Origin of the sequence: Enterococcus sp. AZ095a (assembly GCF_050546735.1) — a bacterium.
GTDB lineage: Bacteria > Bacillota > Bacilli > Lactobacillales > Enterococcaceae > Enterococcus_D > Enterococcus_D entomosocium.
Genome location: NZ_CP172953.1, coordinates 1240001 through 1355343, shown reverse-complemented (window position 1 = coordinate 1355343; position 115343 = coordinate 1240001). Strand labels below are relative to the sequence as shown.

The window sequence follows — 115343 nt, the reverse complement described above, 5'->3', positions numbered from 1 at the left end:
TTCCCCGATGTTTCATCGAACAAGGCAAACGTCATTCCATCGAAAATCGTCGTTTTTCCTGCACCAGTTTTGCCGCTGATCAAAAACAACCCGCCAGCTTGCAGCTGACTAAAATCCAATTTTTCATCAATGAATGGACCAAAATTTTTCATTTGTAAAGACTTCGGTTGCATGACTATTCCCTCTTTTCCACGACAAATGCTTCATTTAATCCTTGTTCGATCCATTTGGTTTGTGAATCGAGCAATGAATCTCCCGTCATTTCTTGAAAAAAATGACTGATCAAGGTCTGCGGGTCGGTTTCTCGTGTCGTTAGCTGTCTTTTTTTCGTCTGTTCTCGTCCATTCAACCGTTCGACAGACAAAATAAATGGATAGATTTTTCGCAACTGATTCATCATATTTGGAATCACAGCACGATCCGTCAGCAGAAAATGCCAAAACGCCTCACGATCCAGATCACGGTAAAAAACCGGATCGATCAACTCCTCAAAGGACGCCGTCAGCTGCTGGATATCCCTTTTTGGTGTCAGTGGAATAAATTCATTGGTATCTTTTACAGTATCAATAAGATAGATCCCTTTTTGGTTCGTCCGTTCAGAAAGGGAAAATTTCAGTGGTGAGCCGCTGTACCCGATCTTTGGGTGTTTGAGAGCCGTATTGGCATGTAAATGGCCTAAAACAACCCGATCAAAAGGCGCAAAAGCGGTGGTCGGTACGCTGTCCAATCCGCCAACTTGAATTTTTGTTTCTGAATCTGTTTGGCTAGAACCCGCCACAAAAAAATGGGTCACTAGCACTTGCTTTTTGGACGAGTCAAAGTTCTTGGTCATCTCCTCAATGACTCTTTGGACACTATCAGAAATCTTCATTAATGGTTCATCAAAAAACAAGCGGGCCTCGATGGGTTCGAAATACGGTAGTAAAAAGAATTGTGTATCGTCAAACTCAACCGGGTGCAAACTTTGTTCGATGCTGGTGGACAGGTAAAAGCGTGTTTGTTGAAACCACTGACTGCCGGTTTCTAAACGAGTTGGACTATCATGATTTCCTGAGATAGCCAATAATGGCAGTTCATTCGTTAAATTGATTTCAGCGATTTTTTCATTTAGTAATTTGACTGCATCAACAGCAGGAACCGAACGATCATAAAGGTCCCCCGCAATGACGATGGCATCGACCTTTTCTGCTCTTGCTAGCGCTATGATTTGATCAATGATTGCTCGTTGGTCTTCCAGCAGATCATAGCCATGTAGTTTTTTTCCGATGTGCCAATCAGCTGTATGTATAAAGCGCATTTCTTCACCTTCTTAAAAAATATCCTTCCAATCATTATACCACTTTCCCTGATCGTTAGACATCTCTCTTCCAGCGAAATTTCATTTACCACCCATTTTTGATAAAAATAGCGAACACCTAACATCATTATGTTGAAATGTTTTTTCAATTATAAATTTATATATTGAAATATAATTACACTTCATTTACAATGAGTGTGAAATCGAATTCAACAATCGCTTTCATCACTATTCTAAAAGAAAGGAGAAACGATATGCTTGCAATAGGACTCATGTCAGGAACCAGTTTGGATGGAATCGACGCTGCTTTAGTAAAAATCAACGGCTGCGGTATCGAAACTGACGTCCAGCTGATGGAAATGCTCACACTGCCCATTGATGAAGAATTGAAGGAACGAATAAAAACTGCTTGTGATCCGGTGGAATCAAATGTTCCCCTCATCTGCCAATTAAATACTGAATTAGGGTATCAATTTTTGAAAGCGTGTCAAATCCTCTGCCAAAAAGCCGGTATTGAAGAAAAAAGCATTGATTTTGTTGCCAGCCACGGACAAACGATCTGGCACTCCCCCGATGCTGATCCAGCGAAAAACAGCACCTTGCAAATTGGCGAACCTTCGATTATTGCTTATGGCTTACAAACGAAAGTCGTCGCCGATTTCCGAGTGATGGATATGGCTGCTGGCGGGCAAGGAGCGCCCCTTGTACCTTATACGGACTATCTGCTCTATCAATCAAACGATAAAAATCGTTTATTGCAAAATATTGGCGGCATCGGCAACGTTACGGTTCTGCCTAAAAATGGTGGCTTAAGCGAATTATATGCTTTTGATACAGGTCCAGGAAACATGGTCATCGATGAACTAATGGTTCAGCTATTCGGTCAGCCTTATGATGCGTTTGGTGAAACAGCCCGAGCGGGAGCAATTATACCCACCTTGCAAAAGGAATTAAGAACTCATTTTTATTTGTCCCAGCAACCGCCGAAAAGCACTGGACGTGAACAATTTGGCAAACATTTTGTGCAGCAGCTAATGACCGAATATCCCCAAGTAGCATCGGAAGACTTGGTGAGGACTTTAACCGATTTCACCGCATTTTCCATTGCTGACAGTTACCAACGGTTCATTTTCCCTCAGTTGGGAACAAATGATATTGAAGTGATTCTTTCAGGTGGTGGCGCCCATAACCATCTGCTGATTGAGATGATCGAAGGCTATTTACCCGAAACAGTAGCCGTTGTAACACAAGATGACATTGGCGGTTCGAACGATGCCAAAGAAGCGGTGGCTTTCGCCATCTTAGGAAATGAAACCCTTCACAGCCGTGTCAACAATGCCCCTGCAGCAACCGGGGCAGCCCAAGGCGTGATTTTAGGAAAAATCATTCCGAATCCATGGGAAACAATAATGTAAAACATCTTAGGAGGATAAACCATGTTAGATAAATTCACTCAGTTCATCGAACGCCATCTGGCAGGACCGATGGAAAAACTTGGCAGCCAGCGTCATTTGCGAGCGGTTCGTGACGGGATCGTTTCAACATTGCCATTGATTATCGTCAGTTCGTTCTTTATGATTTTAGCCTTTCCACCGCTACCTCAAAGTTGGGGCATCTATCAATTCTTGTCTAGCAATGCCACAACCATCTTATTGCCTTATCGAATGACGATGTACATTATGAGCTTGTATGCTGCATTCGGGATCGGATACAGTCTTTCTCGCTCTTATAAGCTTGATGGTCTTTCAGGCGGGATCTTAGCTACGACCGCCTTCTTACTGACCTTCACCCCGGTCAATATCCCAGCAGAAGCGTTGGATGCTGCCGGAACGGTCGGTTTTGTCTTGCCAATGGCCAATTTAGGGAGTGCTGGTATGTTTGTGGCGATCATCACCTCGATTCTTGCCGTTGAAATCTATCGGTTAACGGACAAATCGAAATTCAAAATCACGATGCCAGAACAAGTCCCACCTGCAGTCGCTCGCTCTTTTGAAGCCTTGACTCCCACTTTAGTGATCATTTTAGGAATGGGCGCGATCACTTACTATATCGGTTTTGACTGGCACACGATCGTGGCAAAAGTGGTCGATCCTTTAGTCAGTGCCGCAGATACCTTGCCAAGTGTGCTTTTGATCACCTTCTTGACGACCTTCTTCTGGTCATTCGGGATCCATGGTGCTTCTATCGTTGGTTCACTGGCTCGTCCATTATGGTTACAGTTGTTAGAAGGAAATACAACAGCGCTTGCATCGGGAGATATGATTCCCAATATTGCAGCCGAACCATTTTATCAATGGTTCATCTGGATCGGTGGGGCTGGTTCAACGATTGGTTTGGCTATCTTGTTAGCGTTTCGCACCAAATCGGAATTCGGTTCAAAACTAGGAAAAACAGCCTTGATTCCAGCTATTTTCAACATCAACGAACCACTGATATTCGGTACACCGATCGTCTTGAATCCAATCTTGATCCCACCATTCATCATTGCGCCTTTAATCAATGGTGTCATTGCATGGGTCGCCACCTCAGCAGGTTTAGTCAATGCCGTCACGGTCAATGCCCCTTGGACATTGCCTGGACCAATTGGTGCTTTCTTAGCGACTGGCGGCGATTGGCGTGCGATCGTGCTGAATGTTCTTTTGATTCTTTTATCGATTCTGATCTATTACCCATTCGTAAAAATCTATGACAAAAACGAATTGGAAAAAGAAAATCAACCAGTCACACAATAATTTGTTGATAAAGGTCGGACGAAGCACCCATCAAGACAATCGGAAGAAGCGCTCCACAGCAGCATTTTTCGATACTAAGAGGTGCTTCGTACGATTTTTTTAGAAAGAGGGAAAACCATTGAAACGAGAAATTGGCCTTTCGATTTACCCCGACCATAGCGATCCTTTACTGGATCAAGACTATTTAAAAAAAGCTGCTGCCCTTGGTTACTCTCGCTTATTTATGAGTATGCTAGAAGTCAGTGAAGGCAAAGAGACCGTCAGAAAAAAATTCTCTTCGATTATCGGGTTTGCCAAGAACCTTGGGTTTGAAACGATTTTAGATATTTCCCCAGCTGTTTTTAGTGATCTGGCGATCTCTTATGACGATCTAAGCTTCTTTGCAGAATTAGGTGCGGACGGTATCCGCTTGGATCAAGGGTTTGATGGCAGCAAAGAAGCCCAACTGACCTTCAATCCATTCGGCTTGGCGATTGAATTAAACATGAGTAATGATGTGAACTATTTAGAAAATATCCTTTCTTATCAAGCCAATGAACCTTTTTTATATGGCTGCCACAATTTTTACCCCCAACGAGGCACAGGATTAACGGAGGCTTTTTTCCGCAACTGCAGTCAACGTTTTAAAAAATATGGGTTGAAAACAGCCGCCTTCATCACTAGTCAATCAGCCAAAATTGGCCCTTGGGAAGTCAATGATGGCCTGCCAACCTTAGAATCTTGTCGCGATTTACCTTTGGCGTTGCAAGGAAAGCTGCTTTTTGCTTCTGGGTTGATCGATACGGTGATTATTGGCAATGCCTATGCGTCGGATGCAGAACTGAAAGCTCTGGCGGCGATCGATCGCTACAAACTGACCTTTGGCGTTTCCGTAGAAGCAGAAGCCAGCGAAATCGAACGGAGGATATTAGCTGAAACCAATCATTTTCGTCGCGGTGACAGTAATGCGTTAGTCGCTCGTTCCACACAATCACGGGTGAAATACCGTCCCATCGAAAACCTCCCTCATACAAACCAAGAACCGTTTGCTTATGGGGACATCGTTATCGGTAATGATACCTTTGGTCAGTACAAAAACGAATTGCAGATCGTTTTGACCCCTCACCAAGACGCCCGAAAAAACAAAGTCGGTGCTATCCCAAAAGAGGAGTTGCCTTTGTTGGAATATTTGAAACCATGGACCAAATTTGCTTTCGAATTGTTGGATTAAATCATTAGAAAAAAGCCGCTGATCACAAAAGGATCAACGGCTTTTCTTAGGTATTAATCTTCTCTTTTGGACTCATCGATTTGATAAACAAATGACGGATCGATCGCTTGATCCAGTGTGTCAAATGCACCTTGGATGCGCCGTTCCACTTCCGCCAAGCCCTCTTTGTCCATCTTTTTGATGTCACTGATATCGATTGGCTCCCCAAAACGGACAGTCACTCGCTTGCGTTTAAATAAATCCTTTAATGTCAGCGGTCCTTGATAAACAGAGGGAACGATCTTGACTTTGGCCATTTTCGCGATCAACGCCATGCCACCTTTTAAGGCCGTTGCATGTCTCGTACCACTTGGGAACATGATCAAGCTAAGATCGGTTTCCTTCAAGATTTTGACTGGCGTCTTTACCGCGCTCGGTCCTGGTTTGTCCCGTTTGACTGGAAAAGCATTGGCATGAATCAAAATGAACCGTAAAATCGGGTTTTTGAACAGCTCTTCTTTCGCCATAAAACTGAATTTCTTTGGCCGAGCAGCCACTGCTAGGTACAATGGATCCCACCAGGTTCGGTGAGGAGCCACTAAAATATAGTTTTCATTTTTAGGTAAAACCTCTTTGTTTTGATAACGAGCATTGCCGTTGATCAAAAATAATACTACGCGAACCACACCGCGCATAAAGCGAAAAAACATACTCATTTTCCTTTCTATTTCTCTCCTATTCAAGTATGCAAAAAAACGGTTTAAATGACAAGCCTTTTTTAGCGTTTCCCATTATTCTTAATCGTAGTATAATACATTGAAATGAATTTAGAACAGGAGTATGCTTCATGTTGCAACCGAACGAACGCATTGACCAATTGTATGCCGATGACATCAAGATTATTCAGAGTTCCGAAGTTTTTTCTTTTTCATTAGATGCTGTCTTATTAGCCAATTACGCTAGAGTACCAAAAAGAGGTGTGATCGTTGACCTTTGTGCAGGGAATGGCGCAGTCGGTTTATTTATCAGCAGAAAAACGACTGCTCATATTTATCAGGTCGAATTGCAGGAACGCTTAGCGGATATGGCGCAGCGCAGTATCGAATTAAATGACTTGCAAGAACAGCTGACGGTCTATCCTATGGATTTGAAGAATCTCTTTCAAAAAATCAAACCTGATTCCGTCGATCTTTTGGTCTGCAATCCGCCTTATTTTAAAAATATACCGACGGCGATCAAAAACCCGAATCCCTATTTAGCGATCGCCCGGCACGAGATCACCACAAATTTAGATGAAGTGATCCAAACCGCCAGTAAAGCGTTAAAAATGAATGGAAGGTTTGCGATGGTTCATCGCCCGGATCGCTTTCTCGATATTTTGGACCATATGCGCACCCATCGAATCGCGCCAAAACGAGTCCGCTTCGTCTATCCGAAAGTAGGCAAAGAGGCCAATATTTTATTGATTGAAGGAATCAAGGATGGTAAGGCGGAAGGGTTTAAAATTGATTCTCCTCTCATTACCTATGATGAAACGGGCTCTTATAGTCCAGAAGTGAAGGCGATGCTCTATGGCTGCTGACAACCATTACTTTTATGTCTTACGTTGCAACGACCAATCCTTTTACGGCGGCTATACTACCGATTTGAGTCGCCGCTTATTAGAGCATAACAAAGGGATCGGGGCAAAATATACCCGTCCCGCTAGTCGCAGACCCTTGCAAATGATCCATGCGGAAAGCTTTTCCACTCGTAGTAAAGCCACTCAAGCAGAAGCCGCCTTCAAAAAATTGCCTCGCAAAAAGAAAGAGGACTACCTGATCAGTCATAGGAAAAGCAATGTTCTCTGACCAAGCATGCAAAAAACTACCTGCGCACGGAAGTTTCCTTCTTGAGGGAGCTTTCTTTCGTGACTTAGGTAGTTTTTTATCGTTATTCATTCCTATTCGGTAACGCCCATTGGGTTTGACTTTTCCCAAATTCTTTCGGGATCACAGAATCAACGGATTGATATTCGAGGGTTTCTTGGGACTTTGGAATCGTGATTGCCGTTAAATAGTTGTTGGTTTCGGAATAGAAACCAATTGTTTCAAAGGAAGGATCAGTCAAATGGTATTGAACCCCCTGCAGTTTAGCAGTTGTTTCCTCATCCACAAAAGTCGGTTGATAGCGAGCATAGTAAACCTGGGCGCCCATTTTAAAATATACGGAGTTATGAGCAGAACCAAGAAATTCAATCTCCCGTTCCACCGGTATTGCTTGATAGATTCCTAAAGTTTCAATCGCTTCATTGCTTTGGATGCGCTGATAAATTGCTGTAGTATCAGATTCGTAATATTTATAGCCTAGAAACATCTTTTCGCGATCTCGGATATTCGGTGTGATCAGCGCATTATACGTTTTGAATTCACCATACACTTGATCCCCAATAAAAAAACCTAATAGACACGTAACGACTATGCCGCCAAGCAATAGCGTCACTTTTGGGTTGCGGTTTTCTCGATAAAGCAGAACCATCAGGAACCCTAATAACGCAATCAGACCAACTACCATGAGAATTGGTAGGATCACATAATAAAAACGCTCACTTTGCAGCCATTTTTCGCTCGTCATAAATGCAACCATTTTTTATTCCTCTTCGATTCCTCACTACTCACTGTCTTACCCTTGGTCAAACAGTAGAAGGATCGTCCTTTCATCCCTTTTCATGCCAATTATCCTCAAGGCGCTCAATTCCCATATAAGTTCTTATGAGATTAATTTTACCATAACTATGTAGAAAAGATAAGTGTTAGATGAATTGCTTTTCACAACAAACATCCATTGACAAAAGGAGGGTTTTATCAGATAATATTAATGCTAATCGGGAATGAATGTCTCCCTCAGTTCTTACTGAAACCGCAATTTTGCTAATGACTTCTACCACTTTTTTTAGTGTGTAGCAGTCATTTTTTTATTTTCACTAGGTCGTCGTATTTGCAGGAGCATTGTTCCTATATTCTTTTTAAAGGATCGTGATAGAAAAGATGAAACAAAAAACAACTAATTGGGAACTGACTGCTTTAGGTGTGGTCAGTCTGGTTATTGGCGTATTCGCTGGAGCCGTCGACACCTTCTTTGGGAAGATCCTACTTTCCTTAAGCGCCTTTCGTGATAGTCATTTTTTGCCCTTGATTCTCTTTTTACCCATTATCGGCATTTGTTTTACTTACCTGTTCCAAAAGTACGGTGACCGAAGTCCTCAGGGAATGAATTTAGTGTTTTTAGTCGGACATGAAGAAGAAAAAGACATTCCGTTGCGCTTGATTCCTTTTGTAATGGTGGGAACCTGGCTGACGCATTTATTTGGAGGAAGCGCTGGCAGAGAAGGGGTTGCGGTTCAGTTAGGTGCCACCATCGCCAATCGCTTAGGAAAATGGCTGCGACTAGAAAAGTACGCCAGCACCCTGATCATGATTGGGATGGCTGCGGGATTTGCTGGTTTATTTGAAACCCCGATCGCTGCGACGTTCTTCGCACTGGAGGTACTTGTCATCGGTAAATTCAGTCATCATGCACTCTTACCAACTTTGCTGGCTGCTTTCACCGCTAGTACGACTTCTCAATTGTTAGGATTAGAAAAATTTAGTTTTGCTTTGTCACCGTCCCCCGATTTGACTTTGGCTGTTTTTCTGAAATTACTTTTGATTGGCTTACTATTTGGTATTGTTGGTGGCAGCTTTGCGGGATTATTAGAAACGATGAAACGGATCATGAAACGACGCTTTCCTCATCCTCTCTGGCGCATTGGCATCGGTTCACTCGTGCTAGTCTTACTTTTTGTCCTTTTGTATCATGGTCGTTATTCAGGTTTAGGAACGAATTTGATCAGCGCTAGTTTCACGAATCAACCAATCTATTCTTATGACTGGCTGCTTAAGATGGTGTTAACTGTACTGACTATCAGTATTGGTTTTTTGGGCGGAGAAGTCACCCCTTTGTTTGCGATCGGCGCCTCTTTGGGCGTCGTGCTGGCACCGCTCTTCGGACTGCCTATCGAACTGGTGGCAGCCCTAGGCTATGCCAGTGTCTTTGGCAGTGCTACTAGCACTTTATTTGCACCGATCTTTATCGGTGGGGAAGTCTTTGGCTTTGAAAATCTGCCCTTGTTTGTGATCGTCTGCTCCGTCGCCTACTTTATCAGTAAACCCTATAGTATTTATCCCTTACAAAAATCATTGGCAGACGGGAAATGATTCACTTTTGATCCCTCCTCCAGAGCAAAAGAAAAAACCGCGAACAAGTCGCGGTTTTTTTCTTATTTCGCACGTTTTAAGTAGGTACCTTCAGCTGTATTGATTTCTAGCATTTCGCCTTCTTCAACAAAGTCAGGAACATTGACAACTAAGCCCGTTTCCATCGTTGCTGGCTTGCCTGAACCAGTCACAGTCGCCCCTTTGATCGACGGCTGTGTTTCAACAACCTTTAAGATTACGCTTGATGGTAGTTGAACGCCGATTACTTCGCTGCCGAAGAATTGGATTTTTACTTCCATGTTTTCAAGAATAAATTTCATTTCTTCTTCAACCACTTCAACTGGAATTTCATATTGTTCATAGGTTTCCAGATCCATAAAGAATGCGGTATCGTCCATTGTATATAGGTATTGTACAGCTTTCGTATCGATATGCGCTTTTTCAAATTTTTCTTCTGGACGGAAGGTTGTATCATAAGTCGAACCAGTCCGAACGTCCCGTAATTTCATACGCATAACCGTATTTCCCTTACCTGGTTTGTGATGGCTAGCATCTAATACTTTGATAAGTTTGCCGTCTTGAACGAATGTCATTCCAGCTCTTAAGTCACTTGCATTGATCATAATTTTGAAATCTCCTTCACTATGTGATAATCCTTGTCTATTGTATCAAAAAAAGCTGCTTTATTCTAGCTAAATCAGTGGGAAGGTCGCACAAGTTTACGGCGTTTCTCCATATAGTGAGGGTCATACTCATCTGTCTCAATATAAATATAGACTTTTTTATCTGCCATCTGGTGTCGAATCTTGGCTTCAATCTCATTAATGATCTCATAGCCGACCTCTTCTTGTTTCGAGGCAATATCAACTTTTGCCGCAATCAAAATTTCTGATGGTCCTAAATGCACCGTTTTAACATCAATCAAGCGATCAACATCTGGCCGTTCAAATGCTCTTTTGATCACTGCTAGATCCCGTTTTGTGACACTTTCGCCAATCAGTAGACTGTAAAATTCGCGGGCTAAGAAAATGGCTGCTACCATCAATAAAAGACCAATCAATAAACCACTGAAGGCATCAAAAAATGCGTTACCCGTAATCATGGTTAAAATCGTACCAAATAGTGCGATCATTAGGCCGATCATTGCACAAAAGTCTTCTGTGAAAATGATCAGAATCTCACTATGCCGACTTTCTTTCAAAAAACGATAGATTGGTTGACGTTCCACATTCAGTTCGCGGATCTCCTTGATCGCGATCCACAACGAACTTCCTTCAACGATCATCCCGAAAATCAAAATAGCGATCACCAACCAAGCGTTACCAACTTCATGGGCAGGATGCAGCAGCTTTTCTACCGCTTCCATCACACCGAGTGCGCCCCCACCAAAGAAGAGCATCATCGCAACGATCGTGCTAAAAAAATATTTCGCCCGACCTTCTCCAAACTGATGCAGTTCACTTTGGCCCTTTGTTGCCCGTTTATCCCCGATCAATAAAAAGATTTGGTTGCTACAATCCACGACACTATGAATGCTTTCATTCAACATGGCTGCACTGCCACTTAGTGCATAACCGACAAACTTACTAATAGCCACCAAAATATTTGAGATCAGGGCAGCGATGACCGCCATCATACCATTTGCTTTCTTTTCCACACCTTACGCTTCCTCTCATCAATAAATTCCCTGTCTTTTACTCTGCTATTCTTCTCAAATGAATCACGGCTGACTGAGTTTCTTCAATCAACAGGTGCTTGTTTTTTCAACTTTGCTTCTCGGCGACTGATTTTTTTGGTCCAAAATCCACCTGAGATATACTTGGGTTCATAGCTGATGATAAACGCTCGTTCTTCCACCGCTTTGATGGTTTGATAGAGCTTTTTCTCACTTTTTCTTTGGGAAAGAATCTCTAAAATCAGTCGTGGCCCTTCTAAGCCTTCTCCATAACTTTGTGTAACTCCGTAGCCTTCTTGTCGTAAGATCTTAGGCAAACTTTTTTCCTCATCCGTATTACTAGGTAGGATCACTGTGACCATTGTATAGCCCAGAGCCAGCTTATCTTCGATTTTGATACCAATACTGACTCCTGCAGCATAACCTAATGCATAGAATAAGAGATTCAGCGGGTTATCCAAACGATCCAATACCATAGATAAGCCTAAAATATAGATCGTGATTTCGATCATACTCACTAATGGGGCAATCACGCGATACCCTTTCATTGTCAATAAAAATCGCAGTGTGTTCAATGTAACATAGGCGAGATTGATAAAGAAAATCATCGCCAGCATTTGTAGATCAACTTCCATCTTTGATTCCCCCTTGTTCTTAGCATATCAAAAGGCAAGAGAAAATTAAAATATTTGAGCAGGATTTAATTACTAAAATAGCTAAATAAAATTTATACTGGGGAAGATATAGTGCTTAAGTGATTTCATTGATCACTAACATGTCATGATTTTGCTCATTGGTCCATTGCCTGTGGTTTCACTCTCTTCTATTGATCGAAAAGCATATCCACCAAAGTGGGAAAAGCAGTTTAAACCACCGCTCGTCTGTTTCAGACAAAAAAGAAGTCCAATGGCAACTGGACTTCTTTTTGTCTGAGCAACTCTTACAGTGTTCGATCATATTCACGATTGCAGAACATGCTTACTTGTTTTCCAAGGGGTTATTCGTCAGCACCAGGTACGAAACTCAGCTCCCAATGGATGGTTCCTTGATAACTTGTTGCTTGTGGCCTCGCGCCAATAGGGATTTCCAGCTCGACACTTTTTTGCATGGTATCCTCGTTTCCATAGCGTTGAATCCAAGTTCCCGCCCCTTGCTTTTCATTGGCACGTGCAATCACTTGGTTCTGCGGTCCCAGCTCGATTGCATCAAAGTAGTCTGGTGCTTCAGAGCGATTTTCTCTAGAGGTAACCATTTCAATATTCGTCAAATGCACACTCGCTCCTTTTAAGTGGTGCTTAAACGCTTCCGTGCTAACGAACCCTTCCTCTGATAATCGGGCACTCAAGGTCCAGCCATTTGGGAGAAATCGACGATCGGAAACCTGAATGTAGTTTGGTCGTTCGGTTGATTCATGATCATCCACTAAAGAAATTCGTTGCGGACGCGCCGGATAGCGGCTTGTCGACGAGCGAATCGGTACTGTACCAAAATCGAATTGTGAAACAAAGTCTATACTGATAAACCCGCGATTTTCTGGTATCAAGGGTGGATTTTCAGGTAGAATCGGTTGATCAGGATCAAGGGGATCTTTTGGGTCTACGTCACCAATGGGTTCCACAGTGGTTGATGCTTCTGCCCATTTGCCATCAAGAAATGCCTGAGCGGTGACCACCTCACCTTGAGTAAAATACTGGAAAGGTTCTAAATCAGATAGATCAAGTAAATAATGCCCGTTTTCATCCGCTTGGGTGTGAAAATACGTGCTATTGCCAGCACTATCGACTGTCGTTTCAAGCGTCGGTTCTGGCATCAGTCCCTCTCTTTGGAATCGAAGGTAGCTACCAGGATTGGCGGTTCCCGAAATCGTATAGGCATTAGGTAAGGTTCTATCTTCTGTCAAAGGATCGATGGTCACCGTGATGTCTGGGATTCTCTCAAATAATAGACGTTGTGAACGAGAAGCAAACTGCGCGGCAAACCCTCGACTTGTTTCCTCATTTAGCGAAGATACACTGGTCACATTGGTATTGGTTCCTGAAATCGCCGCAGTCATGGACAGAATCGGTTGCCACTGAAAATCAACTGTCTCTCCTGTATTTCCATGCCGCCACTGGCGAATCGCCTGATTCTTTGCAGTGATTCCTCCCCCTTCAATTAGACCATTTGTGGTGGTCGTTATGGCGCGGGTTCTTTGCAAATTGACACGCTTGGCATCGTCGATCGTCAATCTTGCGGGATTGTTGGCACCGGTAAAGAAAAGTAGCCGTTGGACAGCTTGTGGGCTGTCCGAACGAATATCTAAGGTAGCATCTTTGCCCACGTTGAGATTGCCAGTCGTGCCAGAGAAGTGGAAGATATTTGCGGTTGTATTTTGATTTGTTGCTTCAACCTCTAAGGTGCTGCTGTCTTCCAAGGTGACATGCGTATTGGCACTTAACCAGAAAATATGACTGTACAACGTTCGGTTTGCAGCAGCAACCGACAAGCGACTTTTTTCCATTAAGCGAATATCATGGGGCGTGCCTGATGTGATGACTGCCGGACTGTTGTTTTGTGTATTTAATGCCAATTCCGCACCTTTTCCTAACTCAATGCGTCCATTGCCAGCGACAAAGCGAATATTGGCACCGCCTGCTTCGCCAGCTGAACCGTTGGCATTTAATGATAGTCGGGCATTATTCCCTAGTATGAGACGCGCGTTCGTATTATAAAAATCAAGATTTCCTGAGCTGATCGTCGACATTTCGACGTTTGCTCCCTCACGAAGCTCTATTTGGTTGATTTCAAAATTCGCTTGGGTGTTCGAGTGAATCATCCAAGAAGCATTGAAGTCTGATGTATATCTAGGCGTTTGGTGTGAAACCGAATGTCCAGAAAAGCTGGCTCGAGAGTGCAAACCGTAAAACAACTGATTGCCAGTATGGTTGAGATTGTGGTACCGAATGATTGAACGCTGCTGATTTGACATGTTCAAATCATGATATTCAATTGCCCCCCAAAAGTTTCCATGGTAGAGTTCCAAATTTTGCAAGGTAATGTCCCATGGGGAATCAGGATTGACACTCGAATCGCGGAAACAGATCGCTACGGCTCTAAGATCCATCTGAAAGGTGTCGAGACCATCGATGATTAACGTTCTTGAAACTCTCGAGGCATTGATATAAACATAGGCTAATCCGCCATTAGGATTGGCGCTGCTGCTCCAGCCGTCAATTCCCGTAATGCCTAAACGAGGATTATCGTTCGTTTGAAAACTGGCTGTCAAATAAATATAATTGACCGTCGGATCGACCATTGCAGCCATAAATTCGACCCAGTTAGCAACCCCTCTCTTTTTTACGTCGTCGCCTAACAGATACAGATTACCAGGATCTGACTCTGATTCGTCAGGAATCTGGCTTTCTATTTCCTTCTCTTTTGGTAATTGATCCTCTTTGTCCTCTTGATCGAATTGATCAGTGGAGTCACTCGAATCGGTTAGCGCATCCTCTTGTGTATCCGTAGGGTTTGTCTCCCGTGCTTCCTTTATTTCAAGTATTATCATTGATTCTGCTACTTCAAATGGAAACGCCCCTGCTGTATCAACTACCAATGGAACCAAAAAATCACTTCTAGGGATATCAGTCGTTAGTTTCCAACCATTCTCTTCAGTGGTGGACGTAATTTTGACTCCCTTTGGCAACTCCTCTTCAACAAAAACCGCAGATTGCGGCAACCGGATCGCTATTTCACTAATGGGACGGCCCGTATGAAACGCAACTAGTAACATGTCTCCTACAGTCCCGGCTTTCGTTGATTCATCAAAATAAATGGCAACTTTTCCCTCAGCCTCTTTCTCTCGTATCGGTTCGAATGGGTCACTCGCAACCGTTTCTTCCTCCAGCTGTGCAGCAAAGAAAATGTTTGAAGAAAACACACTCATGGTTGAAAAAAAGTAGAGTCCTCCAAGTAAGCCAATAATGATGGTGAAATATACCTTTCTCTTTTTCTTGTTCATTTGTTGATGCCCCACCTTTCAGCGTATCTTTCCCTTGAAATCGATCATGGATCAGTCCTTCCCAAAGAGCAGCTATAACCATCAGGACGCTTGCTTCCTTTTTTCAATTACGGCTGATCAGAAAACCACAATCCTGCCATCGATTTTAAATGACAAAAGAAATCGCCAATTAAAATAACAAACATTATAAATAACGATGGTTTTGATCGTTTCACTTTATTCTATAGCCCACGCTATTGCTTAGTAAAATCAGAATATTCCTCAGTCGGTGAAAAATGTAATTCGACTAAGTATTTTGTGAAATCGGCAGTTTCAGCACACAAAAAAAACAGCTAGATGTTCGCCATCTAGCTGAAATCATTCATCGTTATGCTCAAAGGACTACTTCTATTAAGAGTAACTGTCTCTACTATTTAGAACGAAAATAGCCATTTGAAGATTCTTCTTGTTGATCGTCTTCAATCATTCCTTTTAATGATCGATCTAAAACGGACCGTTTTTTCTCACCATTTTTTTTATTGTTGGCTCGAAACTCGCTGCGTGTCATCCCAACAGAGGGGTGGCGATTGAATTTTTTGACGGTTGGATCGCTTTCTTCTTTGACTTGATAAGCTGCTGGTTCAGTGTCAAATAACAAATAACTTTCTTGTTTTTTTGCCATTGCATCCATCAAATCGTTCGGCGTAATTTCAGGTTTTTGCTCATCAGGAATAATTGATGCAGGAATATATTTAGGCACGAAGTAAGAGCGTCCCGAATATTCTTTTTTTGAAGAAACAGGAACCTCAGCTTTTTCCTTCTTACTAGTCACTTGATAAGAAGAATGGTTCGCTTCTTTGCCAAAAAAATTGGTTTTTCCTGTCGGCATCTGCTCTTTCACCGGACGTTTTCCGTACTGAGGCAAGTTGGCACGGTGATTGGCAAGCTCTTCTTTTTGACGAACATTGTGCCCTCGATCGCGTTGGCTGGAATGCACTTTACGCTGCAAAGATTGATTTTCTTCCTTGTGAGAATGACTCACGGGATCTTTGATTTCGGTTAAAATCCAATCATCTGCTTTACTGAATGCGGGGCGATGCTCGGATTGAAGCTTCACACCGTCTGTATCATCATAAGCAGGAAAACGGAAGTGTTTTCGTTTCACATCTAAATAATTTGCCACTGTACTCATCCTCTTACATGCATTTTTTTCATCATACCACAAATAAAAGAGAATTTCACGAAAGACTGCGCCATTTCAACCGAAGTCGCTTCAATTGTCTCCCCTTGGAGGCACTGACTCCGTCAAGCTTGCCGCATTTGGTTCTTTGATATGGGCAAATAATGGATCGATCTGCCAAATATCTGCTGCATAATTTCGCACCGTTTCATCCGCCGAAAACTTCCCAGCATTCGCAATATTCATTAAACTGATTTTTTGCCAGCGATGAGTATCTTGATAAGCAATATCCACCCGATGCTGTGCATCACAATAGGCGTGGAAATCTCTTAATAAAAAGTACTCATCATTGTATTTCAAAAGTGAATCAAAAATCTCGCGGCCTTCTACTTGGATATTGGGGATTGTCCCGTCAATAAAGGCATTGACTACACGTTGTAGTAGTGGATCTGACTCATAATATGCATAGGCAGAATAATTACGCTGGGCGTAATACTGATACACTTCTTCTTCGGTTAGCCCAAAGATCGCGATGTTTTCATCACCGATTGCATCTCGAATCTCAATATTGGCACCATCTAAAGTGGCGATCGTTACTGCCCCATTTAGCATCAACTTCATATTACTTGTCCCTGAAGCTTCTTTGGAGGCCAATGATATTTGTTCACTGACATCCGCTGCTGGGATAATTTTTTCTGCTAAAGAAACGTTGTAATTTTCTAAAAAAACAACCTTGATTTTATCATTGATGGTTTCATCATGATTGATCAGATTCGCCACTTCATTGATGACTTTAATGATCGATTTTGCGTAGTGATAACTTGGTGCGGCTTTGGCACCAAAGAGAAAGACTCTTGGATGAAACGCAGCAGTTGGATCGTCTTTGACCTCAAAGTAGAGCTTTAGAATATGCATAAGATTTAGTAATTGTCGTTTGTATGCATGCAGACGCTTGATCTGCACATCAAATATTGCCGTCGGATCTACTGTGATGCCCGTTGCTTTTTGAATGTACTGTGCCAGTGCACGCTTGTTACTCATTTTTGCGTCGGCAATTTGTTGGAGAACAGTTTCGTCCTCATAATAGTTTTTGAGTAGTTGCAGGTCTAATGGATCATTGCGCCAGCTTGTACCGATGGACTGATCCAATACTTTGGCTAACGGTTGATTGGCTAGCTGAAGCCAACGCCGTTGCGCGATGCCGTTGGTCTTATTGTTGAAACGGGCAGGATAAATAAGATAAAAGTCATGGAGTACCACTGATTTTAGTAAATCAGAATGGAGCTTGGCTACGCCATTGACACTGTGGCTGCCGATGATCGCGAGATGTGCCATATGGACTTGATCATCAATAATGATTCGCGTCCGTTCCAGTAAGGCTTGCGGATGGACCCCTTGCATCGTTTCCACAAAACGGCGATCAATTTCTTTGATGATCTGATCCATTCTCGGCAAAACTTCTTCAATCATGCGCACGGGCCATTTTTCTAAGGCTTCCGCCATGATCGTATGGTTCGTATAACTCATGACTTTCACGGTGATCGACCACGCTTGTTCCCAAGCAAGACCTTCTTCATCAACTAAAATGCGCATCAGTTCTGGGACGCAAAGGGCTGGGTGCGTATCATTGATGTGGATCGCTACTCGTTCACTCATCATGGCCAAAGGTAAATTCAATTTTTTATAATAACGGACGATACTTTGGATCCCTGCAGACACAAAAAAGTATTCTTGCATCAGCCGGGTCCGTTTGCCTGTCTCATTGGAATCATCGGGATACAAGACCGCTGTCAGATTTTCCAATGCTTGCCGCGATTCTAGTGTCGCGTAGTGCGCCTCATCTTCGGCAGGAACCTCAACACTCCATAAACGCAAGGTATTGAGATGGTGATTTTGGTAGCCAACCATTGCTGTATCATAAGGAACCGCCCGCCAGGTAAAGCCACCTTCATAAACTGGGGCTAATTTCCCGTCCTCTCCGGTAACGAGATAGACATGGCCCCCGAAACGAATAGGCACCGCCTTGCTTTCTTTGCGGACTTCCCAAACATTCCCCGAACGCAACCAGTCATCGGGCAACTCTACTTGATGACCGTCAATAAATTTTTGTTTAAATAATCCGTAGCGATAGCGGATCCCATTGCCATTTCCCGGCAAACCTAAAGAAGCCAATGAATCCATAAAACAAGACGCTAAGCGACCGAGTCCCCCGTTGCCTAAAGCCATGTCTTTTTCCGTCTCTGCAACATCGTCAAGTGAAACCCCTAACTCTTCAAAAACGGCTTCCGCTTGCTCCAACAGCTGCATATTTAACAGATTACTCTTTAACATTTTGCCGGGTAAAAATTCGATTGAAAAATAATACGCTTGTTTCTGATCCTCCAACAAGAGATTTTTTCTGGTCTGACGCCAGTCTTCTGAATACATTTGCTTCACGACATTGGCTAGCGCCTGAAACAATTCCTGCGGTGATGCTTCATCGATCTCTATCGCAAACAGTTCGTGCACGTTGGTTTCTAACAGATCACGCAATCGTTCTTTTGTCATAGGGTTACACTCCTTTATGCTAACCGTTTATAAAAAAGAAGAATTCTTGCCGCCAGAATGGCTAGTCATACAACTAGCCGTTCTGTTGCAGACAAGGATTCTTCTGTCTTAAAACAATCAAACTTTGATATTATTATACAACTCAACATAAAGATCTGAGCTTTGATTCCAGCTAAAATCTTTTTGCATTGCTTGCTTGACTAATGCCGTCCATGTTGTCGGATCCGATTCATATAATTCAATCCCCTGTTTTAAGGCATTCATCAAGTAAAAAGGTGAAAACTCTTGGAAGCCAAAGCCGGTTCCTTGTTTCGTGATCGGATTATAGGAATCCACCGTATCTTTCAAGCCACCGATTTCATGAACGATCGGTAATGTACCATAACGCATCGCGATCATCTGCGATAGTCCACATGGTTCAAAAGCCGAAGGCATCAAGAAGAGATCCGCTGCTGCGTATAACTTTTGCGCCAGTGCAATATCAAAAGAAATCGCGGCAGCACATTTGTCAGGATATTTCTGCGCAAAGTAGCGAAAGCCTTCTTCAAAATCATGTTCGCCAGTCCCTAGTAAGATGAACTGAACATCAAACTGCAAGAGGTTTTCCATTTCTTCAAGAACTAAATGGAACCCCTTTTGAGTGGTCAAACGACTAACAACGGAAATCAGCGGAACCTCTTTACGAGTTGGCAAGCCAAACTGTTCTTGTAGCGCTCGCTTGTTTTTAGCTTTTCCTGATAAATCCTCGACACTGAAAGGATAGTCCAAATGAGGATCGGTTTCTGGATCATTCATTTCATAATCAATTCCATTCAAGATACCGCTTAGCTTGCCACTTTCCATGCGTAAAATGACTTCAAGACCACAACCAAACTCAGCTGTTTTGATTTCTTCACTATAGGAAGGACTGACGGTCGTGATGCGGTCCGCATACAAGATTCCTGCTTTCATAAAGTTCAAGCAATCGTTTAAACGCAAGGTTCCATCATCATATCTTTCCGTACCCATCCCAAAAAGATCCGGTAAAATATCGCGACTATACCACCCTTGAAACCCAATGTTATGGATCGTCAAAACGGTGCGTATGTTTTGATACGCTTGGATCCAATGATATTTTTCTTTGATCAAGAACGGAATCATCGCCGTATGGTAATCATTGACATGTACGATGTCTGGAATAAATTCAATGCGTTCCATCATTTCGATCACGGCTAATTGGAAGAAAGCAAAGCGTTCCCCATCATCATAAAAATCATAGAGCCGTTCGCGACCAAAATAGTAAAGATTGTCTATGAAATAATAAGTCACAGCGCCTAGAACTAATTTTTTGATTCCACAATATTGCTTGCGCCAGCCGACCGCCACTTCAAAGGAAAAACAATCTTCCATTTGGTCTTGGTATTCGGCAGGCATTTTCGTGAAATAAGGTAAGACGACAACTGTCTCGACGCCTTTTTTGACCAACTCTTTTGGCAATGCACCTGCAACATCCCCTAACCCGCCTGTTTTAAAAAACGGAGCGCACTCTGCTGCTGTAAACAAAACCTTCATGCGCTTGCTCCTCCGATTACATCTTCTGTCACATGAGAATTCTTCTTAATGACAATCGGGGTTTCTTTGGTTCCCTGCACTTTTACACCTTCTGCGATGGTTACATTTTTATCTAAGATCGCATAAGAGACTTCGGCACCTGCTTTGATTTCGTTATTTCCGAAAATGATCGCGCCTTTGACTTTTGCCTCAGGATGGATTTTCGTACGGCGAGCAACCAGTGACTGCTCGACAGAGCCTTCAACGATGCAACCAGAAGCAAAGTGGCTATTTTTCACCTCAGACGTTTCCGAGTAATAGGTTGGTACTTCATTCTTCAATTTGGTATAGATTTTTTGATTCGAATAAAGCAATGAGGTGAATTTATGCACATCTAGCATGTCCATATTTGTTTGATAATAAGAAGAGATATCATAAATGTTACTTAAGTAACCAGTGTACTCATATAGGCCAGTGTTCTCCACAGAGATCATCTCTCGTAAAAATTGACCGAGATCTGCCGTTGCGCCAACTTTTTGCCCTTCTTTAAGAGCCGCGATCAGACGATCCGTTTGAATGATAAAAATATCCGTACACAAGTTGACTAGGGAGCCAACTTCCCCTTTTTTCGCTTGGATCGCTTCTTCTAAGTGTCCTTCACTGTCAACATTAAACAACAAGTCACTTTCAGAAACATTGTCACTGCCGATGCGTTTATACACCACAGTCATTTCATTGCCTTGTAGTTGATGAATTTTCAGCAAAGCACGCAAATCGATGTTGCATAAGATTTTGCTGCCCATAAATACAGTGTGATCTGATTTTGATTTTTCCAAATAGTCAATGACGTTATAGTAGTACTCTTGCCCTTCGGCTTGCTTTTTCAATGAGTCTTGGAATAAGTGGATAAAGAACCGGTTTTGAACACCGTCCAAGTTCCACTCTTTTCCACCACCGATATGATCAAAGACCGACTGAGTCTCTCCTTCATTGAAAATCATGTAGACTTGTTTGATGTTGGCATTTTCAATACTTGAAAGATTGAAATCCAGCAAGCGATATTTGCAGTCAAACAACAAGGTCGACAGCGGACGATTCTCCGTTAATGGCATCAAGTCTTGGTATCGCTGTAGGTTCCCTAAAATTGCACACATTTTATTAGTTCTCATCAATCGTCACCCCTAAAATTTCAGAATAGCCGACTACGGCAATTTCGTCTGTTCCATCGATCTCTGCGTCGTCACCAATCACTGCATTTTCCCCAACGATCACACGATTTAATTTGACATTTCTACCAATCACCGCTCCAGGCATGATCACGCTATCTTTGATAGTCGAGCCTTCTTTCACTTGCACGTTCTCTGATAAAATACTGTGCTCGATCTCTCCAGCAACATAGCAGCCGTCCATCACAAGCGAATTTTTAGCAGCACCGGTTTCAGTTACAAAGTGCGGTGGTGCGATTGGGTTTTTGGAGAACACTTGCCAGCTTTTATCCCGGATATTCAACTCCATGGCTGGATCAATAAATTCCATGTTGGCTTCCCACAATGAATCGATCGTTCCTACGTCTTTCCAATAGCCAGAGAAGCGATAGGCAAAAACGTTGTCGCCGCTTTCTAGATAAGAAGGAATCACGTGTTTCCCAAAATCGACCATTTCGCCGTCTTTTGTGTAGTTACTCAAAAGCATACTGCGTAGACGACTCCAATCAAATATATAGATCCCCATCGAAGCAAGATTGCTTTTTGGTTCGGCTGGTTTTTCATCAAATTCGATGATGCGGTCATTTTTATCAGTATTCATGATCCCGAAACGAGAAGCATCTTTCATCGGAACTTCGAGAACTGCAACCGTCAATGAAGCATCATTTTCTTTGTGTTTTTCCAGCATTTCTTCGTAATCCATTTTGTAGATATGGTCGCCGGACAAAATCAAGACATATTGCGGGTCCATCTCATCGATATAGGCGATGTTTTGATAGATGGCATGGGCAGTTCCCTCAAACCATTTTTCGCCTTCTGAATTTGAATATGGCTGTAAAATCGTCACACCGGTACTAATTCCATCCAATCCCCAGCTTGCACCATTTCCGATATGGTTGTTTAGTGCTAATGGCTGGTACTGAGTGACAACACCCACATTTTTGATTCCTGAATTGACACAATTACTCAACGTGAAATCGATGATCCGATATCTGCCACCAAATGGAACCGCTGGTTTAGCAATATTCTTTGTTAATTTCCCTAATCGAGTCCCTTGTCCTCCTGCGAGGATCATTGCTAACATTTCTGTTTTCATTTTGTTTGGTGATCTACTCACCGTTCCCCCTCTACTCTTTTTTTATGCTTTCTTTACTGCTTTTTTACGAGTCATTTTGATTTTTTCTGGTTTGATAATCAAAGCCCCAAGTGCAGGCAAAATTGTTTTGATTTGATAGTCGTATTGTTTAAAAGGGGCATTACTGGTCTGGCAGTCTTGGTTATTAGCCACCCAAGTTCCACCAAATACATCCCGTTCAGTGTTTAAAATCTCTCGATACGTTCCTTCGTATGGCACGCCGATCGCAAAATCGTGACGCTCCACTGGTGTCAGATTGACAACAACAATCAAGAAATCTTTTTTCGTTTTTCCTTGTCGTAAGAAAGTCAATGTCGTTTCATCTAAGTTGTCTGCATCGATCACCATCAATGAATCTTCTTGATCATCCAATTCCCAAAGGGCTCGTTCTTCTTTGTATAGTTCATTCAAGGTCTGGGTGAAGAACTGCATTTTTGCATTTAATGTGTCGTTTAAATCGACCCATTCAAGCCCATGATCATATTTCCATTCTAAAAACTGTCCCCATTCACTACCCATGAATAACAGTTTTTTCCCTGGATGCATCATCATGTACGTATAGAGATTTCGTAGTTGTGAAAACTGTTTGTAGCGGTCCCCCCACATTTTATGCATCAAACTTTTTTTACCATGAACGACTTCATCATGAGAAAGTGGCAAGATATAATTTTCTTGCATCCGATACATGAAAGAGAAAGAAAGCAGATTTAAATGATCTTTACGGAAAATCGGGTCCATTTCATAAAAACGCAGGACATCGTTCATCCAGCCCATATTCCATTTATAATCAAATCCTAACGCGCCTTCTTCGACCATTCCTGTTATTTTGGTTTCAGACGTACTTTCTTCTGCAATCATGACCACTGCTGGATGGGCTAACTTGATAACAGAATTAAGCTTCTGTAAAAAGTAATAGCCTTCAAAGTTGCGATTGCCCCCTTCGTGATTTGGTTCCCATGGACCTTCATCATAATCGCGATAGATCATGTTGGAAACGGCATCTACCCGAATACCATCAATATGATAAAATTCGATCCAGAACAAGGCACTTGAGATCAGAAAGCTTTGGACTTGTGGTTTGCCGAGATCAAAGTTGATCGCACCCCAGCGAACATTTTTGGCACGGTTTTCATCCATGTATTCAAATGTCGGCGTGCCGTCATAATAAGCTAGGCTGTCATCATTGACACAAAAATGTCCTGGTACCCAATCAACAAAGACACCAATATTTTCTAAATGGCATGCCTCTACAAAGTCTTGAAATTCTTCTGGTGTCCCATAATAGGAACTGAGCGCAAAATAACCTGTCAGCTGATAGCCCCACGAGGTACCTAATGGATGTTCCATCAAAGGCATAAATTCAATATGGGTATAACCCATTTTTTTCACATAAGGAATAAGTTCATCTTTTAATTCAGAGAAGCGATAAGGGGTGCCGTCTTCGTGATGCTTCCACGAGCTGGCATGAACTTCATAAATATTTAGAGGTCGATTAAATGTTTTCTGTCTTTTTTTGCGGCCTTGCCATAGTCCATCCCGCCATTTTTTTTGTGGGATCGAATGCAACACGGCAGCAGTTCCTGGTCGAGCTTCGAAATGGACAGCAAAAGGATCAATCTTCAATACTTCTCGTCCATTTGCTTGTTTGACTTTGTATTTGTAAAGCTGTCCTTCTTTTACTTGGTTGGTCTCAATCTCCCAGACCCCAGATTCTGCCCTTTTATTCATTGGCAAAGTGTCTGTCCATTGGTTGAAATCACCAACCAGCCAAACTTGTTGAGCGTTTGGTGCCCAAACACGAAACACATAGCCATCATCCGCTTGATGGGCTCCTAAGAAATGTTGGACATAAAAATTTTCACCGCTCAGAAAGTCCTTTTCTGCAGTCAGTACCTGTTGTTTGGTAACCACTCTCTCATCAGTCCTCCTTCGACTCATCTTGATCGCTTATTCTTTAACGATCGATCATTGTCCCATTTTTTAATAGAGAAGCATTTGCAACCAAACGATCTCTACTGTTAGCATAGCATAAAATAAAATTCTAGTAACCTAATAACCCTATGATACGAACGAATTATTCAGGACAGAAAAAAACAGCTTGAACGTATCTGTTCAACCTGTTTCAGCTCTACTTTTTAGCTTTTGGAAAATGAAGTATGTGACTACACTTAACTGAAACAAACTTGCCAAAACCAGGATGAAAACAACCATCACCGGAAATGTCTCAGTTAATTCAACATATGCCAGCAGTGTCCCAAATGCAGAAGAGGCGGAGCAAAAACACCAGAATCGAAACCCGTAAAAACTCGTCACTACGGTATAAAGACTAATAATCCCCAATAAGAAAAGCTGAGTAAATCGGTCAAATACCGTATCGGTATAATAAATTTCACCTAACATGACTTGGATCGTACCAAAACTAGTTGGTACTTTATAAAGCGTCAGCAATGCACCGATCAAACTGAATGCACCAATCAAAAGATGACTGCCAGCTAAGCTGATTCGAATGTTTAGTTTCACGCGTCCTTCACAACCTTCAATCTTCGATCCTTTTACGAAAACAACTGCTTCTACAGCCGTTTCCCTTCTTCGCTAGAGCCGAAATCACCTTCAATTATTTTGCTTGCCAAAGCTCTTTTACTTGCCCATCGGTGTAAACTTTATAGGCTTTATTTACTGCCAAGGACTTGTCTGCGTGACCAATTAAGTAATAATTGCCATCACAGTCAAACTCTCCCTCACTCAATAATTTATAACTCGTTAATGGACCATCTGCCATTTTTTTCGCCAAATAACGAAGGGCATTCGCGGGATTCACTAAATAGTTTTGATTCACTAGCCAATCAATAACCACTGAAACGATCGTATTTGCCCCAAATCGTTCCTTTTGCTTTAATGCGAGAATGAGATCTCCATCAGAAAAACGCGTTTCATCGATCCCCGCATTTGTAATTGCTTGCCGTGCCGCTTCTATCTCTGACATTGATACGAATGTAATCATTTCTGCTTTCGTTTTATTCCGTTCCAACTGTTCAAAATCAACCGTTTTATATCCTTCCATTTTTATATCCCCTTTCAACGTTCTAAAATCATCATATCATCAAGAAATCAAATCTCCAAGCAAAACGATCGTTATATTTTAATTTTTATTCATCAAATTATCATTTTAGTGAACAAGAAAAAAAGCTATTAGAATAACATCTAACAGCTTTATAATATTCAGAAAATTTAAAACAAATAACATAATTATTAGAAATCTCAATTATCATTGAAAAAAAACGTGTTGTATGAACCTGCTTTTTTCGCTAAGTGAGCGAGCACTGATCGTTGCAAGAAAATATCCTTTTCAGCAGATGGATAACGGCCGTTTTTTAGATTATCACAATTTATTTCTTCCAGCAAGAAATCTAGCTCGGAACTAACGATTTTCAACTGTTGAAGCGATTCTAGAAAAATACTCGGACGCACTTTTTTGTTTTTACGGATACGTTCAAAGATGACACTTACTTGATCTAAGTAATAGACCGGATCGACATCGCCGATCAAATCCATTAGATCGTCATAAACCGATAGATTTTGCAGCTGGCGATTTGCTTCAAAAAAAGCCGGCAGCGTTGGTGGCCATGGCGCTTCTGCGTATGAAATCATCTGAAAACTTTCATGGGTCAAGGAATAAACAATCCCCTGCCCCACCTCCTGCAAACAACCATAGAAGTATTTATTTTCACTACTTAATGTCGCAAAGTTTTTGAGAAAACCAGCGATTTCTTGTGTTGACCAATCAAGGGCATCTTGATAAAAACCGTCACTTTCTTGCAGCTGCTTTTGATCTTCTTCAGTATAAACAGGAAAACCTAAAAAATAGCGTCGATTTTGGCGGATGATCAAAGCTGATGCGATCAGACGGTCAAGGGTTTTATCAATTGACACCTCTGGAAACTTCGCTTTTAGCTCTCGTAGTGTCGGCGGTTCTTGACAGCTTAAAAGCACATGAACCAAATCATGGAATTCAGAAGATGCCAGGATCGGTTGCAAAGAACGATAATGGGGACTATAAAAAAATTTCACTGTGTGTACTCCTTATTAAAAAAATCATGAAAAATGCTGGCTTGATCTACCAAAACAGATCTCACCAGCACTCTGACATTTATCCTAATTATCCTTCGAAAACCGCTGTTAATTGAGGAACGATTTGTTTTTTACGAGAAACAACGCCAGGTAAAAAGGCACGATGGTTCGTTAATGTCGTTTCAAACGCTGCTTCTACTGGGGCAATTGGTTCACCAACAACTAATAGCTCAGAATTACTGTCTAAGATATCAGTAGCAACAAGCAAGAACAAATCATAGCCATTTGCTGACATTGATTCTTTCATGGCAGCTTCCAATTCTGCTTGACGGTCAAAGACCTCTTTTAGGTCGACTGTATTGACTTGTCCGATACGGATGTTTTTCCCGCCCATTGGGAAGCTTTTTGCATCAAGATCCAGCAATTCTGCTGCTGATTTCGTTCCAAGATTTGTGCCGGCTTTCAACATATCCAATCCGTATGCTTCCAGTTCAACACCTGCTAAAACCGCTAATTCTTTTGCTGCCGCTACATCTTCATCGGTACATGTTGGCGATTTGAACAACAATGTATCGGAGATGATCGCTGAAAGCATGATTCCTGCGATCGATTTTGGAATTTCCACTTGATTTTCTTTGTATAACTTCAATACGATCGTACTGGTACAACCAACAGGTTCTGCACGATAATACAACGGATTGGCTGTCTCAAAGTTAGCAATACGGTGATGATCAACCACTGCCAACACTGTAACATCAGCGATATCTGCCGCACTTTGCTGAAACTCATTGTGATCCACCAGCATTACTTCTTGTGTTTCCTTAGTTACTGAATCGATTACACGAGGAGCAGCCAGGCTAAAGGTGTCTAGTGCAAATTGTGTTTCTTCATTCGGTGTACCTAGCGCCACCGCTTCACAGTCTTTCCCAAGTTGATTTTGTAAGTTTGCAAAGGCAATCGCTGCACCAATAGCGTCGGTATCAGGATTTTGGTGACCGAATACTAATATTTTCGACATTTCTTCATCGCTCCTATTTCAATTGATATTCACTTTCTAATCATAGTAAAAAAACAGGAAAGAAGCAATAGCAATCTCTTCTTTCCTGTTTTGATCAACGGGTTAAGTAGCCTTTATAGTCATCTACATGGAGCAAACGTTTGGCATTTTTCACCCGATCTTCGGTTGGTGGTTCGATTCCTTCAAGGGGATATTTCAAGCCTAGCTCATCCCACTTGTATTTCCCCATCGTGTGATAAGGTAAGATCTCAACTTTATCGACATTCTTCAACGTCTTGATAAATTCATCCAAACGGATCAAGAAGTCATCATAATCGCTTCTAAAAGGAACCAGCACATGACGAATCCAGACGGGCTGATTGATCTCTGAAAGATAATTTGCCATATCCAAAATATTATCATTGGATTGGGTGGTCAGCTCTTTATGGGCTTTGTTATCGATATGTTTGATATCAAACAACAGCAAATCAGTCACAGTCATCAACTCTTGAAACTTACTGAAAAAAGGCTCTTCTCGTGTAAATGGTTTTCCGCAAGTGTCCAGTGTTGTGCTGACCCCTTCTGCTTTGGCTTTGCGAAACAGATCGATCAGAAAGTCCATTTGAAGTAACGGTTCCCCACCACTAACGGTGATCCCACCTTTTTGTCCCCAGAATTCGCGATATTTCAACGCCTCTTCTAAGACGTCATCAGTCGTTCGTTCGATACCCGTGCCAATCTTCCAAGTATCTGGATTATGACAAAACTGGCAACGCATGCGGCATCCTTGCATGAATACAATAAAACGGATACCTGGTCCATCTACTGATCCAAAACTTTCTGTTGAATGTACTTGTCCTGTTACTGCCATAATGCTCTTCCTTTCTTCGAAACGACGGATAACCATGCTCCGTCTGATACTCTCAAAACAAGAGGCGGCGGATTTTCCCGTCCGCCGCCTGAAGTTGTTGCTTATTACATTGCTTCGTGCATTGTACGAGCAATGACATCATCTTGTTGTTCTTTGGTTAATTTAATGAAATTAACCGCATAACCAGAAACCCGAATCGTTAATTGTGGGTATTTTTCTGGGTGAGCTTGCGCATCAAGTAATGTATCACGGTTAAATACGTTGATATTTAAGTGGTGACCACCTTTTGCTGCATAGCCATCTAGCATTGTTGCTAGGTTTTCTTGTTGTGTCTCATCGTCACGACCTAATGCTTTAGGTACGATTGAGAAGGTGTTTGAAATACCATCTAATGAGTAATCATATGGTAATTTCGCAACTGACGAAAGACTTGCTAATGCACCATGCGTATCGCGGCCATGCATTGGGTTTGCACCTGGAGCAAATGGTGCACCTGCACGACGTCCATCAGGCGTGTTCCCTGTTTTCTTCCCATAAACCACATTAGAAGTGATTGTAAGGATCGAAGTTGTATGTTTTGCATCACGATATGTTTTTGTGCGTTTTACTTTCTTCATGAAAGCTTTCAACAAGTTGACTGCGATATCATCTACACGGTCATCATTGTTTCCGTATTTAGGATAATCGCCTTCGATTTCGTAATCTTCAACAATGCCGTTTTCATCACGAATCGTACGAACTTTGGCATATTTAATCGCTGATAATGAATCAACTGCAACAGAGAAACCAGCGATACCAGTAGCCATCGTACGTAGAATATCTGTATCTTGGAGCGCCATTTCAATGCGTTCATAAGAATATTTGTCATGCATGTAATGAATGATGTTCAATGTGTTCACATACAGATCACAAATCCAGTCCATCATTGTGTCATATTTTTCCATTACTTCGTTGTAATCCAAGTATTCAGAAGTAATTGGTTGGAATTTTGGTCCAACTTGTGCTTTTGATTTTTCATCGACCCCACCGTTGATTGCATACAACAATGTTTTCGCTAAGTTTGCACGAGCACCAAAGAATTGCATTTGTTTCCCGATGCGCATTGCGGATACACAACAAGCGATTCCGTAATCATCGCCCCAATGTCCACGCATCACATCATCGTTTTCATATTGAATCGCTGATGTTTGGATCGACATTTTCGCACAGAATGTTTTGAAGTTATGAGGCAAACGTGTTGACCATAAAACAGTCAAGTTTGGTTCTGGTGCTGGACCTAAGTTTGCTAGAGTGTGTAAGAAACGGAAGCTGTTTTTTGTTACCATGTGGCGTCCATCTTCACCCATACCAGCGATTGACTCAGTTACCCAAGTTGGGTCACCAGAGAACAATGCGTTGTAATCAGGCGTCCGAGCAAATTTCACAAGACGTAGTTTCATGACAAAATGGTCAACGATTTCTTGTGCTTCTTCTTCAGTCATCACGCCATTTTTTAAATCGCGTTCAACATAAATATCAAGGAAAGTTGACGTACGTCCCAATGACATTGCCGCACCATTTTGCTCTTTGATGGCTGCTAAGTAACCAAGATATAACCATTGGAATGCTTCTTTCGCCGTTTGAGCTGGTTTAGAAATATCAAATCCGTAAATGTTTCCTAATTCTTTCAATTCGCTTAAAGCGCGAATTTGTTCACTTAATTCTTCACGTTGGCGGATAATGTCTTCAGACATGGTTCCGTTTCCGCAATACAATAGGTCTTGTTGTTTTTCTTTGATCAAGAAATCCACTCCGTATAATGCAACACGACGGTAGTCACCAATGATCCGGCCACGGCCGTATGCATCAGGAAGACCTGTGATTACACCAGAACGACGAGCTGCTCTGATTTCAGGTGTATAGGCATCAAATACCCCTTGGTTATGTGTTTTACGGTAGTCGCGGAAAATGTGAGAAACTTCCGCATCGATTTCATAGCCGTAAGATTCTGCTGCTTGTTCTGACATGCGGATGCCGCCAAATGGTTGCAAGCTGCGTTTAAATGGTTTTTCCGTTTGGAAACCAACAACTGTTTCTAAGTTTTTGTCTAAGTAGCCAGGTCCATGAGAAGTAATCGTTGAAACGACTTTTGTATCCATATCCAATACGCCGCCAGCTTCACGCTCTTGCTTGTTCAGTTCCATGACTTGATCCCATAGCTTCGTCGTTGCTTCAGTAGCATCTGCTAGGAATTCATCTGTTCCGTCATAAGGTGTGTAGTTTTCTTGGATGAAGTCGCGTACGTTTACTTCTTCTTTCCAAGTTTTTCCTTTAAATCCATTCCATTGTTCCATCTGATGGACCTCCTTAAATTTTCTGTTCACTAATGTAACAGCTTTACGTGAACAGTATAACACACACCCTAATGATTGCAAGTGTTTTCAAGAATTATTTTGAACAATTTAGTTTTTTTTAAGATTTTTATTATTAAAAACGTTGATTTATAAGCATTTATCAAATGTGAATCTTTTATTAAAGTGCGTTTTTTATTAATGTGAAAGATTAATTAAGAGGCAAAAAAGCAACCATTCTGTACTGGTACAGAATGGTTGCTTTGTTATAATTTATAGTACAGAATCCTCTGCGATTGCAGGACTGATTTGTGTTTTCACTTCGTAGATTTGCCCCCCTGTTTTCTCATCCATGATAAATGAGCCGTTGGAGGTCCGATCATTGATCGGGATTTGATTCGTGATGACTTCAAAGGCTTGTCCTTTTTGGTTGGTTACCAGTAGCTGCTGGTTCTCTCCATTCCCCATATAGACTACGCGATGAGGGTTTTTCTTCAATTCCCGTAAGACCATCAATCCACGCTTCGCCCGTCCTAATTGGGTGATCTCTTGGGCTAGCATGCGTTTTGCTGCGCCACGTTGGGTAATCAGAACGATCGGTGTATCCCCTTCTGAATAAACTAACAACCCATTGATAAGATAATCATCCGCTTTAAGGTTCATCGCTTTGACCCCAGCTGCTTTTGGTCCCACAACGGGCACTTCATTAAGCGAATACCGTAAGCCAAAGGCAAGATGACTGACTAAAAAGACATCCATTTCTTCTGTTTGATCAGTCAAAAAGACATTGACTAATTCATCTGATTCATCTTTCAGCTTCATGATCGTCATTGGCCGTGTCTTATAGGTGCGCCAAGGTTCAAATTCCGTCATTCGTGTTTGTTTAATCATGCCGTTTTTACTGATCAGCACAAAGTTTTTCAACGGATCGATCTCTTTGTAGGCAAAGACCCCAATGATCATTTCATCTTGCGCCAGTGTCATAACCGTTTGCGAAATATGTTCGCCTAGATCTTTCCATTTTAAATCAGGCAATTCATGAACCGGACGATAGATCGTGTTTCCTTTATTGGTTACCAATAACAGATGATCCAACGTATTCATTTGGTTGCTGTAAAGTAAAGAGTCGCCTTCTTTCATGCCGATCTCTTCTGGTTTTGAGGCACCGTAAGAACGCAAACTGCTGCGTTTGACATAACCGTCTCTTGTGACTGTCACGACGACTTCTTCTTGCGCGACTAAAACTTGTGTTTCGATCTTGATTTCTTGAATTTCGGCTTCGATCTCAGTCAATCGCGGTGTCGAATATTTTTTCTTGATCTCCCGCAATTCCTTTTTGATCACTTTCAGTAATTCACTTTCCTCATTTAAAATCGTTGTCAATTCAGCGATCGTTTCAGCAAGTTCTTTCGCCTCTGCTTGCAATTGTGTGATATCCGTATTGGTCAAGCGGTACAACTGTAAGTTCACAATGGCTTCTGCTTGCTCTTCCGTAAAACCGTGCTGAACAACCAGATTGTTTTTGGCATCTTTTTTGTCTTTACTGCCGCGAATGGTGGCGATCACTTCATCAAGAATCGATAAAGCTTTGATTAACCCATCGACGATATGCTGTCTCTTTTGGGCTTTTTGCAGTTCAAAACGACTGCGTTTTTCGATCACTTCACGCCGATGCTTGATGTAGCTTTCTAAAATCCGTTTCAAACCGACTTGTTGGGGGCGCATATTGTCGATAGCCACCATGTTGAAGTTGTAGTTGATCTGCAATTCGGTATTTTTAAATAAATAATTTAAAATTCCTTGTGCATTTGCTTCTTTTTTCAGCTCGACAACGATCTGCAAACCAGTACGGTCAGTTTCATCACGCACTTCAGCAATCCCGTCGATCCGTTTATTCAAACGAATCTCATCCATTTTTTTGACTAGATTGGCTTTATTGACCTCATAGGGAATCTCATTGATAACGATTTGCTGCTTGCCACCTTTGATGTCTTCGATCTTGGTTTTCGAACGCAGGATCACTTTGCCTTTGCCTGTTTCATAGGCTTTTTTGATTTCTTCTTTCCCTTGTAAAATCCCTCCTGTTGGAAAATCAGGGCCGGGAATATACTTCATCAGCTGATCCAAAGAAGCTTGCGGATGGTCGATCAAATAGACCGTTCCATCAATGATTTCCCCTAAATTATGGGTGGGAATTTCCGTTGCATACCCAGCTGAGATCCCAGTTGAGCCATTGACTAACAGATTTGGGTATTTTGCTGGTAAGACAGTTGGTTCTTTTTCGGTATCATCAAAATTCCACACCAATTCGACGGTGTTTTTTTCGATATCTTTTAACAGCTCACCGCTTAATTCTGAAAGTCGTGCTTCGGTATAACGCATGGCAGCTGGCGGATCACCATCCATACTCCCGTTGTTTCCGTGCATTTCAATCAAAATCTGACGCAATTTCCAGTCTTGGCTCATGCGGACCATTGCTTCATAAATACTCGAGTCACCATGGGGATGAAAGTTCCCCATGATATTCCCGACTGATTTCGCTGATTTGCGGAAGCCTTTGTCATACGTATTGCCGTCTTGGTTCATGGCGAACAAGATGCGCCGCTGAACCGGTTTTAACCCATCACGAATATCTGGCAATGCCCGTTCTTGAATAATGTATTTGGAATATCGACCGAAGCGATCTCCCATCACTTCTTCCAATGTCAATTCTTGTATATTGCTTCTGTGTTCCAAGAGACCACCTCCTATTCCTTAACTAAATGTTTGCTTTCTGCTTGTTCGGTATCCATTAACTTTTCATCAACTAATTCCGGTACCGTATCTTCTTTTTTATCCAAAATACTGCCATCTTCTTCTAAACTGAATTGAACATGGCTTTCGATCCACTTCCGACGAGGTTCTACCTTGTCCCCCATCAGTGTGGTGACACGGCGTTCTGCTTGGGCCGCATCATCGATTCTTACCCGAATCAGCGTCCGCGTTTCTGGGTCCATCGTCGTTTCCCACAATTGATCGGCATTCATTTCCCCCAACCCTTTGTAGCGCTGAAGCATATAGCCTTTACCGATTTTTTGGGTCAGTTTGCTTAGTTCATCATCCGTCCAAGCATATTCGACTACTGCCTTTTTCCCTAACCCTTTAGACACTTTATACAAAGGTGGCAAAGCAATGTATACTTTTCCCGCTTCGATCAAAGGTTTCATATACCGGTAGAAAAACGTTAAAAGCAGCACTTGGATGTGCGCCCCATCGGTATCCGCATCGGTCATGATAATGACTTTGTCATAATTGCAGTCTTCAATCGAAAACTCTGGGCCAACACCGGCACCGATAGTATAGATCATGGTATTGATCTCTTCATTTTTCAAAATATCCTGCATCTTGGCTTTTTCTGTATTGATAACTTTGCCTCGTAACGGTAAAATCGCTTGGAACTTGCGGTCACGGCCTTGCTTCGCTGACCCGCCGGCTGAGTCCCCCTCCACCAAATACAATTCATTTTTCTTAGGATTACGAGACTGAGCAGGCGTTAATTTTCCAGAAAGCAGTGACTCACCTTTTTTGCGTTTCTTTCCTGTGCGGCTTTCTTCTCTCGCCTTTCTGGCAGCTTCACGGGCCTCTCTTGCTTTGATCGCTTTACGAACCAGCATTTGACTCATTTCACTGTTTTCTTGCAGGTAATAGCCTAGTTGCTCGCCAATCACATTGTCTACAGCATTTCTTGCTAAGGGTGTTCCTAATTTCCCTTTGGTCTGCCCTTCAAATTGCAAAAGATTTTCTGGAACACGGATCGACAACACGGCCGCTAAGCCTTCACGAAAATCACTACCTTCAAGGTTCTTATCTTTTTCCTTCAACAAATTGACCTTGCGGGCATATTCATTGAAAGCTTTCGTCATTGACGTTTTCATCCCCACTTCATGGGTACCACCATCTTTGGTACGTACATTGTTGACAAAGGACAAGACATTTTCCGAATAGCCATCATTGTATTGAAAGGCAAGTTCTACCTCGATTGCTTCTTTGGTACCGGAAAAATACACCACCTGGGTCAAGGTATCTTTTTCTTCATTTAAATAATCAACGAATTCTTTGATGCCTTCTTCATATAAAAAAACTTCATGAATTGGTTCTTCCCCACGTTCATCCGTCAGGGAGATTTTGACCCCTTTTAGCAAGAAAGCCGATTCTCTTAAACGTTCTGCGAGAATTTCATAGGAGAATTTGGTTGTTGAAAAGATCGTGTCGTCAGGTTTAAAGGTGACTGTGGTTCCAGTTGGTTTACGAGTTTTGCCGATTTTTTTCAAAGTACCCGCTGGTTTCCCACCGTCTTTGAAGCTCTGTTTGTATTCGATGCCATCACGAACGATGACTACTTCCAGCCAGCTGGATAGAGCATTTACAACACTGGCACCAACCCCATGAAGGCCGCCAGAAGTTTTGTAGCCTCCTTGGCCAAACTTCCCGCCGGCATGTAGCACTGTGAAGATCACTTCAACAGTAGGGATTCCCGATGCATGTGTCCCGACCGGCATTCCTCGCCCGTTGTCTCGAACACTGATACTATTGTCTTTGTGGATCGTAACATCGATTTCATTGCCGTATCCTGAGAGTGCCTCATCAACCGCATTATCGACGATTTCATACACTAAGTGATGTAAGCCGCGGCTATCGGTCGAGCCGATATACATTCCTGGCCGTTTTCTTACTGCTTCTAGGCCCTCTAAGACCTGAATGGAAGCATCATTATATTCTGTGGTTTTCTTTGCCAAACCCACCGCTCCTTTAATCTTGATCAGTCCTTTTTTACTGCTGAAAGGACTGCAAAAAAAATCTTAACACAAAATACGCTTTTTTCAAGCGAACATTTTTCTAAACTATCTTATCCTTTTTCCTTTGTTTGCACAAGCTAGAGTCACAAAATGGCTTGTTTGTGTTTCACAGCTCCGAGGAAAGCTGTTTTTCTTCTTTCCCTGACTAGCGAAAGATTTTCTTATTGTTGGAAAGGCGTTTTCATGCTAAAATTGCCCTAGCCTTGCAAAGAAAGTTGGTTATTATGAATACGATTCTTTTATTTATTGTTGCTTACCTTTTAGGTTCGATCCCCTCGGGTGTTTGGATTGGCCAATTGTTTTTCAAAAAAGATATTCGCCAATTCGGCAGCGGCAATACGGGAACGACCAATACATTTCGCGTTTTAGGAAAGAAAGCCGGGATCGTTGTTTTATTGATGGATATCTTAAAAGGAACTTTGGCAACCAGTTTGCCTGTCCTCTTTGGTCTCCATACCGTCAATCCGCTCTGGTTTGGGGTCTGCGCGATCTTAGGTCATACCTTTCCGATCTTTGCCAAGTTTAAAGGCGGCAAAGCGGTGGCGACAAGTGCTGGGATGCTCTTAGGATACAATCCGCTCTTTTTCATTTATTCTTCATTGATTTTTGTTATCTGTCTTTATGTGACAAGTATGGTAAGCCTGACCAGTATGATCGCGGCGTGTTTGATCACCTTATCGACGGTCGTTTTGCCTTTTATCGCCCCTGCGATATTGCCTGAGCAAAACTGGTTGCTGACCTTCATCGCGATCGGCGTAACGATTTTTATCTTTATTCGCCATCGCGAAAATATTTCACGTATTAAAGACGGGACTGAAAGTCGGGTACCGTTTGGTCTGAATAAGCGTCAAGCGAACAAATAAGCAGAAGCTGAGAAAAGTGCAATGACTTTTCTCAGCTTCTTTTTGCCTGCTTTTATTTGACTGTGATCGAGTACTTTGTTTCAAATAACTCCTCAGGCGAAAGTGCTTGAATACCCAATTTTTCTGAAAGCTCACCGGAAGCTTCCAGTGTATCTGCGATACCGCACCATGGTTCTATACATAGAAACGGCGATTTTACGGGATACGTGGACCAAAAACCGACATACGGCATATTATTGTAGCTTAACGTAACACTATGAGGCGATTTCTCACTGCGAATCGAGTAGGAATGTAATCCTTTCGTTTCATAAACCAGCGCATCATTTGCAAACATATCGTGGGTCAAGCGCAAATCCGTATTCGTTTGACCGAGTGTGCGTTGTTCATAATCAATATAATTGCCTTTTAATGGCAATTTCACTCGTGATTTTTTTGGAGAAAAAGAAAGGTAGTAGTCTTCAAATGTCAGCCCTTTTTCAAGTGGGACGTTGAATGCAGGGTGTCCTCCAATGGAGAAGAATAGTTCTTTTTGACCGCTATTCTTTACTTGGTATTTGACGACTAAGCCATCACCGCCTAATTCGTAACTGACATACAGCTGAAAATCAAACGGATACTTCACTTTGGTTTCAGTTGAACTTTCTAATAGAAACAAGGCATAGTCTGTACGTTTTTCAACGACAGTAAACACCATGTCTCTGGCAAACCCATGACGGGGCAAATGATAACTTTTGCCCTCATGCTGATAGGTGTCCTCTTTTAAGGCGCCAACAATCGGAAATAAGATTGGCGCATGCTTTCCCCAGTGGTTTGGATCAGCTTGCCAAATATATTCAAGGTCATTGCTTGTATCAACTAAGCTTTGTAGCTCAGCCCCTTTTTCTGCAATTTTTGCTTGCAGATGACCCGCCGTGATGGTAACTGTCATGGTCTCATCTCCTAATATTGATGTTTCGTCAATTCCTCTTTAAAGCGGCTGTTAAGCACTTTTAAATAGGTGCCTTTCATCCCCAAAGAGCGGGATTCTATAATGCCGGCAGACTCTAGTTTACGCAAAGCATTTACGATCACCGACCGTGTAATTCCAATGCGATCAGCGATACTTGACGCGGTCAGACGACCTTCGTCGCCTTCTAATGCCTCAAAGATCGCTTGAACAGCTTTCAACTCACTATAAGAAAGGGTGTTGATTGCCATTTGAACAGCTGTGGTACTGCGAACATCTTCTTCGATACTGCGGGATTTTTGGTACAAGAATTGCATACCAACAACTGTCGCACTGTATTCCGCTAATACCAAATCGTCGTCATCAAAGGACTTATCGATTCTGGAAAGAATGATCGTACCTAAACGTTCTCCTGCACCGTAAATCGGTACGATGGTCGTTAGTCCGTTGGGATACAACTCACGGCCTTCTACAGGAAAAGCGGTCATATCATCACTGATTGGCACATTAGCTTCTGTGGAAGTCAGGTGATCGACTAAATCTGTATAATTTTTAGGAAACTGTTTTTCAACAAACATTTTTTTGATGCGTTCATTATTGACATCATGGTTCTCAACAAAACCTAACACGCTACCGTCAATGCTAATAATATACGCATTGCTGTCTAGGATGTTTCCTAAAATGACAGCCATCTTGTCGTAAGGCAAATCAGAAGCTAAATTAAAGGTGTTTTTTTGCTGCAATAATTCGTTGATTTGTCTTGTCTTTTCTAATAATGTTTTCATTGGTCCGCTCCCTTTATAAAATATACCGGCTTAAGTCTTCATCTTTTGCGATGGACGCAAGTTTTTCTTCCACATACGCTTCTGTGATGGTGATTTCACCCATTTGCATCTCAGATGCTTCAAATAATAAGTCTTCAAGTAGTTTCTCTAGAATCGTATGCAAACGACGAGCACCAATATTGTCGGTATCGCGATTCACTTGATAAGCAATTTCGGCAATTTTCTCGATAGCTTCCATCGTAAAGACTACTTTGACATTTTCGGTTCCTAACAAGGCAATGTATTGCTTGACTAAGGCATTGTTGGGCTCCGTTAAAATTTTAACAAAGTCTTCTTTTGTCAAATCATCTAGTTCCACACGAATCGGGAAACGCCCTTGCAATTCAGGGATCAGATCGCTTGGTTTCGACAGGTGGAATGCCCCAGAAGCAATAAAAAGGATATGGTCTGTTTGTAGGGTTCCGTATTTCGTATTGACTTGCGATCCTTCAACGATCGGCAAGATATCTCTTTGCACCCCTTCACGAGAAACTTCTCCTGACTGCTGTGATTTCGAAGATACTTTGTCGATTTCATCTAGAAAAATGATGCCACTAGATTCTGCTAAACGTAATGCTTCACTATGAATATCCGCGTCGTTGACCAGTTTTGAGGATTCTTCTTGAATCAGCAATTCTCGTGCTTCTTTTACGGTTACTGTGCGTTCAATTTTCTTTTGCGGTTTCAATGCTCCTAAGGTTTCATTCAAATCGATCCCCATTTGTTCTAAGCCATTGTTCATCATCGGTGCTTGATTTTTCGGCTCATCGACTTGGATCGTCACTTCCCGGTTGTCTAAAAGGCCCTTTTCTAATTGCTCAAAAATGGCTTGACGGTTGCTGCGAATCTCATCCGTCAATTCTTCTTTTGGCTCTTCTGGTTGTTGTGCGGCGTTGAACATATTCATCATTTGTTCATAAGGATTGGTATTCTTTTTCTGTTCCTTTTTAATACCAGGAACTAAGACTTTTACTAAACGACGGTTGGCTTTTTTCTCTGCTTGGATCCGCACGTTTTTATATTGTTCTTTTTTCACGATTTGGATCGCATTCTCAACGAGGTCACGTACCATCGATTCTACGTCTCGACCGACATAGCCGACTTCCGTGAATTTCGTCGCTTCTAACTTAACGAAAGGTGCATCAACGATCTTTGCTAAGCGTCGCGCAATTTCCGTTTTACCAACCCCTGTTGGTCCGATCATCAAAATATTTTTTGGTGTGACATCTTGTTGCATCTTTTCATCTAATTGCAGCCGGCGGTAGCGATTTCTCAAAGCAACAGCCACTGATTTTTTGGCGTTGGTTTGTCCAACGATGTATTCATCTAATTCTTTCACGATTTCTCGTGGTGATTTGTTTTGGTTTGTCATATCGTCATCCCTCTTTAAAACTCTTCTACAATGATATTGTGATTCGTAAAGACACAAATGTCTGCGGCAATATTCAAGGCACCTTCAGCAATTTCTTTGGCAGATAGTTCACCGCCATAACGTTTCATCGCGCGGGCTGCTGCCAAGGCATAGTTTCCACCTGAACCGATGGCTAAGATCCCTTCATCTGGCGAAATGACTTCGCCTGTCCCAGAGACCAAAAGCATCTCCTTATCATTCATGACGATCAGCATCGCCTCTAATTTTTGCATCGATTGCTGAGTCCGCCATTCTTGTGCCAATTCTACTGCAGCTCGCTGCAAATTTCCGTTGTATTCATTTAGTTTTCCTTCAAATTTTTCTTCCAAGGTAAAGGCATCTGCCACACTGCCGGCAAAACCAACGATCACTTCACCATTGTAAATTCGACGGACTTTCCGAGCGGTTCCTTTCATAACGACCTGTTCTCCCATCGTTACTTGTCCGTCACCGGCCATGGCAAATTTTCCATCTTTTTCAACCGCACAGATGGTGGTTGAATGAAATTCTGACTTCATTTATGTTCCTCCTGTACCAATTTTACGCGCGTGGATGAAATTGGCGATAATTTTTTTGTAAACTGTCTTTGGTGACATGCGCATAAATCTGTGTCGTCGATAGATTGGCATGCCCCAACAGTTCTTGAACGGTCCGCATATCGGCGCCGTTGTTTAATAAATGGGTTGCAAACGTATGCCGAAGCATATGAGGATGGATTTTACTGTCTAAACTGCTTTTTCGAATGATTTGATTCAAAACATATTCGATCCCAGTTGCAGTGATCCCGTCACCAAGATGATTCACGAAAAGGATCTCGTGTTCCTTGTTCTGCTTTTCCATCAGCTGTTTGCGTCCTGAGGAAAGATAGCGTTTGACTGCTGCTTGTGCGTAACTACCGAAAGGAACATAGCGATCCTTATTCCCCTTCCCATGGATCAGTAATACGCCGCTTTCCCAATCGATTGCCCCCAGTGTGAGACTGCTGCACTCACTGACCCGCAAACCTGAACCATAAAGGACTTCTAACAATGCTTGATTGCGCTGTTGTAGTGGCTCATCGCCAGCAACACTTTGAAAGAGAGCATCCATTTCCTTCTCATAAAAAAAACGCGGCAATTTGGCGTTTTTCTTTTTTAAATGAATGTAGGCGAAAGGATTCTCTTTGACGATCTCATGCTTGGTTAGAAACTGATAAAAAGATCGCAAACTAGCCATTTTACGACTGATGGAATTACGGCTGTACTCTCGTTCCGTCAAATAGCTTAAATAGACGCGAACATCGCGGTATTCCACTGCTAATGGGTCTTCATTGCCAGACTCTTTTAAGAAGTGAAAAAAATCGCCCATATCTTCTTTATACGCTTTTTTTGTCTTTTCCGAATACCCTCTTTCAACAATAAGATAACGAAAAAACTCTTCTTGAAACTGATCTGTTTGCAAATTAACCCCCCTTTTCATGATTCGAAATAACTTTAGCATAGACCACAAAAAAAAACAAATGAATTGTCAGAATTTAATCAATATTTCAAAGTTTAGACATAATTGTGAAAACTTTCTAAGAATCTACGTAAGATTCTTATCTTTGTTCAGAAAGATCCGTTAAATGCGCCAGAAAAACGTACCAGTCCCTCTCCTCAAAAGAAAGAGGGACTGATACGTTTCCACTTATTTGCTTTTATTCGATTGGATCAGTTGTTGGCTGATGCGAACCAGTGCTTTCAGATACAGCCTGAACTAGCTCTTTGTTTCCTTGTTTTGTGGACATCGTGTCATTGATTAACCCAACTAAGTCTAATCCGGTTGTCTCTTTGATCGTATCAAAGGTTCGCGCTAAACCAGCTTCCCCCATTGATTGAAGACCATCATTGCCGCCAAAGCTAACCACTTTATCAATATTGCTCAGTGGTGCATTGACCTCTTTCGCGATTTCAGGCAGCACTTTGATGAACTCCATCAAAATACCAGCTTCGTTCAGTTTGGTCAAAGCAATCGCCATCTTTTCACGGCTTTCCGCTTCGGCTTGACCGACTTTTGCGATCCGTTCCGCGTCGGCACTACCTAGTTTTTCAATTCGTTCGGCTTCTGCTTGGGCAGCTAATTTGACTTTTTCCGCTTCCGCTTGTGCTCGTGCGATTTCTCTTGCTTTGTCTGCTAAAGCGTTTTGTTCAACCACATATTTATCCGCTTCGGCTTTTTTACGGACAGTTGCATTCAATTCTTTTTCCGTCAATTCCGCTTGTTTTTCTTGAATCTCGATATTTTTTTCTTGTTCGATCAATTGAACTTTCATTTGTTCGCCGACCGCGATCTGTTCCGCTTTCGCATCCGCAACTTCGCGTTCTTGTTTGTATTGTGCTTGTTTCAATGCCATATCTTTTGTCGCTTCTGCGATTTCTGTTTGGCGACGGATCTCTTCATGCTGTGCCAATTGCTCATTCTCAGCTTGCTTGATTCGAGTTTCTCTTAAGGCATTGGATTCCGCTACTTCGGCATTTTTTTTCACTTCAGCAATCTGAGGGCGTCCTAACGCATCCAAGTAGCCATTGCTGTCGCTGACATCTTTGATCGTAAACGAAACGATCTCCAACCCCATTTTCTTCAAGTCCGTAGAGGCAACTTCTTGCACTTGTTCCGCAAAATCATCGCGGTTTTTATAGATGGCTTCTACCGTCATCGTTCCTAGAATCGCCCGTAAGTGACCTTCTAAGACTTCTTGGGCTTCATCTTCCAATTCACCTGTGGATTTGCCTAAGTATTGCTCAGCAGCTGTCTTGATCGACTCGGTACTGTTGCCGACCTTTACAAGCACCGTCGCACTGGCTTTGATCGGTACGCCTTGTTCCGTATAAACTTCTGGTGTCCCAATCTCTAACTTGTGGGTCAATAAACTTAATTTATGGGCTTTTTGAACAATAGGAATCACAAACGTCCCACTGTTTTTTAAGATTTTGATGCCTTCTTTTCCTAAAAACGACCCCGTAACAATCAATGCTTCATCGGGTTTCCCAATGCGATAGCGTATCATCAAAAAAGCGATCAATAAAACAACGAGGACAACACCCCATAAAATCGGATTACTTAAAAAATCTACTGCTGATCCTGTATCCACCATAACGTAACACTTCCTATTCTATAAAATTTTTACTTTCCACCACCAACGCGATCCCTTTTTTATCAAAATCGACAATGATGACTTTGGTTCCGACTGGCAATCGAACATTGTTTTCACGATCTTCTTCCCGAAAAAAACGTGCAGGATAAACAGAACGTGCACCTTGACTCCCTATCTCCATGACTTCGCCGATTGTATCTCCGACAATCTTTTCCGTCAGTTCACCGATCACAAAATCATTGCGACTAATGACATTGCTGCGGTTTTTGTCTGTGATGCGATTGTAAAGCCACATAATGGGACCTAACAGCAAACTAAATAAAACAAAGACAACGAAAATGACCCCGACCAAAAGGATCAGCCATCCTAAAAATTGAATTACTGTAGGAAAACGCTGTAAATAGTTTTGAATCAAATGAATCCATTCTCCAATCACCATCTTCACCACCTTCTGTCATTGTTACTGTCTATCATAAGTCACCTTGATTAAAGTTTCAAGACAAATTAAAAAAAAACCTTCTTACCATTTATTAGTAAGAAGGTGATGACTCATCGCTCTTATAGTTGTTCTTTGGCTTCTTCTAAGGCAGTTAATGCCCGGTTTGCCAATGCTTCATAACGAGATTTTTTATCTCTGATTCGTTCTGGAAGTTCTGGCAGCAAACCAAAGTTGGCATTCATCGGTTGGAAGTGTTTGCCTTCTGCATGAGTGATATAATACGCCATACTGCCAATTGTCGTCTCTTGTGGCATAATGATCGGCGCTTCCCCTTTTGCAAGTTTGGCAGCGTTGATCCCGGCCATCAATCCACTGGCTGCACTTTCAACATACCCTTCAACGCCTGTCATCTGACCAGCAAAAAAGAGGTCTTCACGTTTTTTCGATTGGTACGTTTGTTGTAACAACTCTGGTGAATTCATAAAACTATTCCGATGCATCACGCCGTAGCGCACAAATTCTGCCTCTTCCAAACCAGGGATCATACGGAAAACCCGTTTTTGCTCGCCCCATTTTAAATGTGTTTGAAAACCAACGATGTTGTAAAGAGAAGCAGCCGCATTGTCTTGACGCAACTGAATCACTGCGTAGGGACGTTTGCCGGTTTTCGGATCTTCCAATCCAACTGGTTTCATCGGACCAAACAACATGGTTTTCGGTCCACGGCCAGCCATAACTTCGATTGGCATACATCCTTCAAAAAATTTTTCTTTTTCGAATTCTTTCAAAGGGGCCACTTCCGCATTGACTAAAGCTTCACGAAACGCATAAAACTCCTCTTCGTTCATTGGACAGTTCAGATAGGCTGCTTCGCCTTTGTCGTAGCGTGATTTCAAATAAACTTTATCCATATTGATGGTGGATTTATCGATAATCGGTGCTGCTGCGTCATAGAAATAAAATCCTTCTGATCCGTTAAAAGCTTGGATCGCTTTTGATAAAGGTTCAGAAGTCAAAGGTCCAGTTGCAATCACGGTAATCCCTTCTGGAATTTCAGTGATCTCCTCTTCGATGACAGTGACTAAAGGATGTTCTTTGACACGTTTGGTGACTAACTCTGAAAAATCATCACGATCCACAGCTAAAGCACCACCTGCTGGAACAGCTGTTTTGTCTGCAGAGGTAATAATGACTGAATCTAAGCGGCGCATTTCTTCTTTCAAAACACCGACCGCATTCGTTAAGTTGTTGCCCCGAAGTGAATTCGTACAAACAAGTTCAGCAAAATTATTTGTATGATGGGCTTCTGTCGATTTCTTAGGACGCATTTCATAAAGCTTTACTGCGACACCTGCTTGCGCTGCTTGCCAAGCAGCTTCGCTTCCGGCTAAACCGGCACCAATAACATTGATTTCTTTCATAGTGCTCTCCTTTTATTTCAAAAGCTCGCCTCTTCTCATAAGAAACTGCTTGTATTAATCAAAAGGACCGGCACTTTCTTTTGTCAGCCAACATCGAGGCTGACCGTTCAAAAGAATGCGCCGATTCTTTTTTTAACAGGGAATCCTGTTAGTTATTTTTGCACATTTTCTTCATAGTCCCCATTGATACACACGACTTGCTTGCCGCCTTTGACTTTCTTCTCGACTAAGTAATTATCACATTTCGGACAATTACGGCCTACAGGTTTGTCCCAAGAAGTAAAGTCACAGTCCGGATAGCGGGTACATCCATAAAACAACCGATTTTTTTTCGATTTGCGTTCAACAACTTGGCCTTGGTGACAGACCGGGCACTCAACGCCGATTTCTTTGACGATTGGTTTCGTGTTGCGACAGTCAGGGAAATTGCTGCAGGCATAAAATTTTCCGTAGCGACCTAATTTGATCACCATTGGATGGCCACAAAGGTCACAGTCAAAGCCTGCAGGTTCGTCTTTGATTTGGATTTTTTCGATACTTTCTTCTGCGGTCGTCAATTCTTTTTCAAAGGGACGGTAGAATTGATCGACGACTTTGACCCATTCTTCTTTCCCAGCTTCAATGCTATCCAAGCTATTTTCCATTTCAGCAGTAAAATGCATATCAACGATTTGCGGGAAGAATTCCTCGATCAATGAATTGACGATCTCACCAAGTTCAGTTGGCTCAAAACGTTTTTGTGTCAATTTCACATAATAACGTCGTTGGATTGTTTCCAACGTTGGTGCATAAGTTGAAGGACGACCCACACCGTTCTCTTCAAGGGTTTTGATCAAGGTGGCCTCACTGTAGCGGGCAGGTGGTTGAGTGAAATGCTGTTTTGGTTCGATCGATACGGATTGGACCACATCTCCTTCAACTAACTCTGGCAAAATGTTCTCTTTGTCTTCTTTGCCATCATCGCGCCCTTCCACATAGACCTGCATAAACCCTTTAAATTTGATCTTTGAACCATTGGCAATAAAGATGACACCATTTTGATCCAAGGTAACTTTCATTGTATCCAAAATCGCCGGCGTCATTTGACTAGCCACAAAGCGAGACCAGATCAAGCGATACAGTTTCAGTTGGTCTTTGTCTAAGAATTTCTCCATGGCTTCTGGCGTACGCATCACACTTGTTGGTCTTACCGCTTCATGGGCATCTTGTGCCCCTTGTGCATTCGCGCGTTTTTTGCCACCGTGCGCCGAGAACTCTGAACCATAAGTACTTTCAATAAATTCGGCCGCTTCGCCTTTGGCTGTGTCTGCGATTCGGGTCGAATCGGTACGCATATAGGTGATCAAACCAACGGTTCCTTGTTTACCAAGAGCGATCCCTTCATAGAGCTGCTGTGCGACCATCATGGTTTTCCGCGTTCGAAAGTTCAGTTTACGGGCTGCTTCTTGTTGCAAGCTACTGGTGGTAAACGGTGCCGCCGGGTTGCGTTTGCGTTCTTTCTTTTCAACCTTCGTCACTTGAAACTCTTTACTAGAAAGACGATCGGTGATTTCTTTTATGCTTTCAGCATTCGGTAATTTTTTCTTTTTGCCATCTAGGCCCCAAAAATTGGCTTTGAATTTTTTCGTGGCTTTTTTAAAGTTCCCATCGATGCTCCAATATTCTTCAGGAACAAAATCACGGATCTCTTTTTCACGATCTATAATAATCTTAAGCGCCACCGATTGAACACGGCCAGCACTCAAGCCTTTTTTCACTTTACGCCAAAGGATCGGGCTCAATGAATACCCCACCAATCGATCTAAAATCCGGCGCGCTTGTTGAGCGTCAACGAGATCTACATCGATCGTTCTTGGTTCTTTGAAAGCTGCCTTGACCGCATCCTTAGTGATCTCATTAAAGACGACTCGGTTTTTATCTTTTAAATCTAACCCTAGTAGAAAAGCTAAATGCCACGCAATAGCTTCTCCTTCTCTATCCGGGTCACTTGCGAGGTAGACTTTTTCGGCTTTTTTCGCAGCTGAGCGGAGACTTTTGATCACATCGCCCTTGCCACGGATCGAAATGTAATGCGGTTCGTAGTCATTTTCGACATCAATTCCCATTTTACTTTTAGGAAGATCACGAATATGACCGACACTTGCGACGACTTTGTAATTTCGTCCAAGGTATTTTTCAATGGTTTTCGCCTTTGCCGGCGATTCCACGATTACTAAATATTTATATGCCATATAAAGAATGGCTCCTTCCTGAATTTTTCCTACTATTATATTCTATCAATCAGTGAACCTATCGTATGCAGATGAAACATACAAATCGTAGCTTATCATAGCTTTCAAGAAAAGGTTTGTCAAGGAAGGTTGATTGGAAAAATCAAAAAAAGGCTAACTCCTGTAAAATATCTGACACACTAATCGTACATTTTGCGCCATCTTGAATCAAGTGGTGACAACCTTTTGACTGATCGGAAATCATTTCACCAGGCACTGCAAAAACTTCTCGGCCATTTTCCATTGCTAATTGTGCCGTAATCAAAGAACCGCTTCTTTCTTTAGCTTCAATCACACAGATCGCTTTTGAAATACCGGCAATGATGCGATTGCGTAAGGGGAAGTGATGTCTTTGCGGTTTGGTGTCGTGAGAATATTCACTCAGTACTAGATGTTCTTGACGAATCTGCTGGAACAACGGATACGCAGAAGTAGGATAACAATGTTCCAAACCAGAAGCAATCACGGCAATGGTTTGTCCCCGATTTCTGATGGCTGATTCATGGGCAAAACTGTCGACGCCATTTGCTAATCCACTGACGATCGTATAGTTTTCTGTCACTAAAGGCGGGATCAGCTTTTCGCAAACTTTACGCGCGTAGCGAGAAGCTGTTCTTGCGCCGACAAATCCAATCATGGGCGTTTGCAACAATTGCAGATTTCCTTCGTAAAATAGTAATAATGGTGGGTCCGCAATTTGTCTTAAAAGCATCGGATACTCCGCTGAAAAGAAGGTGAGGTAGTTTTGTCCCCCCATCTTTTGTGTGATATGCTCTTCTGTCATTTGCTCCCACGATCGGCGAAAGACCGTCCTATGCTGTGGAAGGACGCCGATGGCAATCATCTCTTCCAACGAACAACGCATTTCTTTTGTTTCCAGCCAATGCCAAATAATCTTCCAGCAACCTTGCAGACCGATTCCCTGACAGTAGTACAGTTTTATCAACTGTTTTTCAAAATCTGTTGCTTGTTGATATTTCATAAACAAAGCCCTCTTTTCTTAGTGATCTTACTTATAAGATTCGCTAAAAAAAGAGGGATGGATGAAATTTATAGGTATTGTTTAACTGGGGCAAAGGTTTTTCGATGAATAGGGCAAATTCCATGGGCAGCTAACCCTTCTAAATGAACTTTGGTCCCATACCCAGCATTTTGATCAAACCCATAAAAAGGATACACATCATGAAAATCTTTCATTAAATTGTCACGATAGACTTTGGCAATGATACTTGCTGCGGCAATCGAAATGGAGCGGGCATCGCCTTTGATCAAGCTTTGTTGAGGGATGTCGGTCTCGATGGTCATCGCATCAATGAGCAAATGTTCCGGCTTGACCGCTAAGTCGATCAAAGCTTCTTTCATCGCCAGGCGGCTCGCTTGATAGATATTTATCCGATCGATTTCTTCAGGACTAACCACACCGATACCGACAGCAACGGCTTTATTTTGAATTTCGATAAACAGTTCTTCTCTTTTCTTCGCAGAAAGCTGTTTTGAATCATTTAACCCCAAAATCTGGCATTCTTTAGGCAGAATCACCGCAGCTGACACCACGGGTCCTGCTAAAGGTCCGCGCCCCACTTCATCTAAACCGGCGATAAAACGGGCGCCTTGTTGAAATGCTTCGTTTTCAAAACGCATCATTTCTTCGTATTTTTCCTGCAATAGCTGCTGTTTGACTAATTGTTTCTCATATCGTTGCAACAGCTTTTGGACCCCTGCGCGTTCATCTGCTAGCAATTCCTGCAAAAATGCCGGGTCATTAAAGGTTGGATCAAATAATCGCTCTTTGATTGTCTTAATCGGTTGTTTCATCTTGGCTTTCCATTTCCTCCACTCGATCTAGTGTATAACGGCCTAATTTTCCTTGCCGAATGTCAAAGACAACAAGCTCGCTTCCTCGATCATAGTTATCTTTATACCCACGTTTTTCAGTGATTTTCATCAACAGGTCCGGCGCTAACAACGCCTCTTCCTCCGCCTTTAGTTGGTAACGATTGGCGATTCTTTCAGGATAATAGCGGGCAAAAAAATCAAGTCCATACAATGCGATATCATCCAAATGGATCAGCTGATCTTTAATAGCCCCCGTCAATGCCAATTTTTTACCAATCTCAGGATCTTCAAATTTTGGCCATAAGATCCCAGGCGTATCTAGCAGCTCTAGATCAGTCCCAAAACGCAGCCATTGCTGTCCTTTGGTCACGCCGGGTTTATTACCCGTCTGAGCAATTTTCTTCCCTACTAAACGGTTCATCAAGGTTGATTTTCCGACATTCGGAATGCCAATCACCATCGCTCGAATCGCACGGGGCTTCAATCCTCTGGCTTTGTCACGGGCGATTTTTTCCTTCAAGACTTGCTTAGCCGTCGGGACAATGGCTTTGACGCCTTGATTGTCTTGGGCGTTGATCGCCAAGGCTAAATAGCCTTGTGCTTGGAAATAATGCTCCCATTTTTTGGTTTGAACGGGATCTGCTAAATCCGCTTTATTGATCAAGATCAATCGTGGTTTTTGCTGTAATAATTGGTCCAGCATGGGGTTGCGGGATGAGATCGGCAAGCGTGCGTCCACGAGTTCAAAAACGATATCCACGAATTTTAATTTCTCACTTACTTCACGTCTGGCTTTCGCCATATGGCCTGGAAACCATTGAATGGTCATTTGAACGTTTTCCTCCTTGGTACTTCTTCGAATTGGTAAAAAAAGACAGTAGTGTCTAAATCCATGCAGTATATACCTAACAAGAACGAGGACTATTTGCTCTAAAACCATCAGAGAAACTAGTCACACTGGGCATTTTGCAAAAATTGCTTTAGGACAATGTTCTTGTTCCAACCTCGTGCATAGGTAAAGCTTTCAGCGCGATTCTCATGCGTCATACGCGCTTTCTCGCTTTTTAATTTTGGGGAAGTGGTTGAAAAAAAGCTTGTCTACCCACTCATTCTTCCTTTTTTCTGACACCTTTACCATTAGACCGACTGTTTTTTACTACCTTTTATCTTCGTTATTGTACCATATTTCACACGACATGTTTCGTTCTGAGTAAGGTTAACAAGTCATTTTCTAGTGGATCTAGAGGAAAACCTGCTATCTTTGCTTCTTATCACTGAGAGTGATCAAATCATGCTGTTTTTTTCTTTTGATTCTGCTAATCACCAGCAGGAGTAGTAATAGTGTGGTGCTTACAACTAGCAGCACCCACAAATCCTGCTGGTTTGCTTTTTTTGCGGCATTTGTTTCATTTTCTTCATTGTAAGGAACCCTTTTGCCGCGAACCAATAAACGATGGCTATTGACCATATAGGGTGTGCAGGTTAGTAAGGTGACATAATCACTGCCTTTGACAATTTTTAGTGCTTCGGTATCATCAGGGGCGACCGTTTTAATCTGATCTATTTGATACGCCAACGTATCATCAAACGTTTCGATATAAAACTCATCGCCGATCTGCAGCTTAGGCAGATCCGTAAAGAGGGTTGCACTCGTTAACCCACGGTGTCCGCACAGAACTGCATGGGTATCTTCACCACCTATTGGATACGAAGCGCCCTCCAATAATGTTGCTCCTCTTTTTAACAACGTATCGGTGGTTTGATCAAAAATCGGGAGAGCGACACCAATCACGGGGATCTTTAAAACGCCGATCGTATGTCGTTCATAGTAATCAGGTGTATCGCCTGATTCTGAGTCCCTTGTTTCTGATAAATCTTGCGTTTCTTTGATTCCAGGATTGCTGGGATGCTGTGCCAGCTCTTGATTTACTCGTTCCAACTGGTTCCTTTTTTGTTGTTTTTCTATTTCACTCATTTTTTTAGCTTGGCTTTGGTAGTAGCTGATCAACTGTTTATCCAAAAAGGTGTTGAGCTGATTACTTACAAAAGGATAACTGATGATCAGAACACCTAGCAGCAGCAGAATACCCATTAGAACATCCAACAAAGTCACTTTTTGAGTAGGTACTTTCGTGCCATTTCTTTTCCTTTTGATTGTCATCGTGCATTTTCATCTCATTTACTTACCCTTTTTTCCGTTTAACAAAATAACACCCAGCTAAACCACCGATCACCACTCCGATGGCGCCCATTAAATACGTGCCGGCACCACCAGTTGCCGGTAAGGTTCCTTTGCGGCGGTTAGGGACTTTTTCTGGATCTCCCAATTGCTCTTTCGTTCCATAAGACGTTTCATGTACTTCAAAAGCGATGCGATTTGTTAGCAGTACATAATTTTTTGGTGCTTTTACTTCTTCCAAATAGTAGGTGCCAAATTTTAACCCGATGATATCAACTAATCCATCTGTCCCTGTGGTAAATTTCGTCGCTTCATCCGCTGTTTGCACCCAAGATACCTGTTTGGTTCCTTCTTCGATTTTCAGGTAGTTGGCATCATCACGGTCTTGATCCCGTACAACAAAAACTGCATCTGCCAATGCTTCGGTAGCGGTCACAGCCCCATCGACTTTTAAGAACCGTTTGCCCCCTGTCAAAACTTCCACGCTTGGAGGCGTTTGATCCGTCATGAAATCCGTTTCTACATTTGCTTCATTCGTAAAGCCATTGATAGGCATAGCCTGTTCATTTAAATACATATAATACACAAAGCGCAATTGATTTCCCGGCGTTAATTGCGGCACGAATTCTGGATTGATAGTTACCGTAAAGCCATGCTCTTTTTCCGTTACTTGGTAATTCGTCGCATCGATTTTCTGCTCTCCATCATACAACGCATAGCCCGTTTCTCCTTCAGCTGTATTTTCAAAAGTTAATGCTGGATCATGGGCATCGATCAATTGAAAATGTTTGTATTTGTTTTCTGATCCTACTTTATCTTGAATACCTGATGGGATATTGACTGTTAGGTGATATTGGATTCTTTCGCCGATCTCTACGTCTTTGCCGTCTAATTGTGGTGTTGTTTTTGTAACATTTGTTGTGTCATTCTTGATTGTTAGCTCAACAGTAACGTTACTTCCTGAATCAATCGAGAAATCCTTGATTCTTTCTTCCTCGATTAAGGCGGCTTGACTTGGGGCTTTCGTTTCCTCTAATTGATAGGCGCCTGTTTCTAGTTGCGCAATCTTTAGCTGTCCTTTTTGGTTCTCACTCACATCGATACCAGCGTCTCCAGCAGCATATTGTTTGCCTGTCAAAAAACGGTACGCTGCCTGTTTGTCAGTTGTCCATGTATAAAGTCCATCGGCTGCACTTAAAATGTATTTCTTGGTATTTTCGCGTCCTTCTTGCTTTGAAACAACAAATTCCGCATCATTCAGTGGTTCGTTTTCCCCCGTTCCTCGCTTATTCACAAGGAGCATTCCTTCATTTGTGACGATATTTTTCGGATAAAGATGGATCGTGTCTAGCTCTTCTTCTCCATAAACATATGAGCCATCAGCTTGTTGGATCATTTCATATACGGGAAAGGCGATCACCATATTCTCAGCAGTGGTAACGCCGTCTTTAGGGGCTTCTACAATGGTGTAAACTGCATCCCGATCGGCTTGTTTTTTCGGCAATTCAAAAACCAAATCACCGGCTGCATCTGTTTTCCCGCTAGCTATAGGGGAACCAGACGTCAAGGTTTGAACTTGACGCTTGGCTTCTTCAACGGATGCCCCTGCAGATCGTTTTTCATAAAATGCTGCTGTCACATCATAGACAGAAAAAGTGACATCGGCTAAGCCTTGGTATTGATCAAACTCTTCCATCTCAGTCCCACTATTTTGAATCAATGAACCTGGCAGATTGACCATTTTCTTTTTATGGAGATGGATCTGTGCCAAATTGCTCTCTGCAGACACTTGCTGATTTTTTGTTCCAAAAAAGACAAATGGCAAAAGTAAAAATAGGAGACAAACCATTTTCGTATGATTAAAAATCTTTTTCATTGTTCTTTCCTCTCTTCTAAATTTTTTTTCGTTTTTCATTCGCTAATGGAAAAATTACTTTAATGAAGACTTATCTTTGCGCTTAACGTGCAAATAGCTACCAGCTAAAAGGACTAGCAGACTTGCTGAAAGAATGACCATCCATCCATGCCAATTCCCTCCGGTTTCAGGAAGAGACACTTTCACTTGATTGGTTACGATCAATTCTATTTGATTGTTCTTTTCTCCAGAAACAAGAAGATTCGGTAGTCGTTCTTCATCGATAAAGACCTGACCATCCTCTTCAATCTTGATTTGGACAGGTGCTGTTAAACCTGCATAGCCTGCGGGTGTACCAGTTTCTTCCAAGGTATAGCTGCCGGGTGTGAGATCTTGGAAGTGAAATACCGCTAGTGCTTCTCCGTTTTCAGGCAGTTCGACAGTCCGTCCGTTTCCACTTAGCCGGAATTTTGCCCCCTCAAGTGCTTGTCCCAGTTCATCCTGTTTATTGACCACCAAATCAAAAGGTTTTAACTGATTGCCATGGGTAAGGGTCCAACAGTTGGCATCCCCGTCGACATTTTCCCCTTGATACTGGATTTTTCCGTCTGTACCAACGACAAATTCATAGTCACCGGCAACCGTATCATATCCGAGCGGACCGGCTGTTTCTGAGATACGATAAGCGCCAGGCTCAAGGATCGTAAATTCAGCCATCCCAACATCATCCGACGTTTCTGAGGCGATTTCTTGATAATCCCCTCCTGCTGTTTTTTGTTGAAGAGAAAAGACAGCGCCTGCTAACAATACTTGCTGCTCATTTTGCAACGTATATTTTCGAATAGCGACTGGAATTTCTGTAAACGGATTGGTAATCTCCAGGATAATCGTATGCTCGACCAGTGTGACAGGTTGTCCATCAATCGTCGCATGCCCTTGCTCATCAATATGGATCAGCCACTCTGTTTGCTTAGCCAAATGATGTCCCGCCGGTGCAGTGACTTCCTTTAAACGATACGTCTGACTTTTTTGCAACGTAGTATCTGCTGGCAGCCCGTACGTTCCATCCCCTTGATCCACAAGGGTTACTGTCTTTCCAGCGCCCGTCAATTCAAAAACAGCACCTGTCAGCTTCACCTCTCCTACAGCGGATTTTTTGATCAGATTTAATGCGAGGGGCACAAACGTCTTTGTGTTTTTCCATGTAGAAACGTCCACTCTTGTCGACTCGTAGCCTGATACTGCCAGTTCATTTGTGACTTGATAATTAAACGTTTCTCCTTGATTGTTATAAAGCGGCAGTAGACGGGTTTCTTCGTAATCCGTTCCATCCTTTTCAGAAACCGCGGAAACCTTGCTTCGTTCCCAACTTGTCTGATCTTGTGCATCGGTCTCAGTAAGTTTGAGATATCCTGTTTGCCAGCTCTCCTTGCTAGTAACTGGGCTTCTGCTTATTTCAAAATAGACAGATTCTGGGCGACTTGACGTATCGCCATCGTATTCCTCCCAGACTTTTTTGATCGTCAACTCCTTCCCAGCTGCTTTGGCAGATGGCACACCAAACAATGCCTTTTGATCGGACTGATGATTCGGATAAAACACCGTTTCTCCATTCATTTGATACCAAGTATCTGGTTTAAAATCCGCTGCTTCCGTTTGAATCCGCACTTGATAATGAATTTGCAGTTCCTGTCCTTCGCCTAAATAAAGACCAGAAGCATTGAGTGTATTGTCAGATATCGTGACCTCAGGCTGCACCGTTAGAACAGCAGACCCGACACTTTTGATGGACAAGCTATTTTCTTCGTATAAAAATGGCTGCGAAATGGGGTCAGTAATCTCTCCATCAGTGACTGTCGCCGAAATATGAAGGGCTTTTTTCTCGAGATAGTCGGCAATATCCGCTGCTTCATTGGCTGACTCATAATAAAGATGCCCCTCTTCATCAGCAGAAACCATCTGTCTCATTTTGTTCTCAACATCGTCCTTTGTATACCCAGCTGTTTGATCCCCTTGCAGTTGAATCCCCAATCCGTGAATCTCAATCCCGCGCTCTTTTAACGCCATCGCCTCACCGATCGTGGCGACAAACGTATTGTTGATCCATTTAGAGTTACCGTACTGATCAGATGCAAAATACCCGTTGTAGAGATGTGAAGTATTCATCGGCTGGTCTTGAGAAAGAGAAAAGGCGGTTCCATAATAACTACCATCTGCTTGTGTATGCACTTTGGACACATGATAACTGTAGGTCGGCACGCCATCTGTTAGCAAAACGATGACTTTCTTATGTCCATTTTGCGTTGATAGCATATCCCCAGCTTGGCGTAGCCCTCTTTGGGTAAAGGTCCCCCCAGCTGCTGTTTCTGGCGTCATCGTTCGGATCGTCTCTTTGACTTCAGAAAATTTTCCTAACTGGCAGGTTTTGTTTTGGTAATTGTTACCATCACTGGAATAACCGACATAGCCCATGTAGACACTGTCTTGAATGCCGCTTCCTTCAATTTGATTCAAAAAGCGATCCACACCTTTTTTTACTTCAGTGATGCGTCCCATCTCATTCATACTCCCTGACCAATCCACTACCAACACAACATCGATCGGATCAATTTGGCGTTGAACATTCCCTCGTACATTTAGGTAGACATCAAACAGTCCTGGAGTATTCGTCTCTTTTGCAAATTTCCGTAAAGCAAAATCCGCTTCATCTCCCACACCACCATACTCAATATACGAGTTGGTCAAATTTTCTGGATCACCATTCCATGTAGCTACGCCATCCCAGGTTTCGCCTGCATCTTTGTTCCCCTGATGATTTAAGACATTGCTCTTTTCATCGATTTTCCAACTAGCTGTGGGATAGGTTCCATTCTGGTCTGTCGTATAATCTGGTTCAATCGAAGCAAAAGCCTGTGAAACGGTCGTTTTTTGATAAAGACGTTCTTGTTTAAACGGTTCAATGAGTGTTTCGTCTTCAGAAGAACTTGTCGTTGTTCCTGTTTCCTTTGTCTCTTCCTGCGTTTCTTCATTCGAAACACCTTTTGAGTCTTCATTCGACACTTGTTCCGAAGTTGACTCCGTGCCGGTTTCTGCAGCTTGTGAATCAGTTGAGCTGACTTCCACCCTATCTGAGGATGCAGATTCTGTCGCAAGCGGAATGTCAACTATCAATTCATCCAAAGACGCCAATTTGTGCGATTCTTGATTTTCGTGATCATATTCTTCAATCTGAATCGCCAACTTCAGTTTTTTTGTTTCACTAGGTAGTTGAAACGTTACTTCTTGTTCACAGGGTGTTTGCAAGAAGTCTTGTGTTGTTAGCCAAGACTGCGCGGATTCATCCTCAATAAAAACCACCTCTTTGTTGTTCGTTTTCGTTAGCGGTTGTTCTTTTGTTTCATCAAGTGCATATAATTGCAGCCAGATGCGTTGCTGTTTGTTTTTTTGTGATAGCTGATATCGTAAAGTAAATTGATTGCCCTCCCGTTGACCTGTCAGCTTGATCTGCTCCGTTTCGGTAATAGCGATCGTATTTTCTTCTTGTGCACTTGCTGTCCCATTTGTTTGCAAACTCGAATAAATGAAAAATAATATCCCCCCTAACATACAGAAAATGAAAGAGAACCAGTGGTGTCTCTTTGTCAAAAACATAAAAAGACCTCCTTTCAAAGAATCAAAAATTACAAGCTGATGATACAAGAAAGAAGCGAAAGACACCTCTTTTTTTTATTTTCTGAAAAACAGGAAAAATTTACGCATCTGTAGTTATTCATAAATAAAAAAAGTTTTTTATTTCAAAGCGGAACCAATTAACCAACGTTATTTAATAACTAAAAAAAACTAGCGTTTTTCACATGCGATTTCTATTTTTGTTCTTTATGAGACAGCTCTGGCAAAAATTTGTCTCAGTTTTTCTAAAAAAAAGCAAAAGTTTTGAGACGTGTCTTTACACAGTAATATAAATAAGTTATTAATAAAATAAGAAGGTGATCATTTGATTGAAAAAATACTCTTAGATACCCGAGCATTAGACAAAATCGGACTCTACGGAAAACTACTATCAATTGCTCCGGGTGAATACAACATAGAGTTCGTGAAAAATCTGACCCATTTAAGTGCAACGAGATTGAAAAGTTTACTTTCCTCGATCCAAGAGGACCTGCAAAACCTCTCCCCAGTAAATCTTTCATTACATAAAAACACCCTTAGTCTCCCTAAAAATTTGATTGAATACAATCAATATCAGCAGTTTTTAGCCCAAGAAAGTATTTCTTATAAAATGTTGTTAAGTATCTTGACCAACCAAGATGAAAGTTTGCTGGCATTTTGCCAAAGAAACTATATCAGTCGTTCGACTTGTTTCCGACAAACGAAAAAGCTTCAGGATCATTTAAAGGAATTCAACGTAACCTTAAATCAATCCGCCATGACGCTTATCGGTTCAGAGATGGTGATTCGCATCTTATTGTTTAATTTTATCTGGCACATTTCTTTAGGGGATAGTTTGGTGAAGGCCTTTGACCAAGAGATCGAAGAGCTTTTTGTTACCTATGAAGGAACGAAATACAAAAGCAAGTATGAAATTGGCAAAAAAGAAGCCTTACTTCATTGCAAGATTTGTCTGTTTCGTTTAAAGGATGGTCACAAGACAAATCTTTATCAGTTAACGAACCGATCATTTATCCCCAGTGGTGAAAAGCTTGATTTCTTCTCTGCTTTCTTTATGATCATTGATTCAGCAATAGACATTCTTGAGATCAATTCTTTGTTCTTTCTTTTTTATTACTGGCCGATGCTGACTTCTGCCAAAGATGTGCGTCTTCCGATTGTAGCGGATTGTTACAATCACGAAAAGCTAGAATTAAAAGAGCTGATGACTGAGTTTGAAGAACATTGCCAAAAATTTCTCTGTGATTTTGACTTCGACCATCAGTCGTTCCTTTATATGAATACATATCTTACGTTGCTGAAGTTCTGTATATTTAAGCAAAAAGTCCCCCTTTCAAATTTTTTCGAAGCAAATGTCATTAAGGATAAATACCCATTACATACGATTTTGACAAATACCATTCAAAGTTTTTGGCGTAAAATAGCAAATCGTAAAGGTTATGAGTGGTTAAAAACCTGTTATACCGATCTTGCTTTTTATCAAGCCTGTTTGCTTTATCCCATTTACATTGAAAAGGAACAAAAATATAAACTTAAAGTTGCTTTTGTCTATGTATCTAACTACTTGGTTTCCATGGAAGTTTTTAATATATGTGAACGGTTGCCCTACGTTGAAATTGAACGGATCACGCTGCCAACTGAAGAACCTTTTGACTTTTATATTTTGAGCTCACCACAGCTTTTACCCCCTTTTACAACCGAAGAAAACTCGGCAATCATTGATTTTTGTCGCTATCGTGATTTTGAAACGAATTTATGTCAGAAACTATCGAATGCTTTTAATGAAAAAATAAAAAAATTAACAGCAATTAGTGACTAAACAAACGCTTCTTTCGATGCTAACCATTTCCCTTTGGAAAAAGAATAAAAAGCTAGACAAAATCCCCCTTGGAATCAACGGATAATTCCAAGGGGGGATTCATTATTTAATTATTTATTGATTTTACACAGACTAAATCAATCGAATATGAGTCAATGGATAATAAACAAAACGAGCATTGCCTAAAATGGCCTCTCCTGATATTGGTCCAAAGGAACGGCTATCTTTGGAGGCACGTCGATTGTCTCCAATGACAAAGTAACTATCTTTCCCTAATTTCTCAACACCTAATAAAGATTCCAAATCAAAGTCATTGGTGTAAGAGACAGACTCGTGATCATTGCTGCGGTTCTTCACTAGAAAATCTTCATCTACCGGTTCATCATCAATGTAAAGCTGATCATTGACATATTTCACTGACTCACCCGGTAAGCCAATCACCCGCTTGATATAGGTCGAACCATCCGGCAACTGGAAAACAACGACATCAAATCGTTGGATTGGCGAAATCTTCTCAATGACCACCATGTCTCCTTGTTTTAAGGTTCCTTCCATCGAATTTCCTTCAACAGGAACTGGGATCAACAAGAATGCCCGAATCAAGAATGCTGTTGCAAAAGCGATCAACGCATATTTCACTACTAGCCAAAAACGATCAACCCAGAGTTTTTTCGCCTCCACACGTCTGCCTCCTCTCCAATTTTTCACTTAGTTTATTCTTCAGAAAGCAAGGACAGTGCTTTTAAATATGCTGGGTCCTCTGCTTTGAGTTTCTCCGTTACTTCTTTTTCGATCGCTTGGGCAGTGTCTGCATCGACTTCCCCAGTCACTTTTAAATCATGAGCCTCTTGTAAAGTCTTCACTGCTGCTGTCGTCTCATCATTGAAGGTATCACCACTAGTGGCATACCCTAACGCTTTAAGAAATTGATTTAGGTTATTGACTGCCGTTGATGATTGTCCAGCTTTTAAGGCATTGTCCCGTGGTAATGGCGGGAAATACGCATACTCTGGATAGTCCTCTTCATAATCCGGCATCACACCTTGATCATTGACCCAATTTTCATCCGGTGTCAGCCATTTCATGACCGTCATTTTTAATTCACTATTATCCCCCAGATCTTTCACGTTCTGAACGGTTCCCTTGCCGAAGGTTTCTGTACCAACAACTGGGATATCCGCTGATTCTTGCAAGGCTGCGGCAAAAATCTCCGATGCAGAGGCACTGCCGCCGTCGACTAAAACAACGACCGGCTCTGTGACTTTGAATCCTTCATCCAATGCTTCGCTCGCTTTGGTCTCACTGACCACCCCTTGATTGTTGGCAAACTTCACGATCGTTTGGCCGTTTTCTAAAAACATACTTGCCATGATCTGTACTTGGTCCAGCAATCCGCCAGGATTTTGTCTTAAATCCAAAACAAACGACTTTGCGCCGGCTTCTCGCAGTTCGGTGATGGTTTCTTTCAACTCAGCTGCTGTGTTTTCACCAAAGGAAGTAATATCGATACGACCGATTGTGTCATTATTTTCAGCAATTTCTCCATGGACTGTTTCGATTGGGATCACATCACGAGTGATCTCCACATCAAAGGTGTCCTGATCACGTTGAATCGTTAAGGTGACTTTCGTCCCTTTTTCACCACGAATCTTTCCCACAACTTCAGATAATTCCTGTCCCTGCGTATCTTCACCGTCTACCTTAACGATTCGGTCATTGATCCGCAGACCACTTTTTTCAGCAGGCGTATTTTTTATCGGCGCTTGTGCGACTTCTGGATAGTCTTCAACGATCGACAAGGTAGCACCAATCCCTTCAAAACTTCCAGAAAGTGATTGTTCTAAGTTATCCGCATCTGATTGGTTCAAATACGTCGTATAAGGATCATCTAGCGCATCAGTCATCCCTTGAAGGGCACCTTCTATCAAGGCATCCTCATCCACTTCTTGGTAATAATTCGCAAGGATTTGGTCATATAGCGACTGGATTTTCTCCATTCCGCTGGCTTCTGTGTTCGTTTCTGTCATCGGTTGCGTCGTCTGCTGATTTTGCTGAGCCGTTTGCCATAAATAGACACCACCTCCTGACAAAATTGCGACACAAACGAGAGAAACGATATATCGGCTCGTCGTTAAACCTTTCATTCACAACACCTCTCTGAGAAAAAACAGCTCCGTTCTGCGGATTTTATGCAACCATACAAAACGAAGAATAGTTTTTTTATTTGTTATTTTCGAGATACTCTGCCCAGATACGATCAAAAATATCCATGGATGGCAAATAATCAACATTTAGTTCCAGATAAGAAGAGACTTCATCATAGTCATCGCTGTGCTTCGGAAACTGGATATCATGACTTGCATGAGTAGCAAAGATCTGGGCCTCATCTGTATGACTCGGTCCTTTGACTGCCATTAAATAGGTATAAAAACTTTTACGCATGTTCTTGCTCCCAATGATTTTCTAAAAAGGCTGCTCTACGGGCGTGATTGCGAGCAAAATTCTCAGGATTCTTTTTGTAATACTCTTGGTGCTCTTCTTCCGCTAAATAAAAAGGTTGGGCTGGTTCGATCGTGGTCACGATCGGATCGGTAAATCGACCGGAAGCCTGAAGCGCCTCTTTGCTGGCTTCGGCTTTTTTCCGCTGCTCTTCATTAAAATAGAAGATAGCCGGACGATAATTGTCGCCGCGATCTTCAAATTGACCAAAAGCATCTGTCGGATCCGTTTGTTGCCAATAGATCGTCAAAAGGTCTTCATAACTGATTTTTTCAGGATCAAAAATGATTTCCACTGCTTCTGTATGCCCGGTTTGATGGCTTTTGACCTCTTCATAAGTCGGATTTTCGGTATGTCCTGCGGTATAGCCGGAAAAAATTGAATGCACCCCTTCTAATTCATCAAAGGGTTGGATCATACACCAAAAGCACCCACCGGCAAAAATTGCTCGTTCCATTATTCATCCTCCGTTTCAGCTGGTAAATATAAACTCATTTGAATTTCATCATCCACAAGATTGATTTTGTTGGCTTTGATAAACAAGCCATTTTGCATACGGAATTGATCCAAACGTATCAAAATGATTTGTTCATCGGCATTGACATCGATCCAATCAGGAAATTTAAAACTACGTTTGATCATTTTCATTACTTCACTGGTGGGCAGATCCAAGGTGCCGATTGATAAGCTTTTGGCTTTCAATTGAACGTTACCTTCTTCGGTCACGTAAGGATCAAAATAGAGATAGAAGGTGATAGGAAATCCTAATACTTGAAACTCTCCCGTCAACAATGCCTCATTTCTTAGCTCAAAATTATACTTGACCTCTTGATCTTTTTGAAAATCAGACAGATAAAAATCAATCAATTGGTTGACTTGGCTCTTGTTACTGTTAACGGTCAGAACAGGACTGCCCTCCCGTTGAACAAGTTCAGCACTTTCATTTAAGCCGGTTTCTCGCTGTTGAAAAATTCTTGAAGCAAAGAAAACCGTCGTGCCTAAAAGGATACCGACCAACACTAGAAAAGCAATTTTCCAGTAGTTAATCGATTTTTTTTTCGTTGCAGCTGTTTTTTCCGGCTGCTTCGTTGATTCGCTTGGTTTCATTTGGCTTCCTCCTCTAGCAACCAATAATTTTGCGTTTTGATCACTTCATCGCGAACGGCATTCGCCATCAGTTGATACCCAAGATTATTGGGATGGAAGCGATCGCCTTCATACAAAACATTGTTTGTGATATTATTCCCGACAGTTTGCGATGAATCAGTTGACGTTGAAGTACTGCTTTGTGATTCGTCCGAAGCTGTCGTCGATGAATCAGATAAGCGTTCTGTGTCCGATGATTCGGCAGTTTTCTTTGATTCCCCTTCTTCTGTATCAGCAATACCGACCTCATCACTTAACCCTTTATAGAGCAAATCGTTGATAGGAATAAAAAAGGCATTGTCTTGCTGATTGACGAACGTTTCCGTTTGTTTATTCCAGTTATCAATGATCGTCTGCATATCCGTGATTTCTGGGAAATTCAGATAAAATGGATTGTAGATGCCCAAGACATAGATTGGTGCATCACTATTCAAATCGCGGATTTGAGCAAACAAGTCTTTTAAACGTTCCTGGTAATCTTCCATCGGTTCCGTAAACGTCTCAATACTCAAGCCGAAGAAATTGCTCTGAATCACTTTTAGTACGTCGTTACCGCCGACAGTCAAGGTAATCAAATCCGCTTGACTAAGATCTTGGCGTAAGTCTTCATCGTTTTTCACTCGCTTTAAAATCTGATCGCTTCTTTCACCAGCGACCCCATAATTTTTAGTTACCAAATTGCTCAAATCATAGCGATCCTCTAGATCCCCAGCCAAAATTGGCACAAAGCCACCACGAGCTGTTTCATCACCAACCCCTTCTGTCAAGGAATCCCCAAGAGCGAGATATTCAATGGCGGATTTTTTCGAATCATTGGCTGCTAGCTTGTCCACAGGGGTCAGCAATGGTTGGGCTTTGGGAACAGTAAAATGAAACAGTAAGCCAGTTCCAATAGCTATCAATCCCACAACGAGTAGATAAGTTACTAATTTCTTCCATTTCACAGGTATTCAAACTCCTTTGTAATCTTTGCTATTTTAACAAAATTCTCATAAAATTCCTAGTCGCAATCCTTCAAACTTAAGAAAGAAAACAGCTACCTGCCAAAGAGTCGACAAGCAAAGGCAGCTTCTTTTTTTGTTTTTTCTTCCCGACAGCTTGTCATACGCCAAAAAGCGATTCGTCATTAAACGAATCGCTGAAAGAAAACATGCTTTTTTATTCCGTACTATAAGTAATCGCAAAGGCACCTTTACCTGTGTGAGTGGCGATGATCGGTGTCGTGTGCAACAAGGGGATATCCAACTCGGGGAATAGTTCCGCTAATTCCTTTTGGAAACGTTCTGTGATTTCTAACCCTTCAGCATGAGAAATACCAATTTTCGTCACTTTAGGCATACTCTTCAGTTCAGCTTTTAACTCTTCAAACCATTTATTGAAGGTCTTGACACCACGTCCTTTGACGACTGGAATCAGTTCTGAATGATCAAAATCCATAATCACTTTCATGTTCAGCAAACTCGATAAAAGACCTTTGGCACGACTGATACGACCGCCTTTTACTAAGTTTTCTAACGTTGAAACGCCGATAAATAATTTCGTATGCTCACGCACCAAATCCACCTCTGGTAAAACTTCTTCTAGTGTCTTACCGGCTTTAGCCAATTCTGCTGCCCGAATCACTTGAAAAGCCAACGCTTGGTCTGTCGTGTCACTATCGATCACGGTGACTTTGGCTTTTGATAAATGACTGGCTTGACGAGCCGCTTCCACGGTTCCGCTAAGCCCTTTGGTCATATGAATCGATAGTATTTCACTGCCATCTTTGCCTAATTCATCATATAGTTCTACAAAATGACCGATTGGCGGCTGGCTAGTTTTAGGTAATTCTTTGGCTTGCGCCATCATTTGCATAAATTTTTCTCCCGGCAGCGTTTCATCATCTGGATAAACGACACCATCGATCATTACAGATAAAGGCACGACATGGATAGCCAAAGCATCACGGACACTTGGTTCCATCGTACTGGAAGAATCTGTCACAATTTTAAGATTTGCCATCATATATTCACTCTCTCTTTAAATCAAGTCTTTTTTCGTGGTAAAATAACCACAGACCATTTATACTAAGTATAACAGAGAGAAAATTTTTTTTCATCTAATTTCGATTCGAAAGGACGGTGCCGAATGCAGCACATGAAGTTTAGTCGCAGATATTTGATCGTCAATGAAGTATTAAATGCAGTAACCCACGGGATCGGATTAGGACTGAGTATCGCAGGACTGGTCATCCTCTTAATCAAGGGGGCAAATCTAGGGTCACCTATCCATATCGTTTCCTATGCCATTTATGGGTCGATGATGATTTTGCTCTTCCTCTTTTCTACCTTATTTCACAGTTTGATTTTTACCAAAGCAAAAAAGGTCTTCCAAGTCTTTGATCATGCCTCCATTTTCTTGCTGATCGCCGGAAGCTATACACCTTTTTGCTTGCTTAGTATCCAAGGCTGGCTTGGCTGGTCACTCTTTGTCTTGATTTGGCTACTAGCAATTAGCGGCATCGTTTATAAGTCACTGACTCTTCATAAAAAAGAGACTGTCTCAAAAATCTCCACCCTGATCTACATCATCATGGGCTGGCTATGTGTCGTCGCCTTTAAACCTCTGATCGAACATTTAGGCTACTGGGGAACATTTTTACTAGCAAGCGGTGGTGTTTCTTATACTGTGGGTGCGCTATTCTATAGTTTAAAATCCGTTCGATTCATGCATGTGGTTTGGCACTTATTCGTTATGTTAGGTGCTGGACTGATGTACTTTTCCGTCTTGTTGTATACCTAAAAGTGAAGCATTGCTTACAAACAAAGAACAGGAAACTTTCGCTGCAGAAAGCTTCCTGTTCTTTTATTTTCTATGATAAAATTCAAATTGATGGGGATAACGGTTCTTTTCATCGACGATCCCATCGATCACATGATCAAGTTTCCATTGCGTCCAATCAATCTCTGGGAAATACACATCTCCGTTAAATTCCGCATCGATCACTGTACGGTACAATTGATCGCAATCGTCAATCATCGCTTCAAAAACACCCGCTCCACCAGTTAAAAAAACGGGATGCTCTTGTTGCTTCACATACGCTAAGATTTCCTCTCGGTCATGCACCACTAACGCGCCGTTGGCTTGATAGTGTGGATCACTTGTCAAAACGATCGTCGTACGCTGCGGCAGTAATCTTTTTCCCATTCCTTCAAAGGTTTTGCGCCCCATTATAATCGTATTATTGATGGTTTGCTCTTTAAAAAATTTCAAATCATTTGGCAAATGCCACGGCAACGTGCCATCCGCTCCGATCAAACCCTTTTGATCTTGTGCCCAAAGTGCGATCAACATAAAAATTACATCCCTTCTGTATAAAATGATTCAGAAATAGTAGCAGCAACCTGCAGCCGCTGCATCAGCTGAAAAGCTGATTCATGCTCAAATGAATCTTTGTTGCGCTCATCAAAGCGCAAGCCATCACAGGCTTGGTAAACAATTGTGCCGCCGCTTCTTTGGACATTTCTCGGCCATTCCCCATCGTTTAAACGCGCGTTGTTGTTTTTCAGTAAGGTCGGTATCAGGGAGATAGGAAAGAGAGCACTACCAGCTGCGACATCAATTTCTTGTATTTGAAAAAAGTCAGCTGCGATCTCGTTGATCAAGCGCTCCGTTCTTTGCCACGTTTGCGGATGACTCGCAAACGCCCTTGCAGTTCGCCCTAGGATACAATACGTATTCTCTGGTAACGGCTGTTTGCTTATTGCCACAAGTTCTTCTGGATACGTCTCGATCCAAGTCACTACGCGATCAAAATCACAAATATGCAATGAATCCAGCATTGGTAAAGTATGCTGTGCCGCAAAAATAAGCCTTCTGCGGGCATCCGCCGCCCCTTTTGCTGGTATAAAAAGGGCAGTGCACTGCTGATTTGATCGAATGGCTTCTTTTAGCTCCGGCACTGTTTCCTCGGATACGGATAGCCAAACTGTATCATAGTGCTGATGCAAGAAATCAATGCATTGATCAATGAGCAATGCATGAATCGATCCAGCATGTCTCTGATGAAAGGTCGCCGCAAAGCCTCGTTTGTGGGTATTTTCCATTACGCCTCATTCCTTTCTTTATGAAATGAAACCAAACAACCACTTAAACTGCGATCGGTGCTTTGATTGTTGGATGCGGATCATACCCTGCCAGGGTAATATCTTCCATTTCAAAATCAAAGATTGACTGTTTTTCAGGATTTAACTGTAAGCTTGGCGCCGGACGTACTGAACGAGTCAACTGTTCCTTCATCTGTTCTATATGATTACTGTACAGATGAGCATCACCTAATGTATGGATAAAATCTCCGACTTCTAGTCCAGTTTCATGAGCAATCAGGTGCGTTAATAGCGCATAACTAGCAATATTGAAGGGAACACCTAAAAAGACATCGGCACTGCGTTGATATAACTGACAGCTTAAGCGACCATCATGAACATAAAATTGAAACATCGTGTGACAAGGGGGCAACGCCATCGTCGGTACATCTTCTGGATTCCAAGCAGAGACGATCAAACGACGAGAGTCTGGCGTTGTTTTGATCATCTCGATCACTTCTTTGATTTGATCGATAAACCCGCCCGTACTTTTTTCCCAATGGCGCCATTGGTACCCATAAACATGACCCAAATCGCCGAAGGTTTCAGCGAATGTATCATCAGATAAGATTTTTTCACAAAACTGTTTCAACTCGTGTTGGTACTGTTCATTGAAAGCTTCATCCACTAGGGAACGACGGCCAAAGTCCGTCATGTCAGGACCTGTGTAAGCATCACTTTTAATATAGCGCTCAAACGCCCATTCATCCCAAATGTGGTTATTATGTTCTAAGAGATAACGAATGTTGGTATCTCCTTTTAGAAACCACAATAATTCGCTTTTGATCAAGCCAAAAGGAACTCTCTTGGTTGTTAACAATGGAAAGCCTTGGGACAGATCAAAACGCATTTGGTGACCAAAGACACTGCGTGTTCCCGTTCCTGTACGATCACTTTTATCATTGCCTTCTGCTAATATTTTTCTTCCTAGATCTAAATATGCTTGTTCCATCGTTCTCTCCTTTACTCTACACAAATTCGCTCAAATATTCCCAACGATCCATTTTTTCTGCAAGTTGCGTTTCAACCTCGCTGATTTCTTGCTGTAATTTTTGGAGCTTGGTAAAGTCAGCTCCTTGATGATTCATCTCTTCAGTCAAAGTGGCAGCTTTTTCTTCTAACACCGCGATATCATCTTCAATTGTCGCCCACTCTTTTTGTTCCATATAACTCAGTTTCTTTTTGACAGGCGCTGCAGCAGAAAGCGAATCGTTTTTTGATTCTTTTGGCTCTAGTACACTTGAACTAGCTTTATTGGTATTGGCTGCTAAGTACTCATTAATGGAACCAAAGTAGGACTTAATCCTGCCGTCTCCTTCGAAGATCAGCAATTTTTGGGCAACTTTATCTAAAAAGTAGCGGTCATGGGAAACAGTGATCACTGCACCTGGGAATGTTTCCAAATAATTTTCCAAAATCGTCAGGGTATCAATATCCAAATCGTTGGTCGGTTCATCTAACAAGAGAACATTTGGCTGTCCAATCAATAGCTTGAGTAAAAATAGTCGTCGTTTTTCTCCGCCGGATAGCTTGCCGATCTTAGTGCCGTGCATGGATCGCGGAAACAAAAACTGTTCCAGCATTTCTGCGACACTGACTTGTGAGCCATCCACTTTTTGCACTTCCTCGGCTGCTTCTTGCAAATAAGCAATCATTCGCTGATCAGGGTTCATCGCTTCAATCGTTTGCGTATAATAAGCCATTTTCACAGTCACGCCAATCGTACGCTCCCCTTCTTCTAAAGGCAGGTGACCAGCTAAAATATTGAGCAACGTTGATTTGCCCGCACCGTTTTCTCCTGTGATCCCTAAGCGTTCTCTTGATTGAATCAACAAATCAAAGTGAGACAAAATCGTTTTGTTGTCAATCTGGAAACTCGCATCTTTTAGCTCTAAGACTTGTTTGCCTAAGCGTGTCGTAGCAACATCAATGGCCACTTCGCCGTTACGTTTTACTTGATGTAGGTTTTCTTTTAAATCATCGAAACGATCGATCCGTGCCTGTTGTTTCGTTGTACGGGCCTTTGCTCCGGTGCGAATCCAAGCCAACTCATGTTTGTATAACTGCTTGCGCTTGTCTTCTTGCGTCTCCTCCACTCGTTCTCGTTCTGATCGAGCATGAAGATACGTCTCGTAATTGCCTTGATATTCATGCAGCTTGCCAAAGGACAATTCAAAGATTCGGTTAACGACTCGATCCAAAAAGTAGCGATCGTGGGTCACCATCAATAACGCACCCCGATAATTTTTTAGATAGCCTTCCAACCATTGGATCGCATCATAATCTAAGTGGTTAGTCGGTTCATCCAATAACAACAGGTCTGGTTCATCGATCAATACTTGAGCCATAGCCACTCGTTTCTTTTGACCTCCAGATAACTCACTGACCTTTTTCTTTAAATCACTGATCCCAAGTTTTTGGAGGATAATTTTGGCTGTTGTATCTGTGTTCCAAGCATCCGCTTTATTCATCGCTTCTTCTGCCAATTGATAATTGCGCTGCGTTTGTTGATCCATACCATTATTTTCTAAAGCAATCAGCGCTTTTTCATAGTCGCGAACAACGCGGATCAGCGGACTGGTCCCTTGAAAAACAGCATCTACAACGGATAATTCTTCTTGTAGCTGATTGTCTTGCGCTAAAAAGCCAATTCGATAATCTTGACTAGCAAAAACAGTTTGGCGATCACCATCTCCACGATCCAAACCTGCTAAGATTCGCAGCAAACTTGATTTCCCCGTGCCATTGACACCGATCAAACCGATCCGATCTTTTTCATGTATCAGAAAAGAAAGCTGATCAAACAGTGTTTTTTCACCGTAAGTTTTGGTTAATTCACTTACTTTTAATTCTTTCACAGAATCCCTCCTGAGTTTTTTCTTCGCTCATTGTACCACATTTCATCCGAGGAAACGATGAGAGAAAGGAGCAGTTTTTGCAATAAAAAAGAATGCCTTCGTCAGTTTATTCCCTCTGATCATCGATGTTGATCATCTTTTAGGAATAACCTGACGGAGACACTCCATAAAACGTGCATCAAGTTGCGCGCCTTTTGAGACATATTATCGGCGGAACATCCGCTGTTTCGGTTGTTCTTCCGCTCGAGACATCGCATACGATTCTAACAGATTGACATTGCGTCGGTACTCATTTGCAGAAATCGTTGAAATTTTCTCAGCCACTTCATATTCATCGATCGTCTTGCGCTCAAGATAATAGCCCCAAAGGACTTTCTTAACAAAAATCGGGTCTTGCTCAATCATGATCGTTTCAATGAAATTGCTATGTTCAAACCGTTTGATGCTCATTTCTCGTTGACGAATAAAGAAATTGATCAGCGAGGAATCATAAACATCTTCTAAATTGCTCAAACTGTGAAAAATGTATTCGCTGTTTTTTAAGTAGATTTTTTGTACTTCAGAAATGTCTCGTTGTTTCAAGGCATCTTTCAGTTGCTGCTGCCGCTGTAAAAACAAACGTGGATGGATCAGTACACGAATAAAACGCTGAATAAAGAAGAGCCAAAAACTAAAGAATGAGAGAATTTGTTTTGCGAGGGAATGCTGCTGCTGAGAAATAAAGCGTGAATAAAAACGATAGCCATTTAGGCTGACTTTCCCATTTCGATAAGCTTCATCCAAGCCGTCTTGTTCGATCGATAAGATCAATCCTTGAATTTCTTGGATTTCTTGTTTTTCTGAATCAGTCAAACTATTGCGATACAATTCCCAACGACGATTTTCATAGGAATTGATGACAGCATCGATCGCTAAGCGACCTTTATCAGAAAGCTCTTGTTTTTCTTCTGCTTCCAATTGTTCGATGACGTCTTCTAAGATCAGCAAGTGATTGAAGTCGACACTTTCGGCAGCTTCACCATCTGCCAAATAAGGTAAGACCATCACGCTGATGATCAATGTCAGCAAAATTACACAGGCGGTCAAAAACAGGAGCAAACTCCGTTCCTGAAACGGTGTATCATGCACCATCACCGGTAAAATGAAGATGGCTGCCAAACTGACTGTTCCCTTGACGCCACCAAAGGTCAACAAGGCGACTTGATTCATGGATACTTGTTTTTTTGACTGTAAGAACCAATAATAAAATAGCAAAAAGATAAAACGTACGAGGAAAATCACCGCTGTGACGACTAAAATCGTGATGACTAGATGCCAGTTTGCATAGTTTTTGCTTTCCCAGATCGGTGAAAAGACTTGTGACAACTCGATCCCTAGAAAGAGAAACACTAATGCGTTCAATGTAAAGACAATGGTCGACCATGTGCTTTCCGAAATGTTCGCTAATTCTGCATCAAACAACGAGATCCGGCGTTTTCTTTGGGCTTGGGCTACACCTGCCACAACTGCTGCGATAATCCCTGAGACGCCAATCATTTCTGCCAGCAAATAGGCAGCAAATGGCAAGAGCAGTTCAATCAATAAGTATACTGTGACATCTTGTGCCGAGATTTTTTCAATAAAACGTAAAATCCGGCGTTTCAGCCATACTATCAAGTAACCGACAAGCCCGCCACCGATACTAGAGAAAAGAAGTTGGAAGCCTGCGTTGGCTGCTGAAAAACTCCCGGTAGTCAAAGCCACGATAGCAAACTGTAATGCGGTAACCCCCGAAGCATCGTTCAGTAAGCCTTCGCCTTCAAGAATATGCATAATGTTTTTGGAAATTTTCAAACGCTTTGCTAATGAGGAGACTGCCACCGCATCAGTTGGTCCTAACGCAGCCCCGAAAGCGAAGCAAGCAGCCAGAGGTATCGTCGGCATCAACCAATGGAGGGTTCCGCCGACCGCAAACAGCGTCATTAACACGCCACCAAAAGCCAAAAACAGCACGATCTTGCTGTTTTTTAGGATCTCAGGTACATCTGCTCGTTCCCCTTCTCGAAATAGCAATGGACCAATGATCATTACTAAAAACATTTCCGGTTCAAAGGCGATCTCTTGACCCATTTCTGTAAGACCTAATAAAATTCCTAAGATGATTTGAATAAAAAAGATCGGTACTGAGGGCAATATTTTGCTCGCCACATTTGATAATGTGACAAGAATTGCAATGATAATGACGAGTTCAATAAATTCCATCCATTACCCTCTTTTCTTTCGAATGGCTAATAACAGCTCAAGAAAATCTTCTTTTTTTAAAAGGATCTTGTCGTTTAGAAGACCTAGCTCCTTTTCGTTATTTTCAATCTCGCATTGGACACGCCGTGATTCCAAGCGATATAAATCGTGTTTCATTCGTTCAAATTTTCGGAAAAGCAATGGATTTTTCCGTTGCAAATAATCCCGAATCTCCTTTTTTTCAGCTGGTGTAAATTGTCCCAACTGCTTCATTAGTTCTTGCTTACTTAAACATTCCTTGTTCATAATTACGTTTTTTACCCCTTTTATCATCAGTTTATCTTTTTATTTAACGTGCAAATCAAAATTATCTCTTGACCGCTAGTATTCTAAGCCAATCATTCAAAAATAGCAAGTCTTTCTCACTAAATGTTGGTTTTCTATCAGTTTTCTTATAAAACAAAAAAACCGCAGTCTTCACTGCGATTTTTTATGCTTATTTCATATATAAGTCGTAGTAAGCATCCATGATCTCTTTGGCGATTTGAATATTTGGATGGGTATCTGTGTCGCCTTTTAATTGAGGCATTACGATCGCAATCGCAATATCCGCATCACTGCTTGGCCCGTAGGCAACGATGTTTAGGTTAACTAAGCTGATGGTATTGCCATTACTATCCACAATTGGTGTTTCGGCAGTACCTGTTTTGGCAGAGACCTCCATTTTCGCAGAAGCCAAGCCTTTGGCAGTTGCCCAAGCATCCGTTCCATGAACTGCATCATAAAATCCATTTTGAATAATTTGCATTTGAGCATCTGTTAAACCAACTTCATTCAATACCGTTGGTTCGATCTCTTCAATCAGTGAGCCAAGACCGCCAGTTTCGTCATTGCCGTAAATACCGTCGACGATATGAGGCTGCAATCTTTTGCCACCATTAGCAACAGTTGCTGCATATTGTGCCAGCTGCAACGTCGTATAGGTATCAAACTGACCAAAAGCCAAGTCAAGGATCTTCCCACCATCACTGACCGGATCCATGTTATCGATCGATGTGCTGATACCAGTCGCTTCTCCCGGCAAATCGATCCCAGTTTCAGTTCCCATACCAAAAGAGGCAAAAGACGAACGTAGTTTTTCATAGACATCCCCTTGACGATCCACTGTTGGAATTGAGATACCTGACTGATAATTGATGCCCATCAAACGTAAAGCGACTTGCATCATATAGGAGTTAGAAGAAACTTCCAACGCCTGCTCCGCAGAAAGGTTACGATTATTTGCCCCAGTTGGGTTGAAAATTGAGGCTTTGACATCGGAGCCAATTCTGATTGGTTGATCCAACAGCACTTCATTGCCGTTTAAGACCCCATTTTCCCAGCCGGCAGCCAAAGTCCCTGCTTTGACAACGGACCCTGGTACAAAGGAATTAATGAAGGTACCAATGGCATTTTCCTGCAATTCATTTGAGCCTGTGTCATGATGATAACCAGACATTGACAAAACGCCGCCGGTTTTTGGATTTAACGCCACTGCGTATACCCCCGGAGAATATTCAGCTGCGCCAGAATCAATCAGTTTTTGGAAATTGTCTTGCAAAATTTTATCAACTTTCGCCTGAAACTCAGCATCCAATGTTAGAACAAGGTTATCCCCTTTTGCCCCAGCAAAGGTTTCTTTTTGACTTTCAATATTATTATTGTTATCAAGAGAGATCTCAGAAATGGATTTTGTACCTTGTAAGACTTCTTCATACTGCTGCTCTAAATAGCTACGTCCAACACGGTCATTACGAGCATAGCCTTTTTCTAAAAATTCCTCCAAGACTTCTTCAGGAATTCCTTGTTCTTCACTGGTCACCGTTCCGATCAAACTAGCCAGAGAACTTCCTTCAACGATCTTTCGTGTCCAATCGGTACCTGTGGAGATTCCCGGTAAATCGACCATGTTCTCAGCAACAATAGCTAATTCACGGTCAGACACATCCGACGTCTTAATAAAGACCGTACTCAAAGATTGGGCGCTATTCATCCGCTTAAAAATCGTGGCTGCTTCTAATTCGGCATCAGAAAAATTGATTTCATCTTCTGTCACTTTCTCAACGGTTGCCGCATATTGTTCAGAAGTGCCTAAAGAACGCTCTTCATCACTCAATCGGTCAGTTGCTGCTTCAAGATTGTCTTCATCTGCCAGCCAAAAATCCTTAAGATCTCGATCAGACAAATTTTTGTCCACAGGAACTTCGATCAACTCGCTCAATTTTTTGGCCGTTTCTAACAGATCTTGAGCGGTCATTTTGTTTCCGCGGGTAAATGTGATTGCCGCATTGGCTTGATTTTCCACCAGCGCTTTTCCAGAAGCGTCATAGATCATTCCCCGTGGGGCGCTTCCTTTGACTTCCACTACAGATGAAGCTTTCAACTGCTGCTCAATATTGTCGCCATTGACGATCTGTAGATAGCCTAATTGAACGATCAAAGATACAAACAAAGCAAAAATAATAAAAAACAAAAAGTTCAATCGAAATGGAACATGAGATTTGCGATACGATTTAGCCTTTGGTTCTTCTGGCCCCTTACGTATCCCTTGGACAACTTTATCTTTCAAATTCTTCATCTCATCTATCCTTCCAATCTATAATGACTACTGTCCTATTTTACCAAAAAATTCGATTCGAAACAGAAAAAACAAAAAATATCCATTAATCCTTAGAAAAAACTATAAAAATTAGCGTGAATCCGAGTAAATGTTTCACAGTTTGATTGTTTCATTTTCATTCTTTCATGAAAAAATTGTTTTTTTAAGCTTTCTTATGTTTTTTCATTTGATGGTTTCGTGAAACAAGATTTCCGTTGGTGCTTTTGTGGAAAACTAAAAAGCAGGAGGACTTTCGGTCATCCTGCTTTTTAGGCTTCTAAAGAAACTAGCTACTCTCCAGTTGTTGAGTTTTCTTCTGAAAAGGTCAGACTGTCGTCGTATAACTGATAATTAGGCGATCCGTTAGTAAATTCGTCGCCTTGGGTCAAACCCTCGTTCGTCGGAAGTTGCAACTGCTCCTTTAATAAATTTTGCGTATGCAACAACTGATTCGTCCCCAATAACTGATAATACACTCCACCAATCAGTTGCCCTTCTCCTTGGAGTTGCTCTTGTTTGATGGTCGTAAAAGCAGGGATATAATTGGTAGCGATGTCCATCATATCATTCCACGTAAGATCCGTCTTCGAATTCTTTTCAACCGCTTTGAGAATCTTTTGGTAATTACTGATGCCATTCAGACTCATAACTTTTTGAAGAATTTTCGTAACCACTTCTCTTTGCCGTCTTTGGCGTCCGATATCCCCTTCCGGATCTTGTTTGCGCATCCTTGCATAAGCCAAACCTGTTTTCCCATCTAAGGTGATTCGCCCTTCAGGGACATGAACACCTTCTAAAGTAAAATCGATAGCATTTGTCACCTCGATACCCCCAACTGCATCGATCAGATCCCGCATCCCTTGCATATTGATCGTCACATAGTGATCGATAGGAATGTCCAAGAGATTTTCAACAGAGTCCATGGCCATAGCCTCCCCACCGAAAGCATAGGCATGATTCAGCTTATCGATCGTATTGTAACCAACGATTTGTGTGTAAATATCACGATCAAGACTAATGATCGTTGACTGTTTTTTTTCAGGATTGACCGTCACCACCATCATACTATCCGAGCGACCTTGCTCGGTACGGCCTAATGCTCCAGTATCGATTCCCATCAGCAAAATGGAAAACGGATCTCGATCTTCAATGCTGATCGCTTCCTCTCGTTTGTCTGTTTTCCGATCAACAGCGTGAGAGATTTGATTAAACGTGGCATTTGTCTCTCGATAAACCTGCATCCCGTAAATCGTTACTCCAATGATTCCAACTACTAACACGACTAAAATACCTAAAATTACCTTTTGATATCTCCGCATCTTACACCTCACCAATAAAAATTCACTCATCAAATAAATTTTCCCACAAAACGCATCTTTCAGCAATCGCTATCATGAATCAACTTCATATTTAATGCTTCCGTAACTTCTTTGAAATAAACAAAAATAAAGTGTCCCCTCTAAGTTAGAGGGGACACCGCAAATAGTCTTTTTTAAATATAATCCACAAAACGAGCGCGGAACTTCATATGCAAATGACTTCCTAGAATAAGAAGCATCAAAGTTAGACACCAGAAGATAAGTGTATAAGTTGTTTTTTCCCAAACCCATGCACGGGAAAGCAACGAGTCTCGAAAGCCCTCAATAATATAATAAAAAGGATTGAGTCTTAAAATTTTAACTAACCATACCGGCATATTGCGATTATTTATATCCCATATTGGTCCAGACACATAGAAAAGCAAACGTAGAACCGATTGTAAGAAAATATGATAATCCCGAACCAACACTGTGATTGTTGCATTCAACACCCCGTATGCAAACAAAAAACTAACCATACAGAAAAAATAATAAAAATACTGGATCCAATAAATGGTAGGTGTATTTCCAGTAAATAATAATGATCCCACAACAATTGCTACCATCGGAATATATGATGACAGATTACTAACAATATTGATTGTTGGTAAAATACTTACGGGAAATTTCATTTTAGCAACCATTCCAACTTGTCTGTGAATACTGTTTGATGCTCCTAAAACAGATGAACTTATATAAAACCATGCTGTGATACCAACTAACATCCATATAATAAATGGAAATCCGTCTACCTGACGATTATTATTTACGCCCAATCCAAATACTAGATAATAGATTCCGATTTGAATGGCCGGATTCAAAATTTGCCAAGCTAGCCCTAAATAATGACTTTGGTAAGTGGCTTTATCTTCATAGCGAGACATTCGAAAAATCATACCACTATGCTGAATTTGTTCCTTTAAAACTGCAATTATTTCTTTCACAAGGCTCTTCCTCTTCTACATAATATAAGTAAGTATCGATGATTACCGTACGATAACTTTCGTAATAACTTCTATAGGATTCTTAAGCGCATAACCCAAAGATCTTCCACTAAATGTAACGATACTGAAAAAAAGAATACTCAAAATTGTTAAAGATAAAACGAGTTTAGTAAAAATAGTCATTTTTTCTCCAAATAAAGTTCGTTTCGTATTTTTTTCCAGTTCGGTAGCATCTAAATTCTGATTTAAAGTTTGTGGATCATTTTTGGCTTTTTCAACTAATTTTTCAATACTAAATTGTTTTTGTTTTTCTTTATATTCATCCTGATATTTTTTCTGTTCTTTTTTGGGTAATTTTTTAAACCAATCAATAAACTCACGATATTCTTTCATCACTTCATTAGTGGGTCCAAACATTTTTAAATCACCGTAATGCATCCAAATCGTTTTATCACAAAGTTTTTCTACCTGTCCCAGTGAATGAGAAACGAAGAAAATAGTTTTCCCATTTTCTTTAAATTCCATAATCTTATCCACACATTTTTGGTAAAAAGTTTCATCTCCTACAGATAAAGCTTCATCAATTACTAATATGTCCGGATTGTTGTGGACAGCAATAGCAAAGCCCAAACGAGATTTCATACCACTGGAATAGCTTTTTACAGGTTGATTAATAAAATCTCCTAAATCAGCAAAAGCAACGATGTCATCTAATTTGTCATCAATCTCTTTATTCGTCATTCCTGACATCAGGCCTTTTAAACGAATATTTTCTAGTCCGGTCAGTTGGATTTTCAATCCAGCACCGATTGCAATGATCGAAGTTTCTCCGTTAACCTCCATCGTTCCTGATGTAGGAGGAATAATTCCACTAATCAAGTTCGAAAGTGTTGATTTCCCTGATCCATTAATACCAATGATTCCTACTGATTCACCGGCATTTACTTCAAAACTTACGCCTTTTAATGCCCAGAATGTACTCATATTTTTTTTATAAAATTTAAATAGAGATTTTACTTTATCTGATTTTTTCTTCAGAAGATCGTATTCTTTTGTTACTAAAGTACTACGAACTTTAACTTGTTTATCCATCTTATCTTCTCATCCATTCTAAAAATCTTTGCTTACATTGTTTTGATTGAACATTGTCAGGTCAGCCTTTATTTGAGTTGTTGAAACTTCTGGCGTTCTTGGAAGATAAACTACCTCAACTCCTGATTCAGTAGTTAGGTAATCAAATTTACCTGACCAGTCGTCCCCTATTACAAAAATATCGACGTTATATTTCTTCATGTCCGTTATTTTTTGCTCCCAATTTTCTTCTGGAATAACAAGATCGACATATCTTATTGCTTCTAAAAGCTGTTTCCTTTTTTCATAGCTAAAATAACTAGTCTTACCTTTTTGTAATAAATTGAACTCATCGGTTGATAATCCCACAATCAAGTAATCACCTTTTTGCTTAGCAGTTCTCAATAGATTAATATGACCATAATGAAGCAAATCAAATGTTCCATAGGTAATAACTCGTTTCATTTTTAGTCCCTTCTTATTTCAAAATAAAAATCACTAATAGATTATATCATAAAACCCAGAAAAAAAAGATTCTTAGGAAAGAATTAACAAATTTGAAAGATTATTAACCCTAAATATTTGCTTTAATTTCCTATTTTTCATATAAAAAGCAGCAACCTATATGAAGGTACTTCCTCATCTCTACGTCTAGCAAGAAATAGAAACTAATATAAGTGTATCAAAAAAGCAGATATTCATGCTCCTTTGAGATGAATAATCTGCTTTGTCTACAGTCTACTTGATTTTAGACTTTGGTCACTTCCGCTGCTTGCGGTCCGCGGGCACCTTCAACGATCGTAAATTCAACTTCTTGACCTTCTTCAAGTGATTTAAAACCGTCTCCTTGAATGGCAGAAAAGTGAACAAATACATCATCGCCACCGTCAACTGTAATAAAACCAAACCCTTTTTCGTTGTTGAACCATTTTACTTTCCCATGTTCCATAGTGTGTAAAGCCTCCAATAATTATAATCCGACGATTCCGTCGCCTTTATTATAGCGGATTATGTAAGCGTTAGCAATATCAAAACGATTCTTTCTATCCACAAAAAAAGAAGCCTTTTAGCAGGCTTCTTTCAAGTAAATTGTTTAAGCTTTTGCGAAATATTCGTTTACTTTGTCCCAGTTAACAACACTCCAGAAAGCATTGATGTAATCTGGACGAACATTTTTGTATTTCAAGTAATACGCATGTTCCCAAACATCTAAACCTAAAACAGGTGTTTGACCATCCATCAATGGTGAATCTTGATTCGCTGTTGAAGTAATCGCTAGTTTACCATCTTTCACGACTAACCATGCCCAACCTGAACCAAAACGTCCGGTTGCAGCAGTTTTAAATTCTTCTTTAAAGTCTTCAAAGCTGCCAAAAGTTTCTTCAATTGCCTCTTTGATGGCTCCAGTAGGTTCGCCACCAGCATTTGGGCCTAAGATTTCCCAGAAGAACGTGTGGTTGGCATGGCCGCCACCATTGTTACGAACTGCTGTTTGAATATCTTCTGGTACAGAAGAAAAGTCAGCTAATAAATCTTCAACTGTTTTTTCACCTAACTCAGGATGTTTTTCAATCGCTGCGTTTAAGTTTGTTACATAAGTGTTATGGTGTTTATCATGATGCAAATGCATCGTTTCTTCATCAATGTATGGTTCTAATGCATCGTATGCGTAAGGTAAATCTGGTAATGTGTAAGTCATAAAAAAATTCCTCCTCAATGATAATGTTTACATAAGTAACATTATCAGACTATCAGACTTTGTTCAAAAAATATGCTTACTTTTTCTCACTTTTTTTCGTATTGAAAATCAAAAATTTACTAAACACATAGTTTGCCAAAACAACAACAACTTGGGTGACCAGCTTGGCAACTAGATCGCCGGTTGCCAAAATTGAAATAAATAGATACATACAAAGCATATCTAAGCCTAATGATAAGACGCGAAAGAAAATGAACTTCCCAAATGCCGCCCATGACTCTTGCTTTGTCTCGGTTTTTGCTTCAAAGACCCATAACTTATTTGTAAAGTAGGCGAACAAAACAGAAGCAATCCAGGAAATCACATTCGCTGTCTGGTAATAAAAACCAAATCCTTCACGAAAAACGAGGTAGACGACAATGTTGACTAAGGTCGTTAATCCACCAAAAAATAAATACGTAATCGGCTCCCACAACTTTTTTTGCTGCAAGAACTGCTTGTATTCGTTGTACTTTTGCATTCTTTTGCCTACTTTCATTTCTTTATTTATTCATTCATTCGATTATTGGTTCTTTTTTTGTGAATTCCTTGTAATTCAAAGAACCCTTCGTTACAATTACTCTAGTTATACCACAAAGGAGTTCATCAGCAAATGACTATCGTCCAACTATTTAAAATTGCTTTTTTCCGAATACCTGATTTAAAATTTGTCAAAAAAGCAGAATTTTCCAAAGTAATCGTTTTTCTATTAAGCGCCTCCGTGCTTATCGCGGTACCGATGACCATCAATGTATTAGGTGTCTTTCGCGATGTGCAAGCAGACGGACAAAAAATTGGAGAATCGATCCCAGATTTTACGATCGAAAATGGCAAGCTTGCTACAGCGCCGGGTACGCAAGGTTTCATTTATCAAACCGATTCGATCATCTTTACTTTCGATCCAGATGGCAACCGTACGCCAGCAGATATTGCATCTGATGTCACTGGCTCTGTCATCGCTGTTGGCTTGTTAAAAGATCAGCTGGTCATCCGTATCCCCTCTTCTGGCTTATCGACGTCAATGTTAGATTCTAATCAATTAGAATTTGATTACAGTGAGCCTGCGCTGCGCAATCTTAACGGTCAGGCGATTCGAGAAGCGCTATCCAACCAAGCGATCCCATGGATAATCAAACTCATTGTCTTTTTTGTTGCATTGTATCCATCATTTGTTAGCTTGCTAATCACCTTAATGATGGGGACCTTTATTGCAACGATCTATACAAAATTAAAACAATTCTCCTATACTTTCTTTGAAAATTTAAAGATTCTGATCGTAAGTGCTGCATTGCCTACGCTTATTAGTGTAATCGTACAACTACTATTGCCTTCCTTCGATGCAACCACCTTTATTTTGTTTGGTTCTTTATTCTTATTCACACAAGGGGTCAAACATTCTCCAAAAATTCAGTTTAAAACCTAATCTGGGCCATGTTCAATTCCTTGAACATGGTTTTTTTCTCATTCTTTGCTACACTTAAGTTAAAAGGAGGCTTGGCAATGAAAAAAATAATCTTAGCCACTCGAGAGTTTCGCGACACATACGTGAAACAAATCGAAAAAGACTATCAATTTCTTGTGTACAGAAAGGACCAAGCAATTGATTGGTCACAAGTAGAAATTACCATCGGTTGGAAGCCCGAATGGAAGGACTACCTACTAACGGAGAAAACAAATTTGAAATGGGTCCAAGCAATTTCAGCTGGCGTAGACACCTTACCCTTAAAAGAGTTTGCGAAATACGGCATTCGCTTATCTAATGGTAGCGGCATCCATGCTGAATCGATTACAGACCATCTATTGGCTCTACTATTTATGGAAAACCGCGGGATTTTCCAAGCAATCCAACAACAAAGAAAACAGCAATGGTCACCGAATACGATTCCCTATACAAAATTGTCGGACCAAGAAATTTTGATCGTTGGTACGGGACAAATTGGTCAAAAGTTAGCTCAAGCATTGACCTTTTTTGGTGTAAGTCCCATTGGTATCAATACTAGCGGGCATGAGGTGGCGGGTTTTGATAAAACGTTTGCGTTATCTGACTTACACGCTTGCGCAAAAACCGCCGATTGCGTCATCAACATCCTTCCTCTGACGGAAGAAACCACTCACTTGTATGATGCAGCTTTTTTTGCCCAAATGAAACCTAGTGCTTCCTTTTATAATGTCGGCCGCGGGCCTAGTGTGGATACCACTGCATTAGCAAAAGCCCTAGAAAAAAAGCAGCTGGCATTTGCCGCACTGGATGTTTTTGAAGAAGAGCCATTGCCCGAGAATGATCCGTTATGGCTCATCGAGAACCTTTTGATAACCCCCCATATCTCAGGGCATACGCCCCATTTTCAAAAGGCATTTATGGCCATTTTCTTAGCGAATCTCCAACAATTTTTGGCGAAACAAGAACTTGAAAAAAATGAGATAAACTTGGATAAAGGCTACTAACAAATTCTTTCCGCAAAAAAAGTGTACAGTTGGAGGCGAAACCTTCAGATTGTACACTTTTAATTTATCGTTGTTTTTCTTGGTCTTTTTCAGTTTCTTTCAAGAAATATAACGGTCTATTTTTGGTTTCTAAGAAAATTTTCCCAATATATTTCCCGATGATTCCCAAACAAAGCAATTGCAAGCCGCCCACAAATAAGAAAATGCTAACCATCGATGGCCAACCAGTTGTTGGATCACCAAAGATAAAGGTTCTGATCACAATAAATACCAAAGCAATCAGAGAGCCCAAGCAAGAAAGCGCCCCAATAAACGAAGCAATGTTCAGAGGGGTATCCGAAAAGTTGACAATCCCGTCGATCGAATATTGAAATAGTTTCCAAAATGACCACGAAGTCTCACCCGCTACTCGTTCTCGATTCTCATAGGCGATGTACTCTGTATCAAAGCCGACCCAACTGAAGATCCCTTTTGAAAAGCGATTGTACTCTGACAGTTGTAAAACGGCATCTACCATATTACGGCGCATCAAGCGAAAATCTCGGGCACCATTTACCATTTCGGTATCGGCAATCTTGTTGATAATATTATAAAAAGCATCTGAGAAAAAACTACGGATCTTCGGTTCTCCTTTGCGATCCGCCCGTCTAGTCCCCACACAATCAAGCTCTGGTTTTGCTTCCAGCATCGCAAACATTTCTGGCAGTAATGTCGGCGGGTCTTGTAGATCTGCGTCCATCACAGTGACAAAATCGCCTTTCGCCGCTTGTAAGCCTGCATAAAGTGCAGCTTCTTTGCCAAAGTTTCTCGAAAAAGATAAATAGCGAACACTTTCGGGGTGGGCACGATATAACGCTTTTAAAACAGGTAGTGTTTGATCTGAAGAGCCGTCATTAACAAAAATATATTCAAAAGGCATGTTTAAATGTTTCTTCACCTTTTCTGTTTCCTCAAAGAATATCGGCAAGCTCGCCTCTTCATTAAAACAAGGTACAACAATTGATAACATCGGTTTCATCTCCTAGAGCCAATCGTGGAAAGCCGGTCAGCTATGACCGAATCCACATTATTTTTTATCTTCACTAAAATCGTACTTCGGTTCATCCAACGTTTGATCATAATCAACTGTCAGATTATAGCCTTTGAAAAACCACTCATCCGCTTCATCAATAAAAAAAAGCAAGCCGTCAATGGTTTGTTCAACGATCGGACGTTCTGGTTTATCGACTGACATCCCCACGGAAAATCCGTCATGCACTTGTGTCTTGCCATAAATTTTTCCAAAAAAACGAATCCCGCTTCCTTGGTCTACCACCAACTCTTTTTTGAACCATTGCATTGCTTCAGGACTTATTGTTAAGTTCATTTTCTTCACTCCTAATCATTCATATGTTCATCGAGTATATCTACATCATCTGTATTGCCGATCACGAGTAAATTGTCATTTTCACGCACGATTGCCTCTGCATCAGGCGAAACGATCACTTGTCCTGGTCCCCGACGAATCGCAACGACTGTCAGACCATACTTTTGTCGAAAATTCAGCTCAATCAAGGATTTATTGAAAAAGCGTGGATTGGACACGCGAATCTCTGCTAGAGAAAATTCGTCAGATAGTTCAATATAATCTAAGATATTTTTGGAAACTAGGTTATGGGCGATGCGAATCCCCATATCACGTTCAGGATGGACGACACGGTCTGCGCCGAGTTTTTCCAGTACACGGGCATGGTATTCGTTTTGGGCTTTGGCTAAGATATTAGGAACACCCATTTCTTTAACCATCAGTGTGACCAATATACTGGCTTGAATATCTTCACCGATCGCAACGATCACATGGTCAAAGTTACGAATCCCTAGTGAACGCAAGGTCATCTCATCTTGTGCATTGCCGACCACCGCATGGGTGGCGATATTCATGTACTCATTCACCCGATCTTCATTGCTATCGATGGCCAGTACTTCTTGACCAGATTCAATCAACGTGCGACAAATACTGCCACCAAAACGGCCCAGACCGATTATTGCATAATTTTGCTTCACCACAAACGCTCCTTTTTTACCAGATCATAATTTAGTATAACAAAAACCTCCTCAACTGACCATGAGGAGGCATAATTATCGAGAATTTATTTTATCAAACCGTGTTTAAAAGCATATATTGTCGCTTGTGTACGATCTTCAACTTCCAATTTTGATAAGATATTCGATACATGTGTCTTAACAGTTTTCAAGGTAATAAAGAGCGAATCCGCAATCTCTTGGTTACTCTTTCCTTCGGCGATCAACAGTAACACTTCTTGTTCCCGATTGGTCAAATCTTCATGTAGGATTGGTGTCCGATTCGTCAAACGATCCATCATTTTCGTGGTGACTTCGGGTTCTAAGACCCGCTCTCCTCGCTGGGTGGCACGAATGGCTTCCGCAATCTCATGAGCAGTAGACGTCTTTAACAGATAACCGGCCGCACCCGCTTCAATAGCTGGATAGACTTTCTCGTCATCAATAAAACTAGTGACAATAATGATTTTTGCATCCGGCCAATCCTTTAAAATCAATTTCGTAGATTCGATCCCATCCATTTCATCCATCACTAAGTCCATCAAAATCACGTCTGGTCGCAGCTCCAAGGCCTTTTCATACCCTACTCGGCCATTTTCCGCTTCCCCAATCACTTCTATATCGTCTTGAATCGATAAGTAAGAAGATACCCCCAGACGAACCATTTCATGGTCATCAACTAACAACACGTTTATCATCCGTTATGCCTCCTTCAACAATGGAACTTTGATTTCAATGCTGGTTCCTTGCTTTTTAAAACTAATAATTTTCAACGTACCACCAACGGCACTCACCCGTTCTCGGATATTCATTAAGCCATAGCTGCCGGCTTTTTGATCTTGGGTATCAAAGCCAACCCCGTCATCGATCACCCGCAATAACACGTTATTATCGATGCGATGCAAGTAAACTTCTAACTCATCAGCTTTCGCGTGACGCAGTGTATTAGACAAGAGTTCTTGGATCACACGAAAGAGTTGATCTTCAATCGAACTAGGCATCGTAAAGTCTTCAATATCCCAAGTCAATAGAATTTTGATTTTGGTCTCTAATTCCTTTAACAATTGCTCGATTCCTTGCTTTAGACTCTTCCCTTCCAAAGTTACAGGTCGTAGATGAAGCAAGAGCGCCCGCATTTCAGATTGCGAAGCATTGATAATGTCTGTGACCATCGCTAACTGTTTCTTTTGACTTTCTGGAGCATCTGTTCGAATCGCTTGCTCATTTAGTGCAGACATCATCATCATGGCGGCAAACAGCTGTTGAGAAACAGAGTCGTGCAATTCACGCGCCAGACGCTGCCTTTCTGCTTCTAAAATCTCTTCTTTCGTCTGACCATCAACAAACTGCGGTTTCGCATTCAATTGCTGTAATTCCATCGACATCTGTTTCATCTTCGATTGGATACTGGCAATATCACGATCCACATTCGCAATCAAATGGTTTTCAGACGCATGGGGGATCTTTGTTTCCAATAAAGGGCTATCGATATAGCCGCTGGCTAACAGTCTTAGCTTTTCTTCCACCGGACCGTATTGACGGTTGCGGAAAAAAGAAATCAGTAAAAAGACAGCTAAAGCAATCAATGCAGATATTACAAGTAAGTGAAAGACGATCGGGATAAAGAAGAGCTTGATTTGAAAGACTTCTATCAGCCAATTATTTTTCCCACTGGCATACAAATAGGAGAACAACATCAAAATCATGGTAAAAAAACTTGCTAAGCCTGCATAAAACGCGATCATGCCTCTTGAAAATTTCCCGATCATACCCGAATCACCTCAACATCACCAACAAGGGTATTCGTTAAAATTTTCAAACGCCGACTATTTTCGCCATAATCGGGGCTGTAGATCGTCACTTTTTCATTTTTCAAGCTCGTTTCTTCACCTTCAAAGATAACGGAGCCAATAAAAGTACTGTGCTCTAATTTGATTGCTATGCCAGCAGGCACTAAAATACGAGTTCTGCCAAAGCCTTTTCGTACGATCACGACGTTTTCTTTCTTAGGCAATAAAGTGTTGCCTAGATCAATGAAAGTGTCTCCCGTCAAAATATCTAAATTGATGTCATCCCATTCATAAACTTGACTGCCGATTCGTTCATTGCCTAACCACTGCTGTTTTTGTTTCAACGGATGATCCGCTTTTGGTTCTTCGGTTTCAACGATGATCATTTGTTTTTTGCGCCAGAAGGAATTTTTAGTCAAATCGATTCCGGTAATCTCGACTCCTTTTAATCCAATAAATAAAATCGCAAAAATCAGCATCAGCCACAATGCTGGACTATTTAACAAACTGATCAAAATAGCAATGGAACTTGAGACCATCAAGAAATTTTTAAAATTGCTCTTTCGCTCACTTCGGTTCACCAGAACCAAGCACGTCACACCAAGTATTAATAAAAATAATAATGGCGGATTAGATAAAATTTGCCATACCGCAAAAAGCAGTAAGAGCGCTTCAACAATAAAGAAAAAACGCCAAGGACTTTTCATTCAAGCTCCTCCTCCTAGTAATTCTACTTTATCATACCCGAAAAAAATGGTTTGTCCATCCGTCGCTGGTCCGAAAAAAGACCCTGTTTGATCAAATTCCCTTAAGGAGAATGAACAACAGGGTCAACTAGTTTGATCGAGTGATCAAGCAATTAGCTTTTCTTTACTTCTGTGATTCTCACTTGCATATCTCCGCCTGGCGTTGAGATCGTCACTTCATCATTGACTTTTTTCCCAATCAAGGCACGAGCGATTGGTGAATCATTGGAAATTTTACCAGAAAACGGATCTGCTTCAGCACTACCAACGATCATGTACTCTTCTTCGTCACCATCAGGCAACTCAACAAAAATCACAGTTTTTCCGATGGAAACTTCATCAGAGTCTACACCCTCATTATCAATGATCTCTGCAAAACGAATCATATTTTCTAAAGTAGTGATTCGGCCTTCGACAAACGCTTGTTCATCTTTTGCAGACTCATACTCGGAGTTTTCGGATAAATCGCCAAAACTGCGGGCTACCTTGATACGTTCAATGATTTCCCCGCGTTTTACCGTTTTCAATTCTTCTAATTCTTGTTCTAGCTTTTCTTTTCCTTCAAGTGTCATTGGGTAAACTTTTTCTACCATAGTTCTTTTCTCCTTTTAGTAACTTCTAATAAATCGCAAAAGGTAATCTTTTGCGATGAGTCCACAAAAGATTACCATGCTTTTTTTTAAATGTAAACTATAAACCTATGAAAATTTAATTTGAGGTATTGTTTACATATTGTTCCACTAATTGCATATGCTGTTCATAGGTTTCCGCAAAGTAAACTTCTTGGGTTTGAATGTCAGCAACGAAATAATAGTAGTTGTTCGGTGTTGGATCTAAGACAGCTTGGATCGCTGCTTCGCTTGGATTGTTGAATGGTCCAGGTCCGTAGCCAGTTTGCACATAGAGATTATAAGGAGAGTCAACTTGAGTGTCCTCATAAGTGACTAGCTCTTTGTGCTCACCTAACGCATATAGAATCGAAATATCCGATTGCAGCGGCATATCAATCGCTAAACGATTGAAGAATACCTGTGCGATATTTTTACGATCTTCTAGCTTACTACCCTCTTTTTCAACAAGTGAAGCCAATGTAAGGACTTCTTGGACCGTCATTTCTTTTTGAGCAATTTGATCGAAATATTTGGACAAGACTGAATTTGATTTATCCACCATTTGGGTAACGACTTCTTCTAGGGTATTCCCTGTATAGTAGTCATACGTCGCTGGGAACAAGTATCCTTCTAGTCGGTAACGCACGCCTTGCGCATCGCCGGCACTTGCTAAAAGCTCAGGATAGGTTTCTTTCATTTTTTCAAAGAACTCATCGCTTTCCATCAAAGCTAAGAAATCGTCTTTCGAGATATTTGTTGCTTCCGCTAGAGCATCACCGATTTGATCCACATCAAATCCTTCTGGAATCGTCACTTTTGCATCAGAGGTGACCGAACCTTCGCCATTTTGTAACATCTTCGATATTTGATCCAATGTCATACTAGGAGAAAAATGATAATTTCCCGCTTGAAATCCAGTTAAATTATTGAATTTCGTATAATAGTTAAAGATCATACCACTCTTAATGATATTGTCTTCTTCCAATATTTCTCCAATTGCTTTGTTGGACGATCCACTAGGGATCTCAACAGCGACAGTTTCCGTGTCATCAGGATTCAAAGGCTGTAGCCCGGATGATACATAACGATACATTGAAAATCCTAAAACTCCACCGATAACGAGCAAAGCAAGGACTACGATCAAAACGATCCGATTGACAATTCGGTCTTCTTTTTTGCGTTGCTGCTTGCGCAATTGCGTTTCTCCACCTTCAGCTATGGGTACTTCTTCTACTGCTGCCCTACGACTTGCAGCAGTTTGCTTTGCTTTTTTATTTTTGGTCTTTCCACTTGCAGTTCGCGAACCCACCTCTTCTTGAGGCTGTTGAATAGGACGCTCGTTCAAACCTTGGTCTTCCTGGGTTTGATCTGATTGAGGTTGCTTTAAAGCTCCTAATACTTCGTCTTTAAAGGATTTATCCTCTGGATGTTGTTTACTCAAAACAACTCCTCCTAACTTTCGTAATACTGGCTTGTACCATTATACACGAAAGTTAGGAGGAATGAAATGATTAATAAATTACTCAAACGCTTCTTTTAAAATTATAGTTTTTCACCTGTTGCGTCTTGAATCAATTGTTTCGCTATTGTATCAATATTTCTCCTGATTTTTGCCACATCGTTAGGATTTGAGATAAATCCAAGTTCCGTTAGTCGATAGTCAATTCCTCTATCTTTAAAGACTCTTAAATTCAATAGGTCATTACGCAAGCTCAATCCTCGATTATTTGCATAAGCAGAGTGCCAACCTACATGCTGACGAATAGTCTCAGCCATAGCTATACTCGATAATGAGGGAACAAGATCTTTATGAACAATAACATGTCCACCTGTTGATAAGGTTCCACCAGCATCTAAATGGATTTCGGTAACAGACAAAATTTTTGAACTAACTAAATATGCGCCACCCATGATCTGGGTGTCCTGATACATGTCCTTTGATGTATCATAAAAATTGATTTTACTCGTTTTTAATTTCGCAGCATATTTTCTTAAATACGGTAACAGTTCATTACGTGTGAAATCACGTTCGTTAGTTCCGCTGCCGACTGCCCCTGGATCCCAAACCCCATGCCCCATTACAAAAAGGTACTCACTTTTTTCAACAAAAGGTTTTTCCGTTGAGCCAGGTGCTTTTTGACCTTTAGGAACCAGTTGAATTTCTACTGCTTCAGCACGTTTACCCAAAGAAATAGTTCCAGCTTTCTGGTCATTGACTGCCCAATCAAGCCAACCATATGTTTGTGAGTGAACACGGTAATAAATATCATAGAGTCTCGCTGCTTTTCCTGTCAGTTTTACCTGAAGTGCTTCCAGTCTCTTACCTTGTCCAGTAGTCCCAGATAGCGCACCATTCGATTGATAAGCTTGCCAGCCAATGCCTTGGACATGTGACCGGTAAGAAATACCACCATCAAATTCACTGTTTTCCAATTTGATCTGTATAGCCTCTAAGCGCAAGCCTCTTCCTGTTGTTCCTCCAGTGACTTTGCTTCCTGTTGTATTTACCCATCCAACTCTTTGAGAGTGAGATGAGAGGTCAATGGTAGTTTTTCCTAACGTATTACTAGAAACAAATGCTTGTCCTGCTTGATTTGGCTCAGATAATCTTCTTGGCTTCACAATGATTTGAATCGCTACAATTGCTAGATTAAATCCTGTTGTACCTGCTTCAGCACCATTTTTAGTCCAACTTAACCATCCTAGACCTGAAACGTGTACTCTATAATAAATATTTGCATATTTGGCTAAGTCGCCAGTCAGTTCAAGTTTTATAGCTTCCAATGGCGTATCAATCACACCAATTTCTTGTCCGGCATTTACATAAGATGACCAAGATCCATTTTGAGAAAGCCCGCTGTAGCGCACACTTCCAGATATTTTATCATTGATTGTTATCATTGAAAATTTTTGGACAGGTTGTTTTTCACCAACTGTACCTGATGTTGCACCATTGTTTACTGCAGTTTGCCAACTATTTCCCACAAAACTTGTATATGAGCTATTGATTGTTCCAGATTCCATTAGGCTAGGAGTAGATAGATCATCTGGTTCTTCAAAAGTAACTTGAATTGCTTCAATCCGCAAACCCATGCCTGTGGTACCAGCAGTCTCACCATTTTTTGCCCAACCTAGCCAGCCAAGATCTCGGACATGAACTCTATAATAAATATCCTGACTTGTACTATTGATTTGAATAGACTCCATTTGTCGCGTGGAACTAATATCACCAATGACTTCTAAGGTACTACTCCAGTTCCCCCAACCTGTTGATTGAAAGTGACCTCGATAACTGATACTATCAGGATCTTTTAATCCCGTTTTTAAAATTTTGAAACCTGTGATCTTTTTTGATTGTCCTGTTGTACCACTAATTTCTCCATCATATTTTACACTTTGCCAAGAATCATTCTCCAAATAACTTTGATAAGAAATACTAGGCGTTTCATTGTTCTCTTTGCTCCTAGTCGTCATTTGTTTGGATTCAACAGCTATTTTCAATGTGAAGTGATACGTCTGAACATCTAGGTTTGAGTTAAAATTTTTAACTGCCACTGTAAGGCTTAACGGACTTAAATCCGTAGCAACAAGTTCTTTGGTTGAACCTTCTTGCAAACGCCATTCAGTGTCATTCAACTCATACTCTGGTAGTTCATCAGAAAATATATCTTCTAAATCAACAATATACAGATCGTTTTTTTGGTCAGCACTTATTGAAGTGGTTTGCGTTCCTCCATAAAATTTTGTGAGATTGATATTTTTTGATAAATCAAATGATACAATTTTGTTGTCAGAAATATCTAATTGTTCTAGTTGAACGAATGGGCTTAGATCAATCTCCGCTATAAAATTCTTGCTAACATCAAGAGTAACTAAATTTTTAAAGGTTTCAATGCCGCTTAATGATGAAATTTCTAAATTTGATAAATTTAATTCGGTTATTTTAGATGGATCTTCATCAAAGAAACCATCATGATCACTATCAAAATTTTCTATTAAATAGTTTCGAAAATTTTCGTCAGGAAAAATTGTTTCATCCAATGAAAATTTTTTTTCATCCACTATTGATTCTTCGGTAGATTCTTCAACTATACTACTATCGACAGTTGGATTTGTTTCATTCGTCATCGAAGATGATTCTGAGCTTGTATTAGATTGACTGCCTTCATACGAAGGATTCTCAGTTGTTCTTTCAGTAGTATCCGAAGAAATTCCATTTTCAGAAGAAATACTACCGGTCGTTGCCTCATCTATATTTATGGTTTCAGCTACAGTTGTTAAAGTTGGCACAGCGACATTTAAACTTAATATAAGAACACTAAACAAATATGCTACTTTTTTTTTCAACCCCATTTTTTCTCCTTTTCCTAAAACCTATTATAACTTTCTAAATTACCTCAGCTGTCATAGAGCCACAACAGATTAATCAATTTTTACCAACTAACTAATATTTTGCAACATCATTCTTAATGCCTCTTGCCATGTTGGGATTTCAAATCCCAACTCTTTTGCTTTTGAAAGATCCATCACCGAATACTGCGGGCGAGTTGCCTTTTGTGGAAATTCAGCTGAGGTCACAGGCTTGACAGACACATCTGTCTCCTTCAAGATCTCTTTGGCAAATTCGTACCATGAGCAATGATTGTCATTGGATAAATGATAGATTCCTTTAGGGGCATCATTTGTGATCACATAGGTCATAAATTCCGCCAAGGTGCGGGTCCAAGTAGGACGGCCGAACTGATCATTGACCACGGTCAATGTATCGTGTTCTTTGGCTAAACGCTGCATGGTAAAGACGAAATTGTGTCCGTATTGACCAAAGACCCATGAGGTACGAATAATATAGTACTTGCTCATGATCGATTGCACGGCTTTCTCACCTAGTAATTTGGTCCGGCCATATTCATTTTGCGGATTGACTTGGTCGTCCGTCGCATATTCCCCGTCTTTTTTGGTACCATCAAAGACATAGTCGGTACTGATATAAATCAAGGTTGCCCCGACTGCTTCGGCTGCCAATGCAACGTTGTTGGTGCCATCGACGTTGATTTTTTCGTCTAATTCCTTGCCTTCATCTTCAGCTTTATCCACCGCAGTATAGGCAGCACAATGAAAGATCACCGTTGGTTGTATTTCTTTGATTTTATTCATTGTAGCTTGTACATCTGTGATATCCATCTCAGCGGAATCTGTCGATAGATAAGCAGCACCTTGTTCATCCAATAGATGACGTAATTCTGTGCCTAATTGGCCGTTTCCTCCTGTAATTAAATACATGTATCTCTTCCTTTCGAAAAAAGCAGGAATTCTCGCTTCCTGCTTTTTTGTTGAATTATTGACCTTGCTTGGCGTAACTTGCTTCAACGCGGGCTTTTTCTGCCTGCCACCATTCGGGATTATTGCGGTACCATTCGATGGTATCCGCCAACCCATCTTTAAAGTTGGTGAATTGCGGTCTCCAGCCCAGCTCTTCTTTTAGTTTTGTTGCATCGATGGCATAGCGCAAGTCATGGCCTGGTCGATCATTGACATGATCATAGGCATCTTTGGATTGTCCCATCAATGTTAAGATCAACTCGATCACTGCTTTGTTATCTTCCTCGCCATCGGCACCGATCAGATACGTTTCTCCGATGCGTCCTTTGGTCAAGATGGCCCAGACAGCAGAAGAATGATCATTGGTATGGATCCAGTCACGGACGTTTTTGCCTTCGCCATATAATTTAGGTCGAATGCCGCTTAATACATTCGTGATTTGACGAGGGATGAATTTCTCGATGTGTTGATACGGTCCATAATTGTTGGAACAATTAGAGAGCGTTGCTTGTAATCCAAAAGAACGTACCCAAGCTTTGACCAAGAGATCGGAGCCTGCTTTGGTGGATGAATATGGACTTGATGGATTGTATGGTGTTTGATCGGTAAACTTCTCCCCCGGCCCCTCACCCTGGCCTGGCAGGTCTTCTCTCAGGGGCAGATCCCCATAGACTTCATCTGTCGATACATGATGATATCGGACTTGATGCTTTCGACAAGCTTCAATCAATGTATACGTGCCGATCAGGTTGGTTTGCACAAAAGGAAATGGATCTTTCAATGAATTATCATTATGGGATTCTGCCGCATAATGGACGACCGCATCTGTTTGTTGGACCAGTTCATCAACTAATGCTGCATCGGCGATATCCCCCACCACCAATGAAACACGGTCTTCTGGCAAGCCAGCTAAATTGTCCTTATTCCCTGCATACGTTAATTTGTCCAAAACCGTGATGTGGACATCTGGATGATGCGCCACGACGTAATGAACAAAGTTGGAGCCGATAAATCCAGCACCACCGGTTACAATGATTCGTTTCATAATTAAATACGCTCCTTATATTTCTCCGTAGACGAAGGTATTTTCTGCCTCAAAGGCTTTCAAGGTCGGATGATGTTGGTCTTTTTCTGACAGGATTGCCTGTTCTTTGGCGATTGGCCAATCAATTGCCAAATCTGGATCGTCAAAGGCAATACCGGCATCTGCTTGCGCATTGTAATAATTATCACATTTGTACAAGAAATTGACATTAGGCGTCAAGGTTACAAAACCATGGGCAAAACCTTTTGGCACCAACAATTGTCGGTGATTACTTTCGGATAAAATGTAGCCTTCCCATTGTCCATAGGAAGGAGATCCTTTACGAATGTCTACGATCACATCCAACACCGCACCGCTTACCACCCGAATCAATTTGGTTTGGGCCGCTTCGCCTTTTTGAAAATGCAGTCCACGCAAAACACCAGCTTCTACTGATAAAGAATGATTGTCTTGGACAAAGTCATGGCCAATGCCCGCTTCTTTGAAATCAGCTTCCGAATAGCTTTCGGTAAAGAAACCACGATGATCACCAAAGACAGCCGGTTCAATTATCAAGACATCTGCTAATTTTGTTTTTGTTACTTTTAATTTTCCCATCGTTATGCCTCTTTTGCTAGGTTCAATAAATATTGACCATATTGATTTTTCTTCAGTGGTTGTGCCAAATCGATCAATGCTTCACGATTGATATACCCCATGCGATAAGCAATTTCTTCCAAGCAAGCCACTTTTAAATTTTGTCGTTTTTCAATTGTTTCAATAAACGTTGATGCCTCTAATAATGACTCATGGGTTCCAGTATCTAACCATGCATACCCGCGTCCCATGACTTCAACGGATAGTTGCCCTAATTCTAGGTATTTTTGATTGATATCCGTGATTTCAAGTTCTCCGCGTTCTGAGGGTTTGATTTGTTTCGCGATTTCTACGACTTGTTTATCGTAAAAATACAGCCCAGTGACAGCATAATTTGATTTTGGAGTATCGGGTTTTTCTTCGATCGATACAGCTTGCATCTCATCGTCAAATTCCACGACCCCAAAACGTTCAGGATCAGTGACATGGTAGCCGAACACTGTGGCACCTTGTTCTTTTTGAGCTGCTCGCTGCAACATATTTGACAAACCGCCACCATAATAAATATTGTCACCAAGAATCAAACAAACACTATCATCACCAATGAATTCTTCGCCGATGATGAAGGCTTGCGCTAACCCATCTGGACTTGGTTGAACGGCATACTCGATGTGGATGCCTAATTCATGACCATCTCCAAATAATTCTTCAAAACGCGGGGTGTCTTGCGGTGTCGAAATAATTAAAATCTCCGTAATTCCCGCCAACATTAACGTCGACATAGGATAATAGATCATCGGTTTGTCATAGATCGGCATTAATTGTTTGGATGTTGCTTTGGTTAAGGGATACAGGCGTGTCCCTGATCCACCTGCTAGAATGATACCTTTCATATTAATTTACCTTTTCTTTCTTAATGGATAAATTGTCAAAGTCTTTCGTTGTATAGGCAGTGAACTGATATTTATTCGTGTCAATACGCATATTGATTTTTTTTAAATTTCGATCTTTACCAAGTCTTCTGCGATGATGTATAGGCTTATGAGATTCAATAAAAAGATCCCATATTAACCCATTTTCCAATTTTTTGATTGGTAAAATAAATACGGCTTCTCCGGCTGCATTGATTTCAGCTGCCTTGATTGTAATTTCTTGACCGTCAGTTCTTTCTTTACAAATTAGATACTGATCATTTGCAATGAGGGTGTGGTGTAAACTTGCTCCAATATAGAGTTTCTTTTTAAATGCCGTTACACTGTTTAAATAGATTGACGTTTTGTTTAAGAAGCTGACATTCAATCGCTCTTTGTAGCCATTTGCATACTGCATTTGATAGTATATCTGTCCGTTGTCGATTTCATAATCGGAAGATTGGTTGAGCTTTTTGCTTACTTTTTCGAACTCAATGAGTTCATCCATTTTGTCTTCGCATATTTTTTGAACAAAGATGGCATGTTCTTTTTTTAGCTTAGATATGACAGATTCACCGACATAATGAAGAAAGAAATCTCTTGCTGCCGAAAAGTATTTTTTTCTCAATTGGTACTCATATTTTTCATTTAGAATGGACGCTCTTAGAATACTAAAACTAATCAAGCGGTTGACATAAGCAACCTTAAGACCTAGTTGCTTGGCTTGATCAAACCTGCTCTTTTCGATATAATGCAATACTTTTTTTTGTGCAATAAAATGTAATTCTGGATTCTGAGGTATAGATGCTACACTCAGGTTCTCTCCGGGTCTTCTGACTACATAATAATAATCATAGTCACTAAGAATAGAAATAACTTTAGCATCAAGATAGGCACGCATAACGAATAGTTTATCTTCATCTCCGGGCCTGATTTCCGTTTCAAAACGTATGTCTTGATCAATCAGCATTTTTCTTCTGAACATCTTATGCGGAGCAATCGTATAGATCAGGTTATCTTTAATAATATCTGCATGTGCAATATTTCCTTTTAAAAATTGGCTTTTCGGTACTCCTCTACCATTGATTCCTTTATATTTACCGAAAATTACATCCGAATTATTTTCGGTAGCAAAAGCATATAGCCTTTTTAAAGCATCCTCACCTAAATAATCATCATTATCTAAAAATTGTACGTATTCCCCTTTAGCCATTTCAATTGCATCATTTCGTGGAACCATCGGTCCACCTGAATTTGTTTCTCTTTTTATAATACGCAGGTTGGGTAAATCGGTGCGATATGACTCAAGAATCTCCAAACTGTTGTCTGTTGATAAATCATCAACTGCTAAAATTTCGAAATCAGATTTATCCATTGTCTGATTTTTTAAAGAGTCTAAAGTTGGTTTAATAAAGTTTCCTGCATTATAAACAGGAATAATGACACTAATTTTCATATTACCCCTCTACTTCCTTGGTAAGAAAGTCAAACAATCGTTGAGAATTTTGACCATCATAATAATCAAATATTTTATTTTTCATTTTTAAGATATAATCTGTTTTATTTTTATAATCTCCACTTTTCATATAAAGCATCAAGCTGTCAAGAGAGTCAAAAATTGGTGCTTCAATGTAAGATTTAAAATCAACATAAAACCCAAAATCATCTTTATACGCATTAAAATCAGGTGCGTAAATCAATACCGGCCTCTCAAAATAAAAGAATTCAAGCATAACTGACGAGTAGTCGGTTATTAAAATATCTACTTGCGATAAAATATCATCGATTCTATTGCTATCTTGAAAAATATGGACATTCTCCGATATAGGCCATTCTGGGACTCTCATATATGGATGTAAGGAAACATATAAAATATCATCTTTGAAATCTCGTACAAATTCCTTTATGAACATTTGGACTAACGCAATATTTTCCTCATCCGTACGACGAAAAGTGGGTGCATATAAAACTGTTCTAACGTCTACCTTATCATTATTGATTTTATGATTGATTAGCCGATCAATTTTGGGACTTCCAATTGCTAATATATCTTCAGGTCTCATATCAAAAGCTTCTGCATAAAATGGAATGTCTAACTGACTATTCACAACCGCATAATCATAATTGGTATGAGGTTTTATGATCTGTTTTTTGTTGCTTTCAATAGATAGTCCAAACCTTTTCAAATGACCGATTGCATGCCAAATTTGTACAACGATATTCTTTTTATTCTTCTTTATACAGTATATCGGAAAATAATAATCATCTACAATGAAAAATCTAGAAGTTGCCAGTGCATGCATACTGACTATTGAATAATAAAAATAATTGAGCCGGCCGCGCAAACTTCTTTCAAATTTAAAGGCAATCACCTTTATTTGATAATTAGATTGTTCTTCAAATATAGTCTGTAAATTTTTCAATCCGGAAAACAAATCTTGGTTGCGATTTGTAGCTAAAGTAACTTTTTGGGGATTGAATTTACAAAAAATGAGACAATATTGATAAATGATTTGAAAAAAAGATTTTATTACCAGCAATTTTATTTTTTTCACATCAGATATCCCATTTCATCACGGATTTTCCCCAACTGCTGATTAAATCATCTTCAAAGAATTCAACAACATCTGATAAATGGCGAATCGTTTTGCGAATGCCTATTAAATTAACCAAACGTTGTCTTGTTTCTTCGTGTGCGCTTAAAAAGTCAACCGTCTTTTGAAATGCTTCTCTACCGCTACGAGAACTGCCAATCATAGTTAACCCTTTTTCAAGGATCATCCGTGTATTTACTTCGACATAATGTTCAGAAACTCCCATTAAAGCAATCACTCCTTGTGGCTTGATCAAATCAATAATTTGGTTGATTGCATCTTGACTACCCATTCCACCAGTACACTCAATGGCATTTGAAATTTCTAAATTTGCAGGAATATCATCCACTTGATATGTTTCATCCGCAAATGAAAAATAATCCAGCTTTTCTTTATGTTTTCCAAAAACGATCAATTTAGCATCTGGATACATATTTTTCAAAAGAACTGAGGAAATATAGCCAAGATTGCCATCCCCCCAAACGCCAAAAACTTGTTGATTGTCATTCATTTTTTGATCCAAGCGGCTGATTGCGTGCATCGCTACTGAAATCAACTCAATAAAGGCTGCTAATTCAGATTCAATATTATCTGGAAGAGCCACTGCTCGATCACGGCGCAAGTATACATATTCTTGCATATAACCATCATAGCCGCTAGAGCGAAATTTAGTACTTCGCAAATAATTTTCCTCAATGACGGGATCCTCTTCAAATGGTGTGTTAGGTATCATCACAACCCGTTGTTTTTTTTCGAACTCGCCCTTCGGATCAAAAATAACTTCGCCGATTCCTTCATGGATCAATGCCATTGGCAATTTTTGACTCATGACTTTCTTATCTCTACTACCGGTAAAATAGCGTTGATCTGCATGACAGATCGATAGATAGGTTGGGCGGACGACGATACAATCTGATTGCTCGATTTTCTCATCAACGATAACCGTTTCAAATTGACGTGGTGAAACCAATCGATATACTTGGTTTAACATTACTCTCTCTCCTCAATGATTGCTTTAGCAATTTTCAAATCAAATGGTGTAGTCACTTTAATATTGGCAGTTGACCCTTCTACGAGTCCTACTTTTTCTCCTGAAAGCAAGCAAATTTTACATGAATCACTTAAAGTTTTGATATCTTCTTCAGAAAGTTTATTTAGACAATCCAAAAACACATTGATATTGAACGTTTGTGGTGTTTGACCTTGATACATTTCGTCTCGGATTGGTATTTCTGTTACTTCAGAGCCATTGCCCCGGACGATCGTATCGGTAGCAGGGATCACTGTATCAATGGCATTGTATGTTTTAGACAAGCGGATATTGTCCTCAATGATACGGCGAGAAATGAATGGTCGTACAGCATCATGCACAACGATCACATCATCGTCATGTTGTCCAAAAGATTCATGGATAAACGCGATCCCACTTTTCAATGTGTCATTTCTTTCTTTACCGCCAGCAATGATTTTGACCCGGTCATCATGAATATATTTGGCGATGATATCTTTGGCGTGCTGAATCCAGTTTTCTGGACAAGAAACAATAATCGCATCAAAGGCATCATTTAAGACAAATTTCTCTAATGTATGAATAATAATTGGTCGATTGCCTAATTGTAAAAATTGTTTTGGCATACCTACATTACCCATTCGTGTTCCTTTACCGCCCGCTAAAATTTGTGCATATAACATAGTTTGTTCTCCTCACCTTAGTCGATTTCTTCTGTTTTTATTTTTTGTTTCTTTTTGTTTGTGGATTCTCCCCAATGAGGAATAAATTTCCCATCTGCTGTATATCTTGAATCAACTGCTTCTTCTGTCTTATTTTCTTCATAGAAATCATTGATTAGATAATCAACAAAGCGTTCACTTGCTTTGCCATCAAGATCGTCAAAGAAATAATGAACGAAGTCATCAATTTTTTTGTAATCGATTTTTTCCTCTCTAATTTGCGTGATCAATTCATTGGTATTGGTTGCAAAAGATCCCGGTATAAAGTCCAAATAGTCATAATAAAAGTTTCTTGAACTCATATAATCCGCTAGGTCGGGACTAAAGAAAATCATTTGTTTATTTAGTAATGCATATTCAAAACATACCGATGAATAGTCGGTGATCAAGATATCTGTAACCAATAACAAATCATTAATTTCACGATATGTTGACACATCATAAAAGAAATCGGTATATTTATATGGAATATTGGGATCATTTTGAACAAAAGGATGTATTTTTAATAAGAAAACATAATCCTTACCCGAAAATTCTCGATAAATCTTTTTGAAATCAATCATTTCATAGGGATAATAAGCTGATTGCTGTCCATTTCCTCTGAACGTTGGTGCAAATAGAATCACTTTTTTGCCTTTTAAAAAAGGTAATTCATTATAAACTTTCTCTATAACGACCGCTTTTTCAACCTCATCAAAGAATAGATCTGTTCTTGGTATACCGATCGGTAAAATATTATTGATAGAGATACCAAATCCCTCAGCATACTTATCCGAGATATTATGAGAACTAACTAATGCCCGGGTATAGTTTTTATGGTTGACACTATCTGGTTTAGGCCCCCCTGGCATCCCAACACGGCTATAGCCGAAAGTTTTAAATGCGCCAACTGCATGCCATACTTGAATCAATTCAGATTTTTCTCTAATCTTCAAAGGATAGATCAGTGGATAAAAGTCGTCAACGATGATGTATTTACTTGTTGCAATTGCTTTTGCCAAAAGTCTGATTTCTGAGAAAGACTTCTTTTCTTTAATACTTGATTTTAGGTAAAATCTTATATCCACATCCAAATTTTTTTCCAAAAGTTTGCGATAGATATACTCAAAATTTCCAGAAATATCGATCCTACTATCAGACAAAAAAGAAATCTTCTTCTTGTTTACAGGTTTCAAATGATAATATTTATAGAAAAAGGAGAATAAATACCGTTTGAACACGCGAGATAGCGGGCCGTCTACGATTATTTCTTCTGTAGAATATTCTAACGGGTCAATATCTGAGAGTTTCTTGGACAAGATCGTGATAAAGCTCCCAGCAAAATGATGAACGATCGTCAGACTGAACTTTTTGTTGCTGCGTGCCGAAAAGCTGTACATTTTTGTTGAAACTATTATGTCGTTTGTTGCATGTTTAACTTTTCCGACAGTGTCTCTTTTGGTTATCCAGCCACCAGCATCCCGCAGAAATTGTGTAACTTCTATCAACATTTCGTAATTACCGACTTCGATTGGTTTGCCATCACTAAATGTAGAAAAATTGATCGTGCCTCTGTATTTTACCCAACTTTCTCCCTCTTTGGCTTTTTTATTGATCAAAGGTACCGTAAATTCCTGATTGGTCTCTTTGTTGATAATAATCAAATTTTTACGTATCAAATCATCTGAAATAGTCTCATCTGTTTCGAAATAGGCATAGCCATCGATTTTAAAAAATGAATTATTGAATTCAATTTGATCAACGCCTCGTTTAAGAACATACTGATTATTGACACTTTTACCAGCTGCATTTCCTTTGCTGCTTGTTTTATTGATTACATAGTCGCTTAGAATTTGATCCATTACAATACTACGTAATTCTTTGCTATCAATTTTGGTTTCTTCCGTGTTATTCTTAACAACTACTGTCGAATTTCCTGTAATTTTTCGCTTAACACGCCCTAAAAATGATCTAATCCCCATTTGTCCACCTCATAGTCTTATTTCGATAGTTCCAGTATAAACTTTTCCCCAAAAAAACAGGTAATTGCAACATTCTTCCAATCCTTGTAGGGTTACTCACCGAGCGGTATAACCACTCCAAGTGCCACTTGATGAATAGGTCAGGCGCACGCTTTACATGACCACTCAATACATCAAAGCTTCCACCTACATCTTGAAAGATGTGTACGTTGAGATCTTGAAAATGTTTTGCTAAAAATTGCTCTTGTCGTGGAAATCCTAACGCAACAAAAAGAAAATCAGGCGATACTGCATTGATTTGCTTGACGATTTCTTCATCTGTTGATGTTACATACCCGTCAATCATACCAACAATCCGAAGATTAGGATACATTTCTCTCACATGCTTATCTGTATCTTTTAAAACATTCGGCTTGGCGCCGTACAAGAAAATCGATTTTTGATGTCTATTGGCATATGCGAGCATTTCCAGCATTAAATCATATCCAGCAACGCGTTCTTTGATCGGACCGCCTGTCAGCTTTGAAACCAGCACAATACCAATACCATCCGGAATTCGATGGGTACTTTGTTTAATAAAGGCTACGATTTCAGGATAACCTGCCGCTTCAGTAACAATTTGGGGATTGACACTGATCAGCGTCATCTTTTTGTCTTCAGACAAATAATTTGGTACATCCTTTACAATATCTTCCATCGTCAATGCATCTACAGGTATTCCCATCACTATATCAGTTTGCATATTGTTTATCGATCCAATCTATTAATTGTTTGGCAGCATTACCTTGTGGGAATGCATTCCATTTCTTATTAAATTCTGTGCTATCATCATGACTTGTTGTCAATATTTCTCTAGCTAATGCTTCATTTGAGTCAACACTTTTTTTGGATGTTTCTTCTACAAAAGATTCTTGCACACCCACAGTTTCAATATACTCATTCAAATCATAGCAAAAATATATAGTTTTTCCTGCTGGATTCGCTAATGAATATTCAAAGGGTACTGAAGAATAGTCTGTTATCAAACAATCCGCTACGAAGAGCAAGTCGCTTAACGGCCAATGATCTAATTTTGATGCTTGGTTGCCGTTATCGCCAATTTTTTTCTTCAAAAAATGATCATGAGGATGAGGATGTATCATAAAATGCCACCCTTCCCCCAGTGATTGTTGCATGTAATCAAACTCAATTGGATTTTCTTGGTAATATTCTCGATAAGTAGGTACATATAGAGCGAGTTTCTTTTGCTCTGGATTATCTTTATGATATTTTTTTACTACTTGCTCTTTGATTTTTTGATCAAAGTAACGATCAGTCAATGGATAGCCGAAAGGTAGAACCTCGATCGATGTATGATAACTTTTGGCAAAGATATCTGCCATGTGTTGTGAACTGACAACGTAATGTGTATACCGCGCATAGACTTCTTGATATCTTTTTTGATCGATTTGTGTAGCGTGTTTCGCATATTTCGCTTCTAAACCAAATTTTTTGATAGCCCCATTTGCATGCCAAATCTGAATGATTTTGGTGGATTCTAAAAAATCAATTCCACCTAGAACAGCAAAATAATTATCACAGACAATCACTTTGCTATTTTTCAAAATTGGCACGATTTTTCTTAATAACACATCAAAGGTATCGAGATGATAAACTTGGCACCCCTTTTTTTTGTAATCTATTGCCATCCCTTGAGCATTTTTTGTATAGCAAATAACCAATCTTCCTTGGTATCTTTCATAAAGTTTTTCCAGTACATACTCGCTTGTACTAGGAAAACTCAACATAAAAACGACTTGGTCATGTTGATGACGTGCAAATTTGCTGGCCTGTCTGACACAATGCAGATAAAATGATTTTGATAATGACTTCACTGAACGAATTTGCATAATTCCCCTCTTTTTCACACTAACGTTTATTTTAACCGATATTCGCACAAAAGAAAATATTTGTAATAAAACCGTCATATTTTCTCTCTGATTCTATAGTTTAGACACAGCATGATATTAGCTATTTTTCATTGTTCCCTTTATACTGATGTGATAATATATTATTTCAACGAAATTTTATAAGCACCAGAAAGGAATTTATTATGAATACTCATAAAAAAACAGGTTTTAGTTTATTAGCTATTGCCATTCTTGCTTTATTTTTTATTTCACCCCAACTTTTCCAACGATCCTTGATTGTTGCCAATGACTGGATTTTTCATATGAATCGCTATTATGATACATCTATGCAAATCCAGACTGGTAATTTCAACTACTTCCAATCCTTATTTGGATTTAATCAATCCGGTCGAGTAATCAACGCGATGTACGGAGCTGATTTTGCTTACTTTGCCGGATTTATTTTGGCGGTTGTCAAGAATTGGTATCATTTCGAATTAATTCTTAATTTTTTGTGTTTTTTCATCGCAGGCTCTTCGATGTATATACTTACGCGATCTGCTAAACTGAACAATAAAATTGCTATTTTATGTGCTGTTATATATATGGGTTCTCCTTTGATTGTCTGGTGGACTACGACCCAAGGTTTTTCTGGAATGGGGGCTGCTTTCTTACCTCTAGCTTTTGTTCCAGCTCTTCGCATGATACAAAATCGTGAATATCCAATTCAGCCTATTGTTTTTGGGAGTATTTTTGCCCTGCTTTTGTCTGTTCATATGTTTACCACATTGCTAGCATGTATAGCAATTTTACCTTTTTATATCATCGGTTTAATCCGCTCAGATCAAAAAATTCAAATGTTTAAACAGACAATCCTTGCTGTGTTCATTGCTGTTTGTTTGTCTTTGAATACATTTGCTGCCATATTTGATTTGCATGCTGATACTTTGATTATGCCTTTAAATGCCGCTGGACTATATAACGGTGGAACATTTCTCTCCTTAGGTGCGATGAACTATAATAATTTTGGCTTGATATTCTCGCTTATATTTATCTTTCAACTGGTTATAACAGTTGCCTATTGGAAAAATATGTCAACACTGATCAAAATAACCAATGTCACTGGACTCATATTTTTAGTTGTTTCTTCAAAATACTTTCCTTGGAATCATCTCACTGAACAGATACCTGCTCTACTGAGTATTCAGTTTTTGAGACGCTTTTCAGGCATTACCTGTGTATTGCTGATTCTCGGATTCGGTTATTCAATGAACCACTTGCGTCATTATCTCAACAAAGATGAAACCAAGAAATCCTTAATGATTGGTTTAGCCGTTTTAGGATTGATCAGTACGACAAGCGGTTGGCAACTAATAGATAAACAAGCACAAAGATGGAATTCTGATACTCCTCTTTCCGGTGATACGAATGCAGCACAACCTATTGAGTCTGATCCCATTAAAATAAGAACAGGATTGACCAGTTCCGACTTATCTCAGGCATTCACAATTACACAGAAACCTACACCTGATTATCTGCCTACAAAGACCAATTTGATCAATGGCTATTCAACTTATTCAAATGAAGTATTGCATAACGATCTTGCGATTACTAAGACCGTAACGAATGATGCAAAACTTAAAATCACTTGGGATAGCAATCAAACTGAGGAAAAAAACATCTTACTACCAGTAATTGTTTATAACAATAGTACACTAAATTTAAATGGAAAAGAGTTAACTGCTGATGATTACCAACTATCTGATATTGGCGCCTTAAAACTAAGGAACAATCATGACAAAAATACCTTAGTGATTGGATATCAGCCATCAATCTTCTTTACTAAATCACTTTATATCAAAGGATTAGCCTTCATTGCTCTTATTTTATACAGCATCTGGAAACTCACACAAAGCAGAATACTGCACAAAACGAAAGATAAAGAGTGATCGAGAGGTTTCTATTCAGACGATTTTTCTCAAAAAAGAGCTTGTGATATAAGTAAAAAGACGACATTAATTTCCAAACATTTGGAATTTGATGTCGTCTTTTGAATTTAAAAAAACTACTATTTCTAAATTAATGATGGATTACAAGCAAAATTTAACGAACAATTAATATTGATTTTGATGCTTTGTTCAACTATTAAACTGCTTAAACATTTTATGTTATACTCGTCGTTTTTTTCTTTTTTACGGATAAATCCGATTCAACAACCGTGGAAACGGAATGGATTCTCTTACGTGCTCGATTCCTGATAACCAGGTAACGGTCCGTTCTAGTCCAAGACCAAAGCCGGTGTGAGGGACTGAACCGTACTTGCGTAGGTCTAAATACCATGAGTATTCGTTTTCGTCCAAGCCGTGGGCGCGGATTTGCTCTAGGAGGTATTCATGATCAATGGCACGTTCAGATCCACCTATGATCTCGCCATAGCCTTCTGGTGCGATCATATCGGCACAGATCACGACATCTTCTCTCGTTGGATGTGGCTTCATATAGAAAGGTTTGATGGCTTTTGGATAGTTTAAGATAAAGACGGGCTGATCGAATGAATTGGCAATAAAGGTCTCATGTGGTGAGCCAAAGTCATCGCCCCATTGAATATCATCAAAGCCGTTCTTTTGTAATAATTCCACTGCATCATCGTAAGAGATTCGTGGGAATGGTAATTTGGTGTATTTTTTCAAGACTTCACGGTCACGACCTAAGACGTCTAACGCATAGTCACAGTTATCGAGCACATTTTGCACTAAGAATGCCACGTACTGCTCTTGGACTTCTAAACTTTCTTCTTGGTGCATAAAGGCCATTTCTGGTTCAATCATCCAAAATTCAATCAAGTGACGACGTGTCTTTGATTTTTCGGCACGGAAAGTTGGTCCAAAAGAAAAGACTTTGCCAAACGCCATAGCGGCAGCTTCCATGTACAATTGACCGGACTGAGATAGATATGCTTTTTGATCGAAATAGTTGGTTTCAAATAAATCGGTCGTTCCTTCTGGTGCTGATCCGGTTAGGATCGGTGGATCGATTTTGATAAAGCCATTCTTGTTGAAGAATTCATATGTTGCCCGAATGATTTCGTTTCGGATTTGCATGATGGCATGTTGTTTTGAAGAACGCAACCATAAGTGACGATGGTCCATTAAGAAATCTGTTCCGTGTTCTTTTGGTGTAATTGGGTAATCGTGGCTTTCACCGACAACTTCTAAACCAGAAATGCCAATTTCATAGCCAAATTTTGAGCGGCTGTCTTCCCTGATTTCCCCAGTGACCAGTACGGCAGTTTCCTGATTTAAATTTTTCGCTAATTGGAAAACTTCTTCCCCTACTTCACTTTTCACAACGATTCCTTGGAAATACGCTGTTCCGTCGCGAAGTTGTAAGAAGGCGATCTTGCCGCTGGAACGTTTGTTAGCAACCCATGCGCCGATTTGAACGGTTTCGCCAACGTGTTTTTTTGCATCTAAAATTTGAATAGATTCCACTTGATTCTCTCCTATCTAATTAATAAAGGCACCATAGAGCATTTTAAGCTTTTTGGCGCTTCTTTTCAACAAAATCATGGATTCGTTTGGTAGCTTCCGCTAACGTGTCCCAATCAGTTGCATAGCTGATTCGTAAATAATCCGGTGTGCCAAAACCAGCACCAGTCACTACTGCCACGTGGGCTTCCATTAGTAAAGCTTCTACGAAGGCATCAATGGTTTGATAGCCGCACATTGTCATGGCTTCTTTGACATTTGGGAACAAGTAAAACGCGCCTTGGGGTTTCGTCACCTGAAAACCAGGAATAGCGGCAATTAGCGGATATAGTTTGTTCAAGCGTTCTTCGAAGGCCTGACGCATCACTTCGATCGATTCTTGATTACCAGTCAGTGCCTCAACTGCAGCGTATTGGCTAGCAGCCGGCGGGTTGCTGGTAGCTTGGGAAGCGATATCGACCATCGCTTTGATGATTTTTGCATCGCCGACAGCAAATCCGATCCGCCACCCAGTCATAGAATAGGTTTTAGAAACGCCGTTGATCACGATGGTTTGTTTGCGGATCTCTTCTGATAGACTAGCGATTGATGTAAAGGTATTGCCGTTATAAACCAAACGACCATAGATATCATCCGCTATGATCCAAATATTATTTTCCACTGCCCAGTTGCCGATTGCCGTTAATTCTTCTTTTGAGTATATCGCCCCTGTTGGGTTGGCAGGCGAGTTTAAAATGATGGCTTTCGTTTGCTCTGTACGAGCGGCTTCTAATTGAGCAACAGAAACTTTAAAATCTGCTGATTGCTTAGCTTCAACAAACACAGGTGTCCCTTCTGCTAAACGGACTTGTTCCGCATAACTGACCCAGTAAGGAACTGGAATAAGTACTTCATCCTCTTCATCAAGAAGCGCTTGAAACAACGTATACAAAGCAAATTTCGCGCCATCTGTCACGATCACTTGGTTTGAATCATAGTCAGCACCATAAAACTCTTTCATATAAGCAAGAATCGCCTGTTTTAGCTCTGGAATCCCAGCAGTTGCTGTATAAAAACTAGCTTTGCCGCTCTCAATCGCTGCAATCGCTGCTTGGCGAATGTTCTTCGGGGTAATAAAGTCGGGCTCACCGACGGTTAGACTTAATACGTCTACACCTTGGTCTGCTAATGCTTTTGCCTTAGCAGATGCCGCTAACGTAGCGGAGGGTTCTAATTTTTCTGCTCTTTTTGAAAGTACCATGTTTATCATCCTTCCTACGATCCAAATTTCTGTCTATCAAAAGCGCCTTTTTATAGTTCAGTGACCGCTTTGATTTCTTCTCCATCTTTGAAACCAATCAAATAATAGTTCAAGCGGCCTTGGTCGTCTTTAGTCATGACTTCCCAAGCGGGCTCGCCTTTAAAAATACCCAATGCTGCTTTTTGGATTTCCTGCCCTTGATGGTTGTCGCGAACGAAGGCCTTGGCCTGTGCTTCCGTCAATCCATCCCCTTGATTAAAAACGGAAACCTTTTCGCCGCTTTTAGGAATGATCACGACGATCTCATTGTTATTCGTATCTTTTCCAACAATGCTAAAAGATGTTTCCTCACGGGTGAACCAATAAAATTGTTCGACCTCTGCTAAATCGGTGTATCTTTCTGCTATTTCGATCGCTTCGTTTCTTGCTTGCCGCATTGGACGAGAAGAACGGAGATAGAAAATAGAAGCGAAGAGAATAACGACCAGTAAAACCGTGATCGCACTCAGCAAAATAATCACTCGCCGATGTTCTTTGTCTTTTGTTTTCACACTTCGTACTCCAATCTTAAATAAAACTCATTATATCAGATGTTCGACTCATTTTTCAAAATCAACCGCCGCTTTTTCCTCTTGCGCAAAAAAATGTTGAATATCTTCGGCAATTTCGGTTGGACTAGCTTCAATCAGAGGTAAGTTTTTAGGTAGACCTTTGACCATCCGTTTGCCATACTTCGTTGATAACAAGCGTCGATCAAGGACGACCATCACGCCTGTATCCTCTTCAGAACGGATCAAGCGCCCCAACGCTTGGCGTAGCCGTAGAATCGCTTTAGGTAAGGCATCTTCTTTGAAAGAATCGATGCCTTCTGCTTCCAAGAAGGCATGCCGTGCTTGGACCATTGGTTGCTTAGGATTCTCAAAAGGTAAGCGAGTCACCACAGCGATCTTCAAGGCCTGACCTGGTAGGTCGACCCCTTCCCAAAAACTGCTAGTCCCTAATAAGATGCCATTTTCCGCTAATAAAAATTTCTTTAAAATTTTCTCACGGGTTCCGCCAGTTCCTTGAGCAACGATTTCTCTGCCATAATGCAGGGCTTTTTTATTCAATCGATCATAGACATTTTTCAAAGTTTCGTGCGCCGTAAACAACACAAGCGCTGGTTGCGGATTGTCAAACAAAATTGGGACTAACGCTTCGACTAAATAATCCGCGTATTCGGCAGCTGATGCTTGTTGGATCGAGAGTCCTTTTTTAACTACATAGAGTCGAGTTTGTTTGCTGTAGTCATAAAAAGCGGGAATCGTTTTAACTGGCACATCGGTCAAGCCAATCTGATGGGCAAAATATTCTTTATTTCCTGGAATCTTCAATGTCCCCCCAAGATAAATGATGTGCTGATAGCGTTGATACCACGTGCTTTCCACGATCGAATGCCCTTCTAGATCAGCTAATTCAATCACAGCATTTCCTGACTGGGGATGCTTTTTCAACCAATGAACGTAACGAGGATGCCACCAAGTCAACCATGCGGTCACCGTTTGTTCCTGGGTTTCCATTTGACCAAAGAAATCAAACAAACGAGCAATCACGATTCGTTGTCTTGCATACCACCGATCATTGGTCAACTCGAATCGCTGACGCAACTGTTGTTGGATCTCATTGATTTCTTGATAGTAAAGGCTCAATTTCTGATGCAGCTTGTCTTGTTCTAACGTGCCATCATAAAGGTCGTCATGGTGCACGACTTGTAGCTCTGGCGCATCGATCGACAAACTGCGAAAATACTGTTCTTGTGTTTCGACCAAGATCGACAACGCGTTTCGATACAACGAGAACATCCGTTGCAGAAAGTCATCCTCGGTAATGATTTGGGCAATTTCTTCAAATAGCCCTTCTTCATTTAGCTGTAAAAACTGCCGCTTGAAGTGAGCAGAGTCAAAGACATGTTGACTAAAGCCTTCTGCTTGCTGCGGCAACTGTTGGGCTTCATCAATCAATAAGTAATCACTCGTTGGCAACAGTGGCTGCGCTCGCCGGTTTTCCTGCATCAAAAAGGCATGGTTGACGATCAAAACATTGCTTTGCGCCATCCGCTTATATAAATGTCGAACAAAATCTTGTTCATAGAAGGGTTGATCTTTGGCTAAAAAAGCAACGCCGCGATGGCGGATGTCGGTAAATAAAGGATGATCAAGTCGAACCAAGTTCAATTCATCGAAATCCCCCGTTTCTGTTTTAGTCAGCCAAACTAAGATCCCCATTTGGTATTGCGCATATTGCTTTTGCTCTATCGGTTGATCAAGGGTCGCTTTAAAACGCTGCAAATCAATGTAATGACGATGACTTTTGACCAAAACTGCTTGCAAAGGTTGCTGCAGTACTTGGTTTACCAAAGGAATGTCTTTGTTGATGATTTGATTTTGCAATAGAATTGAAGAGGTACTAACGATCAACGGATTTTCTGGTGTCACTAAATAGGCGGCTGGAAACAAGTAACCAATGGTTTTCCCCATGCCTGTTTCTGCTTCAATGATCAGATTTTTCTCTGGCTGGGTGTAATGCGTATACACTGCATTCATCAAGCGTGCTTGTTGTTTCCGATAGACTAAGTGCTGGCCAAAGCGCTGTTCTTTTTCCGTTTTAACTTTCGGATACGTTTCTTGAAAATGCGTAGATTCAAAAAGCGGGACGGTCTTTTTCCGCAAGACGATACCGTCGATCACTTCTAAATCTTCTGCCAACTCTGGGCCTTTTTCTTTTAAGATTCCATGGATATAGTCACTCGTTTGCATGCCCATTTGACCGCTTAAAAGCGCAATTTGTTTAAGGGTCGTTCGGGGCAGTTCTCGCATGATCGCTTCGATATACAAAAATAAAGCTGCGGTCACTTCTGCATCACTATCAGCTTGATGCGGGTTATCATGACGAAAGCCGATGCTATCTGCCAGATCGCCTAAACGAAAGCTGCTTTCTGTTGGTAGAAACACTTGCGCCAATTCCACCGTATCGATTCCGGGAAGTGATAAAGGCGGTAGCCCGCAACGCACAAATTCATTGCTTAAAAAATGATAATCAAAATAAATATTATGCGCCACAAAAATCGTGTTGCTGAGTAAGTTATAGATCGTATCAGCTACGTCTTCGAAATATGGCGCTTTGCTTACTTGTTGGTTTGTGATGTGTGTCAATCGTTGAATTTGCTTAGAAATTCTGCGGTCAGGGTTGATATCTGCGGCAAAACGATTGATGATCTTGCCATCTTGGACTAAGACACAGCCAAATTGAATAATTCGATCAATCGTCGAATCGGTTCCTGTTGTTTCAAGATCCACCACAGCGTATATGGGTTTCATTGTATTCCTCCTTGCACACTGTCTGCATTATACTACAAAATCAATGGCGATTACATCTGTTTTCCCACTAGATAAGAGGGTTCTCGGGAGGTAAAATTAGAAAACCAACCATTGGCGTTTCCTAGCTGAAGAAGTTTGTTGCTGTTCGCTGATCGCTTTTTTCGACAAAAAAAGGGATCTTTTTTATAATTTACTGTAAGGAGGCGAAAAAAATGAATGATTTCAAAAACAAACGAGTGATTGTAACGGGGGCTGCTTCAGGGATTGGAAAAGCGGTGGCAGAACAATTTCTAGCACAGGGCGCACTTGTTGGGTTAATTGATCGCAACGAAGAAGAGCTGCAGGAGTTTCTTGCTGACTATCAAGCACAAGCCCATTATCGAGCTGTTGACGTCACTGAAGCGGATAAGCTGCAAGAAGCAATGAGTGGTCTTGTAGAAGAACTAGGCGGTCTCGATGTACTCCATGTCAATGCCGGCATCAACGGTACCTGGACACCGATCGAAGAGCTGACAGTGGCAGAATGGGATCAGACGATCAACACAAACTTACGTAGTACCTTTATTACCGTCAAAGCAGCCATTCCCTTTATGAAAACGAACGGTGGCAGCATTGTCATTACGAGTTCAGTCAATGGAAACCGCATCTTCAGCAATTTTGGTGCGACTGCTTACAGTACGTCTAAGGCAGGTCAAGTCGCCTTTACAAAAATGGCTGCGCTGGAACTTTCTGGTTATAATATTCGGGTCAATGCCATCTGCCCTGGGGCGATCGCGACGAATATCGATGCCAGCACAGAAATTGAAGAAGAGGTTGCTCGCGTTGAGATCCCCGTCAAATATCCAGAACGTTCTCGACCATTAAAGCAAGAAACAGGCGTGCCAGAACAAGTCGCCAACCTTGTGCTTTTTCTATCTTCAGAGGCTGCCGGCAATATTTCTGGAACGGAAGTCTATATTGATGGAGCAGAATCTTTGCTTTAATCCAACAAAAAACGAAAAATCAAACCTGATCCCCTCACTTGTTTCATTGAAGCCCTTGAGATGGATCATTTCTTGATTTTTCGTTTTTTCGTTTGGGTTATTTTTCCACCAAAGCCGCGATTTCTTCTAGAAAAGCAGTCTTGCCATAAAAATCTGCATTTAGTAACTCTGGAAAAATGGCTTCAAAGAAATAAGTGACACACGGACGATGCTGAAACTCTTTGACGGTTAAAACGGCCTCTCGAAACATTTCTTTGTATACTTTATCTGGGTTGCTTTTTGAGATCTCTTCAAAAGATTCATACAAAAGATCGATCTTATCCGCAATTGCTAATAGCTGCCCTTCAAGGCTGTTGTCTTTGCCATCCGCTAAGCGTCTGCGATACGTTGCTTGAAAGCTTCCTGGAATTTCTTCTTCGATGAAAGCATCGGTCATTTTTTCTTCAACGGTTGATAACATTGCCCGCAATTCTTTGTTCGCATATTTGACCGGCGTTTTGATATCACCGATGAAACGTTCAGTGTAATCATGATTCAAGGCTTTTTCGTAGAGAATTTGCCAATTGACTTGATTCCCCGCCTTTTCTTCGATATCAGCTAAGGTCTGGGCAATCATCGTTACTCGAAATGAATGAGCAGCTACACTGTGCTCAGTAAACTTAAAAAAACCCGGCGCTCGTTGGATCTTCTCTAAATTAGCCAATCCGAGAATAAATTCATTCAATCCCATAAATGTGCCTCCTTTTTTTAAGAGTATAACAACTCCTTTGTCTGCAAGCAACTATCTCGCGCACAAAAAAAGAGCAGCTAAGCTGCTCTTAAAAGGCATTCACTAATTATGCTTTGTTAACGTTAGTCGCTTGAGGGCCACGTTGTCCGTCTTCGATATCGAAAGTCACTGCTTGACCTTCTTCTAAAGTTTTGAAGCCTTCGCCTTGGATAGCTGAGAAATGAACGAATACATCGTTACCGTTTTCTGCAGTGATGAATCCAAAACCTTTGTCTGAGTTAAACCATTTAACTGTACCTGTTTCCATAATAAAAATCCTCCTTGTGTTTATACACATATTTTGCAATTACTTGTATAAGGTGAAAATGTGGAAGATGTTTAAGATGAAACAAGCTACCATAATTTACCGTAACAAAAACTACACTTTGTATTATAGCACATTATCTTCATTATGACTAATAGAAAATCAAAAAAAATGAAAACGCCTTTATTTTTTTATAATTCGCAAAAAGACTGCTGCATTAAAGATCTGCAACAGCCTTCTCTTTTTTGGAAACGATTTATTGGCTAACGACGCAACTGCGTTTAGTAGCGCAAAATCGCCGTCAAACTTTTTTCTCCAGGGGCATCTTTTTGTTCCAAGATAGATACCTCACCGCCGTTCTCTAAAACATCGATTGCCAGTGTATTTAACACTTGCCGCCGATCGTACTCTGTATCAGGATCTTCTCCAAAACCATCGGCGAGATTTGAGGTAGCCACAAACAGATAGGCAATCCGGCCTTCTTTGGCTGCAGGCACGATATCAACCAATTGGTCAATAAATTTTCGATCCAACAGCTTGCCGTATTCCCCAACTTCTTTTTGTGTCAACTCTGCAATCAACTTATGCGTACACGTTTGGATCTCTTTCAAGGATAACGATGCTGGGGAAGAGGAAATACTTGGTTCTGCTTTGAAAAAGTTCGTTTTTGCCACTTTTTTAAACAGCGTTTGATTTTCTGGTAATGCAAACAGATACATTGGTAAATGCTCTTCATTTGAAAAATCATTCTTGAAAAATGCATCAACTGCTTGGTAGTAGTTGACGTGATCGATCTCGACTTCTTCATCTTTGGCACTAAAGCCGTGATAAGCAACGCCTTCTCCCCCTGAGTTAGGGCCACCTTGAGCACTGTAATTAAAGTTACCACCACCAGTGACTTCTTCCCCCAGCGCTTTTTCAATCGTCGTCGGTGCCTCTTCTGGCAACTCGACTTCACGCACTTGATTGTTTTCAACTTGATAGACTTGCATTGAATCGCGATTCAACGCTAAGAGATAAAATGGGTAATTAAATTGTGCATTTTTGATGACAGCTAATACATAAGGGGTTTCCCCTACGTAATATTGATCATCCACACGAATACTTAACCGATGGACCAGTACCTCTTCTGGGGTGATAATCACCGCCACACTTGTTGTACTGTTGCGCCAAAATGATTGATCTGCAAGCAGTTCATCAACTTTCGTTTGAAAAAGATCCCAATAATGTTCTGGGTATTTCTTTTCAAAGCGGCGCTTCGCATCTTTGGCAAAGTTCTTAAATTTGATTTGATCCTTTTCGACATTCTGGTGGCCGACATGCGTATTGAGCATGATCGTGACAAATGGTCCTTTGATTCCGTCAGATATTACCTGCGATAAAAAACTTTTTCCAAATTTTCCCATTCCACATTACCTCCTGCTTAATCAAATACAAATAAAGTGTACCATGCTTATTTTCTTCCACAAAGTAAAACGATTGCACGATTTTATTTCCTCATTCGTTTTTCTGATGACTCACTATACCGACTATTCTTCAACGGATCTGTCAATGTTTTTCTGGTGGCCCATAGAAAGCCTCGCTTGGTCCAAGTCTGAATGGTCGGCTCTTTCAGCTCTTTTAGACTGTGTCCAACAGATTGGAAAAAGACTCTACCCTTGCCCCATTTTTTGATCCACATCATTGGCAGTATGACTTCTTGGTTAGCTGCATTCGGATGATCTTTAGCGGCAAATGTTGAGGTAGCTAACACAGTGACGGCTGGATCAACCAGACAATAGTATTGCTCCGTCGTCAACTGAGGGATCGATTGCGTATTTGCCGTAATATAGTGATTTGTCGTAAGATCGATGCTATAGGTCGTTTCCAAGCCACCAGGATGTGCCAAAAAACAGCCACCAGTCAGAAACAACCAGCCTTTACTGGCTTGAAAAGCCGAAGCAAAGCCGCCATGAACTCCTGCTAATCCTAATCCTTCTGCTACAGCCTGAGTGACATTTTGAAGCGGCTCATCAGGCAATTCTCCTCGCGTCCAATTCATGATCAACAGATCCAGCCTTTTTAATTCTTCTTTATGATAGAGAGGTTCAAAATCTGAGGCGAGTGTCACCTGATATCCTTCTGACTCCAGCAACGTTTGGTAAAACTGACTGGTCTCTTTTGGGGCGTGTCCTTCCCAACCTCCATAAATGATCAATGCTTGTTTCATTTTGTGTTCCCTCCTTTCTTTCTAACTTAGCGAAAAAAATGCAAAAAGCGAAGCAGAACGATTCTTCGCTTTCCTTCGCTAGTATTTTTTTCTGATTTAACGGTTGATTGAACGCCCAACACGATTGATCGTATGGCGCATGCCTCTAATCGCAACCGATGTTTCAAAAATATTTTCGGTCGGTGCCATGCCGCCATAGCCGGCATCACCGATATGCTGCAGATCGACCCCACAGGTTTTGTTGATAATGGCTAATTGCCGCAACGTTTCTGGACGTGCGCTTTCTTGACTCGTTCCGATCGCTGACATCGT

The 115343-nt window shown here is 40.9% G+C and carries 100 protein-coding genes and 1 riboswitch (2 of these 101 running past the window's edge); of the genes, 13 read left to right on the top strand and 87 right to left on the bottom strand.

Annotation, left to right across the window (positions count from 1 at the left end):
* Both IGJ26_RS06305 and IGJ26_RS06300 read right to left on the bottom strand, forming a co-directional pair.
* Positions 1-173 carry the start of an SbcC/MukB-like Walker B domain-containing protein gene (locus IGJ26_RS06305; RefSeq protein ID WP_194199453.1) on the bottom strand. Its footprint begins 2956 nt before the window's first position, so 173 of the gene's 3129 nt are visible here — the first part of the coding sequence; the start codon lies at positions 171-173; the stop codon falls past the left edge of the window.
* A gap of 2 nt (positions 174-175) precedes the next feature.
* Positions 176-1297 (bottom strand): exonuclease SbcCD subunit D, encoded by a 1122-nt coding sequence (locus tag IGJ26_RS06300; protein WP_005236763.1) that lies wholly within the window; start codon positions 1295-1297, stop codon positions 176-178.
* Positions 1298-1551: 254 nt separating this feature from the next.
* On the opposite strand from IGJ26_RS06300, the gene anmK reads away from it, so the two are divergent.
* From anmK to IGJ26_RS06285, 3 genes are all read left to right on the top strand, one after another.
* The gene (gene anmK / locus IGJ26_RS06295) at positions 1552-2712 is read left to right on the top strand and encodes an anhydro-N-acetylmuramic acid kinase AnmK (RefSeq protein WP_194199452.1); all 1161 of its coding nucleotides are present in this window, start codon (positions 1552-1554) and stop codon (positions 2710-2712) included.
* A gap of 21 nt (positions 2713-2733) precedes the next feature.
* Positions 2734-4029: a PTS sugar transporter subunit IIC gene (locus tag IGJ26_RS06290; RefSeq protein ID WP_008379718.1), complete on the top strand. Its 1296-nt coding sequence runs from the start codon at positions 2734-2736 to the stop codon at positions 4027-4029.
* A gap of 118 nt (positions 4030-4147) precedes the next feature.
* Positions 4148-5239, top strand: a complete 1092-nt coding sequence (locus IGJ26_RS06285; RefSeq protein WP_005236769.1) for a DUF871 domain-containing protein — start codon at positions 4148-4150, stop codon at positions 5237-5239.
* 53 nt (positions 5240-5292) lie between these two features.
* Here the strand turns inward: IGJ26_RS06285 and IGJ26_RS06280 are convergent, their stop codons facing one another.
* Positions 5293-5928, bottom strand: coding sequence for a lysophospholipid acyltransferase family protein (locus tag IGJ26_RS06280; protein WP_005229679.1), 636 nt, complete (start codon positions 5926-5928; stop codon positions 5293-5295).
* Positions 5929-6065: 137 nt separating this feature from the next.
* Here IGJ26_RS06280 and IGJ26_RS06275 point away from each other — a divergent pair, with 137 nt between their 5' ends.
* The gene (locus tag IGJ26_RS06275; RefSeq protein ID WP_005236774.1) at positions 6066-6800 is read left to right on the top strand and encodes a tRNA1(Val) (adenine(37)-N6)-methyltransferase; all 735 of its coding nucleotides are present in this window, start codon (positions 6066-6068) and stop codon (positions 6798-6800) included.
* The gene (locus IGJ26_RS06270) at positions 6790-7068 is read left to right on the top strand and encodes a GIY-YIG nuclease family protein (RefSeq protein ID WP_005236776.1); all 279 of its coding nucleotides are present in this window, start codon (positions 6790-6792) and stop codon (positions 7066-7068) included. Before IGJ26_RS06275 ends, IGJ26_RS06270 begins: the two co-directional genes overlap by 11 nt.
* Before the next feature lie 82 nt (positions 7069-7150).
* Here IGJ26_RS06270 and IGJ26_RS06265 read toward each other — a convergent pair whose 3' ends face one another.
* Entirely contained in the window at positions 7151-7843 is a 693-nt protein-coding gene (locus tag IGJ26_RS06265; RefSeq protein WP_008379712.1) for a hypothetical protein, read from the bottom strand.
* A 231-nt stretch (positions 7844-8074) separates the two neighbouring features.
* A riboswitch (Fluoride riboswitch) is annotated at positions 8075-8147 on the top strand.
* 97 nt (positions 8148-8244) lie between these two features.
* Between IGJ26_RS06265 and IGJ26_RS06260 the strand changes: the two genes are divergently transcribed.
* Positions 8245-9453 (top strand): chloride channel protein, encoded by a 1209-nt coding sequence (locus IGJ26_RS06260; RefSeq protein WP_194199451.1) that lies wholly within the window; start codon positions 8245-8247, stop codon positions 9451-9453.
* Positions 9454-9515: 62 nt separating this feature from the next.
* Here the strand turns inward: IGJ26_RS06260 and efp are convergent, their stop codons facing one another.
* From efp to parE, 18 genes are all read right to left on the bottom strand, one after another.
* Entirely contained in the window at positions 9516-10076 is a 561-nt protein-coding gene (gene efp / locus IGJ26_RS06255) for an elongation factor P (protein ID WP_005229668.1), read from the bottom strand.
* 74 nt (positions 10077-10150) lie between these two features.
* Positions 10151-11089, bottom strand: a complete 939-nt coding sequence (locus IGJ26_RS06250; protein ID WP_228085175.1) for a cation diffusion facilitator family transporter — start codon at positions 11087-11089, stop codon at positions 10151-10153.
* A gap of 104 nt (positions 11090-11193) precedes the next feature.
* The gene (locus IGJ26_RS06245) at positions 11194-11763 is read right to left on the bottom strand and encodes a DUF2179 domain-containing protein (RefSeq protein WP_005236782.1); all 570 of its coding nucleotides are present in this window, start codon (positions 11761-11763) and stop codon (positions 11194-11196) included.
* Positions 11764-12125: 362 nt separating this feature from the next.
* Positions 12126-15125 carry a WxL domain-containing protein gene (locus IGJ26_RS06240; protein WP_194199449.1) on the bottom strand — a complete coding sequence of 1000 codons (3000 nt, stop codon included), beginning with the start codon at positions 15123-15125 and terminating at the stop codon, positions 12126-12128.
* Positions 15126-15534: 409 nt separating this feature from the next.
* Positions 15535-16296 carry a hypothetical protein gene (locus IGJ26_RS06235; RefSeq protein ID WP_016613236.1) on the bottom strand — a complete coding sequence of 254 codons (762 nt, stop codon included), beginning with the start codon at positions 16294-16296 and terminating at the stop codon, positions 15535-15537.
* Between the two features lie 81 nt (positions 16297-16377).
* Positions 16378-18831, bottom strand: coding sequence for a glycogen/starch/alpha-glucan phosphorylase (locus IGJ26_RS06230; RefSeq protein ID WP_016613235.1), 2454 nt, complete (start codon positions 18829-18831; stop codon positions 16378-16380).
* A 117-nt stretch (positions 18832-18948) separates the two neighbouring features.
* Positions 18949-20382, bottom strand: coding sequence for a glycogen synthase GlgA (glgA, locus tag IGJ26_RS06225; protein WP_016613234.1), 1434 nt, complete (start codon positions 20380-20382; stop codon positions 18949-18951).
* On the bottom strand, positions 20379-21530 hold the full coding sequence (gene glgD, locus IGJ26_RS06220) for a glucose-1-phosphate adenylyltransferase subunit GlgD (RefSeq protein WP_016613233.1): 1152 nt from the start codon (positions 21528-21530) through the stop codon (positions 20379-20381). Before glgD ends, glgA begins: the two co-directional genes overlap by 4 nt.
* Complete coding sequence (locus IGJ26_RS06215; RefSeq protein ID WP_016613232.1) at positions 21520-22662, bottom strand: glucose-1-phosphate adenylyltransferase; 1143 nt, start codon at positions 22660-22662, stop codon at positions 21520-21522. The genes glgD and IGJ26_RS06215 overlap by 11 nt, the downstream gene beginning before the upstream one ends.
* A gap of 42 nt (positions 22663-22704) precedes the next feature.
* Entirely contained in the window at positions 22705-24639 is a 1935-nt protein-coding gene (gene glgB, locus IGJ26_RS06210) for a 1,4-alpha-glucan branching protein GlgB (protein ID WP_016613231.1), read from the bottom strand.
* 174 nt (positions 24640-24813) lie between these two features.
* A complete protein-coding gene (locus IGJ26_RS06205; RefSeq protein WP_005236791.1) occupies positions 24814-25221 on the bottom strand; it encodes a hypothetical protein in 408 nt (135 codons plus the stop codon).
* Positions 25222-25315: 94 nt separating this feature from the next.
* Positions 25316-25762, bottom strand: coding sequence for a hypothetical protein (locus IGJ26_RS06200; protein WP_005236794.1), 447 nt, complete (start codon positions 25760-25762; stop codon positions 25316-25318).
* A 197-nt stretch (positions 25763-25959) separates the two neighbouring features.
* Positions 25960-26769, bottom strand: a complete 810-nt coding sequence (locus tag IGJ26_RS06195; RefSeq protein WP_194199448.1) for a DUF1803 domain-containing protein — start codon at positions 26767-26769, stop codon at positions 25960-25962.
* 88 nt (positions 26770-26857) lie between these two features.
* The gene (locus IGJ26_RS06190; protein ID WP_194199447.1) at positions 26858-27787 is read right to left on the bottom strand and encodes a manganese-dependent inorganic pyrophosphatase; all 930 of its coding nucleotides are present in this window, start codon (positions 27785-27787) and stop codon (positions 26858-26860) included.
* A 94-nt stretch (positions 27788-27881) separates the two neighbouring features.
* Positions 27882-28637, bottom strand: a complete 756-nt coding sequence (gene pflA, locus IGJ26_RS06185) for a pyruvate formate-lyase-activating protein (RefSeq protein WP_008379682.1) — start codon at positions 28635-28637, stop codon at positions 27882-27884.
* A gap of 104 nt (positions 28638-28741) precedes the next feature.
* Entirely contained in the window at positions 28742-30970 is a 2229-nt protein-coding gene (gene pflB / locus IGJ26_RS06180) for a formate C-acetyltransferase (protein WP_194199446.1), read from the bottom strand.
* 270 nt (positions 30971-31240) lie between these two features.
* Positions 31241-33703, bottom strand: a complete 2463-nt coding sequence (gene parC, locus IGJ26_RS06175) for a DNA topoisomerase IV subunit A (protein WP_005236805.1) — start codon at positions 33701-33703, stop codon at positions 31241-31243.
* Positions 33704-33714: 11 nt separating this feature from the next.
* On the bottom strand, positions 33715-35742 hold the full coding sequence (gene parE / locus IGJ26_RS06170) for a DNA topoisomerase IV subunit B (protein ID WP_034872209.1): 2028 nt from the start codon (positions 35740-35742) through the stop codon (positions 33715-33717).
* A 284-nt stretch (positions 35743-36026) separates the two neighbouring features.
* Between parE and plsY the strand changes: the two genes are divergently transcribed.
* Positions 36027-36665 carry a glycerol-3-phosphate 1-O-acyltransferase PlsY gene (gene plsY / locus IGJ26_RS06165; protein WP_008379676.1) on the top strand — a complete coding sequence of 213 codons (639 nt, stop codon included), beginning with the start codon at positions 36027-36029 and terminating at the stop codon, positions 36663-36665.
* A 52-nt stretch (positions 36666-36717) separates the two neighbouring features.
* On the opposite strand, the gene IGJ26_RS06160 is transcribed toward plsY, so the two are convergent.
* The 15 genes from IGJ26_RS06160 to IGJ26_RS06090 form a co-directional block, all read right to left on the bottom strand.
* Positions 36718-37593, bottom strand: a complete 876-nt coding sequence (locus tag IGJ26_RS06160) for an aldose 1-epimerase family protein (RefSeq protein WP_008379674.1) — start codon at positions 37591-37593, stop codon at positions 36718-36720.
* Positions 37594-37604: 11 nt separating this feature from the next.
* Positions 37605-38396 carry a GTP-sensing pleiotropic transcriptional regulator CodY gene (gene codY, locus IGJ26_RS06155; RefSeq protein WP_005236817.1) on the bottom strand — a complete coding sequence of 264 codons (792 nt, stop codon included), beginning with the start codon at positions 38394-38396 and terminating at the stop codon, positions 37605-37607.
* A 13-nt stretch (positions 38397-38409) separates the two neighbouring features.
* Complete coding sequence (gene hslU / locus IGJ26_RS06150) at positions 38410-39807, bottom strand: ATP-dependent protease ATPase subunit HslU (protein ID WP_005236820.1); 1398 nt, start codon at positions 39805-39807, stop codon at positions 38410-38412.
* Positions 39808-39821: 14 nt separating this feature from the next.
* Entirely contained in the window at positions 39822-40364 is a 543-nt protein-coding gene (hslV, locus tag IGJ26_RS06145) for an ATP-dependent protease subunit HslV (RefSeq protein WP_005229630.1), read from the bottom strand.
* Between the two features lie 22 nt (positions 40365-40386).
* Positions 40387-41325: a tyrosine recombinase XerC gene (gene xerC, locus IGJ26_RS06140; protein ID WP_086299594.1), complete on the bottom strand. Its 939-nt coding sequence runs from the start codon at positions 41323-41325 to the stop codon at positions 40387-40389.
* A gap of 196 nt (positions 41326-41521) precedes the next feature.
* Positions 41522-42958: a flotillin family protein gene (locus IGJ26_RS06135; protein WP_005236824.1), complete on the bottom strand. Its 1437-nt coding sequence runs from the start codon at positions 42956-42958 to the stop codon at positions 41522-41524.
* A gap of 13 nt (positions 42959-42971) precedes the next feature.
* On the bottom strand, positions 42972-43397 hold the full coding sequence (locus IGJ26_RS06130; protein WP_008379668.1) for a hypothetical protein: 426 nt from the start codon (positions 43395-43397) through the stop codon (positions 42972-42974).
* 119 nt (positions 43398-43516) lie between these two features.
* Positions 43517-44818 (bottom strand): FADH(2)-oxidizing methylenetetrahydrofolate--tRNA-(uracil(54)-C(5))-methyltransferase TrmFO, encoded by a 1302-nt coding sequence (gene trmFO, locus IGJ26_RS06125; protein WP_086372726.1) that lies wholly within the window; start codon positions 44816-44818, stop codon positions 43517-43519.
* 152 nt (positions 44819-44970) lie between these two features.
* The gene (gene topA / locus IGJ26_RS06120; RefSeq protein WP_086299596.1) at positions 44971-47049 is read right to left on the bottom strand and encodes a type I DNA topoisomerase; all 2079 of its coding nucleotides are present in this window, start codon (positions 47047-47049) and stop codon (positions 44971-44973) included.
* A gap of 142 nt (positions 47050-47191) precedes the next feature.
* On the bottom strand, positions 47192-48070 hold the full coding sequence (gene dprA / locus IGJ26_RS06115; RefSeq protein ID WP_008379662.1) for a DNA-processing protein DprA: 879 nt from the start codon (positions 48068-48070) through the stop codon (positions 47192-47194).
* A gap of 68 nt (positions 48071-48138) precedes the next feature.
* Positions 48139-48903, bottom strand: coding sequence for a ribonuclease HII (locus IGJ26_RS06110; RefSeq protein WP_016621295.1), 765 nt, complete (start codon positions 48901-48903; stop codon positions 48139-48141).
* A complete protein-coding gene (gene ylqF, locus IGJ26_RS06105; protein WP_005229614.1) occupies positions 48887-49753 on the bottom strand; it encodes a ribosome biogenesis GTPase YlqF in 867 nt (288 codons plus the stop codon). The genes IGJ26_RS06110 and ylqF overlap by 17 nt, the downstream gene beginning before the upstream one ends.
* Positions 49754-50179: 426 nt before the next feature.
* Positions 50180-51085 (bottom strand): class C sortase, encoded by a 906-nt coding sequence (locus IGJ26_RS06100; protein ID WP_194199443.1) that lies wholly within the window; start codon positions 51083-51085, stop codon positions 50180-50182.
* 22 nt (positions 51086-51107) lie between these two features.
* Positions 51108-52979, bottom strand: coding sequence for a SpaH/EbpB family LPXTG-anchored major pilin (locus IGJ26_RS06095; protein WP_194199442.1), 1872 nt, complete (start codon positions 52977-52979; stop codon positions 51108-51110).
* Positions 52980-53033: 54 nt separating this feature from the next.
* Positions 53034-56609 (bottom strand): SpaA isopeptide-forming pilin-related protein, encoded by a 3576-nt coding sequence (locus IGJ26_RS06090; protein WP_086372725.1) that lies wholly within the window; start codon positions 56607-56609, stop codon positions 53034-53036.
* 343 nt (positions 56610-56952) lie between these two features.
* On the opposite strand from IGJ26_RS06090, the gene IGJ26_RS06085 reads away from it, so the two are divergent.
* The gene (locus tag IGJ26_RS06085; RefSeq protein WP_005236849.1) at positions 56953-58446 is read left to right on the top strand and encodes a helix-turn-helix domain-containing protein; all 1494 of its coding nucleotides are present in this window, start codon (positions 56953-56955) and stop codon (positions 58444-58446) included.
* A gap of 132 nt (positions 58447-58578) precedes the next feature.
* Here the strand turns inward: IGJ26_RS06085 and lepB are convergent, their stop codons facing one another.
* The 7 genes from lepB to IGJ26_RS06050 form a co-directional block, all read right to left on the bottom strand.
* Positions 58579-59127 (bottom strand): signal peptidase I, encoded by a 549-nt coding sequence (gene lepB / locus IGJ26_RS06080; protein WP_008379649.1) that lies wholly within the window; start codon positions 59125-59127, stop codon positions 58579-58581.
* Positions 59128-59159: 32 nt separating this feature from the next.
* On the bottom strand, positions 59160-60590 hold the full coding sequence (locus IGJ26_RS06075) for a S41 family peptidase (protein WP_194199441.1): 1431 nt from the start codon (positions 60588-60590) through the stop codon (positions 59160-59162).
* A gap of 76 nt (positions 60591-60666) precedes the next feature.
* Complete coding sequence (locus IGJ26_RS06070; RefSeq protein WP_005236867.1) at positions 60667-60888, bottom strand: YozE family protein; 222 nt, start codon at positions 60886-60888, stop codon at positions 60667-60669.
* Positions 60881-61402 (bottom strand): peptide-methionine (S)-S-oxide reductase MsrA, encoded by a 522-nt coding sequence (msrA, locus tag IGJ26_RS06065; protein ID WP_008379644.1) that lies wholly within the window; start codon positions 61400-61402, stop codon positions 60881-60883. Before msrA ends, IGJ26_RS06070 begins: the two co-directional genes overlap by 8 nt.
* Positions 61402-62052 (bottom strand): YpmS family protein, encoded by a 651-nt coding sequence (locus tag IGJ26_RS06060; RefSeq protein WP_005236869.1) that lies wholly within the window; start codon positions 62050-62052, stop codon positions 61402-61404. Before IGJ26_RS06060 ends, msrA begins: the two co-directional genes overlap by 1 nt.
* Positions 62049-63035, bottom strand: a complete 987-nt coding sequence (locus tag IGJ26_RS06055) for an SGNH/GDSL hydrolase family protein (RefSeq protein WP_194199440.1) — start codon at positions 63033-63035, stop codon at positions 62049-62051. The genes IGJ26_RS06060 and IGJ26_RS06055 overlap by 4 nt, the downstream gene beginning before the upstream one ends.
* A gap of 214 nt (positions 63036-63249) precedes the next feature.
* A complete protein-coding gene (locus tag IGJ26_RS06050; protein ID WP_034872242.1) occupies positions 63250-64092 on the bottom strand; it encodes a DegV family protein in 843 nt (280 codons plus the stop codon).
* Positions 64093-64218: 126 nt separating this feature from the next.
* Between IGJ26_RS06050 and trhA the strand changes: the two genes are divergently transcribed.
* A complete protein-coding gene (trhA, locus tag IGJ26_RS06045; RefSeq protein WP_005236874.1) occupies positions 64219-64872 on the top strand; it encodes a PAQR family membrane homeostasis protein TrhA in 654 nt (217 codons plus the stop codon).
* Between the two features lie 63 nt (positions 64873-64935).
* Here trhA and IGJ26_RS06040 read toward each other — a convergent pair whose 3' ends face one another.
* The 14 genes from IGJ26_RS06040 to IGJ26_RS05975 form a co-directional block, all read right to left on the bottom strand.
* Positions 64936-65424 carry a dihydrofolate reductase gene (locus tag IGJ26_RS06040; protein ID WP_301389373.1) on the bottom strand — a complete coding sequence of 163 codons (489 nt, stop codon included), beginning with the start codon at positions 65422-65424 and terminating at the stop codon, positions 64936-64938.
* Positions 65425-65429: 5 nt separating this feature from the next.
* Positions 65430-66176, bottom strand: coding sequence for a hypothetical protein (locus IGJ26_RS06035; RefSeq protein ID WP_430599965.1), 747 nt, complete (start codon positions 66174-66176; stop codon positions 65430-65432).
* Between the two features lie 43 nt (positions 66177-66219).
* Positions 66220-67167 (bottom strand): thymidylate synthase, encoded by a 948-nt coding sequence (locus tag IGJ26_RS06030; RefSeq protein WP_005236877.1) that lies wholly within the window; start codon positions 67165-67167, stop codon positions 66220-66222.
* 16 nt (positions 67168-67183) lie between these two features.
* Positions 67184-69073, bottom strand: coding sequence for an ABC-F family ATP-binding cassette domain-containing protein (locus IGJ26_RS06025; protein ID WP_430599964.1), 1890 nt, complete (start codon positions 69071-69073; stop codon positions 67184-67186).
* Positions 69074-69277: 204 nt separating this feature from the next.
* Entirely contained in the window at positions 69278-71314 is a 2037-nt protein-coding gene (locus tag IGJ26_RS06020) for a cation:proton antiporter (protein ID WP_086317044.1), read from the bottom strand.
* A gap of 3 nt (positions 71315-71317) precedes the next feature.
* On the bottom strand, positions 71318-71599 hold the full coding sequence (locus IGJ26_RS06015) for a hypothetical protein (RefSeq protein ID WP_008379625.1): 282 nt from the start codon (positions 71597-71599) through the stop codon (positions 71318-71320).
* 190 nt (positions 71600-71789) lie between these two features.
* Positions 71790-73910, bottom strand: coding sequence for a peptidoglycan D,D-transpeptidase FtsI family protein (locus IGJ26_RS06010; RefSeq protein WP_430599963.1), 2121 nt, complete (start codon positions 73908-73910; stop codon positions 71790-71792).
* Between the two features lie 311 nt (positions 73911-74221).
* Positions 74222-75250 carry an LCP family protein gene (locus tag IGJ26_RS06005; RefSeq protein WP_430599962.1) on the bottom strand — a complete coding sequence of 343 codons (1029 nt, stop codon included), beginning with the start codon at positions 75248-75250 and terminating at the stop codon, positions 74222-74224.
* Positions 75251-75423: 173 nt separating this feature from the next.
* Complete coding sequence (locus tag IGJ26_RS06000) at positions 75424-76233, bottom strand: ABC transporter permease (protein WP_005236888.1); 810 nt, start codon at positions 76231-76233, stop codon at positions 75424-75426.
* 42 nt (positions 76234-76275) lie between these two features.
* On the bottom strand, positions 76276-77325 hold the full coding sequence (locus tag IGJ26_RS05995) for an ABC transporter ATP-binding protein (RefSeq protein WP_194195331.1): 1050 nt from the start codon (positions 77323-77325) through the stop codon (positions 76276-76278).
* Between the two features lie 18 nt (positions 77326-77343).
* Positions 77344-77769 carry a glycerol-3-phosphate cytidylyltransferase gene (tagD, locus tag IGJ26_RS05990; protein WP_005236890.1) on the bottom strand — a complete coding sequence of 142 codons (426 nt, stop codon included), beginning with the start codon at positions 77767-77769 and terminating at the stop codon, positions 77344-77346.
* A 283-nt stretch (positions 77770-78052) separates the two neighbouring features.
* A complete protein-coding gene (locus tag IGJ26_RS05985; protein WP_005229578.1) occupies positions 78053-78253 on the bottom strand; it encodes a cold-shock protein in 201 nt (66 codons plus the stop codon).
* A gap of 144 nt (positions 78254-78397) precedes the next feature.
* A complete protein-coding gene (locus tag IGJ26_RS05980; protein WP_430599961.1) occupies positions 78398-79003 on the bottom strand; it encodes a superoxide dismutase in 606 nt (201 codons plus the stop codon).
* A gap of 76 nt (positions 79004-79079) precedes the next feature.
* Positions 79080-79523: a GtrA family protein gene (locus IGJ26_RS05975; RefSeq protein ID WP_430599960.1), complete on the bottom strand. Its 444-nt coding sequence runs from the start codon at positions 79521-79523 to the stop codon at positions 79080-79082.
* A gap of 132 nt (positions 79524-79655) precedes the next feature.
* Between IGJ26_RS05975 and IGJ26_RS05970 the strand changes: the two genes are divergently transcribed.
* Both IGJ26_RS05970 and IGJ26_RS05965 read left to right on the top strand, forming a co-directional pair.
* Complete coding sequence (locus tag IGJ26_RS05970; RefSeq protein ID WP_430599959.1) at positions 79656-80465, top strand: DUF1189 domain-containing protein; 810 nt, start codon at positions 79656-79658, stop codon at positions 80463-80465.
* A gap of 26 nt (positions 80466-80491) precedes the next feature.
* The gene (locus IGJ26_RS05965) at positions 80492-81487 is read left to right on the top strand and encodes a phosphoglycerate dehydrogenase (RefSeq protein WP_140965550.1); all 996 of its coding nucleotides are present in this window, start codon (positions 80492-80494) and stop codon (positions 81485-81487) included.
* Positions 81488-81551: 64 nt separating this feature from the next.
* On the opposite strand, the gene IGJ26_RS05960 is transcribed toward IGJ26_RS05965, so the two are convergent.
* The 20 genes from IGJ26_RS05960 to IGJ26_RS05865 all read right to left on the bottom strand — a co-directional run bounded on the left by IGJ26_RS05960 (position 81552) and on the right by IGJ26_RS05865 (position 102721).
* Positions 81552-82496 carry a glycosyltransferase family 2 protein gene (locus IGJ26_RS05960; protein ID WP_430599958.1) on the bottom strand — a complete coding sequence of 315 codons (945 nt, stop codon included), beginning with the start codon at positions 82494-82496 and terminating at the stop codon, positions 81552-81554.
* A gap of 57 nt (positions 82497-82553) precedes the next feature.
* Complete coding sequence (locus IGJ26_RS05955) at positions 82554-82853, bottom strand: HesB/YadR/YfhF family protein (RefSeq protein WP_008379609.1); 300 nt, start codon at positions 82851-82853, stop codon at positions 82554-82556.
* 11 nt (positions 82854-82864) lie between these two features.
* Positions 82865-83530 carry a potassium channel family protein gene (locus IGJ26_RS05950; RefSeq protein WP_005229566.1) on the bottom strand — a complete coding sequence of 222 codons (666 nt, stop codon included), beginning with the start codon at positions 83528-83530 and terminating at the stop codon, positions 82865-82867.
* 86 nt (positions 83531-83616) lie between these two features.
* Entirely contained in the window at positions 83617-84246 is a 630-nt protein-coding gene (locus tag IGJ26_RS05945) for a response regulator transcription factor (RefSeq protein WP_077452576.1), read from the bottom strand.
* Between the two features lie 3 nt (positions 84247-84249).
* On the bottom strand, positions 84250-85317 hold the full coding sequence (locus IGJ26_RS05940; protein ID WP_430599957.1) for a sensor histidine kinase: 1068 nt from the start codon (positions 85315-85317) through the stop codon (positions 84250-84252).
* The gene (liaF, locus tag IGJ26_RS05935; protein ID WP_010749367.1) at positions 85314-86045 is read right to left on the bottom strand and encodes a cell wall-active antibiotics response protein LiaF; all 732 of its coding nucleotides are present in this window, start codon (positions 86043-86045) and stop codon (positions 85314-85316) included. The genes IGJ26_RS05940 and liaF overlap by 4 nt, the downstream gene beginning before the upstream one ends.
* A gap of 152 nt (positions 86046-86197) precedes the next feature.
* On the bottom strand, positions 86198-86677 hold the full coding sequence (gene greA, locus IGJ26_RS05930; protein ID WP_005229556.1) for a transcription elongation factor GreA: 480 nt from the start codon (positions 86675-86677) through the stop codon (positions 86198-86200).
* Between the two features lie 115 nt (positions 86678-86792).
* Positions 86793-88136: an endolytic transglycosylase MltG gene (gene mltG, locus IGJ26_RS05925; RefSeq protein WP_430599956.1), complete on the bottom strand. Its 1344-nt coding sequence runs from the start codon at positions 88134-88136 to the stop codon at positions 86793-86795.
* Between the two features lie 101 nt (positions 88137-88237).
* Positions 88238-91048, bottom strand: a complete 2811-nt coding sequence (locus IGJ26_RS05920; protein WP_430599955.1) for an N-acetylmuramoyl-L-alanine amidase — start codon at positions 91046-91048, stop codon at positions 88238-88240.
* 87 nt (positions 91049-91135) lie between these two features.
* Positions 91136-91975 (bottom strand): dTDP-4-dehydrorhamnose reductase, encoded by an 840-nt coding sequence (gene rfbD, locus IGJ26_RS05915; RefSeq protein WP_430599954.1) that lies wholly within the window; start codon positions 91973-91975, stop codon positions 91136-91138.
* 55 nt (positions 91976-92030) lie between these two features.
* Positions 92031-93059, bottom strand: a complete 1029-nt coding sequence (rfbB, locus tag IGJ26_RS05910) for a dTDP-glucose 4,6-dehydratase (RefSeq protein WP_275626607.1) — start codon at positions 93057-93059, stop codon at positions 92031-92033.
* 15 nt (positions 93060-93074) lie between these two features.
* On the bottom strand, positions 93075-93656 hold the full coding sequence (gene rfbC, locus IGJ26_RS05905; RefSeq protein ID WP_430599953.1) for a dTDP-4-dehydrorhamnose 3,5-epimerase: 582 nt from the start codon (positions 93654-93656) through the stop codon (positions 93075-93077).
* Positions 93657-93658: 2 nt separating this feature from the next.
* Positions 93659-94528: a glucose-1-phosphate thymidylyltransferase RfbA gene (gene rfbA, locus IGJ26_RS05900; RefSeq protein WP_087627728.1), complete on the bottom strand. Its 870-nt coding sequence runs from the start codon at positions 94526-94528 to the stop codon at positions 93659-93661.
* Between the two features lies 1 nt (position 94529).
* Positions 94530-96002 (bottom strand): glycosyltransferase, encoded by a 1473-nt coding sequence (locus IGJ26_RS05895; RefSeq protein WP_430599952.1) that lies wholly within the window; start codon positions 96000-96002, stop codon positions 94530-94532.
* Position 96003: 1 nt separating this feature from the next.
* The gene (locus IGJ26_RS05890; protein ID WP_430599951.1) at positions 96004-97101 is read right to left on the bottom strand and encodes a CDP-glycerol glycerophosphotransferase family protein; all 1098 of its coding nucleotides are present in this window, start codon (positions 97099-97101) and stop codon (positions 96004-96006) included.
* A gap of 1 nt (position 97102) precedes the next feature.
* Complete coding sequence (locus tag IGJ26_RS05885; protein ID WP_087627731.1) at positions 97103-98131, bottom strand: ribitol-5-phosphate dehydrogenase; 1029 nt, start codon at positions 98129-98131, stop codon at positions 97103-97105.
* A complete protein-coding gene (locus IGJ26_RS05880; protein ID WP_194195322.1) occupies positions 98131-98832 on the bottom strand; it encodes an IspD/TarI family cytidylyltransferase in 702 nt (233 codons plus the stop codon). Before IGJ26_RS05880 ends, IGJ26_RS05885 begins: the two co-directional genes overlap by 1 nt.
* Before the next feature lie 17 nt (positions 98833-98849).
* Positions 98850-100832, bottom strand: a complete 1983-nt coding sequence (locus tag IGJ26_RS05875) for a CDP-glycerol glycerophosphotransferase family protein (protein ID WP_430599950.1) — start codon at positions 100830-100832, stop codon at positions 98850-98852.
* Positions 100822-101574 (bottom strand): WecB/TagA/CpsF family glycosyltransferase, encoded by a 753-nt coding sequence (locus tag IGJ26_RS05870; RefSeq protein ID WP_430599949.1) that lies wholly within the window; start codon positions 101572-101574, stop codon positions 100822-100824. Before IGJ26_RS05870 ends, IGJ26_RS05875 begins: the two co-directional genes overlap by 11 nt.
* Positions 101564-102721, bottom strand: a complete 1158-nt coding sequence (locus IGJ26_RS05865; protein WP_430599948.1) for a CDP-glycerol glycerophosphotransferase family protein — start codon at positions 102719-102721, stop codon at positions 101564-101566. Before IGJ26_RS05865 ends, IGJ26_RS05870 begins: the two co-directional genes overlap by 11 nt.
* 203 nt (positions 102722-102924) lie before the next feature.
* Between IGJ26_RS05865 and IGJ26_RS05860 the strand changes: the two genes are divergently transcribed.
* The gene (locus tag IGJ26_RS05860; protein ID WP_430599947.1) at positions 102925-104670 is read left to right on the top strand and encodes a hypothetical protein; all 1746 of its coding nucleotides are present in this window, start codon (positions 102925-102927) and stop codon (positions 104668-104670) included.
* 243 nt (positions 104671-104913) lie between these two features.
* Here the strand turns inward: IGJ26_RS05860 and asnS are convergent, their stop codons facing one another.
* Genes asnS through IGJ26_RS05840 form a run of 4 tightly spaced genes read right to left on the bottom strand, consistent with a single transcriptional unit; the run spans position 104914 to position 110805 of the window.
* Positions 104914-106212, bottom strand: coding sequence for an asparagine--tRNA ligase (gene asnS / locus IGJ26_RS05855; RefSeq protein ID WP_005236932.1), 1299 nt, complete (start codon positions 106210-106212; stop codon positions 104914-104916).
* A gap of 43 nt (positions 106213-106255) precedes the next feature.
* Positions 106256-107449, bottom strand: a complete 1194-nt coding sequence (locus IGJ26_RS05850) for a pyridoxal phosphate-dependent aminotransferase (protein ID WP_008381156.1) — start codon at positions 107447-107449, stop codon at positions 106256-106258.
* 50 nt (positions 107450-107499) lie between these two features.
* Positions 107500-108000 (bottom strand): DUF5590 domain-containing protein, encoded by a 501-nt coding sequence (locus IGJ26_RS05845; RefSeq protein WP_005236934.1) that lies wholly within the window; start codon positions 107998-108000, stop codon positions 107500-107502.
* A 48-nt stretch (positions 108001-108048) separates the two neighbouring features.
* Positions 108049-110805 carry a helicase C-terminal domain-containing protein gene (locus IGJ26_RS05840; protein WP_008381153.1) on the bottom strand — a complete coding sequence of 919 codons (2757 nt, stop codon included), beginning with the start codon at positions 110803-110805 and terminating at the stop codon, positions 108049-108051.
* A 212-nt stretch (positions 110806-111017) separates the two neighbouring features.
* On the opposite strand from IGJ26_RS05840, the gene IGJ26_RS05835 reads away from it, so the two are divergent.
* Positions 111018-111788, top strand: a complete 771-nt coding sequence (locus tag IGJ26_RS05835) for an SDR family oxidoreductase (protein WP_005236936.1) — start codon at positions 111018-111020, stop codon at positions 111786-111788.
* Positions 111789-111885: 97 nt separating this feature from the next.
* Here IGJ26_RS05835 and IGJ26_RS05830 read toward each other — a convergent pair whose 3' ends face one another.
* The 5 genes from IGJ26_RS05830 to IGJ26_RS05810 form a co-directional block, all read right to left on the bottom strand.
* Positions 111886-112518 (bottom strand): YfbR-like 5'-deoxynucleotidase, encoded by a 633-nt coding sequence (locus IGJ26_RS05830; protein WP_008381147.1) that lies wholly within the window; start codon positions 112516-112518, stop codon positions 111886-111888.
* 106 nt (positions 112519-112624) lie between these two features.
* Positions 112625-112825, bottom strand: a complete 201-nt coding sequence (locus tag IGJ26_RS05825; RefSeq protein WP_003126918.1) for a cold-shock protein — start codon at positions 112823-112825, stop codon at positions 112625-112627.
* A 278-nt stretch (positions 112826-113103) separates the two neighbouring features.
* Positions 113104-114228, bottom strand: a complete 1125-nt coding sequence (locus tag IGJ26_RS05820) for a hypothetical protein (protein ID WP_430599946.1) — start codon at positions 114226-114228, stop codon at positions 113104-113106.
* Positions 114229-114311: 83 nt separating this feature from the next.
* Entirely contained in the window at positions 114312-115031 is a 720-nt protein-coding gene (locus IGJ26_RS05815; RefSeq protein WP_430599945.1) for a ThuA domain-containing protein, read from the bottom strand.
* 96 nt (positions 115032-115127) lie between these two features.
* Positions 115128-115343 carry the 3' end of a hypothetical protein gene (locus IGJ26_RS05810; RefSeq protein WP_016613182.1) on the bottom strand. Its footprint extends 717 nt past the window's final position, so only the last 216 of its 933 coding nucleotides appear in the window; the start codon falls outside the window, past its right edge — the gene reads right to left on this strand; the stop codon is at positions 115128-115130.

Coding starts and splice junctions, on each gene's coding strand:
- IGJ26_RS06005 (WP_430599962.1), bottom strand. CDS start 75,250: ATGCGGAGATATCAAAAGGTAATTTTAGGTATTTTAGTCGTGTTAGTA.
- IGJ26_RS06050 (WP_034872242.1), bottom strand. CDS start 64,092: ATGGCAAATCTTAAAATTGTGACAGATTCTTCCAGTACGATGGAACCA.
- msrA (WP_008379644.1), bottom strand. CDS start 61,402: ATGGAACGAGCAATTTTTGCCGGTGGGTGCTTTTGGTGTATGATCCAA.
- trhA (WP_005236874.1), top strand. CDS start 64,219: ATGCAGCACATGAAGTTTAGTCGCAGATATTTGATCGTCAATGAAGTA.
- IGJ26_RS05920 (WP_430599955.1), bottom strand. CDS start 91,048: ATGGGGTTGAAAAAAAAAGTAGCATATTTGTTTAGTGTTCTTATATTA.
- IGJ26_RS05825 (WP_003126918.1), bottom strand. CDS start 112,825: ATGGAAACAGGTACAGTTAAATGGTTTAACTCAGACAAAGGTTTTGGA.
- IGJ26_RS05875 (WP_430599950.1), bottom strand. CDS start 100,832: ATGGGGATTAGATCATTTTTAGGGCGTGTTAAGCGAAAAATTACAGGA.
- IGJ26_RS06100 (WP_194199443.1), bottom strand. CDS start 51,085: ATGACAATCAAAAGGAAAAGAAATGGCACGAAAGTACCTACTCAAAAA.
- hslU (WP_005236820.1), bottom strand. CDS start 39,807: ATGACAAACCAAAACAAATCACCACGAGAAATCGTGAAAGAATTAGAT.
- IGJ26_RS05955 (WP_008379609.1), bottom strand. CDS start 82,853: ATGAACTTAACAATAAGTCCTGAAGCAATGCAATGGTTCAAAAAAGAG.
- IGJ26_RS06245 (WP_005236782.1), bottom strand. CDS start 11,763: ATGGAAGTTGATCTACAAATGCTGGCGATGATTTTCTTTATCAATCTC.
- hslV (WP_005229630.1), bottom strand. CDS start 40,364: ATGAAGTCAGAATTTCATTCAACCACCATCTGTGCGGTTGAAAAAGAT.
- trmFO (WP_086372726.1), bottom strand. CDS start 44,818: ATGAAAGAAATCAATGTTATTGGTGCCGGTTTAGCCGGAAGCGAAGCT.
- IGJ26_RS05865 (WP_430599948.1), bottom strand. CDS start 102,721: ATGCAAATTCGTTCAGTGAAGTCATTATCAAAATCATTTTATCTGCAT.
- IGJ26_RS06040 (WP_301389373.1), bottom strand. CDS start 65,424: ATGTTGATCGCACTTTGGGCACAAGATCAAAAGGGTTTGATCGGAGCG.
- IGJ26_RS06070 (WP_005236867.1), bottom strand. CDS start 60,888: ATGCGTAAAAGTTTTTATACCTATTTAATGGCAGTCAAAGGACCGAGT.
- IGJ26_RS05980 (WP_430599961.1), bottom strand. CDS start 79,003: ATGACTTACACATTACCAGATTTACCTTACGCATACGATGCATTAGAA.
- pflB (WP_194199446.1), bottom strand. CDS start 30,970: ATGGAACAATGGAATGGATTTAAAGGAAAAACTTGGAAAGAAGAAGTA.
- IGJ26_RS05940 (WP_430599957.1), bottom strand. CDS start 85,317: ATGATCGGGAAATTTTCAAGAGGCATGATCGCGTTTTATGCAGGCTTA.
- IGJ26_RS06015 (WP_008379625.1), bottom strand. CDS start 71,599: ATGAACAAGGAATGTTTAAGTAAGCAAGAACTAATGAAGCAGTTGGGA.
- IGJ26_RS05965 (WP_140965550.1), top strand. CDS start 80,492: ATGGTTTTTTTCTCATTCTTTGCTACACTTAAGTTAAAAGGAGGCTTG.
- IGJ26_RS06010 (WP_430599963.1), bottom strand. CDS start 73,910: ATGAAGAATTTGAAAGATAAAGTTGTCCAAGGGATACGTAAGGGGCCA.
- IGJ26_RS06265 (WP_008379712.1), bottom strand. CDS start 7,843: ATGGTTGCATTTATGACGAGCGAAAAATGGCTGCAAAGTGAGCGTTTT.
- IGJ26_RS05840 (WP_008381153.1), bottom strand. CDS start 110,805: ATGAAACCCATATACGCTGTGGTGGATCTTGAAACAACAGGAACCGAT.
- IGJ26_RS06135 (WP_005236824.1), bottom strand. CDS start 42,958: ATGGTGGATACAGGATCAGCAGTAGATTTTTTAAGTAATCCGATTTTA.
- IGJ26_RS05860 (WP_430599947.1), top strand. CDS start 102,925: ATGAATACTCATAAAAAAACAGGTTTTAGTTTATTAGCTATTGCCATT.
- IGJ26_RS06190 (WP_194199447.1), bottom strand. CDS start 27,787: ATGTCGAAAATATTAGTATTCGGTCACCAAAATCCTGATACCGACGCT.
- IGJ26_RS05945 (WP_077452576.1), bottom strand. CDS start 84,246: ATGATAAACGTGTTGTTAGTTGATGACCATGAAATGGTTCGTCTGGGG.
- IGJ26_RS06130 (WP_008379668.1), bottom strand. CDS start 43,397: ATGGTGATTGGAGAATGGATTCATTTGATTCAAAACTATTTACAGCGT.
- IGJ26_RS06235 (WP_016613236.1), bottom strand. CDS start 16,296: ATGAGTACAGTGGCAAATTATTTAGATGTGAAACGAAAACACTTCCGT.
- IGJ26_RS06290 (WP_008379718.1), top strand. CDS start 2,734: ATGTTAGATAAATTCACTCAGTTCATCGAACGCCATCTGGCAGGACCG.
- greA (WP_005229556.1), bottom strand. CDS start 86,677: ATGGTAGAAAAAGTTTACCCAATGACACTTGAAGGAAAAGAAAAGCTA.
- IGJ26_RS06270 (WP_005236776.1), top strand. CDS start 6,790: ATGGCTGCTGACAACCATTACTTTTATGTCTTACGTTGCAACGACCAA.
- glgA (WP_016613234.1), bottom strand. CDS start 20,382: ATGAAGGTTTTGTTTACAGCAGCAGAGTGCGCTCCGTTTTTTAAAACA.
- rfbC (WP_430599953.1), bottom strand. CDS start 93,656: ATGGGAAAATTAAAAGTAACAAAAACAAAATTAGCAGATGTCTTGATA.
- IGJ26_RS05850 (WP_008381156.1), bottom strand. CDS start 107,449: ATGGTACTTTCAAAAAGAGCAGAAAAATTAGAACCCTCCGCTACGTTA.
- IGJ26_RS06230 (WP_016613235.1), bottom strand. CDS start 18,831: ATGACAAAAGAACGATTGCGTGATCTGTTAGAAACCAACGTGCACGAA.
- IGJ26_RS05870 (WP_430599949.1), bottom strand. CDS start 101,574: ATGCAAACTGATATAGTGATGGGAATACCTGTAGATGCATTGACGATG.
- pflA (WP_008379682.1), bottom strand. CDS start 28,637: ATGGCAGTAACAGGACAAGTACATTCAACAGAAAGTTTTGGATCAGTA.
- IGJ26_RS06200 (WP_005236794.1), bottom strand. CDS start 25,762: ATGGAAGGATATAAAACGGTTGATTTTGAACAGTTGGAACGGAATAAA.
- tagD (WP_005236890.1), bottom strand. CDS start 77,769: ATGAAACGAGTTATTACCTATGGAACATTTGATTTGCTTCATTATGGT.
- ylqF (WP_005229614.1), bottom strand. CDS start 49,753: ATGACCATTCAATGGTTTCCAGGCCATATGGCGAAAGCCAGACGTGAA.
- IGJ26_RS06280 (WP_005229679.1), bottom strand. CDS start 5,928: ATGTTTTTTCGCTTTATGCGCGGTGTGGTTCGCGTAGTATTATTTTTG.
- rfbA (WP_087627728.1), bottom strand. CDS start 94,528: ATGAAAGGTATCATTCTAGCAGGTGGATCAGGGACACGCCTGTATCCC.
- IGJ26_RS05835 (WP_005236936.1), top strand. CDS start 111,018: ATGAATGATTTCAAAAACAAACGAGTGATTGTAACGGGGGCTGCTTCA.
- IGJ26_RS05975 (WP_430599960.1), bottom strand. CDS start 79,523: ATGCAAAAGTACAACGAATACAAGCAGTTCTTGCAGCAAAAAAAGTTG.
- IGJ26_RS05885 (WP_087627731.1), bottom strand. CDS start 98,131: ATGTTAAACCAAGTATATCGATTGGTTTCACCACGTCAATTTGAAACG.
- IGJ26_RS06260 (WP_194199451.1), top strand. CDS start 8,245: ATGAAACAAAAAACAACTAATTGGGAACTGACTGCTTTAGGTGTGGTC.
- IGJ26_RS06215 (WP_016613232.1), bottom strand. CDS start 22,662: ATGAAAACAGAAATGTTAGCAATGATCCTCGCAGGAGGACAAGGGACT.
- IGJ26_RS06300 (WP_005236763.1), bottom strand. CDS start 1,297: ATGCGCTTTATACATACAGCTGATTGGCACATCGGAAAAAAACTACAT.
- anmK (WP_194199452.1), top strand. CDS start 1,552: ATGCTTGCAATAGGACTCATGTCAGGAACCAGTTTGGATGGAATCGAC.
- IGJ26_RS06250 (WP_228085175.1), bottom strand. CDS start 11,089: ATGATGGCGGTCATCGCTGCCCTGATCTCAAATATTTTGGTGGCTATT.
- IGJ26_RS05985 (WP_005229578.1), bottom strand. CDS start 78,253: ATGGAACATGGGAAAGTAAAATGGTTCAACAACGAAAAAGGGTTTGGT.
- dprA (WP_008379662.1), bottom strand. CDS start 48,070: ATGAAATATCAACAAGCAACAGATTTTGAAAAACAGTTGATAAAACTG.
- IGJ26_RS06090 (WP_086372725.1), bottom strand. CDS start 56,609: ATGTTTTTGACAAAGAGACACCACTGGTTCTCTTTCATTTTCTGTATG.
- liaF (WP_010749367.1), bottom strand. CDS start 86,045: ATGAAAAGTCCTTGGCGTTTTTTCTTTATTGTTGAAGCGCTCTTACTG.
- IGJ26_RS06275 (WP_005236774.1), top strand. CDS start 6,066: ATGTTGCAACCGAACGAACGCATTGACCAATTGTATGCCGATGACATC.
- xerC (WP_086299594.1), bottom strand. CDS start 41,325: ATGCTAAAGTTATTTCGAATCATGAAAAGGGGGGTTAATTTGCAAACA.
- efp (WP_005229668.1), bottom strand. CDS start 10,076: ATGATCAATGCAAGTGACTTAAGAGCTGGAATGACATTCGTTCAAGAC.
- IGJ26_RS06095 (WP_194199442.1), bottom strand. CDS start 52,979: ATGAAAAAGATTTTTAATCATACGAAAATGGTTTGTCTCCTATTTTTA.
- rfbD (WP_430599954.1), bottom strand. CDS start 91,975: ATGTATTTAATTACAGGAGGAAACGGCCAATTAGGCACAGAATTACGT.
- glgB (WP_016613231.1), bottom strand. CDS start 24,639: ATGAGTCGAAGGAGGACTGATGAGAGAGTGGTTACCAAACAACAGGTA.
- codY (WP_005236817.1), bottom strand. CDS start 38,396: ATGAAAACATTATTAGAAAAGACAAGACAAATCAACGAATTATTGCAG.
- rfbB (WP_275626607.1), bottom strand. CDS start 93,059: ATGAAACGAATCATTGTAACCGGTGGTGCTGGATTTATCGGCTCCAAC.
- glgD (WP_016613233.1), bottom strand. CDS start 21,530: ATGAGAACTAATAAAATGTGTGCAATTTTAGGGAACCTACAGCGATAC.
- plsY (WP_008379676.1), top strand. CDS start 36,027: ATGAATACGATTCTTTTATTTATTGTTGCTTACCTTTTAGGTTCGATC.
- IGJ26_RS06020 (WP_086317044.1), bottom strand. CDS start 71,314: ATGGAATTTATTGAACTCGTCATTATCATTGCAATTCTTGTCACATTA.
- IGJ26_RS05820 (WP_430599946.1), bottom strand. CDS start 114,228: ATGGGAAAATTTGGAAAAAGTTTTTTATCGCAGGTAATATCTGACGGA.
- IGJ26_RS06110 (WP_016621295.1), bottom strand. CDS start 48,903: ATGAAACAACCGATTAAGACAATCAAAGAGCGATTATTTGATCCAACC.
- IGJ26_RS05880 (WP_194195322.1), bottom strand. CDS start 98,832: ATGTTATATGCACAAATTTTAGCGGGCGGTAAAGGAACACGAATGGGT.
- IGJ26_RS06060 (WP_005236869.1), bottom strand. CDS start 62,052: ATGAAACCAAGCGAATCAACGAAGCAGCCGGAAAAAACAGCTGCAACG.
- IGJ26_RS05960 (WP_430599958.1), bottom strand. CDS start 82,496: ATGTTATCAATTGTTGTACCTTGTTTTAATGAAGAGGCGAGCTTGCCG.
- IGJ26_RS06035 (WP_430599965.1), bottom strand. CDS start 66,176: ATGGAAAATACCCACAAACGAGGCTTTGCGGCGACCTTTCATCAGAGA.
- IGJ26_RS06075 (WP_194199441.1), bottom strand. CDS start 60,590: ATGAAAGGTTTAACGACGAGCCGATATATCGTTTCTCTCGTTTGTGTC.
- IGJ26_RS05970 (WP_430599959.1), top strand. CDS start 79,656: ATGACTATCGTCCAACTATTTAAAATTGCTTTTTTCCGAATACCTGAT.
- IGJ26_RS05815 (WP_430599945.1), bottom strand. CDS start 115,031: ATGAAACAAGCATTGATCATTTATGGAGGTTGGGAAGGACACGCCCCA.
- IGJ26_RS05895 (WP_430599952.1), bottom strand. CDS start 96,002: ATGAAAATTAGTGTCATTATTCCTGTTTATAATGCAGGAAACTTTATT.
- IGJ26_RS05995 (WP_194195331.1), bottom strand. CDS start 77,325: ATGGATAAACAAGTTAAAGTTCGTAGTACTTTAGTAACAAAAGAATAC.
- IGJ26_RS06030 (WP_005236877.1), bottom strand. CDS start 67,167: ATGGAACAAGCATATTTAGATCTAGGAAGAAAAATATTAGCAGAAGGC.
- topA (WP_086299596.1), bottom strand. CDS start 47,049: ATGGCATATAAATATTTAGTAATCGTGGAATCGCCGGCAAAGGCGAAA.
- IGJ26_RS05830 (WP_008381147.1), bottom strand. CDS start 112,518: ATGGGATTGAATGAATTTATTCTCGGATTGGCTAATTTAGAGAAGATC.
- IGJ26_RS06240 (WP_194199449.1), bottom strand. CDS start 15,125: ATGAACAAGAAAAAGAGAAAGGTATATTTCACCATCATTATTGGCTTA.
- IGJ26_RS06160 (WP_008379674.1), bottom strand. CDS start 37,593: ATGACAGTTACCATCACGGCGGGTCATCTGCAAGCAAAAATTGCAGAA.